The sequence below is a fragment of the Serratia sp. TSO36 genome (assembly GCF_057808395.1).
Genome location: NZ_JBJZOU010000012.1, coordinates 54,902 through 163,929, shown reverse-complemented (window position 1 = coordinate 163,929; position 109,028 = coordinate 54,902). Strand labels below are relative to the sequence as shown.

The 109,028-nt window shown below is 58.0% G+C and carries 126 protein-coding genes and 4 tRNA genes (2 of these 130 running past the window's edge); 49 read left to right on the top strand and 81 right to left on the bottom strand.

The window, feature by feature from the left end:
• The 7 genes from acpP to yceD form a co-directional block, all read right to left on the bottom strand.
• Positions 1–32 carry the 5' end (the start) of an acyl carrier protein gene (acpP, locus tag ACK3CV_RS10190; protein WP_004719003.1) on the bottom strand. Its footprint begins 205 nt before the window's first position, so 32 of the gene's 237 nt are visible here — the first part of the coding sequence; it begins with the start codon at positions 30–32; the stop codon falls past the left edge of the window.
• A 154-nt stretch (positions 33–186) separates the two neighbouring features.
• Entirely contained in the window at positions 187–921 is a 735-nt protein-coding gene (gene fabG, locus ACK3CV_RS10185) for a 3-oxoacyl-ACP reductase FabG (RefSeq protein ID WP_016928193.1), read from the bottom strand.
• A gap of 11 nt (positions 922–932) precedes the next feature.
• A complete protein-coding gene (fabD, locus tag ACK3CV_RS10180) occupies positions 933–1,862 on the bottom strand; it encodes an ACP S-malonyltransferase (protein ID WP_015377451.1) in 930 nt (309 codons plus the stop codon).
• 18 nt (positions 1,863–1,880) lie between these two features.
• The gene (locus ACK3CV_RS10175) at positions 1,881–2,834 is read right to left on the bottom strand and encodes a beta-ketoacyl-ACP synthase III (RefSeq protein ID WP_025302411.1); all 954 of its coding nucleotides are present in this window, start codon (positions 2,832–2,834) and stop codon (positions 1,881–1,883) included.
• A 6-nt stretch (positions 2,835–2,840) separates the two neighbouring features.
• Positions 2,841–3,875, bottom strand: a complete 1,035-nt coding sequence (gene plsX / locus ACK3CV_RS10170) for a phosphate acyltransferase PlsX (protein ID WP_025159946.1) — start codon at positions 3,873–3,875, stop codon at positions 2,841–2,843.
• A gap of 11 nt (positions 3,876–3,886) precedes the next feature.
• Positions 3,887–4,054, bottom strand: a complete 168-nt coding sequence (gene rpmF / locus ACK3CV_RS10165; RefSeq protein WP_004927778.1) for a 50S ribosomal protein L32 — start codon at positions 4,052–4,054, stop codon at positions 3,887–3,889.
• Positions 4,055–4,070: 16 nt separating this feature from the next.
• Entirely contained in the window at positions 4,071–4,592 is a 522-nt protein-coding gene (gene yceD / locus ACK3CV_RS10160) for a 23S rRNA accumulation protein YceD (protein WP_004927780.1), read from the bottom strand.
• A gap of 141 nt (positions 4,593–4,733) precedes the next feature.
• On the opposite strand from yceD, the gene ACK3CV_RS10155 reads away from it, so the two are divergent.
• Positions 4,734–5,315 carry a Maf family protein gene (locus ACK3CV_RS10155; RefSeq protein ID WP_128884684.1) on the top strand — a complete coding sequence of 194 codons (582 nt, stop codon included), beginning with the start codon at positions 4,734–4,736 and terminating at the stop codon, positions 5,313–5,315.
• 6 nt (positions 5,316–5,321) lie between these two features.
• Here ACK3CV_RS10155 and rluC read toward each other — a convergent pair whose 3' ends face one another.
• The gene (gene rluC, locus ACK3CV_RS10150) at positions 5,322–6,281 is read right to left on the bottom strand and encodes a 23S rRNA pseudouridine(955/2504/2580) synthase RluC (protein WP_033646448.1); all 960 of its coding nucleotides are present in this window, start codon (positions 6,279–6,281) and stop codon (positions 5,322–5,324) included.
• Positions 6,282–6,833: 552 nt separating this feature from the next.
• Here rluC and rne point away from each other — a divergent pair.
• Positions 6,834–10,196 (top strand): ribonuclease E, encoded by a 3,363-nt coding sequence (rne, locus tag ACK3CV_RS10145; RefSeq protein WP_164039889.1) that lies wholly within the window; start codon positions 6,834–6,836, stop codon positions 10,194–10,196.
• Positions 10,197–10,257: 61 nt separating this feature from the next.
• Here the strand turns inward: rne and ACK3CV_RS10140 are convergent, their stop codons facing one another.
• The gene (locus tag ACK3CV_RS10140; protein WP_164039922.1) at positions 10,258–10,545 is read right to left on the bottom strand and encodes a putative quinol monooxygenase; all 288 of its coding nucleotides are present in this window, start codon (positions 10,543–10,545) and stop codon (positions 10,258–10,260) included.
• A gap of 213 nt (positions 10,546–10,758) precedes the next feature.
• Here ACK3CV_RS10140 and pyrC point away from each other — a divergent pair, with 213 nt between their 5' ends.
• The 8 genes from pyrC to ACK3CV_RS10100 all read left to right on the top strand — a co-directional run bounded on the left by pyrC (position 10,759) and on the right by ACK3CV_RS10100 (position 16,332).
• The gene (pyrC, locus tag ACK3CV_RS10135; protein WP_164039887.1) at positions 10,759–11,805 is read left to right on the top strand and encodes a dihydroorotase; all 1,047 of its coding nucleotides are present in this window, start codon (positions 10,759–10,761) and stop codon (positions 11,803–11,805) included.
• 75 nt (positions 11,806–11,880) lie between these two features.
• Complete coding sequence (dinI, locus tag ACK3CV_RS10130) at positions 11,881–12,120, top strand: DNA damage-inducible protein I (protein WP_033638037.1); 240 nt, start codon at positions 11,881–11,883, stop codon at positions 12,118–12,120.
• Between the two features lie 130 nt (positions 12,121–12,250).
• Entirely contained in the window at positions 12,251–12,529 is a 279-nt protein-coding gene (locus ACK3CV_RS10125) for a hypothetical protein (RefSeq protein WP_164039886.1), read from the top strand.
• Between the two features lie 201 nt (positions 12,530–12,730).
• Positions 12,731–12,985 carry a biofilm formation regulator BssS gene (bssS, locus tag ACK3CV_RS10120; protein WP_004927812.1) on the top strand — a complete coding sequence of 85 codons (255 nt, stop codon included), beginning with the start codon at positions 12,731–12,733 and terminating at the stop codon, positions 12,983–12,985.
• 141 nt (positions 12,986–13,126) lie between these two features.
• A complete protein-coding gene (gene solA / locus ACK3CV_RS10115) occupies positions 13,127–14,242 on the top strand; it encodes an N-methyl-L-tryptophan oxidase (RefSeq protein ID WP_164039884.1) in 1,116 nt (371 codons plus the stop codon).
• 216 nt (positions 14,243–14,458) lie between these two features.
• Positions 14,459–15,085 carry a LuxR C-terminal-related transcriptional regulator gene (locus ACK3CV_RS10110; RefSeq protein ID WP_033646453.1) on the top strand — a complete coding sequence of 209 codons (627 nt, stop codon included), beginning with the start codon at positions 14,459–14,461 and terminating at the stop codon, positions 15,083–15,085.
• A 122-nt stretch (positions 15,086–15,207) separates the two neighbouring features.
• Positions 15,208–15,324: a DUF2770 family protein gene (locus ACK3CV_RS10105; protein ID WP_033638034.1), complete on the top strand. Its 117-nt coding sequence runs from the start codon at positions 15,208–15,210 to the stop codon at positions 15,322–15,324.
• A 3-nt stretch (positions 15,325–15,327) separates the two neighbouring features.
• On the top strand, positions 15,328–16,332 hold the full coding sequence (locus ACK3CV_RS10100; RefSeq protein ID WP_164039882.1) for a zinc-dependent alcohol dehydrogenase family protein: 1,005 nt from the start codon (positions 15,328–15,330) through the stop codon (positions 16,330–16,332).
• Here the strand turns inward: ACK3CV_RS10100 and ACK3CV_RS10095 are convergent.
• Positions 16,280–17,338 (bottom strand): AI-2E family transporter, encoded by a 1,059-nt coding sequence (locus ACK3CV_RS10095; RefSeq protein WP_033646455.1) that lies wholly within the window; start codon positions 17,336–17,338, stop codon positions 16,280–16,282. The two genes, ACK3CV_RS10100 and ACK3CV_RS10095, sit on opposite strands and share 53 nt — an antisense overlap.
• A 442-nt stretch (positions 17,339–17,780) precedes the next feature.
• On the opposite strand from ACK3CV_RS10095, the gene ACK3CV_RS10090 reads away from it, so the two are divergent.
• A complete protein-coding gene (locus ACK3CV_RS10090) occupies positions 17,781–18,335 on the top strand; it encodes a cytochrome b (RefSeq protein ID WP_004927830.1) in 555 nt (184 codons plus the stop codon).
• A gap of 23 nt (positions 18,336–18,358) precedes the next feature.
• A complete protein-coding gene (locus tag ACK3CV_RS10085) occupies positions 18,359–18,937 on the top strand; it encodes a YceI family protein (RefSeq protein ID WP_016928208.1) in 579 nt (192 codons plus the stop codon).
• A 45-nt stretch (positions 18,938–18,982) separates the two neighbouring features.
• Here ACK3CV_RS10085 and trhO read toward each other — a convergent pair whose 3' ends face one another.
• Complete coding sequence (gene trhO / locus ACK3CV_RS10080; protein WP_033646457.1) at positions 18,983–20,050, bottom strand: oxygen-dependent tRNA uridine(34) hydroxylase TrhO; 1,068 nt, start codon at positions 20,048–20,050, stop codon at positions 18,983–18,985.
• Between the two features lie 119 nt (positions 20,051–20,169).
• Positions 20,170–20,328, bottom strand: a complete 159-nt coding sequence (locus tag ACK3CV_RS10075) for a hypothetical protein (RefSeq protein ID WP_033638031.1) — start codon at positions 20,326–20,328, stop codon at positions 20,170–20,172.
• A gap of 261 nt (positions 20,329–20,589) precedes the next feature.
• Between ACK3CV_RS10075 and ACK3CV_RS10070 the strand changes: the two genes are divergently transcribed.
• From ACK3CV_RS10070 to ACK3CV_RS10055, 4 genes are all read left to right on the top strand, one after another.
• Positions 20,590–21,510: a Kdo(2)-lipid IV(A) acyltransferase gene (locus ACK3CV_RS10070; protein ID WP_033638030.1), complete on the top strand. Its 921-nt coding sequence runs from the start codon at positions 20,590–20,592 to the stop codon at positions 21,508–21,510.
• Between the two features lie 101 nt (positions 21,511–21,611).
• Positions 21,612–21,896 (top strand): YciI family protein, encoded by a 285-nt coding sequence (locus tag ACK3CV_RS10065; protein ID WP_033655070.1) that lies wholly within the window; start codon positions 21,612–21,614, stop codon positions 21,894–21,896.
• Between the two features lie 201 nt (positions 21,897–22,097).
• Positions 22,098–23,336: a multidrug efflux MFS transporter MdtG gene (gene mdtG, locus ACK3CV_RS10060; protein WP_164141514.1), complete on the top strand. Its 1,239-nt coding sequence runs from the start codon at positions 22,098–22,100 to the stop codon at positions 23,334–23,336.
• Positions 23,337–23,810: 474 nt separating this feature from the next.
• Positions 23,811–25,364, top strand: a complete 1,554-nt coding sequence (locus ACK3CV_RS10055) for a peptide MFS transporter (protein WP_033638027.1) — start codon at positions 23,811–23,813, stop codon at positions 25,362–25,364.
• Between the two features lie 51 nt (positions 25,365–25,415).
• Here ACK3CV_RS10055 and ACK3CV_RS10050 read toward each other — a convergent pair whose 3' ends face one another.
• Genes ACK3CV_RS10050 through ACK3CV_RS10035 form a run of 4 tightly spaced genes read right to left on the bottom strand, consistent with a single transcriptional unit; the run spans position 25,416 to position 26,976 of the window.
• Positions 25,416–25,814, bottom strand: a complete 399-nt coding sequence (locus ACK3CV_RS10050) for a VOC family protein (RefSeq protein ID WP_033655072.1) — start codon at positions 25,812–25,814, stop codon at positions 25,416–25,418.
• Complete coding sequence (locus tag ACK3CV_RS10045; protein WP_164039881.1) at positions 25,805–26,233, bottom strand: YeeE/YedE family protein; 429 nt, start codon at positions 26,231–26,233, stop codon at positions 25,805–25,807. The genes ACK3CV_RS10050 and ACK3CV_RS10045 overlap by 10 nt, the downstream gene beginning before the upstream one ends.
• A 1-nt stretch (position 26,234) precedes the next feature.
• Positions 26,235–26,669, bottom strand: a complete 435-nt coding sequence (locus ACK3CV_RS10040) for a YeeE/YedE family protein (RefSeq protein ID WP_047568091.1) — start codon at positions 26,667–26,669, stop codon at positions 26,235–26,237.
• Positions 26,659–26,976 carry an ArsR/SmtB family transcription factor gene (locus tag ACK3CV_RS10035; protein ID WP_033638023.1) on the bottom strand — a complete coding sequence of 106 codons (318 nt, stop codon included), beginning with the start codon at positions 26,974–26,976 and terminating at the stop codon, positions 26,659–26,661. The genes ACK3CV_RS10040 and ACK3CV_RS10035 overlap by 11 nt, the downstream gene beginning before the upstream one ends.
• A 135-nt stretch (positions 26,977–27,111) precedes the next feature.
• On the opposite strand from ACK3CV_RS10035, the gene ACK3CV_RS10030 reads away from it, so the two are divergent.
• A complete protein-coding gene (locus tag ACK3CV_RS10030; RefSeq protein ID WP_126171062.1) occupies positions 27,112–27,912 on the top strand; it encodes an AraC family transcriptional regulator in 801 nt (266 codons plus the stop codon).
• Here the strand turns inward: ACK3CV_RS10030 and leuA are convergent.
• Positions 27,863–29,551 (bottom strand): 2-isopropylmalate synthase, encoded by a 1,689-nt coding sequence (gene leuA, locus ACK3CV_RS10025; protein WP_039566632.1) that lies wholly within the window; start codon positions 29,549–29,551, stop codon positions 27,863–27,865. The two genes, ACK3CV_RS10030 and leuA, sit on opposite strands and share 50 nt — an antisense overlap.
• Before the next feature lie 209 nt (positions 29,552–29,760).
• Here leuA and ACK3CV_RS10020 point away from each other — a divergent pair, with 209 nt between their 5' ends.
• Both ACK3CV_RS10020 and ACK3CV_RS10015 read left to right on the top strand, forming a co-directional pair.
• Positions 29,761–30,138: a MysB family protein gene (locus ACK3CV_RS10020; RefSeq protein WP_033638020.1), complete on the top strand. Its 378-nt coding sequence runs from the start codon at positions 29,761–29,763 to the stop codon at positions 30,136–30,138.
• A 33-nt stretch (positions 30,139–30,171) separates the two neighbouring features.
• Positions 30,172–30,717, top strand: a complete 546-nt coding sequence (locus ACK3CV_RS10015; protein ID WP_033638019.1) for a GNAT family N-acetyltransferase — start codon at positions 30,172–30,174, stop codon at positions 30,715–30,717.
• Positions 30,718–30,723: 6 nt separating this feature from the next.
• On the opposite strand, the gene ACK3CV_RS10010 is transcribed toward ACK3CV_RS10015, so the two are convergent.
• The 3 genes from ACK3CV_RS10010 to mdoG all read right to left on the bottom strand — a co-directional run bounded on the left by ACK3CV_RS10010 (position 30,724) and on the right by mdoG (position 35,253).
• A complete protein-coding gene (locus ACK3CV_RS10010) occupies positions 30,724–30,969 on the bottom strand; it encodes a YceK/YidQ family lipoprotein (protein WP_164039880.1) in 246 nt (81 codons plus the stop codon).
• Between the two features lie 164 nt (positions 30,970–31,133).
• Positions 31,134–33,692: a glucans biosynthesis glucosyltransferase MdoH gene (gene mdoH, locus ACK3CV_RS10005; protein ID WP_164039878.1), complete on the bottom strand. Its 2,559-nt coding sequence runs from the start codon at positions 33,690–33,692 to the stop codon at positions 31,134–31,136.
• Positions 33,685–35,253 (bottom strand): glucans biosynthesis protein MdoG, encoded by a 1,569-nt coding sequence (gene mdoG / locus ACK3CV_RS10000; protein WP_170310366.1) that lies wholly within the window; start codon positions 35,251–35,253, stop codon positions 33,685–33,687. The genes mdoH and mdoG overlap by 8 nt, the downstream gene beginning before the upstream one ends.
• Before the next feature lie 259 nt (positions 35,254–35,512).
• On the opposite strand from mdoG, the gene mdoC reads away from it, so the two are divergent.
• The 5 genes from mdoC (at position 35,513) to ACK3CV_RS09975 (ending at position 40,783) form a co-directional block, all read left to right on the top strand.
• A complete protein-coding gene (gene mdoC / locus ACK3CV_RS09995; RefSeq protein WP_049213141.1) occupies positions 35,513–36,643 on the top strand; it encodes a glucans biosynthesis protein MdoC in 1,131 nt (376 codons plus the stop codon).
• 214 nt (positions 36,644–36,857) lie between these two features.
• Positions 36,858–37,874, top strand: a complete 1,017-nt coding sequence (locus tag ACK3CV_RS09990; RefSeq protein ID WP_033638013.1) for an acyltransferase family protein — start codon at positions 36,858–36,860, stop codon at positions 37,872–37,874.
• A gap of 301 nt (positions 37,875–38,175) precedes the next feature.
• Entirely contained in the window at positions 38,176–38,400 is a 225-nt protein-coding gene (locus tag ACK3CV_RS09985; RefSeq protein ID WP_033638012.1) for a hypothetical protein, read from the top strand.
• A gap of 283 nt (positions 38,401–38,683) precedes the next feature.
• Entirely contained in the window at positions 38,684–40,405 is a 1,722-nt protein-coding gene (locus tag ACK3CV_RS09980) for a potassium/proton antiporter (protein WP_033638011.1), read from the top strand.
• A 249-nt stretch (positions 40,406–40,654) separates the two neighbouring features.
• Positions 40,655–40,783, top strand: a complete 129-nt coding sequence (locus tag ACK3CV_RS09975; protein WP_033638010.1) for a hypothetical protein — start codon at positions 40,655–40,657, stop codon at positions 40,781–40,783.
• A 62-nt stretch (positions 40,784–40,845) separates the two neighbouring features.
• Here the strand turns inward: ACK3CV_RS09975 and ACK3CV_RS09970 are convergent, their stop codons facing one another.
• The 5 genes from ACK3CV_RS09970 to cho all read right to left on the bottom strand — a co-directional run bounded on the left by ACK3CV_RS09970 (position 40,846) and on the right by cho (position 43,216).
• Positions 40,846–40,977: a hypothetical protein gene (locus ACK3CV_RS09970; protein ID WP_015377413.1), complete on the bottom strand. Its 132-nt coding sequence runs from the start codon at positions 40,975–40,977 to the stop codon at positions 40,846–40,848.
• Between the two features lie 69 nt (positions 40,978–41,046).
• Positions 41,047–41,550: a YlaC family protein gene (locus ACK3CV_RS09965; protein WP_033638009.1), complete on the bottom strand. Its 504-nt coding sequence runs from the start codon at positions 41,548–41,550 to the stop codon at positions 41,047–41,049.
• Between the two features lie 123 nt (positions 41,551–41,673).
• Entirely contained in the window at positions 41,674–41,973 is a 300-nt protein-coding gene (locus ACK3CV_RS09960; RefSeq protein WP_016928230.1) for a sigma-S stabilization anti-adapter protein IraP, read from the bottom strand.
• A gap of 185 nt (positions 41,974–42,158) precedes the next feature.
• Positions 42,159–42,255: transfer RNA gene (locus tag ACK3CV_RS09955), tRNA-OTHER, on the bottom strand.
• Between the two features lie 112 nt (positions 42,256–42,367).
• Positions 42,368–43,216, bottom strand: coding sequence for an excinuclease Cho (cho, locus tag ACK3CV_RS09950; RefSeq protein WP_033638737.1), 849 nt, complete (start codon positions 43,214–43,216; stop codon positions 42,368–42,370).
• A gap of 230 nt (positions 43,217–43,446) precedes the next feature.
• Here cho and etsA point away from each other — a divergent pair, with 230 nt between their 5' ends.
• The 6 genes from etsA to ACK3CV_RS09920 all read left to right on the top strand — a co-directional run bounded on the left by etsA (position 43,447) and on the right by ACK3CV_RS09920 (position 50,501).
• On the top strand, positions 43,447–44,637 hold the full coding sequence (gene etsA, locus ACK3CV_RS09945; protein WP_489009851.1) for a macrolide efflux RND transporter periplasmic adaptor subunit EtsA: 1,191 nt from the start codon (positions 43,447–43,449) through the stop codon (positions 44,635–44,637).
• The gene (locus ACK3CV_RS09940) at positions 44,634–46,571 is read left to right on the top strand and encodes a MacB family efflux pump subunit (RefSeq protein ID WP_164040555.1); all 1,938 of its coding nucleotides are present in this window, start codon (positions 44,634–44,636) and stop codon (positions 46,569–46,571) included. The genes etsA and ACK3CV_RS09940 overlap by 4 nt, the downstream gene beginning before the upstream one ends.
• A 3-nt stretch (positions 46,572–46,574) precedes the next feature.
• Complete coding sequence (gene etsC / locus ACK3CV_RS09935) at positions 46,575–47,942, top strand: macrolide efflux RND transporter outer membrane subunit EtsC (RefSeq protein WP_164040553.1); 1,368 nt, start codon at positions 46,575–46,577, stop codon at positions 47,940–47,942.
• 417 nt (positions 47,943–48,359) lie between these two features.
• On the top strand, positions 48,360–49,862 hold the full coding sequence (gene proP / locus ACK3CV_RS09930) for a glycine betaine/L-proline transporter ProP (RefSeq protein WP_033638006.1): 1,503 nt from the start codon (positions 48,360–48,362) through the stop codon (positions 49,860–49,862).
• A gap of 140 nt (positions 49,863–50,002) precedes the next feature.
• A complete protein-coding gene (locus tag ACK3CV_RS09925; RefSeq protein WP_164040551.1) occupies positions 50,003–50,140 on the top strand; it encodes a hypothetical protein in 138 nt (45 codons plus the stop codon).
• 91 nt (positions 50,141–50,231) lie between these two features.
• Positions 50,232–50,501 carry a hypothetical protein gene (locus ACK3CV_RS09920; protein ID WP_033646469.1) on the top strand — a complete coding sequence of 90 codons (270 nt, stop codon included), beginning with the start codon at positions 50,232–50,234 and terminating at the stop codon, positions 50,499–50,501.
• 67 nt (positions 50,502–50,568) lie between these two features.
• Here ACK3CV_RS09920 and ACK3CV_RS09915 read toward each other — a convergent pair whose 3' ends face one another.
• The 3 genes from ACK3CV_RS09915 to ACK3CV_RS09905 all read right to left on the bottom strand — a co-directional run bounded on the left by ACK3CV_RS09915 (position 50,569) and on the right by ACK3CV_RS09905 (position 51,961).
• The gene (locus ACK3CV_RS09915; RefSeq protein WP_033638004.1) at positions 50,569–51,120 is read right to left on the bottom strand and encodes a hypothetical protein; all 552 of its coding nucleotides are present in this window, start codon (positions 51,118–51,120) and stop codon (positions 50,569–50,571) included.
• Entirely contained in the window at positions 51,086–51,367 is a 282-nt protein-coding gene (locus ACK3CV_RS09910; RefSeq protein WP_033638003.1) for a hypothetical protein, read from the bottom strand. Before ACK3CV_RS09910 ends, ACK3CV_RS09915 begins: the two co-directional genes overlap by 35 nt.
• A gap of 141 nt (positions 51,368–51,508) precedes the next feature.
• A complete protein-coding gene (locus ACK3CV_RS09905) occupies positions 51,509–51,961 on the bottom strand; it encodes a PaaI family thioesterase (RefSeq protein WP_033638002.1) in 453 nt (150 codons plus the stop codon).
• 231 nt (positions 51,962–52,192) lie between these two features.
• Between ACK3CV_RS09905 and ACK3CV_RS09900 the strand changes: the two genes are divergently transcribed.
• Positions 52,193–53,533 (top strand): anaerobic C4-dicarboxylate transporter, encoded by a 1,341-nt coding sequence (locus tag ACK3CV_RS09900; protein ID WP_033646470.1) that lies wholly within the window; start codon positions 52,193–52,195, stop codon positions 53,531–53,533.
• A 368-nt stretch (positions 53,534–53,901) separates the two neighbouring features.
• Here ACK3CV_RS09900 and ACK3CV_RS09895 read toward each other — a convergent pair whose 3' ends face one another.
• Together ACK3CV_RS09895 and ACK3CV_RS09890 are read right to left on the bottom strand one after the other, a co-directional pair.
• Positions 53,902–54,300: a HumD family translesion DNA polymerase gene (locus tag ACK3CV_RS09895; RefSeq protein WP_060431602.1), complete on the bottom strand. Its 399-nt coding sequence runs from the start codon at positions 54,298–54,300 to the stop codon at positions 53,902–53,904.
• A 127-nt stretch (positions 54,301–54,427) separates the two neighbouring features.
• A complete protein-coding gene (locus ACK3CV_RS09890) occupies positions 54,428–56,638 on the bottom strand; it encodes a phage tailspike protein (RefSeq protein WP_474341007.1) in 2,211 nt (736 codons plus the stop codon).
• A 141-nt stretch (positions 56,639–56,779) separates the two neighbouring features.
• Here ACK3CV_RS09890 and ACK3CV_RS09885 point away from each other — a divergent pair, with 141 nt between their 5' ends.
• Together ACK3CV_RS09885 and ACK3CV_RS09880 are read left to right on the top strand one after the other, a co-directional pair.
• Positions 56,780–57,028, top strand: coding sequence for an Arc family DNA-binding protein (locus tag ACK3CV_RS09885; protein WP_474341006.1), 249 nt, complete (start codon positions 56,780–56,782; stop codon positions 57,026–57,028).
• Between the two features lie 39 nt (positions 57,029–57,067).
• Positions 57,068–57,391: a hypothetical protein gene (locus tag ACK3CV_RS09880; protein ID WP_337060805.1), complete on the top strand. Its 324-nt coding sequence runs from the start codon at positions 57,068–57,070 to the stop codon at positions 57,389–57,391.
• A gap of 18 nt (positions 57,392–57,409) precedes the next feature.
• On the opposite strand, the gene ACK3CV_RS09875 is transcribed toward ACK3CV_RS09880, so the two are convergent.
• From ACK3CV_RS09875 to ACK3CV_RS09690, 38 genes are all read right to left on the bottom strand, one after another.
• Positions 57,410–60,091: a lytic transglycosylase domain-containing protein gene (locus ACK3CV_RS09875; protein WP_489009850.1), complete on the bottom strand. Its 2,682-nt coding sequence runs from the start codon at positions 60,089–60,091 to the stop codon at positions 57,410–57,412.
• The gene (locus tag ACK3CV_RS09870; protein ID WP_489009849.1) at positions 60,091–61,440 is read right to left on the bottom strand and encodes a phage DNA ejection protein; all 1,350 of its coding nucleotides are present in this window, start codon (positions 61,438–61,440) and stop codon (positions 60,091–60,093) included. The genes ACK3CV_RS09875 and ACK3CV_RS09870 overlap by 1 nt, the downstream gene beginning before the upstream one ends.
• Positions 61,441–61,449: 9 nt before the next feature.
• Positions 61,450–62,103: a DNA transfer protein gene (locus ACK3CV_RS09865; protein ID WP_489009848.1), complete on the bottom strand. Its 654-nt coding sequence runs from the start codon at positions 62,101–62,103 to the stop codon at positions 61,450–61,452.
• The gene (locus tag ACK3CV_RS09860; RefSeq protein WP_474341003.1) at positions 62,097–62,558 is read right to left on the bottom strand and encodes a DUF2824 family protein; all 462 of its coding nucleotides are present in this window, start codon (positions 62,556–62,558) and stop codon (positions 62,097–62,099) included. Before ACK3CV_RS09860 ends, ACK3CV_RS09865 begins: the two co-directional genes overlap by 7 nt.
• Positions 62,558–63,385: a phage tail protein gene (locus ACK3CV_RS09855; protein WP_489009847.1), complete on the bottom strand. Its 828-nt coding sequence runs from the start codon at positions 63,383–63,385 to the stop codon at positions 62,558–62,560. Before ACK3CV_RS09855 ends, ACK3CV_RS09860 begins: the two co-directional genes overlap by 1 nt.
• Entirely contained in the window at positions 63,385–65,157 is a 1,773-nt protein-coding gene (locus ACK3CV_RS09850) for a packaged DNA stabilization protein (protein ID WP_489009846.1), read from the bottom strand. Before ACK3CV_RS09850 ends, ACK3CV_RS09855 begins: the two co-directional genes overlap by 1 nt.
• A complete protein-coding gene (locus tag ACK3CV_RS09845; protein WP_346425492.1) occupies positions 65,135–65,638 on the bottom strand; it encodes a packaged DNA stabilization gp4 family protein in 504 nt (167 codons plus the stop codon). The genes ACK3CV_RS09850 and ACK3CV_RS09845 overlap by 23 nt, the downstream gene beginning before the upstream one ends.
• A 19-nt stretch (positions 65,639–65,657) precedes the next feature.
• Positions 65,658–65,897, bottom strand: coding sequence for a hypothetical protein (locus ACK3CV_RS09840; RefSeq protein ID WP_308369449.1), 240 nt, complete (start codon positions 65,895–65,897; stop codon positions 65,658–65,660).
• 48 nt (positions 65,898–65,945) lie between these two features.
• The gene (locus ACK3CV_RS09835; protein ID WP_049273977.1) at positions 65,946–67,235 is read right to left on the bottom strand and encodes a P22 phage major capsid protein family protein; all 1,290 of its coding nucleotides are present in this window, start codon (positions 67,233–67,235) and stop codon (positions 65,946–65,948) included.
• Complete coding sequence (locus ACK3CV_RS09830; protein WP_454266560.1) at positions 67,235–68,146, bottom strand: scaffolding protein; 912 nt, start codon at positions 68,144–68,146, stop codon at positions 67,235–67,237. The genes ACK3CV_RS09835 and ACK3CV_RS09830 overlap by 1 nt, the downstream gene beginning before the upstream one ends.
• Positions 68,147–68,160: 14 nt before the next feature.
• On the bottom strand, positions 68,161–70,338 hold the full coding sequence (locus tag ACK3CV_RS09825) for a portal protein (protein WP_489009845.1): 2,178 nt from the start codon (positions 70,336–70,338) through the stop codon (positions 68,161–68,163).
• 3 nt (positions 70,339–70,341) lie between these two features.
• Positions 70,342–71,847 carry a terminase large subunit domain-containing protein gene (locus tag ACK3CV_RS09820; RefSeq protein ID WP_489009844.1) on the bottom strand — a complete coding sequence of 502 codons (1,506 nt, stop codon included), beginning with the start codon at positions 71,845–71,847 and terminating at the stop codon, positions 70,342–70,344.
• On the bottom strand, positions 71,828–72,388 hold the full coding sequence (locus ACK3CV_RS09815; protein ID WP_049233381.1) for a terminase small subunit: 561 nt from the start codon (positions 72,386–72,388) through the stop codon (positions 71,828–71,830). The genes ACK3CV_RS09820 and ACK3CV_RS09815 overlap by 20 nt, the downstream gene beginning before the upstream one ends.
• 31 nt (positions 72,389–72,419) lie before the next feature.
• Complete coding sequence (locus ACK3CV_RS09810; RefSeq protein ID WP_489009843.1) at positions 72,420–72,953, bottom strand: hypothetical protein; 534 nt, start codon at positions 72,951–72,953, stop codon at positions 72,420–72,422.
• Between the two features lie 8 nt (positions 72,954–72,961).
• Positions 72,962–73,210: a DUF2560 family protein gene (locus ACK3CV_RS09805; protein WP_489009842.1), complete on the bottom strand. Its 249-nt coding sequence runs from the start codon at positions 73,208–73,210 to the stop codon at positions 72,962–72,964.
• A gap of 124 nt (positions 73,211–73,334) precedes the next feature.
• Entirely contained in the window at positions 73,335–73,595 is a 261-nt protein-coding gene (locus ACK3CV_RS09800; protein ID WP_489009841.1) for a hypothetical protein, read from the bottom strand.
• A 37-nt stretch (positions 73,596–73,632) separates the two neighbouring features.
• On the bottom strand, positions 73,633–74,079 hold the full coding sequence (locus ACK3CV_RS09795; RefSeq protein WP_489009840.1) for a lysis protein: 447 nt from the start codon (positions 74,077–74,079) through the stop codon (positions 73,633–73,635).
• Complete coding sequence (locus ACK3CV_RS09790) at positions 74,076–74,687, bottom strand: glycoside hydrolase family 19 protein (RefSeq protein WP_489009839.1); 612 nt, start codon at positions 74,685–74,687, stop codon at positions 74,076–74,078. Before ACK3CV_RS09790 ends, ACK3CV_RS09795 begins: the two co-directional genes overlap by 4 nt.
• 5 nt (positions 74,688–74,692) lie before the next feature.
• Positions 74,693–75,037, bottom strand: coding sequence for a phage holin, lambda family (locus ACK3CV_RS09785; RefSeq protein ID WP_013813177.1), 345 nt, complete (start codon positions 75,035–75,037; stop codon positions 74,693–74,695).
• Between the two features lie 582 nt (positions 75,038–75,619).
• Positions 75,620–76,045: an antiterminator Q family protein gene (locus tag ACK3CV_RS09780; RefSeq protein ID WP_197816744.1), complete on the bottom strand. Its 426-nt coding sequence runs from the start codon at positions 76,043–76,045 to the stop codon at positions 75,620–75,622.
• 137 nt (positions 76,046–76,182) lie between these two features.
• The gene (locus ACK3CV_RS09775; RefSeq protein WP_489009838.1) at positions 76,183–76,488 is read right to left on the bottom strand and encodes a Ref family recombination enhancement nuclease; all 306 of its coding nucleotides are present in this window, start codon (positions 76,486–76,488) and stop codon (positions 76,183–76,185) included.
• 8 nt (positions 76,489–76,496) lie between these two features.
• Complete coding sequence (locus tag ACK3CV_RS09770; protein ID WP_435948830.1) at positions 76,497–77,096, bottom strand: DUF1367 family protein; 600 nt, start codon at positions 77,094–77,096, stop codon at positions 76,497–76,499.
• A 69-nt stretch (positions 77,097–77,165) separates the two neighbouring features.
• Complete coding sequence (locus ACK3CV_RS09765) at positions 77,166–77,357, bottom strand: hypothetical protein (RefSeq protein WP_474340994.1); 192 nt, start codon at positions 77,355–77,357, stop codon at positions 77,166–77,168.
• Between the two features lie 162 nt (positions 77,358–77,519).
• Entirely contained in the window at positions 77,520–77,909 is a 390-nt protein-coding gene (locus ACK3CV_RS09760; RefSeq protein WP_489009837.1) for a hypothetical protein, read from the bottom strand.
• A gap of 1 nt (position 77,910) precedes the next feature.
• The gene (locus tag ACK3CV_RS09755; protein ID WP_489009836.1) at positions 77,911–78,543 is read right to left on the bottom strand and encodes a hypothetical protein; all 633 of its coding nucleotides are present in this window, start codon (positions 78,541–78,543) and stop codon (positions 77,911–77,913) included.
• Complete coding sequence (locus tag ACK3CV_RS09750; protein WP_060706475.1) at positions 78,540–78,806, bottom strand: MazG-like family protein; 267 nt, start codon at positions 78,804–78,806, stop codon at positions 78,540–78,542. Before ACK3CV_RS09750 ends, ACK3CV_RS09755 begins: the two co-directional genes overlap by 4 nt.
• Positions 78,803–79,003 (bottom strand): hypothetical protein, encoded by a 201-nt coding sequence (locus ACK3CV_RS09745; protein ID WP_060706476.1) that lies wholly within the window; start codon positions 79,001–79,003, stop codon positions 78,803–78,805. The genes ACK3CV_RS09750 and ACK3CV_RS09745 overlap by 4 nt, the downstream gene beginning before the upstream one ends.
• On the bottom strand, positions 78,996–79,421 hold the full coding sequence (locus ACK3CV_RS09740) for an HNH endonuclease (protein WP_060706477.1): 426 nt from the start codon (positions 79,419–79,421) through the stop codon (positions 78,996–78,998). The genes ACK3CV_RS09745 and ACK3CV_RS09740 overlap by 8 nt, the downstream gene beginning before the upstream one ends.
• Positions 79,405–79,827, bottom strand: a complete 423-nt coding sequence (locus ACK3CV_RS09735) for a hypothetical protein (RefSeq protein WP_060706478.1) — start codon at positions 79,825–79,827, stop codon at positions 79,405–79,407. The genes ACK3CV_RS09740 and ACK3CV_RS09735 overlap by 17 nt, the downstream gene beginning before the upstream one ends.
• Positions 79,824–80,006 (bottom strand): hypothetical protein, encoded by a 183-nt coding sequence (locus ACK3CV_RS09730; RefSeq protein ID WP_060706479.1) that lies wholly within the window; start codon positions 80,004–80,006, stop codon positions 79,824–79,826. The genes ACK3CV_RS09735 and ACK3CV_RS09730 overlap by 4 nt, the downstream gene beginning before the upstream one ends.
• Positions 80,003–80,548: a hypothetical protein gene (locus tag ACK3CV_RS09725; RefSeq protein ID WP_489009835.1), complete on the bottom strand. Its 546-nt coding sequence runs from the start codon at positions 80,546–80,548 to the stop codon at positions 80,003–80,005. Before ACK3CV_RS09725 ends, ACK3CV_RS09730 begins: the two co-directional genes overlap by 4 nt.
• 106 nt (positions 80,549–80,654) lie before the next feature.
• Complete coding sequence (locus ACK3CV_RS09720; RefSeq protein WP_269619471.1) at positions 80,655–80,900, bottom strand: hypothetical protein; 246 nt, start codon at positions 80,898–80,900, stop codon at positions 80,655–80,657.
• Positions 80,901–80,903: 3 nt separating this feature from the next.
• Complete coding sequence (locus ACK3CV_RS09715; RefSeq protein ID WP_060433367.1) at positions 80,904–81,326, bottom strand: hypothetical protein; 423 nt, start codon at positions 81,324–81,326, stop codon at positions 80,904–80,906.
• A gap of 44 nt (positions 81,327–81,370) precedes the next feature.
• Complete coding sequence (locus ACK3CV_RS09710) at positions 81,371–82,744, bottom strand: replicative DNA helicase (protein ID WP_489009834.1); 1,374 nt, start codon at positions 82,742–82,744, stop codon at positions 81,371–81,373.
• A complete protein-coding gene (locus ACK3CV_RS09705; RefSeq protein ID WP_489009833.1) occupies positions 82,741–83,460 on the bottom strand; it encodes a helix-turn-helix domain-containing protein in 720 nt (239 codons plus the stop codon). Before ACK3CV_RS09705 ends, ACK3CV_RS09710 begins: the two co-directional genes overlap by 4 nt.
• A gap of 2 nt (positions 83,461–83,462) precedes the next feature.
• Positions 83,463–83,681: a hypothetical protein gene (locus tag ACK3CV_RS09700; RefSeq protein ID WP_047568246.1), complete on the bottom strand. Its 219-nt coding sequence runs from the start codon at positions 83,679–83,681 to the stop codon at positions 83,463–83,465.
• A 24-nt stretch (positions 83,682–83,705) separates the two neighbouring features.
• Positions 83,706–84,158, bottom strand: a complete 453-nt coding sequence (locus ACK3CV_RS09695) for a toxin YdaT family protein (protein ID WP_489009832.1) — start codon at positions 84,156–84,158, stop codon at positions 83,706–83,708.
• 60 nt (positions 84,159–84,218) lie between these two features.
• Complete coding sequence (locus tag ACK3CV_RS09690; RefSeq protein WP_072269162.1) at positions 84,219–84,452, bottom strand: helix-turn-helix domain-containing protein; 234 nt, start codon at positions 84,450–84,452, stop codon at positions 84,219–84,221.
• A gap of 109 nt (positions 84,453–84,561) precedes the next feature.
• Between ACK3CV_RS09690 and ACK3CV_RS09685 the strand changes: the two genes are divergently transcribed.
• The 8 genes from ACK3CV_RS09685 (at position 84,562) to ACK3CV_RS09650 (ending at position 90,544) form a co-directional block, all read left to right on the top strand.
• On the top strand, positions 84,562–85,020 hold the full coding sequence (locus ACK3CV_RS09685; protein ID WP_060433357.1) for a helix-turn-helix domain-containing protein: 459 nt from the start codon (positions 84,562–84,564) through the stop codon (positions 85,018–85,020).
• Between the two features lie 556 nt (positions 85,021–85,576).
• Positions 85,577–85,891: a hypothetical protein gene (locus tag ACK3CV_RS09680; RefSeq protein ID WP_060706621.1), complete on the top strand. Its 315-nt coding sequence runs from the start codon at positions 85,577–85,579 to the stop codon at positions 85,889–85,891.
• 10 nt (positions 85,892–85,901) lie between these two features.
• Positions 85,902–86,180: a hypothetical protein gene (locus ACK3CV_RS09675; protein WP_047568258.1), complete on the top strand. Its 279-nt coding sequence runs from the start codon at positions 85,902–85,904 to the stop codon at positions 86,178–86,180.
• Between the two features lie 49 nt (positions 86,181–86,229).
• Entirely contained in the window at positions 86,230–88,374 is a 2,145-nt protein-coding gene (locus ACK3CV_RS09670; RefSeq protein WP_489009831.1) for a hypothetical protein, read from the top strand.
• Positions 88,371–88,871 (top strand): siphovirus Gp157 family protein, encoded by a 501-nt coding sequence (locus ACK3CV_RS09665; RefSeq protein WP_060450649.1) that lies wholly within the window; start codon positions 88,371–88,373, stop codon positions 88,869–88,871. Before ACK3CV_RS09670 ends, ACK3CV_RS09665 begins: the two co-directional genes overlap by 4 nt.
• A gap of 41 nt (positions 88,872–88,912) precedes the next feature.
• Entirely contained in the window at positions 88,913–89,089 is a 177-nt protein-coding gene (locus ACK3CV_RS09660) for a hypothetical protein (RefSeq protein WP_168166355.1), read from the top strand.
• Positions 89,090–89,299: 210 nt separating this feature from the next.
• On the top strand, positions 89,300–89,527 hold the full coding sequence (locus tag ACK3CV_RS09655) for a DUF4224 domain-containing protein (RefSeq protein ID WP_164096846.1): 228 nt from the start codon (positions 89,300–89,302) through the stop codon (positions 89,525–89,527).
• Positions 89,528–89,533: 6 nt separating this feature from the next.
• The gene (locus ACK3CV_RS09650; RefSeq protein WP_489009830.1) at positions 89,534–90,544 is read left to right on the top strand and encodes a tyrosine-type recombinase/integrase; all 1,011 of its coding nucleotides are present in this window, start codon (positions 89,534–89,536) and stop codon (positions 90,542–90,544) included.
• 138 nt (positions 90,545–90,682) lie between these two features.
• Here ACK3CV_RS09650 and ACK3CV_RS09645 read toward each other — a convergent pair.
• From ACK3CV_RS09645 to uvrY, 6 genes are all read right to left on the bottom strand, one after another.
• Positions 90,683–90,768: transfer RNA gene (locus ACK3CV_RS09645), tRNA-Leu, on the bottom strand.
• Between the two features lie 10 nt (positions 90,769–90,778).
• Positions 90,779–90,852: transfer RNA gene (locus ACK3CV_RS09640), tRNA-Cys, on the bottom strand.
• A 674-nt stretch (positions 90,853–91,526) separates the two neighbouring features.
• Positions 91,527–91,602, bottom strand: a tRNA-Gly gene (locus ACK3CV_RS09635).
• 144 nt (positions 91,603–91,746) lie between these two features.
• Positions 91,747–92,295, bottom strand: a complete 549-nt coding sequence (pgsA, locus tag ACK3CV_RS09630; RefSeq protein ID WP_033637960.1) for a CDP-diacylglycerol--glycerol-3-phosphate 3-phosphatidyltransferase — start codon at positions 92,293–92,295, stop codon at positions 91,747–91,749.
• 58 nt (positions 92,296–92,353) lie between these two features.
• Positions 92,354–94,186, bottom strand: a complete 1,833-nt coding sequence (gene uvrC, locus ACK3CV_RS09625; protein ID WP_033637959.1) for an excinuclease ABC subunit UvrC — start codon at positions 94,184–94,186, stop codon at positions 92,354–92,356.
• On the bottom strand, positions 94,179–94,835 hold the full coding sequence (gene uvrY / locus ACK3CV_RS09620; protein WP_004927947.1) for a UvrY/SirA/GacA family response regulator transcription factor: 657 nt from the start codon (positions 94,833–94,835) through the stop codon (positions 94,179–94,181). Before uvrY ends, uvrC begins: the two co-directional genes overlap by 8 nt.
• 702 nt (positions 94,836–95,537) lie before the next feature.
• On the opposite strand from uvrY, the gene ACK3CV_RS09615 reads away from it, so the two are divergent.
• A complete protein-coding gene (locus ACK3CV_RS09615; RefSeq protein ID WP_004927950.1) occupies positions 95,538–95,762 on the top strand; it encodes a DUF2594 family protein in 225 nt (74 codons plus the stop codon).
• Between the two features lie 121 nt (positions 95,763–95,883).
• Complete coding sequence (locus ACK3CV_RS09610) at positions 95,884–96,225, top strand: GlpM family protein (RefSeq protein WP_033637958.1); 342 nt, start codon at positions 95,884–95,886, stop codon at positions 96,223–96,225.
• An 18-nt stretch (positions 96,226–96,243) separates the two neighbouring features.
• Here the strand turns inward: ACK3CV_RS09610 and ACK3CV_RS09605 are convergent, their stop codons facing one another.
• Positions 96,244–96,675, bottom strand: a complete 432-nt coding sequence (locus ACK3CV_RS09605; RefSeq protein WP_047568120.1) for a hypothetical protein — start codon at positions 96,673–96,675, stop codon at positions 96,244–96,246.
• A gap of 171 nt (positions 96,676–96,846) precedes the next feature.
• Entirely contained in the window at positions 96,847–97,161 is a 315-nt protein-coding gene (locus tag ACK3CV_RS09600) for a hypothetical protein (protein WP_033637956.1), read from the bottom strand.
• A gap of 544 nt (positions 97,162–97,705) precedes the next feature.
• Between ACK3CV_RS09600 and ACK3CV_RS09595 the strand changes: the two genes are divergently transcribed.
• A complete protein-coding gene (locus ACK3CV_RS09595) occupies positions 97,706–98,065 on the top strand; it encodes a hypothetical protein (protein ID WP_033637955.1) in 360 nt (119 codons plus the stop codon).
• A 41-nt stretch (positions 98,066–98,106) separates the two neighbouring features.
• Here ACK3CV_RS09595 and ACK3CV_RS09590 read toward each other — a convergent pair whose 3' ends face one another.
• The 4 genes from ACK3CV_RS09590 to ACK3CV_RS09575 are packed head-to-tail and all read right to left on the bottom strand — an operon-like array spanning position 98,107 to position 101,696.
• Positions 98,107–99,375: an NAD(P)/FAD-dependent oxidoreductase gene (locus ACK3CV_RS09590; RefSeq protein ID WP_033637954.1), complete on the bottom strand. Its 1,269-nt coding sequence runs from the start codon at positions 99,373–99,375 to the stop codon at positions 98,107–98,109.
• Entirely contained in the window at positions 99,368–99,628 is a 261-nt protein-coding gene (locus tag ACK3CV_RS09585) for a (2Fe-2S)-binding protein (protein ID WP_033637952.1), read from the bottom strand. Before ACK3CV_RS09585 ends, ACK3CV_RS09590 begins: the two co-directional genes overlap by 8 nt.
• Positions 99,625–100,749, bottom strand: a complete 1,125-nt coding sequence (locus ACK3CV_RS09580; protein ID WP_164140811.1) for an NAD(P)/FAD-dependent oxidoreductase — start codon at positions 100,747–100,749, stop codon at positions 99,625–99,627. Before ACK3CV_RS09580 ends, ACK3CV_RS09585 begins: the two co-directional genes overlap by 4 nt.
• The gene (locus ACK3CV_RS09575) at positions 100,749–101,696 is read right to left on the bottom strand and encodes a 4-hydroxyproline epimerase (RefSeq protein ID WP_033637948.1); all 948 of its coding nucleotides are present in this window, start codon (positions 101,694–101,696) and stop codon (positions 100,749–100,751) included. The genes ACK3CV_RS09580 and ACK3CV_RS09575 overlap by 1 nt, the downstream gene beginning before the upstream one ends.
• A 389-nt stretch (positions 101,697–102,085) precedes the next feature.
• Between ACK3CV_RS09575 and ACK3CV_RS09570 the strand changes: the two genes are divergently transcribed.
• From ACK3CV_RS09570 to ACK3CV_RS09550, 5 genes are all read left to right on the top strand, one after another.
• A complete protein-coding gene (locus ACK3CV_RS09570; protein ID WP_033637947.1) occupies positions 102,086–102,940 on the top strand; it encodes an AraC family transcriptional regulator in 855 nt (284 codons plus the stop codon).
• 208 nt (positions 102,941–103,148) lie between these two features.
• The gene (locus ACK3CV_RS09565) at positions 103,149–104,069 is read left to right on the top strand and encodes a dihydrodipicolinate synthase family protein (RefSeq protein ID WP_033654192.1); all 921 of its coding nucleotides are present in this window, start codon (positions 103,149–103,151) and stop codon (positions 104,067–104,069) included.
• Positions 104,070–104,123: 54 nt separating this feature from the next.
• Entirely contained in the window at positions 104,124–105,740 is a 1,617-nt protein-coding gene (locus tag ACK3CV_RS09560; RefSeq protein ID WP_164140809.1) for an aldehyde dehydrogenase (NADP(+)), read from the top strand.
• A gap of 44 nt (positions 105,741–105,784) precedes the next feature.
• The gene (locus tag ACK3CV_RS09555; RefSeq protein WP_033646537.1) at positions 105,785–107,350 is read left to right on the top strand and encodes an APC family permease; all 1,566 of its coding nucleotides are present in this window, start codon (positions 105,785–105,787) and stop codon (positions 107,348–107,350) included.
• A 19-nt stretch (positions 107,351–107,369) separates the two neighbouring features.
• The gene (locus tag ACK3CV_RS09550) at positions 107,370–108,383 is read left to right on the top strand and encodes an Ldh family oxidoreductase (protein WP_060425613.1); all 1,014 of its coding nucleotides are present in this window, start codon (positions 107,370–107,372) and stop codon (positions 108,381–108,383) included.
• Between the two features lie 45 nt (positions 108,384–108,428).
• On the opposite strand, the gene ACK3CV_RS09545 is transcribed toward ACK3CV_RS09550, so the two are convergent.
• Positions 108,429–109,028, bottom strand: the 3' portion of a protein-coding gene (locus ACK3CV_RS09545; RefSeq protein WP_033637942.1) for a hypothetical protein. 81 nt of this gene lie beyond the right edge of the window; 600 of the gene's 681 nt are visible here — the last part of the coding sequence; the start codon falls outside the window, past its right edge; its stop codon occupies positions 108,429–108,431.

Below are 109,028 nucleotides of genomic sequence, written 5' to 3'. Positions count from 1 at the left end.
ATTTTCTTAACGCGTTCTTCGATAGTGCTCATACTCTTAAATTTCCTATCAAAACTCGCTTTCGCGATGGTTTTCGTAGTGTATAAAATGCTGAAAAAGATGCAACTAAATCCCGGCTGGTCAAACCACGATTTTACGCTATTTTGCGGTTTTTGCCTCAAATAACGCAAATGGTTTTCACATTTTTTAAATCATGTACATGCCGCCATTGACATGTAACGTTTCACCGGTGATATAGCCGGCCTCATCAGAGGCCAAAAATGCAACAGCGCTGGCGATTTCTTTAGCATCGCCCAGCCGGTTGGCTGGAACTGATGACAAAATGCCTGCGCGTTGATCATCTGTCAACGCCCGTGTCATGTCCGTCTCAATAAAGCCAGGTGCCACGACGTTGACCGTAATGCCACGCGAAGCAACTTCACGTGCCAAAGATTTGCTAAAACCAATCAGACCGGCTTTAGCCGCCGCGTAGTTCGCCTGCCCTGCGTTCCCCATGGTGCCGACAACGGAACCGATGGTGATGATACGGCCAAACCGCTTTTTCATCATAGCGCGCATTACCGCTTTTGACAGGCGGAATACGGAAGTCAGGTTGGTGTCGAGGATATCCTCCCACTCATCATCCTTCATACGCATCAGCAGGTTATCACGCGTGATGCCGGCATTATTCACTAAAATGTCGATTTCGCCAAATTCGGCGCGAATCGATGCCAGCACGCTGTCGATAGATTGCGCATCAACAACGTTCAACATAAACCCTTTGCCGTTTGCGCCCAGGTAGCTGCTGATCGCTTCAGCGCCGCTCTCGCTGGTCGCGGTGCCGATCACTTTGGCGCCGCGTGCCACAAACGTTTCTGCAATAGCTCGGCCAATACCGCGGCTCGCGCCGGTGACCAGAACGATTTTACCTTCGAAGCTCATCATTTTCCTCTTTATTGTTCAAGCGCCGCCGACAGGCTGGCGGTGTCGTTCACCGCCGCAGCCGTCAGGGTGTCAACAATACGTTTAGTCAGACCGGTCAGCACTTTGCCCGGCCCCACTTCCAGCAGCGACGTCACTCCCTGTGCTGCGATAAATTCTACGCTCTCGGTCCAACGCACCGGGCTGTACAGCTGACGCACCAGCGCGCTACGGATCGCTTCCGGATCGTTTTCGGTACGCACGTCGACGTTGTTCACCACCGGCACCTGCGGCGCGTTGAAGGTGATATCCTGAAGCGCCACGGCCAGCTTGTCGGCGGCCGGTTTCATCAGCGCGCAGTGCGAAGGCACGCTCACCGGCAGCGGCAGCGCGCGCTTGGCGCCTGCGGCTTTGCAGGCAGCGCCTGCGCGCTCAACCGCTTCTTTGTTGCCGGCGATGACCACCTGGCCCGGCGAGTTGAAGTTGACCGGAGAAACCACCTGCCCCTGCGCAGACTCTTCACACGCCTTGGCGATCGCGTCGTTGTCCAGACCGATGATGGCGTACATCGCGCCGGTGCCTTCCGGCACCGCTTCCTGCATCAGCTTGCCGCGCAGCTCGACCAGACGGATCGCCGCCTTGAAGTCCAGCACGCCGGCGCAGACCAGCGCCGAGTATTCGCCCAGGCTGTGGCCCGCCATCAGCGCCGGCGCTTTACCGCCCTGCTGTTGCCAAACGCGGAAAATCGCCACCGAGGCGGCCAGCAGAGCCGGTTGGGTCTGCCAGGTTTTGTTCAGCTCTTCCGCCGGGCCTTGCTGCACCAGCTGCCACAGGTCGTACCCCAGTGCGGAAGAGGCTTCGCCGAAGGTTTCTTCGACGATCGGGAACTGTGCGGCCAACTCGGCCAGCATGCCAACGGTCTGCGACCCCTGGCCCGGGAAAACAAAAGCAAATTGCGTCATTTTTTCTTCCTGTCCAAATCAGAAACGAACCAGCGCCGAGCCCCAGGTAAAGCCGCCGCCGAAGGCCTCCAGCAGCACCAGTTGGCCACGCTGAATTCGCCCGTCGCGCACCGCTTCGTCCAGTGCGGAAGGCACCGAGGCGGCAGAGGTGTTGCCGTGACGATCGAGCGTCACCACCACTTTGTCCATCCCCATGCCCAGTTTTTTCGCCGTTGCGCTGATGATGCGCAGGTTGGCCTGGTGCGGCACCAGCCAATCCAGCTCGCTGCGGTCCATGTTGTTGGCCTGCAGCGTCTCGTCGACGATGCGCGCCAGCTCGGTAACCGCAACCTTGAAGACTTCGTTGCCCGCCATGGTGACATAGGCCGGCTTGTCTTGATTCTGGCGATCCTTGTACGGCAGCGTCAGCAGGTTGCCGTAGCTGCCGTCGGCATGCAGATGGGTAGAAAGAATGCCCGGCGCTTCAGAAGCCCCCAGCACCACCGCCCCTGCGCCATCGCCAAACAAAATGATGGTGCCGCGATCTTCAGGATCCAGCGTGCGCGACAAGACGTCCGCGCCGATAACCAGCGCATGTTTGACCGCGCCGTTTTTAACATACTGATCGGCCACGCTGAGCGCATAAGTAAAGCCGGCGCAGGCCGCAGCCAGATCGAACGCCGCACAGTCTTTGATGCCCAGCATTTGCTGCACCAGGCACGCCGCGCTCGGGAACGCGTGAGTGGTCGTGGTGGTCGCCACGACGATCAGCCCAATGTCTTCTTTAGCCACACCTGCCATTTCCAGCGCTTTCTCAGCGGCCTGGAAGCTCATCGTCGCAACGGTTTCATCCGCAGCGGCGATGCGACGTTCGCGGATACCGGTACGCGTGACGATCCATTCGTCAGAGGTATCCACCATTTTTTCCAAATCAGCATTGGTGCGCACTTGTACGGGCAAATAACTCCCCGTACCGAGAATCTTTGTATACATGTACGATCAGTCACTCTTAGGTAATACAGCCTCAAGGCGCGCAGCAATCCTTTCCGGGACTTGCCGCTGCACCGCCTGCACAGCCTGTTCGATTGCGACTGCAAACGCGTGAGGGTTCGCAGCGCCGTGGCTCTTGACTACGGTGCTGCGCAATCCTAACAGACATGCGCCATTATACTGGTCGGGGTTCAGGTGGCCGAACCGCTTAACCACCCGTTTTTGCAACCAACGGCCCAACAATTTCAGCCACCAGGCTCGCTTGTTTCCATCGCCGGACGATTTCAGCAGCGATAAGAACACCCTGACCACCCCTTCCATGGTTTTCAGCGTGACGTTGCCCACGAAGCCGTCGCAGACCAACACATCGGTCTTGCCGGTGAGCAGTTCGTTGCCTTCCAGGTAACCAATATAGTTGATTGCCGGAGTATTTTTTAGCACAGCGGCCGCTTCGCGGATATTATCCAGGCCTTTGGTCTCTTCTTCGCCGATATTCAGCAGCGCCACCCGCGGTTGCGCAATGCCGATCACCTCTTCCGCCATCACCGCGCCCATCACGGCAAACTGCACCAGCATGGTGCTGTCGCACTCGACGTTAGCGCCCAGATCCAGCACCACGGTTTTGCTGCGCTGCTGGTTCGGGATCACCGTCATCAGCGCCGGGCGCTCAATGCCCTCCAACGGCTTGACCAACAGCTTCGCCAATCCCATCAGCGCGCCGGTATTGCCGGCGCTGACGCAGCCCTGCGCGTTGCCGCTGCTGAGCTGTTCGAGCGCAATGCGCATCGACGTGCCGCGGCTGGCGCGTATCGCTTGTGAAGGTTTGGCGTCGCCGGCGATCACGGACTCGGCGGGCACGACTTGCAGACGCTCCAGAAGAACCGGATCGGCGTGGGCAAGCAAAGGGGAGATGACGTCGGGATTGCCGACCAGCAGGAGATGAAGCTGTAAATTAGAGGCCAGTGCCTGCAACGAAGCAGGCACTGTGACGCAGGGACCGAAGTCCCCGCCCATTGCATCTAACGCCAGGGTTAGACGAGTCAAGGTATCGCTACTTAGCCGATAACCTTGCGACCGCGGTAGAAACCGTCGGCAGTGATGTGGTGACGACGGTGAGTTTCACCGGATACTTTGTCTACAGACAGAGTAGTCGTGGTCAGAGCATCGTGAGAACGACGCATGCCACGCTTGGAACGGGTTGGTTTATTCTGTTGTACGGCCATGGACCTTACTCCTCAATTACTTACGCTTTAAACTGGCTAATACGGCAAACGGATTCGGTTTCTCCGCCTCGGGAGGCAGTTGGCCAAATACCATGTCCGCTTCGGACACTTCACAGTGTTCAGATTCATGTACCGGAACGACAGGCAGTGAAAGAATAATTTCGTCTTCAATCATCGCCAACAGATCGACTTCGCCAAACTCGTCAACTTCGATCGGTTCGTACGCTTCCGGTAATGCCTCAGCCTGCTCATCATTGACGACCGGGCTAAAACAATATGTTGTGTGAACCTGATGTTCGAACGGGACTCCACAGCGTTGGCACATCAACGTTACCGTGACGTCCGCATGCCCTGTTATCACCGCGAGGCGTTGATTGTCGATATTGAACGACAACGACACCTCGACATCACTGTCCACACTGACCACGGAGTCGGCAACACGAGTAACCTGCTCAGGCGCATAGACACCAGCATAGTCCAGGCGTTTCTGAGCGGTACGTACCGCATCAATGGTCAAGGGTAATTTTACCTTTTGCATAGGGCGCGCATATTAACTTTGTAACGACATAGAGTCAAAGAAAAAGGCCGTAAAACGGCTCCTTTCACCAATATTCGCTTCCACAGCGGCCGACAGTTTAAAATGCCATACCCATTTACGCTACGGTTTGCGAAAAAAATTATGCAGAGATTGCTTTTAGCCTCCACCTCACCCTATCGAAAAATGCTGCTGGAGAAGTTACGGCTGCCCTTCGACTGCGCCGCACCCGAGGTGGATGAAACCCCACTGCCGGGCGAAAGCGCCGAAGCGCTGGTGCTGCGCCTGGCGGCGGCGAAGGCTCAGGCGCTGGCCCTCGCCTATCCCGAGCATCTGATCATCGGCTCCGATCAGGTCTGCGTGATCGATGGCAACATCACCGGCAAGCCCCATACCGAGGAAAACGCCCGGGCGCAGCTGCGCCAGGCCAGCGCCCAGGCCGTAACCTTCTATACCGGCCTGGCGCTGTACAACGGCCGCAGCAAGCAGCTGCAGGCCCTGTGCGAGCCGTTCCACGTGCATTTTCGCGCGTTGAGCGAAGCGGAGATCGCCGCCTATGTACGTCTGGAGCAACCGCTGAACTGCGCGGGCAGTTTCAAGAGCGAGGGATTGGGGATCGCGCTGTTCGACAGGTTGGAAGGCCGGGACCCGAACGCCCTGATCGGCCTGCCGTTGATCGCGCTGTTGGACATGTTGCGGGCTGAAGGCATCAACCCGCTGCTCTGACGCGGATTACTTGGCCACCTGCCGGCGCAGCACCTGCAGGCAGTGGCGCAGCTCTTGGTCCATCGGCGCTTCGATGCGCATCGTTTCGCCGGTGGCCGGATGCTCGAAGCGCAGCGCCGCGGCGTGCAGGAACAACCGCTTCAGGCCGGTACCCGCCAGCTGGCGATCGAACTCGCGGTCGCCATAGCGATCGTCAAAGGCGATCGGGTGCCCGGCATGCAGCGTGTGCACGCGGATCTGGTGAGTGCGCCCGGTGATCGGGCTGGCCTTCACCAGGGTGGCGAATTCGTAACGCTCTTCCACCTTGAAGCGGGTTTCCGAAGGCTTGCCTTCGCTGCTGACGCGCACGATGCGCTCGCCGCTTTGCAGAATGTTTTTCAGCAGCGGCGCCTGTACGGCCTTGCAGTGGGATTGCCACTGGCCGCGCACCAGCGCCAGATAATCCTTCTGCATGCCCTTCAGCCGCAGCTGCTCGTGCAGCGAGCGCAGCGCGGAACGCTTCTTGGCCACCAGCAGCACGCCGGAGGTATCGCGATCCAGACGGTGCACCAGCTCGAGGAAGCGGGCTTCCGGGCGCAGCGCGCGAAGCCCTTCGATCACGCCGAAGCTCAGGCCGCTGCCGCCGTGCACCGCGGTGCCGGAAGGCTTGTTGAGGATCAGCAGGTGGTCGTCTTCATACAGAATGCAATCGGCCAGCGCAGCTACCTTATCCAGCTTGGCCGACACCGGCGTCTCTTCGCGCTCGGCCACCCGCACCGGCGGCACGCGCACCACGTCGCCGGCCGCCAATTTGTATTCGACCTTGATGCGCCCTTTATTGACCCGCACCTCGCCTTTGCGCACGATGCGGTAAATCATGCTCTTCGGCACGCCTTTCAGGCGAGCGAGCAGAAAGTTGTCGATTCTCTGACCGGCTTCGTCGTCGGAAATCGTGATGAATTGTACTGCTGGATTGTTCGTTTTCATGGTGCGGGATTCTAAATAGAGCGCGTGAATAGCGCCACATCTTTTTCTGTGCTTAACTGTCTCTCTGACGGCGGGCGAAACCCCAGCGGACAATAAGGCAGCAAGCCGGTTTGAACGTTTGCGATTTCTTCCGCAGTTAAGGAAAAGTCACCTTGCTATAACGGCATCAGCAGTGGAATAATGCAGTCACTTTCCGCGTTGATTCTCGTTAAACAGGGAAAACGGTGGAATTATAAAATTTGTCTGATCGCGCAAAAACGCAGCAATGGCGTAAGACGTAATGCGAAATCAAACAATTAGCGGGCTGCGGGTTGCAGCTTGGCCGGCAAATGGAATCAGATCTGTCGACGTAAATCAGAGGCTATTCCCCTAGTAAAAGTGCTGTCTTTCACAAAGAAAAGCAGGCTTACCGAGATAATGCGCCCCTATGCAGGCGACAACCGTGAGGTTGACGGCTTTGCGAGAAGACACGGGGCTTTCGGTTTAACTCCGGCCATGAGGTTATTTTGCCCGCAGCTTTGTCGATAATGTAAAAATAACGAGTAAGTTAAGATGAAAAGAATGTTGATTAACGCAACTCAGCAGGAAGAGTTGCGTGTTGCCCTCGTAGATGGACAGCGGCTGTATGATTTGGATATCGAAAGTCCGGGTCATGAGCAGAAAAAAGCGAATATTTACAAAGGCAAAATCACCCGCATTGAACCAAGTCTTGAAGCAGCGTTCGTGGACTACGGCGCAGAACGACATGGTTTCCTCCCTCTTAAAGAAATCGCCCGCGAATACTTCCCTAGCAATTACTCTTCCCATGGCCGCCCGAACATCAAAGATGTGCTGCGCGAAGGCCAGGAAGTCATCGTTCAGGTAGACAAAGAAGAACGTGGCAACAAAGGCGCCGCCTTGACCACCTTCATCAGTCTCGCGGGCAGTTATCTGGTGCTGATGCCGAACAACCCGCGCGCCGGCGGTATTTCCCGCCGCATCGAGGGTGACGATCGCACCGAGCTGAAAGAAGCGCTCTCCTCGCTGCAACTGCCGGACGGCATGGGCCTGATCGTTCGCACCGCGGGCGTAGGCAAATCCGCCGACGCACTGCAGTGGGATCTCTCCTTCCGCCTGAAGCACTGGGAAGCGATTAAAAAAGCCGCCGAAGGCCGCCCCGCGCCGTTCCTGATCCACCAGGAAAGCAACGTTATCGTGCGCGCCTTCCGCGATTACCTGCGCCCGGACATCGGCGAAATCCTGATCGACAACCCGAAAATTCTCGATCTGGCCAAAGAGCACATCGCTGCGCTGGGCCGCCCGGATTTCAGCAGCAAAATCAAACTGTACAGCGGTGAAATCCCTCTGTTCAGCCACTACCAGATCGAATCGCAGATCGAATCCGCCTTCCAGCGTGAAGTGCGCCTGCCGTCCGGCGGCTCGATCGTCATCGACAGCACCGAAGCGCTGACCGCCATCGACATCAACTCCGCCCGCGCCACCCGCGGCGGCGACATCGAAGAGACGGCGTTTAACACCAACCTGGAAGCGGCGGACGAGATCGCTCGCCAGCTGCGCCTGCGTGACCTTGGCGGCCTGATCGTCATCGACTTCATCGACATGACGCCGGTTCGCCACCAGCGCGAAGTGGAAAACCGCCTGCGCGATGCCGTGCGCCAAGACCGCGCGCGCATCCAGATCGGCCGCATTTCCCGTTTCGGCCTGCTGGAAATGTCCCGTCAGCGCCTCAGCCCGTCGCTGGGCGAATCCAGCCACCACGTGTGCCCACGCTGTAACGGCACCGGCACCATTCGCGACAACGAATCGCTGGCGCTGTCCATCCTGCGCCTGATCGAAGAAGAAGCGCTGAAGGAAAACACCAAAGAAGTTCACGCTATCGTGCCGGTTCAGGTTGCTTCGTACCTGCTGAACGAAAAGCGTGAATCCGTCAGCGCGATCGAAAAACGTCAGGGTGGCGTGAAAGCCGTCATCGTGCCTAACGATGAAATGCAAACCCCGCACTACTCGGTGCTGCGCGTGCGCAAGGGCGAGGAAACCTCTACCCTCAGCTACCTGCTGCCGAAACTGCACGAAGAAGACATGGAGCGCCCGCTGGAAGACGCGCCGATGGAACGCAAGCGTCCGGAGCAACCGGCCCTGGCTTCCTTCTCCCTGTCCGCCGATGCGCCACCGCCGGCTGAAGAACCTGTCGCCGTGGCCAAACCTGCCGCCGCCGCCAAAGTTAAAGCCGCAGCGCCGGCCGCCGCCAAGCCGGGCTTCCTGGGCCGCCTGTTCGGTGGTCTGAAGAGCCTGTTCGCCGGTGAGGAACAACCTGCCGTCGAAGAAACCAAACCGGCCGAAACGCCGAAGGCGGAAAGCAACGGTGAAAACCGTCGTCAGGATCGTCGCGGTCAGCGCCGTCAAGGCACCGGCCGTAAAGAGCGCGGTGAGCGTGGTGACCGTCCGGAACGCGGCGAGCGTAAAGAGCGCGGTGAAGGCCGTGACAATCGCGAGCGCGACAACCGTGAGCCGCGTGAGAACCGCGAAGGCCGTGAATCGCGTGAATCCCGCGATGAGCAGCGCCGTAACCGCCGCAACCAGCAGCAGAACGCGCCGGTAGCGGAGGAATCCGCCTCGGAAGAAAGCGCTAAAGCGCCGCGCGAAGATCAGCAGCAACGCCGTGAGCAACGTGCTGAGCGCCAGCGTCGTCGTCAGGAAGAAAAACGTCAGGCTCAGCAGGAAGTGAAAGCGCTGGAAAGCGTTGAAGTGGTCGAGAGCACCGACGAAGAGCAGGAAGAACGCCAGCAGCAGAACATGCAGCGCCGCCAGCGCCGCCCTCTGTCGCAGAAGGTGCGCATCCTGTCCGCGGAAGAAGAACTGCAGCGTGCAGCGGAAGAGCTGTTGGCGCCGAAAGCGCCGGTAGCGAAAGCCGAAGTCGCGCAGCCGACCGCCGACGACAGCGTCAAGCTGCTGCCGGAAACCGTTGCCGCTCAGCCGGAAGACGATGCCCAGGGCGAAAACCGTGGCAACGGCGAAGGCATGCCGCGCCGTTCCCGTCGTTCACCGCGTCACCTGCGCGTCAGCGGCCAGCGTCGCCGTCGTTACCGCGATGAGCGTTACCCGCTGCAGTCCCCAATGCCGCTGGCGGGCGCGTTCGCTTCGCCGGAAATGGCATCGGGCAAAGTCTGGGTAAGCTACCCGGTTGCTCAGGTTGAAGAAGCCGAAGTGCAGGCCGAAGCCGTGGAAGTAGAACAGGCAGCGGCACCGGTTGTTGCCGCAGCGGTTGAACAGCACAGCGTTGCCGTGGAAGAAACTCAGGCTGCGGCCAGCGTCAACGAGCCGGCACCAGAAGCCGCCGTTAAAACTGCTGCCGTTACCGTAACGGAAGAAGCTGCAGCCGTAGCGCCTGTCGTTGCCACCCCGGCCGAGGAAACCCCGGCGCCGGTGGAAGCCGCGCCGGCACCTGCCGCAGTTGAAGAACCGAAAGCGGAAGAGACTGCCCCGGCAGTGGAAGCCGAGCCGGTAGCTGAAACCGTTGCGGCAGAACCTGTGGTTGAAGCCAAGCAGGTGGAAGACGAGCCTGTGGTCGACGCTGCGCAAGCGGAAGAAACGCCAGTGGCAGAAGCAGCGCCTGCGCCAGCCGCCGTGGAAGCCGCTCCGGTCGAAAAAGCCCCGGCGCCAATCGCCGCAGAACCTGCGCCAGTGGTTGCTCAGCAGCCGGCACCGGTGAAAGCCGTGCAGGACGTACTGTACAAACACATCGCCACTGCGCCGATGACCAAAGCGCCTGCGCCGGCCTACGTGCCGGAAGAACGCAAGCACAGCGACTGGCAGCGCCCTTCCTTCAACTTTGAAGGCAAAGGCTCGGCAGGCGGCCATTCGGCGGTGAGCCAGGCCACCGCGCCGGCCACCAAGCCGCAGCCGGTTAACGAATAAGTTAATCTGCGCCCCTAAAAAAACCCGCCATCGGCGGGTTTTTTCTTGCCTGCAAAAAGGCTCAGGCTATCTTTTTCAGTTTTTTGATGTCTAAAACATCCAACTTGCCGTCAAGCCGGCTGACGAACTGCTGAAAATGCGCCGTCTCATTATGCTTATCCAGCGCTTCGCTGCTGGCCCAACGCTCAAAGAACACGAAAACGCCCGGCGTTTCCAGATCGCGATGCAAATCATATTGCAGGTTGCCCAACTCCTGGCGGCTCGGCTCGAGAATGTTGTGCACCGCTTCGCTGACGGCGTCTTCAAATCCCGCTTTCGCTTGCAGGGTGGCGATAACGCGTACTTCCATTGCTTTCTCCCTTTCCAATTGATGAAAGTCGACGGTATTGGCGTCGGCATCGTTGAAATCCCTGTTACTATGCGCCCGCCGCGCTATTGATTTCAACTTATCGCCAACAAACAGATGCATCTGCGGCACTTTCCGCTTATCCTTACACCCCGGCGTGAATAAACCCATTATTCGCTTTTCATTAGACGTATTTGACCGCCGGAGCCTAGCTAGATGACCGCACAACCTCAAGTTCTGAAAATCCGCCGCCCAGACGACTGGCATATCCACCTGCGTGACGACGAGATGCTGAAAACGGTGGTGCCCTATACCAGCCAGGTATTTGGCCGGGCGATCGTGATGCCGAACCTGGTTCCGCCCGTAACGACCGTGGCCGCCGCGCGCGCCTACCGCGATCGCATTCTGGCGGCGGTCCCGCAGGGCCACAACTTCACTCCGCTGATGACCTGCTATCTGACCAACTCCCTGGCGACCAGTGAACTGGTCAACGGCTTTGAGCAAGGGGTGTTTACTGCCGCCAAGCTGTATCCGGCCAACGCCACCACCAACTCCAGCCACGGCGTCAGCGACGTGACCGGCATTTACCCGCTGTTCGAACAGATGCAAAAAATCGGCATGCCTTTGCTGATCCACGGCGAAGTGACCGACCCTGCCGTCGATATCTTCGACCGCGAGGCGCGCTTTATCGAGCAGGTGATGGAACCGATCCGCCAGCAGTTCCCGGAGCTGAAGATCGTCTTCGAGCACATCACCACCAAAGAAGCGGCGCAATATGTGCAGGCAGGCAATCGTTTCCTCGGCGCCACCATCACGCCACAGCACCTGATGTTCAACCGCAACCACATGCTGGTCGGCGGCATTCGCCCACACCTGTTCTGCCTGCCGATCCTCAAGCGCAATGTCCATCAGGAAGCGCTGCGTCAGGCGGTCGCCAGCGGCTCGGATCGTTTCTTCCTCGGTACCGACTCCGCGCCGCACCTCAAGCATCGCAAAGAGTCCAGCTGCGGCTGCGCCGGCTGTTTCAACGCGCCGAATGCCATCCCGGCTTACGCTGCCGTGTTCGAACAACTCGGCGCGCTGGAGCACTTTGAGGCCTTCTGCTCGCTCAACGGCCCGCGTTTCTATGGCCTGCCGCTCAACGAAGACTTCATCGAGCTGCAGCGCGTGCCGACCACCCAGCCGGAAGAGATCGCCCTGGGCAATGAATCCGTGATCCCCTTCCTGGCCGGTGAAACCCTGAACTGGTCGCTGAAAGACTGATATTTTTTCTTCGCCCTCTTGCCCCCGCACTCGGTTAACTGTATAAATAAACAGTAAATCGCTTCGGGGGCAATTATGCGTGTTGAAGTCACTATAGATAAAACCCGGCCGCTGCCGTCGGGCGCCATTGAGGCGCTAACCGGCGAACTGGGCAAACGGGTCAATCGCCAGTTTCCAGACGCCGTCGTGCACGTACGTTATGCCGGCGCCAACGGGCTCTCCGTGCTGGGGGGCGCCAAAACCGACCGGGATCTGATCGAGGAAATCCTTCAGGAAACCTGGGAAAGCGCGGACGAATGGTTTAGCGCAGAATAACACTGCAATGCTGTTTTTGCCGGGGGTCGCTCTCCGGCTTTTTTGTTTCTGGCGCCCAGCCCATTCATCGCTTACCCTTACTCTGGAACAAAATCCGCCTCAGCGCTGTATATAACGCAAAGGAGTAAGCATGGCCCCGGACAAGGTTAAATCCGAAGACGCAATGACGTTTGGCGAACTGCTGGCGTTGATTGCCGATCAGAAAAGGCGCTTGAACGTGCTGGAAGTGGCTTTCTCTTATCTGGCCTTCAGCCTGGATGACAAAGCCAACCAGCGACTGATCCACAGTCTGAAGCTGGAATCGCACAGCCAGAATCGCGACGCCGAAACGCAAAAGCATTTCGCCCATTTGGCCGAAGAGCTGGAAAAATGTCTGCATGGCGTATCGCCACCTGCCGACGCGGAATAACGCGCCGCGCTGTACTCACCCACTGCAGCACATACAAATTTGTAGAATAATTGCTCAAATAAATATTTATTTTGCAAATTTTGGTGACAACCCCCTCCACCGATGAAAGCGGATGCGTATACTGTAATTGCTCTCATGATGATGAGCCGCATTGATCCTCGTTAGTCACTCACGGTAGTTACTACTCAATAAGGGGTCTTTATGGACAGAAATGATGAAGTAATTCAGACGCACCCGCTTGTCGGTTGGGATATCAGTACTGTCGACGTTTACGACGCCATGATGATACGCCTTCATTACCTGTCTTCACTAGACCAAACGCCCGAAGAAGCCCAAGTAGACAGAACGCTTTGGCTGACCACAGATGTCGCCCGTCAATTAATCAATATCTTAGAGGCCGGCATCGCCAAGATTGAAGCTACGGATTATCAGGATCTTGATCGCAGAAAACATTGATTCATCGTCCCCTAACCCCAAAGGCGCCGCGCCCCATTCCCGGCGCCTTTTTCTTTGCCTTTCGCCGTTCAATCAGTGCATTGCGCCCGCCAACCTTTTATCATGGGGCGATAAGAAATCGCTATCAGAGAGGGTCGGCACGTGGAATATGATTTGATTGTGGTGGGCAGCGGTTCAGTCGGCGCAGCGGCAGGGTATTACGCAACCCGCGCCGGCTTGAAAGTGCTGATGATCGACAGCGCCATTCCCCCGCACCGCAACGGCAGCCATCACGGCGATACCCGCATCATCCGTCACGCTTACGGCGAAGGTGAAAAGTACGTGCCGCTGGTGCTGCGCGCGCAGGCGTTGTGGAATGCGCTGATTCAACATTCCGGCGAGGAACTGTTCCAGTCGTGCGGCGTACTCAACCTGGGGCCGCAGCACTCCGAATTCATTCGCAATGCTCAGCAGAGCGCGCAAAAATTCCGCCTGAATGCGCAAACCCTCAGCGCCGAACAGATTGCTCAACGCTGGCCGGAATTCCGCACGCCGGAAGGTTACGTCGGCGTTTTCGAGCCGGACGCCGGCTTCCTGCGTTCCGAACTGGCGGTGGCCAGCCTGATCAAGCTGGCGAAAGAGGCCGGCTGCAGCCAGTTGTTCAACTGCCCGGTCAGCGCGGTGGAGCCTATCGATGGCGGCGTTGAAGTCGTCACCGGCGAAGGGCGTTTCACGGCGCGAAAAGCGGTGGTCACCGCCGGCACCTGGGTGAAAGCGCTGTTGCCGCAGCTGCCGGTTGCGCCATTGCGCAAGGTATTCTCCTGGCATCAGGCGGATGGCCGCTACAGCGTGAACAATCGCTTCCCGGCCTTTACCGTTGAAGCGCAAGACGGCACGCACTATTACGGCTTCCCGGCGGATAACGACGGCCTGAAAGTGGGCAAACACGACGGTGGCCAGCCGATGGATGCCCCCGAGCAGCGTAAACCTTTCGGCAGCCACGCCAGCGACGGCACCGAAGTCTTCACCTTCCTGCGGCAGTTTTTACCGGGTGTAGGCGTATGTTTACACGGCGAAGCCTGCAGCTATGACATGAGCCCCGACGAAGACTTTATGATCGACACCCTGCCGGAGTGGGATCGTCTGATGGTCATCAGCGGATTGAGCGGCCACGGCTTCAAGTTCGCCAGCGCACTGGGCGAGATTGCCGCGCTGTTCGCGCAGGACAAAGCGCCGCCGGTCGACGTCTCCAGCTTTGGTCTGAAACGATTTAGCTAAGCAAAGGCTGTCGCTGTCCTGGTTCCCGTCGAGCCCTGGGCAGCGAAATCTGACGGTTACAATTTCTTAACCTGCTAACTCTTTTAAATACCAAGTAAAAATTCTTATAACGGAAATTTCTTGCATTCAGCAGTTGAATTTCCGAATTGAACACTTGCAGTGTAAGTCCTATTTTACAGAAGATATGCTCCATCGGCTTTCAACAAGGACGTCACCATGAAACTACTTGTCGTGGACGAATGCTGCTTCACCCGGGTCGGTATAGCCAGCTACTTTGCTGATAGTGGGATTACGACGATCAAGTGCTGCCACAGCATTGAGTACGCTACGCCGCTGTTGGCCAGCTTTCAGCCGAGCCACATTCTGGTGAACCTCAGCAACCAGTGCCGCTATAACGAAGCGGACGCACAGCTGCTGGCGTTTATGGAAGCCAGCCAGTCTGCCCTGCTGTTTATCTATCTCGATACACCTTACCCTTACAGCGAAACGCCAATGCGCATCGCCGATAACGCGTTTCTGTTCAATAAAAGCATTCTGCCGCTCACCTTACGCACGCTGCGCGAAAATCCGCTGGCGCTGGCCGATGACGGCGAAGAGCGTTCCCTGTTCAGCCCGCAGGAACTGACGGTGATGAAATATTGGATGGCGGAGATGCCCAACTACCGCATCGCGAAAAAGCTGCAAATTAGCTCGCATACGGTGTACGTGCACAAGCGCCACATCACGGAGAAGATCAACGCGCGCAACCGGCTGGAGTTCTACTCGTTGTATAACGTGCTGCGTTATTTCTACCCGCCGAACACGCCAACGAACTCGACGCCGTTGGCGCTGCTGGCGGTATGACATCAAGCCTGCGATAACGCAGGCTTTTTTATCGCCATTCTTCCAGCGCTCATGCGCGGCGCGCTATAAAAGACGCCGAGAAAAGGACTATAATCAAAGGTCTCTTTCTTCTGGCGGCTGAAATGTTAAACCGAATACTGGCGGCTATCGTCAACAACGTGCGTGAGCACCTGGTGCTGTATCTTTGCCTGTGGCTGGTGCTGCTGGCGCTGGATGTCTACTTTTTCTTCGTGCTGTAACCCATGCCGTCGTCATTTCCCCGATTGAGCTTCAACCGCTTCGGCGATCCCGCCCAGGTGCTGACGCTGCAGCAGGTGAACAGGCCGCCGCTGCGCCCCGGCTGGCTGCTGCTGCAGATGCGCTATGCCCCGATCAATCCTTCCGACCTGATCCCGATTCACGGCCAATACGCGCACCGTATCGCCCTGCCGCAGGTACCGGGCTATGAAGGCGCAGGCGTCATCGTCGATCCGCAGAGCGGGCGCTCGACCGGCCGACGCGCGCTGGCGGTAGCGGGTGACGGCAGCTGGCAAACCTTCGTCACGCTGCCTGAGGATCGGGTGGTGTGGGTGCCGGACGACATCGACGACAACGACGCGGCGCAGATTTACATCAACCCGCTCACCTGCTGGGTGTTGCTGACGCAATGGCTGCCGCTCAACGCCGGCGACGTGCTGCTGCTCAACGGCGGCGGCTCCGCCGTTAGCCTGCTGTTGGCGCAGCTGACGGCGCTGCGTGGTATTCGTCTGGCGGTGGTGGTGCGCAACGCCGCCCATCGCCAGGCGCTGCTGGCCGCCGGCGCCTGGCGCGTTATCGAAGCGCCGCAGTTGGCGCAAATGACCCATTTTGGCGCCCGCGCCGCCATCGACTGCATCGGCGGAGAAGACGGATTGCAGCTGGCGCGAGCGGTTCGCTCCGGCGGCGATTTCGTGGCGCTGGGTCTTTTAGGCGGGCGCCAGGTGGACTGGCGGCGCGTAGTGGACGAGTTAAAGCTGCGCGCTTCGCTGTTCCACCTGCGTAAATGGAATGCGCAGGCGGCGCCGGCGCAGTGGCAAACGGCGTTTTATCAGCTATTCCAGCTGCTGCGCCGCGGCCAGTTGGCGCTGCGCCCGCCCGCAGCGATTTACCCTCTGCATCAGTACGCAGCGGCGCTGCAACACGCCGCGCAGCCCGGCGTCAGCGGAAAAATCTTCTTCACTCCGGCGCCGCCGGAGGCTGGCGCGGCGGGCGGCCGTCCCCCAGGATAACCGCCAGCCGATAGCCGCCCTCGGTGGTCTCCAGCGCGATGCGCGCCACGATCGTCAGCGGCACCGACAGCAACATGCCCACCGGGCCGAGCAGCCAACCCCAAAAGATCAGCGACAGGAACACCACCAGCGTCGACAACCCCAGCCCGCGCCCCATCACCCGCGGTTCGAGGATATTGCCGATCACCATGTTGACAGCGATAAAGCCGCCCGCCACCACCAGCGCATCGCCCAATCCGTTGAACAGCAGCGCCTGAATCAACGGTGGAATGGCGGCCAATACCGAGCCGATATTGGGGATATAGTTGAGCAGAAACGCCAGCAGCCCCCAGATAAAGGCGAAGCGCACCCCGACCGCCGCCAGGAAGATCCAGACGATCACGCCGGTGGCCAGGCTGATGATGGTTTTAATCACCAGATAGCGCGTCACGCCGTCCAGCGCCCGCCGCATCGCGGCGAGGCCTTCGTTCGGCTTATCCAACGCCTGCTGCAGCTTATAAGGCAGCAGCTGCACTTCAAACAGCATAAACACCACGGTCATCAGCAGCAGGAAGACGTTGGTCATGGCGCCAGACAGGTGCCCCAGCATGCGGGTAACCAGATTCATCGCCGCGCTGGGATCGACATACTGCAGCATCGCTTCGCTGGAGAGGCTGATATTGAAGCGATCGGCGTAATGCTGCAGCTCGCGCAGTTTCTCGATCATCATGCCGCGGTACTGCGGCAGCGAGCGGGCGAACTCGTTCAGCGAAGCGCCCAGCATGCCGATAAACAGCATCACGACCACGATCACCGCCGTCACCAGCAGCGTCACCCCAAGGATGCGCGGCACCCGGCGGCGTTCCAGCATCGTCACCAGCGGGTTCAGCACCATGGCGAGGAATACCGCCAGTAGAAACGGCACCACGATGTCGGCGGCGGCTTTCACCCCGGCCAAAATGATCACCAACATCGCCAACAGGACGGCCAAACGCAGGCTGCTGTCGGTTACTCGGGTTCGGCCCATGACGTTTCCTTGTTATTTCACTGGGTTAACCGGCCACAAAGAGCCGACTCTTGGCGCTAATGGTAGCAAAGTCGGCCGTCACGCCGCAGAGGATTTAGCGTAACCGTTCGAATAATTTAATCTTTCCGCCCTGCTCTTCGCCGCAAGAAATAGGCATAACCTTTGCCAACCAATAATCCCGCCCAGCAATCCATGAACGGTTTACGTAAAATGACAAAAGCTGACATTAATAGATAATAAGCCTAATTTTCAACAACTAGCATAATCGCCACGTGAAAGAAATCATATCATCTTCAACGATTTATCTGATGAACTCCGAACATCTCAAACAAATTCACTGACTAATATTTCTAAGAAGTAACATAGTTAAATTTATTATTGATTTTATGTTTCCTAAAGTTTAATTATTGCAGCCAGCCAATCGGTAATCGAAGGAAACAGGATGCTCTGGAAAAATACCGCCGATCGTTTCGGCCATGTGTCAGTGTTGATCCACTGGCTGGTGGCGCTGACGGTGTACGGCATGTTCGCCCTCGGCCTGTGGATGGTCACGCTGGGCTATTACGACGTCTGGTACCACCAGGCGCCGGAGATCCACAAAAGCATCGGCACGCTGCTGTTCATCGTGATGGTGATCCGCGTGATCTGGCGCTTTGTCTCGCCGCCGCCCAAGCCTCTGGCCAGCTATGGCCGCCTCACTCGCGTCAGCGCCATTCTCGCGCATCTGGCGCTGTATGCCGTGCTGTTCGGCATTCTGATCAGCGGCTATCTGATCTCGACCGCCGACGGCCAACCGATCAGCGTATTCGGCTGGTTCGACGTACCCGCCACCGTGACCGGCATGGCGGAGCAAGCCGACACCGCCGGCGCCATACACCTTTACCTGGCCTGGGCCGTGGTAGTGCTCTCGGTACTGCACGGGCTGGCCGCGCTTAAACATCACTTTATCGATCGTGATGTCACTTTGAAACGGATGCTGGGTAGCAGCGCCGATTAACCTTTGGATTTATGGAGATTGCTATGTTGAAAAAGACCGTATTGGGCCTGACCGCAGGCGCCCTGCTGCTGAGCGCCGGTTCCGCACTGGCGGCGGACTACAAGATCGACAAACAGGGCCAGCACGCCTTTATCGAGTTCCGCATCCAGCACCTGGGTTACAGCTGGCTGTACGGCAGCTTTAAAGACTTCGACGGCGGCTTCACCTTCGACGAAAAAGATCCGTCCAAGGACAAAGTCAACGTGACCATCAATACCGCCAGCGTCGACACCAACCACGCCGAGCGCGACAAGCACCTGCGCAGCGCCGAGTTCCTCAACGTGGAGAAGAACAAGCAGGCCAAGTTTGAATCCACCGAAGTGAAGAAAAGCGGCGACGGTTATGCGGTGGTCGGTAACCTGACGCTGAACGGCGTGACCAAACCGGTTACGCTGGACGCCAAACTGATTGGCCAGGGCAACGATCCGTGGGGCGGCTACCGCGCCGGCTTTGAAGCCAACGGCAAGATCAAGCTGAAAGATTTCGGCATCACCACCGATCTGGGCCCGGCGTCGCAAGACGTTGAGCTGATCATCTCCGTAGAAGGCGTGCGCGAGAAATAAGTAAAAAAGCCCGGCTTGGCGGCCGGGCTTCTCATTTCCTCAGGCTCAGCGGGCTGGGCCTTCTTCTTCCGGTGCCGGAATGTGCATCGTAGTCTGCAACAGGCCTTTCGACTTATTGAAGATCTTGACGCCGTTTTCACGGCCGGCACGGCGCGCGCGCTGCTCTTCGCGCGGCAGCTTCAGCTCTTCGCGGCAAATCTCGCTGCAGCACCCTTCAAACTTGGCGGCGCAGCTCGGGCACTGAATGAACAGCAGGTGGCAGCCGTCGTTTTTGCAGTTGGTGTGGGTATCGCACGGCGCCCCGCACTGGTGGCAGTTGGCGATCACATCGTCGGAAATGCGCTCGCCCATGCGCTCATCGAACACGAAGTTTTTCCCGATAAACTTCAGCGGCAGCCCCTGCTCTTTCGCTTTGCGGGCGTACTCGATGATCCCGCCTTCCACGTGGTAGATGTTTTTAAAGCCGTTGTGCAGCATATAGGCGCTGGCTTTTTCACAGCGAATGCCGCCGGTGCAGTACATGACGATGTTTTTGTCTTTGCTGTCCTGCAGCATCTCCACCGCCATCGGCAGCTGATCGCGGAAGGTATCCGACGGCACCTCGATGGCGTTTTCGAAGTGACCGACTTCGTACTCATAGTGGTTGCGCATATCGACGAACACCGTATTCGGATCGTCGATCATCTGATTGACGCGATCGGCCTGCAGATATTCGCCGACGTTGCTTGGGTCAAAGCTCTCGTCATCGATGCCGTCGGCCACGATGCGCTCGCGCACCTTGAGGCGCAGCACCCAGAAGGATTTTCCGTCGTCTTCGAGCGCGATATTCAGGCGAACCTGATCCAGCGCCGGGTGCGAGGCGAACAGCGCGGCTTTGAACGCGTCGAAGTTATGCTGCGGCACGCTGATCTGCGCGTTGATGCCCTCTTTCGCCACGTAGATGCGGCCGAACACCTTCAATTTTTCGAACTGAACGTACAGGCTGTCGCGAAACGCTTTGGGATCGTCGATGGAGAAATATTTGTAAAAAGAAACTGTGGTGCGCGGCTCGGTTTCCGCCAGCATGCGCGCCTTCAGTTCCTCATTAGAAATTCGGTTATGTAACACTGGCATGGTGTACTTTCCTGTCTTTCGGGAGGTGACTGATTATCGCGCGCAGCCTGCCGGCCCGCGCGCGGCGCACATCATACCCGAAAAACCGCCGCCGCGCAGCCCTGACGCAAACGCCCCGTTCAGCGTCCGCCGCCTTCGGTAAACGCGGAAGCCAGCATACCGAGCGCCATCATCACGCCGGCGAGCGCCAATATCGCGTTCACCTGCAGATGCGCGCCGACGCTGCCGACCGCCGCGCCCAAAACCAGCAGCCCCGCACTGATCCATGGTGCCAACATATTTACCCTCTGAATAATTACCAGCAATAATATCGCCATTATCTTTGGCAGGAAAGATTGTGGAAAAATTCGGCATTCGATGCATATTTAACGCCCAAAAAGGGATTTTAATGCGTTGTGTTTTCCCGGATCGCCAGAAAAATGCCACAATAGTCGCAAACAAACGGCAGAAACGAACCTTGCCGCCGAGCTCACCCGGCTGCCAGACCATGCTATGACTCTGTCATTACACTTAAACAACCGTATTCAAACAGAGAACCCATGACTCAAGTTCCTACTTTCAATCGTTCCTTATTGCACCCGCGCTACTGGCTGACCTGGGTCGGCATCGGCTTGCTGTATCTGCTGGTGTTGCTGCCTTATCCCGTCATCTACTGGCTCGGCACCTCGATTGGGCGATTTTCCATGCGCTTTCTCAAGCGACGCGTCGCTATCGCCCAGCGTAACCTCGAGCTCTGTTTTCCCGACATGCCGCAGGCCGAACGCGATGCGCTGGTGGTAAAGAATTTCGAATCGGTCGGCATGGGGCTGTTTGAAACCGGCATGGCGTGGTTCTGGCCCAACTGGCGCATCGAGCGCTGGTTCAAGGTCAGCGGCCTGGAGCACATCCAAAAGGCCCGCGACAACCAGCAGGGCGTGTTGCTGATTGGCCTGCACTTTTTGACGCTGGAGCTGGGCGCGCGCATCTTCGGCATTCACAACCCGGGCATCGGCGTTTACCGCCCGCACGACAACAAGCTGATGGACTGGCTGCAAACCTGGGGCCGCATGCGTTCCAACAAATCGATGCTGGATCGCAAAGACATCAAAGGCATGATCCGCGCCCTGAAACAGGGCGATATCATCTGGTATGCGCCGGATCACGACTACGGCCCGCGCAGCAGCGTATTCGTGCCGCTGTTCGCGGTAGACAAAGCCGCCACCACCACCGGCAGTTACGTGCTGGTGCGGATGGGCAAACCGGCGATCATTCCGTTCACCCCGCGCCGCCTGCCGGACGGCAAAGGCTATGAGCTGATCATGCAGCCGGCGGTGGAAAACTTCCCGCTGGATAACGAACTCGATGCCGCCGCTTTTATGAATAAAGTGGTGGAAAAAGAGATCCTGATGGCGCCGGATCAATATATGTGGCTGCATCGCCGCTTCAAGACCCGCCCGGAAGGCGAGCCTTCGCTCTACTGATAAAGCAAACCCGCCGCCGGCGGGTTTTTTATTGCGCGCCTCTTGAGAATCGACGGCGAGGGTGGGATGGTAAAGCCTTTGCCACCAACCCCGGAGCCGCCATGTACATTGTCAGCCTGACCTACCATCGCCCGATCGCCGACGTCGACAGCCACCTTGACGGGCACATCGCCTGGCTTAAGAAATATTTTCAGGACGGCACCTTCATCGCCTCCGGCCGCAAGAATCCCCGCACCGGCGGCGTGATCCTGGCCAAGGGCATTGAGCGCGCGCGGCTGGACGCCATCCTGGCCGAAGATCCGTTCAACGCCGTGGCTCACTACGAGGTCACTGACTTTAGCGCCACCACCACCGCCGCCGGTTTCGAGGCGCTGGCCGGCCTATAAAACGCTGAAAATTCCGCGCGCCAAGCGCGGAATAAGGTTTAAGCGTCATTTTTAAAACTTTATTTCATTTTTCGCCCTATTCCCGTCCTCTGGTTTGCCGTAGCCGCGCTGGCGGCGCATACTTATCAGGCTAACTTTCACGTTTTGCCCCTCATCTTTTTACCGCCGGCAAAACGCGTCACCTTTCGGCAATGGACATTTATGGCTTCGGCAGCAGAACCCGTTAACTGGAAACGCAACCTTTTCGTCGCCTGGGTAGGGTGCTTTCTCACCGGCGCCGCCTTCAGCCTGGTGATGCCGTTTCTGCCGCTGTACGTCGAGACCCTGGGCGTAACCGGCCATCAGGCGCTCAACATGTGGTCCGGTCTGCTGTTCAGCATTACCTTCCTGTTTTCCGCTATCGCCGCGCCGTTCTGGGGCGCCCTGGCCGACCGACGCGGCCGTAAACTGATGCTGCTGCGCTCCGCCCTGGGCATGGCGATCGTCATGGTGCTGATGGGCATGGCGCAAACGGTCTGGCAGTTTCTCGCGCTGCGTGCGGTGCTGGGGTTGCTCGGCGGGTTCATTCCCAACGCCAACGCGCTGATCGCCACCCAGGTGCCGCGCAACCGCAGCGGCTGGGCGCTCGGCACCCTGTCTACCGGCGGCGTCGGCGGTGCGCTGGTCGGCCCGTTGATCGGCGGCCTGCTGGCCGATCTGTACGGCCTGCGTCCGGTGTTTTATATCACCGCCGCGGTGCTGTTCGTCTGCTTCGTGCTGACGCTGCTGTATGTCAAAGAGCAATTTACCCCGGTGCAAAAGCGCGACATGTTGCACGCACGGCAGGTGTTCGCCTCGCTGAAGAACCCGAAGCTGGTGCTCAGCCTGTTCGTTACTACCATGATCATCCAGATCGCCACCGGCTCGATTGCCCCGATCCTGACGCTGTATGTGCGCGATCTGGCCGGCACCACCCATAACCTGGCGTTTATCAGCGGGATGATCGCCTCGGTGCCCGGCGTCGCGGCATTGATGAGCGCCCCACGGCTGGGCAAGCTGGGCGATCGCATCGGCCCGGAACGCATTCTGGTCTTTATGCTGATCGTCTCGGTGCTGCTGCTGATCCCGATGGCGTTCGTGCAAACGCCGTGGCAGCTCGGCGTACTGCGCTTTCTGCTGGGGGCGGCCGACGGCGCGCTGCTGCCGGCGGTACAGACCCTGTTGATTTATAACTGCACCAATCAGGTCGCCGGCCGAATTTTCAGCTACAACCAGTCGTTCCGCGACGTCGGCAACGTCAGCGGCCCGCTGCTCGGCGCCGCGGTCTCCGCCGGCTACGGTTTTCGCGCGGTCTTCGCCGTCACCGCTTTGGTGGTGCTGTTCAACGCCGGTTATTCCTGGTGGTGTCTGCGGCGGCGGCCGGGCTACATGCGGGAAGAGACGCTGCAGGAAGAGCAATAGCTGCATTTATCGCCAATTTCCGCGATTGGCCGGATCAACCTCGCGTTTCCCCTACTTTTAATAATGCTTCCTGCGGGCCGGCGAATTTTCGCCCCACTCGGAACATTCTTACTTCAACATCTTGTTTATCAACAATTAATTAACCTTCAGCGCATAAAACCCGCTGTCAATCATATTCCTGCCACAACCAACAGAAAAACCAGAAAAGGAGATGCTTGTCGACTTTTCGTCTAAAAAATGGGATACAGGTACTAGACAAAACCAACGACCAGTTATCAAATGGTTAAATAATATCATGCCAGATGTGAACCATCGGCCAAGTGAAGAAAAGGTCAGCACGCTTTCCACGGTCTATCAGCGTTGCAGCCGCGGTTTTGTCGGGTAATCCGCATTGGGCGGATCGCCTTCATTAAATACACATACAACCACAGTACGGGCTGCAGCCATGCAGCGCCTTTTTATTGGGAAATCGTTATGCAATCCTCTGTCAATAAGTCAGAAAGCCGGACCTTCTTCGGCCATCCCTATCCGCTGGGTTCTCTGTTCTTCACCGAAATGTGGGAGCGCTTTTCGTTCTACGGCATCCGTCCGCTGCTGATCCTGTTTATGGCTGCCACCGTATACGACGGCGGTCTGGGTCTGGCGCGCGAGAACGCGTCGGCGATCGTCGGCATCTTCGCCGGCAGCATGTACCTGGCGGCACTGCCGGGCGGCTGGCTGGCGGACAACTGGCTCGGCCAACGCAAGGCCGTTTGGTACGGTTCGATTCTGATCGCCCTCGGCCACCTGTCGATCGCCCTGTCCGCGGTGATGGGCACCAACCTGTTCTTCATCGGCCTGATGTTCATCGTGCTCGGTTCCGGCCTGTTCAAGACCTGTATCTCGGTGATGGTCGGCACGCTGTACAAGAAAGGCGATGCGCGCCGCGACGGCGGTTTCTCGCTGTTCTACATGGGCATCAACATCGGTTCGTTCATCGCCCCGTTGATCTCCGGCTGGCTGATCAAGTCACACGGCTGGCACTGGGGCTTCGGCATCGGCGGTATCGGGATGCTGGTGGCGCTGGTGATCTTCCGCGTGTTCGCCGTCCCGGCGATGAAACGCTATGACCGCGAAGTGGGCCTGGATTCCACCTGGAACAGCCCGGTGGCGAAGAAAAAAGGCGTCGGCGCCTGGCTGCTGGCATTGGCGGTAGGCCTGGCTGCGGTCATCGTGCTGATCGCTCAGGGCACCATCGTCATCAACCCGGTCGAAGTAGCCAGCGTGCTGGTGTACGTGATCGCCGCGTCGGTCACCCTGTATTTCATCTATCTGTTCGCCTTTGCCGGCCTGAGCCGCAAAGAGCGCGCTCGCCTGCTGGTGTGCTTTATCCTGCTGATCTCCGCCGCGTTCTTCTGGTCAGCATTTGAACAGAAACCGACCTCGTTCAACCTGTTCGCCAACGATTACACCAATCGCATGGTCGGCGGCTTCGAGATCCCGGCGGTGTGGTTCCAGTCGATCAACGCCCTGTTCATCATCCTGCTGGCGCCGGTGTTCAGCTGGGCCTGGCCTGCGCTGGCGCGCAATAACGTGCGCCCGAGCAGCATTACCAAGTTCGTGATCGGTATCCTGTGCGCCGCCGGCGGTTTCGGCCTGATGATGCTGGCCGCGCAGAATGTGCTGAGCAACGGCGGCGCCGGCGTATCGCCGATGTGGCTGGTGGGCAGTATCCTGATGCTGACGCTGGGTGAGCTGTGCCTGAGCCCGATCGGCCTGGCCACCATGACGCTGCTGGCGCCGGAGAGAATGCGCGGGCAAATGATGGGGCTGTGGTTCTGCGCCAGCGCGCTGGGCAACCTGGCGGCCGGTCTGATCGGCGGTCACGTCAAGGCCGACCAACTGGATATGCTGCCGGATCTGTTCGCTCGCTGCTCAGTCGCGCTGCTGATCTGCGCCGCCGTGCTTATCGTGCTGATCGTGCCGATTCGCCGCATGCTGGAAAATACCCAGACCAAGAGCGCGCAGAAACCGGCGACCAGCGCCTGACGGATACCCCTTTTTTATCTCGCAAACCGGCGCTCAAGGCGCCGGTTTTTTTTATCCTTGCCAGGCCTGATGTTGCAGGACCACCCGGTAGCCGTCAGGATCTTCAAAGGTTTGCCCCGCCCTATCCCAATAGGGGTTATAAGCGGTGACAGCCAGGAATCCCGCCGCCCGCATCCGCTCGCACGCGGCTCGCCATGCGTTCTCATCCGGCAGATAAAACACCAGCAGATGATCCTGAGTCGGCGCCTGCCCGACCCGCACCCCGCGATGCTGCGTGAACTCCAGATGGTAGGCATGCTGCGGATGGCCGATCATTATGCCGTCAAAGCCCTGATGATCGACAAACTCGCCCAGCTTTTCGAACCCCAGCCCGCGACAATACAGCGCGGCAATCTCTTGCAACCGATCGGTCGGGCGCGCGATGCGCAACACCGCCTTGGCTATCGACATGTACGCCTCCGCCTCATGATAATCTCATACAGCGCCATGCCCGCCAGCATCGCCAGCAGGAACGGCCATACCCGCTGTATCTCCGCCCCCGCCAACACCCAGGCGGGGCCAGGGCAAATGCCCGCGATGCCCCAACCGACGCCGAACAGCACGCTGCCCGCCAGCAAACGGCGATCCACACGCCCGGCGGCCGGGATCTGCAGCGGTTCGCCCAACAGGCTCCGCTCGCGTCGCCGTGCCCACAAGAAGGCCGGCGCCGCCACCGCGATCGCCCCAACCATCACCAGCGCCAGCGAAGGATCCCACTGGCCGGTAACGTCTAGAAACGCCAACACTTTGGCCGGATTGGCCATGCCGGCGACGATCAGCCCCAGACCGAAAATCACGCCGCTCAGCAGCGCCAACAGGGATTTAAACATCTCACCCTCCCAGCAGGTGGCGCATCAGCCACACGGTCATAAAACCCAGCAGCATAAACACCGCCGTGGCGGCCAGCGAACGCGGCGCCAGCCGCGCGACGCCGCACACGCCATGCCCGCTGGTGCAACCGCTGCCCAATCGTGTCCCCACCCCCACCAACAGCCCTGCTACCGCCAGCCCGCCGCTGCCGGCCGCGATCTCAGCAGACGGCAAAGCCGCTGCGGCAGCATACAGCCAGGGGGAAATCAGCAACCCGCCAAGAAATGCGGCGCGCCAGCCCCGCTCGCGGCCACCCGCGCTCAATAAACCGCCGGTAATGCCGCTGATGCCGGCGATCCGGCCGTTGAACAGCAGCAGCAGCGCCACCGCTGCGCCGATAATGGCTCCGCCCGCCAGCGCGGAATACGGCGTAAAGTGTTGCCAGTCAATGGTCATCGCGGTTCTCCGGCTGTGGGCAATAGAGTTGATACAGGGTATGGAGCAGCGCCAGCGCTTTAGCATCGGCCACCGCATAGTAAATCTGCTTGCCGGCGCGTCGGGTGGAGACCAATCCCTCCTCGCGCAGCACGCCAAGCTGCTGGGACAGCGTCGGCTGGCGGATATCCAGCGCCTGCGCCAGCTCGCTCACCGCCATCTCGCCCTGGCTGAGCCGGCACAGCAGCAGCAGCCGATCTTCGTTGCCCAAGGTGCGCAGCATCGCGCCAGCCTGCGCCGCCGCCTTGCGCATCGCGTCAATATCCATTGCCCCTCCATCAATTTATAAAATTATATAATATTATTTTATAAACCATTTCGCCGTACCGCGCCACAGACTGGTGTGAAACAGCGCCGCATGGCATGCTGTCTTCCCCCTTTTGCCGCGCGGAGCCTGCTTACGATGCTGTTGTTTCACGACGTTCTGCCGCCCGACCAGCCTGTCCGGCCGTTGGCCAAGGATTATCGCCACGGCGACAGCGAGCCGGATCACTACCATCACTGCGCGCAGCTGATTCACAGCCTGAGCGGCGTGGTGCAGGTCACGACCCGGCTCGGCAGTTGGGTGGTGCCGCCCGGCCGCGGCGTCTGGGTGCCGGCTAAGGTGGTGCACAGTCTGCGCATTACCGGCCAGGTGGCGGCCAGGACGCTGTTCGTCGATCCGCTGGCGCGCGCCGATCTGCCGGCCCAGTGCCTGGTGGTGCAGGTTTCTCCGCTGCTGCGCGAGTTGATTATCTGTGCGATGGAGATTGCGCCCGATTACCCGAGCGGCGGACGCGAAGAACGCGTCATGGAACTGATTCTGGATGAGTTGCGGATGCTGCCGATCCTGCCGCTGCACCTGCCTGAACCGCGTGAGGCATCGCTGCTCGCCCTGTGCCACCATATCCAGGCTACGCTGGCGCAGCCCTGGACGCTGGAACAGGCGGCCGCTCATCTCAGCGTCAGCGGACGCACCCTGTCGCGGCGCTTCCAGCGCGAAACCGGGCTGCATTTTAGCGATTGGGTGCGACGCGCCCGTTTGCTGGCGGCGCTGAACGCGCTGGCGACCGGCCGCTCGGTGTTGGAAGTGGCGCTGGATCTCGGCTATGACAGCCCCAGCGCGTTCAGCGCCATGTTTCGCCGGGTGCTGGGGGTCGCGCCCAGCGACTATTTCAGCCCGGCCGCGCCGACGTTGACGCCAGATAGCGCCCGGCGACGTTGAGCAGCGCCTGCAGCGAGGCGCTGGCGGAGTCGACGTCGATGCCAACGCCGTAGGTCGCCTCACCCTGCGGCAACGAGCAGCGAATATAGGCCACCGCCCGGCTGTCGCTCTGGTGCCCCAGCGTATGCTCGTGGTAATCCTCGATCGCCAGCGGCAAGCCGAAGCGCTGGCGCAGCGCATCCACCGCGCTGGAAAGCAGGCCATTGCCGGCACCCTGCAGCCGCAGCGGCTCTCCCTCACAGGCAACTCGCGCGTTGAAGCTGTAGGCCTCTACGCCGTGGCTTTCCGTCTGGTAGCTCAGCAGCTGCAAGCGCGGTTGCTCCACCAGCCCATAGGTGTCGCGGAATAAGCGCCACAGCTGCGCGCCGCTCATTTCCTTGCCGCTGCCGTCGGTCGCGCGCTGCACCACCTGGCTGAAATCAATCTGCAAACCGCGCGGCAACGCCAGCCCATGATTTTGTTCCAACAGCCAGGCGGCCCCGCTTTTGCCGGACTGGCTGTTGACCCGGATCACCGCCTCATAGCTGCAGCCGACATCGGCGGGATCGAGCGGCAGGTAAGGCACCTGCCACCAGCCATCCTGGCGCTGGCGCTGGGCGGCGAAGCCTTTTTTAATCGCATCCTGATGCGAACCGGAGAAGGCGGTAAACACCAACTCGCCGGCATAAGGATGGCGAGGGTGCACCGGCAGCTGATTGCACAGCTCCACCACCTCCACCACCTGCTTCAGGCGGCTGAAGTCCAGGCCCGGCGCCACGCCCTGGGTATAGAGATTCAACGCCAGCGTAACCAGATCGACGTTGCCGGTGCGCTCTCCGTTGCCGAACAGGCAGCCTTCGACCCGATCGGCGCCGGCCAACAGCGCCAGCTCCGCGCAGGCCACGCCGGTGCCGCGATCGTTATGCGGATGCACGCTGATCGTTACATCGGCGCGGCGGCTGAAGTGGCGACAAAACCATTCAATCTGATCGGCATACACGTTGGGCGTGCTCACTTCCACCGTCGCCGGCAGATTGATGATCATCGGCCGCTGCGGCCCCGGTTGCCACACCGCCGCCACCGCTTCGCAGATCTCCAGCGCGAACTCCAATTCAGTAAAACAGAAGGTTTCCGGCGAATACTCGAAGCACCAGGCGGTATCGGGCTGTGCCTCGCACTGCCGGCGAATGCGCCGCGCGCCGTTCACCGCCAGCGCCACGGTGGCGGCCTTATCCTGGCGGAACACGATGTCGCGAAACATCGGCGCCGTGGCGTTGTACAGATGCACGATAGCCCGTGGCGCCCCCTGCAGCGCCTCGAAGGTGCGGTCGATCAGATCGTCGCGCGACTGCGTCAGCACCTGAATCGTGACGTCGTCCGGGATCAGCTGCTCGTCAATCAGCGTGCGCACAAAATCGAAATCCGTTTGCGACGCCGAAGGGAAAGCCACTTCAATTTCTTTAAAACCACACTGCAACAGCAATTGATAGAACTCGCGCTTGCGCGCGTTATCCATCGGTTCCGCCAGCGCCTGGTTGCCGTCGCGCAGATCGCTGGAGCACCAGCGCGGCGCCTGCCGCAGCGTACGCGCAGGCCATTGGCGGTCCGGCAACGCCACCGGCGGGAACGGTCGATATTTGCTTGAAGGGTCGATTAACATGGGCTTCTCCTGACGCCTGAGTGAACGATAACGCCATTATTTCCCGCCCTCGCCGCCTCTTCTCCCGCTTTGCGGACAACCATCGTCGCAATGCGGACAACAAAAAAATTTGCATCCTGCGCCAGTGAGACAACAATTAGCTTTGACGTTTTCACCCACGCGACGGCAGTGCGCCGGGCGCCCTACTCTCATTGTCAACGGAGGCGAACATGAGCCTGTATGCAACCCTGGAAGAAGCCATCGAGGCCGCACGCGAAGAGTTTATCGACACCGCCGAAGGCGGCGGCGATGACGAACCGCCGGTGCCGCAGCAGTTCAATCTGCAAAAGTACGTAATGCAGGATGGCGACACGATGTGGCAGGCCGAGTTCTTCGAGGAAGAAGGCGAAGCGGTGGAATGCCTGCCGCTGCGCAGCGGTGCGGCGGCGCAGGCGATCTTCGACGGTGACTACGACGAGGTGGAGATCACCGCCGAGTGGATAGATGAAAACACCCTGTACGAATGGGAAGAAGGCGACTTCCAGCTCGAGCCGCCGCTGGATACCGAAGAAGGCCAGGCCGCGGCCGATGAATGGGATGAACGTTAACCCGCACTACGCACTCATCGCCAAGGAGGCAGCATGAATATTCGCCGGGCTCGCCCCACCGACTACCCCGCCATTTTGCAGCTGCAGGGGGAAAACGTGCCGGAAGCGCTCGACGAGCGCCAAAAACGGCAGGGATTTATCGTATCGCGCATGAATGAGGCGCAGCTGGCGGCGATCAACCGCGGCATCGGCATACTCGTGGCTGAACAGGAAAACCAACTGGCGGGCTTTGTTTGCCTGATGCCCGCCGACGTGCAACCGCGCCCGCCGGTGGTGGACGCGATGCTGGCGACGCTCGCCACGCAATCCTTCGCCGGACGCGCGCTGAATGAACTGCGGGTGTTTCTCTACGGCCCGGTCTGCCTCGCCGCCGCCTGGCGCGGCAAAGGCGTGCTGAAGCGCCTTTACGCCGCGGTCAAAGCGCATACCAGCCATGACTACGACGTGGGCGCGCTGTTTATCGACGACGACAATCCGCATTCGTTGGCCGCTCACGTGCAAGGGCTGGGCATGACGGCGCTGGCGCCTTTCCATTGCGGGCAGAAAGGCTATCAGCTGGTGGTGTTCGCCACCCGCTGAGCGGGTTTATTCATAGGGGCCGTGCTGCGCATCGAACGGCAGCATAAAGGTGTCCACCACCATCGACAGCGGCACGTCTATCACCGTGACGTAACGCCAGGGCGTATCGCGCAGATCCCACTGCACGCCGGGATAGTACTGGTGGCCATGCCCCGCGCCAGGCATGGTGCGGCTGATAATGCTGCCGCAACCGGTCAGGGCCATCACACCGGCCGCCACGCAGGCCAGCCGAAGGTAGGAAGAGAGATTCACGACATTGACTCTGAGCAAGGGGGTTGTTTCGCGAGTGAACAACGCATCGGCCGCAGTCTACCACAGTTCCCTTTCTCCGCCGGCACCGGCGCACGTAAGCAAAAGGTAAAAAAAACGGGGAATGCGCCATGCGCATTCCCCGTCTGGGCGTTGCCGTTCAGCGATTAACGCCGGCCCGTTGGGTGCGCCAGCGGGTTGTGCGGCAACTGCTGATAGTGCTCACGCCAGGCGGCGCCTTCCGGCAACAGCCAGACGCGCTGGTGCAAACGAGACAGCGTGACCGGATCGCTCAGCAGTTCCAGACGTTTGCCCTTCGCCAGCTTCTCCGGCCCCAGCTGCAGCGCTTCGTTCACCCGCTCCTCGCGGTTGCGATCGAGCGTCGCGCGCAGATGGTGACGCGCCGTCGCCAACGCCGTCGCCAGCGCGTTGAAGGACGGGTTGACCACCGCATGCATAAAGCCGTTGGTCAGCGCGCGATTGCGGTTGAGATGCAGGTATTCTTCCGTCGCCAACAGCTCACGCGGCGGGTTGTACTCTTCCGGGATCAGGAACAGCTTGGCGCGTTTGCTCTTCATGCCCAGCGTCGCGCGGCTCGACAGCACCGACACGAACGGCGACAGGATCAGCGAGAACACGATCGGCGCCAACCACCACAGGAAGCGCAGATCCAGCCACGCCATGCCGCCGGCCCACACCAGGCCCAGCAACATCTGCGAGCCATGGCGGCGGAAGGCTTCGCCCCACGGCGTATCGTCGTCGTCACGCTGCGGCGAATTCCACACCACTTCCCAACCGAGGAAGGCGCTCACTACGAACACGGTATGGAACAGCATGCGCACCGGTGCCAGCAGCACCGAGAACAGCATTTCCATCAGCATCGAAATGAACAGACGGAACGCCCCGCCGTACTCTTTCGCGCCCTTGGCCCAGATCAGCACGATGCTGAGCAGCTTCGGCAGGAACAACAGCACCAGCGTGGTGGAGAACAGCGCTATCGCCAGCTCGGGCCGCCACTGCGGCCAGACCGGGAACAGCTGCCGCGGCTGCAGGAAGTATTGCGGTTCCATCAGGGTGTGCACCACCTGCAACGCGGTGGAGAGCGCCAGGAACATGAACCACAGCGGCGCCGACAGGTAGGACATCACGCCGGTGAGGAACACCGCGCGGTGCACCGGGTGCATGCCCTTCACCAGGAACAGGCGGAAGTTCATCAGGTTGCCGTGGCACCAGCGACGGTCGCGTTTCAGCTCGTCCAGCAGGTTTGGCGGCAGCTCTTCGTAACTGCCCGGCAGATCGTAAGCGATCCACACGCCCCAGCCGGCGCGGCGCATCAGCGCCGCTTCAACGAAGTCATGCGACAAGATTGAACCGGCGAAGGAACCCTCGCCCGGCAGCGGCGCCAGCGCACAGTGCTCGATAAACGGCTTCACGCGGATGATGGCGTTATGGCCCCAGTAGTGCGACTCGCCCAGCTGCCAGAAATGCAGGCCGGCGGTGAACAGCGGCCCGTAAACGCGGGTAGCGAACTGCTGCACGCGCGCATACAGGGTATCCATGCCGGACGCCTTCGGCGCGGACTGGATGATGCCGGCGTTCGGGTTGGCTTCCATCAGACGCACCAGCCCGGTGAGGCATTCGCCGCTCATCACGCTGTCGGCGTCCAGGATCACCATGTAGCTATACTCACCGCCCCAACGACGGCAGAAGTCGTCGATGTTGCCGCTCTTGCGTTTGACGCGGCGGCGGCGACGGCGATAGAAGATGCGGCCGTGGCCGTCGACATCGCGGCACAGCTCCATCCACGCCTTTTGCTCCGCCACGCAGATGTCCGGATCGTAGCTGTCGCTCAGCACGTAGATATCGAAGTGTTCCAGCTGACCGGTGGCGGCGACGGACTCATAGGTCGCACGCAGGCCGGCGAACACGCGTTCGACGTCTTCGTTGCAGATCGGCATGATCAGCGCGGTGCGGTGCGCCGGATTGATCGGCTCATCGCCCTTGATGGTGGAGGAAATGCTGTATTTGTCCTTGCCGATCAGCAGCTGCAGGAAGCCCATCAGCGCGGTCCAGAAACCGGCCGAGACCCAGCAGAACAGTACGGCGAACAGGATGAGAATGCCGGTTTGCAGCACATATGGCAGCAGTTGCAGCACCGACTGCATCAGATCCTGATCCAGCATGGCGATAGGATCGATCAGCGCCCAGCCCTGATAAGGCAAGATGGTTTTCATGTACCAGGTGGCGATGCCGGTTTGCACCAGCATCAGCACCAGCAGCACATAACGGCGCATGGAGCCGACGGTACGCCAGCGGTTCTCGGCCTCGGCCTCCTCTTTGGTGGCGTGCCGGTTGTGCGGCGAACGCCCCAGCAGAGAATCCCAGAAGCGCGCCACCGGGTTGGTGCGCCAGGCTTCCGGGAACATGGTGGTTCGTTTGATCGGCGGCGTCGCCTTCAGAATGGCGCGCCCTTCGGCGTCGGTATCGAAGTCGTCATCGCTGACCGCATCCGGCCAGGCGTTTTCGATGCGCGGTTTGACCGAGGCCAGCGCCACGTCATCCGCCGACAGGCTGTTGACGTTGGCGTCGGCGGCGCCCATCTGCCGATGGAGCGCCTCCAGTGCCTGAGCGTCATCCGCCGTTTGAGGGTTGAGCGCCTCCGACCGCTCGGCGGTCAGAGGCAGCGCCGCAAGATAATCCTGGGCGGGTTGAGTAGGCTTATTCATTGGCAGGTAGCTGATAGCTCCAGGTTTCCGACAGAGTCTTATCGCCATTGACCAGCGCCGCGCGCATTTCTACCGGCTTCTTGTCGTCTTTCACTTTCAGACGCACCGTCAGGCGCCAGCCTTTGGTCACTGGGTTATAGCGGACGTTGTTTTCTACCATTTCACCGTTGTCGCCGATGCTGATCTGAGAAGCGACCGGGGTGTTGGCGTCCAGCCCTTTCAGCACCGGGCCAACGAAGTCGACCAGGAAGGCCACGCTGCCGTCTGGCTCGCGAATCAGGTTGGACTGCTTCACGTCACCGGTCGAACGCATGGTGCGGGCCACATAGGCGATGTCCTGCGAATGCAGTTTGTCTTCATCGCGGGTGAAGTTCAGGCGGTAGCTCAGCGTCAGCGGCTTTTTGGCTTCCGGCAGCGTATCCGGCGTCCAGAACGCGACGATGTTGTCGTTGGTTTCATCCGCCGTCGGGATCTCCACCAGCTCAACCTTGCCTTTGCCCCAGTCGCCCTTCGGTTCGATCCAGGCGCTCGGGCGCAGATCGTAACGATCGTCCAGATCTTCATATTCTTTGAAGTTGCGGCCGCGCTGCAGCAGACCGAAGCCTTTCGGATTCTCGACGGTATAGGTGCTGACGGATAGGTGTTTAGGATTGTTCAGCGGGCGCCAGATCCACTCGCCGTTGCCGGCATGGATAGACAGGCCGTTGGAGTCGTGCAACGCCGGACGATAGTTCAACGTCGGCGACGGCTGGTTCGGCCCGAACAGGAACATGCTGGTCAGCGGCGCCAGGCCCAGTTTGCCCACCTTGTCGCGCAGGAACACTTTGGACTCGACGTCCACGGTGGTGTCGCGGCCCGGGATCACCGTGAAACGGTAAGCGCCGGTGGCGCGCGGGGAATCCAGCAGCGCATAGATCACCAGGTGCTTGTCGCCCTGCTTCGGACGCTCAACCCAGAATTCGCGGAAACGCGGGAACTCTTCGCCGGACGGCAAAGCGGTATCGATGGCCAGGCCGCGAGCGGAAAGCCCGTAAACCTGCCCTTTACCCACCACGCGGAAATAGCTCGCGCCAAGCAGGCTCATGATCTCATCGTTTTTGTCGGCGCTGTTGACCGGGTAGAGCACCTTAAAGCCGGCAAAACCGAGATTTTTCACCGATTCAGGGTCGTGTTTGACCGAACCGAAGTTGAAGTAATCCGGGCTGTACTTGATCTGTTTTACGCTGGTGGAGGTGACTTCGTTGATTTTCACCGGCGTGTCGAAGTACATCCCCTGATGATAAAACTCAAGCTTGAAAGGGGTTTTCAGCTTGCTCCAATAGGCTTTATCGTGATTGAACTGAATCTGCTGATAGTCTGCGAACTTCATCTCGCGGAACTGAGAAGGAAGGTTGCTCTTCGGGGCTTCGAAACCTTTCGCCGCCAGATCCTGCGCCTGCTTGGCCACATCATCAATAGAAAAGGCCCATGCCGGCGAACTGAACAGCGTGAACAATACGGTAGCACCTAACCAACGAACGCTCGCGGCGCGTGGTTGTCCGGATAATATATTAACTAGCACATCCCCCCCTATTCGTGTGCTCAAATCATTTAAATCCATATTAATGGATTACTCAGCTTTCCGACAACATGATAAATGGATGGTTCATGTTTACGGCTCATTGTTTAAGCAGCTGATGGAACACCAGCGTAGCAAGCCGCGCAACAAGACGCTATGGAAAAATGCGGGGGGCTATAGTAGGGTTCCGGATAACAATTTAACGTTTGACGACTTATTAAGCGTGTTAATGAACTCTCGATTAAATCACCAGCGGTAATCTATGACTAAAGGCAGCAAACAGCGCGAGTTTTTTCTCGACTCCATCAGAGCCTATTTGATGTTGCTCGGCATCCCGTTTCACCTCTCACTGATCTATTCCAGCCACGCCTGGGCGGTGAACAGCCCGTCGCCCTCTTTCTCGCTCACGGTGCTGAACGACTTCATCCACGCCTTCCGCATGCAGGTGTTCTTCGTGATCTCCGGCTACTTCTCCTACATGCTTTACGAGCGCTACGAGCGCCACCAGTGGCTGAAGGTCCGGCTGGAGCGGGTGGCGATCCCGCTGTTGAGTTCCATCCCGCTAATCACGGTGCCGCAGTTTTTCATGCTGAAATATTTCACCGATAAATTAAACGGCTGGGATGAGTTTTCTCTCTATCAGAAAATAAATGTAACAGTTTGGGAATTGGTGTCTCATCTTTGGTTCTTATTGACCCTGTCATTGTTAACCTGCGCCTGCTTTTATCTGTTCCGCACCATCAAGCGTCAACCCCGTGAACATATTCCTGCGTTAATAAACAGAATGCGTGGATTAGGAAACATCTCACTGTATTTCTTTATTTATGCGATATGCTATTCGGCCGCGCACCGCATTATTTTAATTTTTGCACCGCAGCTATTATCCAACGGCCTGTTCAATTTCGTGGTGATGGAGACGATGTTCTACCTGCCGTTCTTCATCCTCGGCGCTTATGCGTTTAAGTATGTGTGGCTTAAGGAGATTTTTCTGCGCCGCTCACCGCTGGCGCTGCTCGGTTCGCTGCTGCTGTTTATCGCATATATGCTGAACCAAAAGTTGCTGGCGCACAGCAGCTATATGTTCGAGCTGGAAGTGGTGATCAAAACCCTAATGGGGATCCTGATGACCAACGTGGCGTTCTCTTTCGGGCATAACCTGCTGAATTATCACTCGCCGCGCATCACCTATCTGGTCAACGCCTCGCTGTTTATATATCTGGTGCACCATCCGTTGACCCTGATATATGGCGCTTTCGTGACGCCTTATATCGGCAACAACCTGTTGGGATTCTTGCTGGGCCTGCTGTTTGTGTTCTCGCTGGCCTTCGCGTTATATGAACTGCACAAACGCGTTCCGCTGCTGCGCTTCCTGTTCTCCGGCAAGCCGCGTTAGGCTTCCCACCCCATTTCTGGGTGATGATTTTTCATCCAGAAATTAACCTCATCAATGATAATACGCCTCACTACCTCGGCGCGGCGGTAGCTGCCCTGAGCATTTTCCTAATATTATTCCTAATCCCCGGGATACATTGCAAAACGGCAACTGCCTGTTACGCTCATATTCATACTTATAAATCAGTTGCGTTACTTCTGGGCTAGGTACACATATGAGAGAAGCATGGGTCGATTATGCCAAGGGAATCGGCATCATTCTCGTGGTTTTTGGCCACGTCAATCGGGGTCTATACAGCGCGGGCATTCAGCTTTCCGGTTCATCCTATCTACTGACGGACAGCATTATCTACAGTTTTCATATGCCGCTGTTTTTCTTCCTTTCCGGTCTGTTTTTTACGCAATCCTTGGATAAAAAGGGAAAAACCAGCTTTGTGATCAGCAAGATAGACACCATCGTTTATCCCTATGTCGTCTGGTCGCTACTGCAAGGCATGGTGGAAGTACTGTTGTCGCGCTATACCAATAACCCTTCCAGCCTGGGCGATGTCCTGTCGCTGTTTACGCATCCGCGCGCGCAGTTTTGGTTCCTGTACGCCTTGTTCATGGTCTTTGTTTTGGCCACCTTGCTGTACAGCAAAGAAAAATACCGTTATCTCCTGCCAGTATTGATCGTTATCAGCGCGGGGCTGTATCTCTACCAAGACAGCCTAACCAAAGCCTTCCATTTTGATTACATTACCCGATTCTTGATCTTCTTCCTGCTTGGCGCTTTTGCCATTCGCTACGCTTCCCTCATCGCCAATCTGGGTTTCGGTTCGCTGCTGGCCTCCTTGATCGCGTTCATCGCGCTGCAGTGGGGATTCCACGGCTATTCTGGCTTGCTGTATACCGATACCGGAAGTTTCTCCCTGTTACTGGCGGTTGAAGCCATCTTCTTGATCGTCAGCCTGTCGGTTCTGCTGGCCAAGACGAATCTTTCCTGGCTGAGACGACTCGGCGAATTGAGCATGGTCATCTATTTGATGCATATCCTCGCGGCCAGCGGCTTACGCATCATACTGACCAAATTTATGCATATCGACCATTGGCCAACACAAGCGATCGCCGGCACGCTATTCGGGCTGATCGCCCCTGTTATCGCCTATGCGCTGATACAGCGTCTGCACCTTACTTTTCTCTTGGATCGTCCTCGCTTCAATAACCGTCTACGAAAAGAAAAAATCTCCTGAGGGCGGTTCCGCCGCCTTCACATTTTCCTCCCGACGCTATACTTGATGGCGCAACCTCGCGGTTGCGCCATCTCTCTTGCCATGCAGAGCACACATTGCTCAGCCTGACGTCGCCCGTTAGGGCAAAGTGATACGGCTGCATAGATAACCTAGCCGTTATAACTGCAATGCATAAGTAGAAATCCGGATCCCTGCCTTACGGTAGTGATTGGGCTCAACCCCCCGAAGGGCTGCGCGATCGTTTAATTCATTCGATGGCGTTAGCTGCATCTCCCTTCCGTCACGACAGAGAGGATTTTGAATGACCGACAAGAACACCCCGGCTCAGGAAGCCATAGCGGAAAACGCCACCCTGCTGAAGATCCTCGGCAGGTTGCTGTCCGCGCTGGACGCTTCGATCAGCGGCAAAGAACGCAGCATTCTGGTCGCTGAGCTCTCCAACTTCAATCTCGACGGCATTTCCGAAGCGGAAAGCAAGCTGGCCTCCGAGCTGATCAAACGGGCGCTGGAATCGCTCGATCATTAATCCTACCGCGCCTGCAAACCATTAAGCCTGCCTGCGCGGGCTTAATGGTTTTTCCCCCAGCCACGATCGAACATTGTTGCCGAAGCAGAAATACAGCAGCCTGATAATGTTGGATAAAAGGCAGGAATCTCCCTCTTCTCCTCACTTTCTTTGTTTAATCACACCAAAGGGCAATAATTGATCGGTTGTTTTCGCAATCAGCCTTGGCGTTTTACCCACTAAACACGTTATCATCGACACACTCGCAGTGCCCCCTATCCCCCAGCCTCAGGAGAGCGATATTTTGGATGCCAGCACCATTAACAGTTTGTTCGTCATCGGTGCCGTGCTGGTGGGGGCAAGCATTCTGCTCAGCTCATTTTCTTCCCGGCTCGGCATTCCGATCCTGGTGATCTTTCTGGCGATCGGCATGTTGGCCGGCGTCGATGGCCCCGGCGGCATCGTCTTCAGCAATTACCCCGTCGCTTATCTGGTCAGCAACCTCGCGTTGGCGGTGATCCTGCTCGACGGCGGTATGCGTACCCGGGTCAGCTCTTTCCGCGTCGCCCTGTGGCCGGCGCTGTCTCTCGCCACCATCGGCGTGGTGATCACCGCCGGTCTGACCGGCATGGCCGCCGCCTGGCTGTTCAATCTCGATCTGCTGCAGGGGCTGCTGATCGGCGCCATTATCGGTTCCACCGACGCCGCCGCGGTATTCTCCCTCTTGGGGGGCAAAGGTTTGAACGAACGCGTCAGCGCCACGCTGGAGATCGAATCCGGCAGCAACGATCCGATGGCGGTGTTTCTCACCATCACGCTGATTGCGATGATCGCCGCCGGGGAAACCGCGCTGAGCTGGGCCTTCCCGCTGCATCTGATGCAGCAGTTCGGTATGGGCATCGTCTTCGGTCTGGGCGGTGGCTGGCTGCTGCTGACGCTGATCAACCACATCAAACTGGCGGACGGCCTCTATCCGCTGCTGGCGGTGAGCGGCGGCATTCTTATTTTTGCGCTGACCACCGCGCTGGACGGCAGCGGCATTCTGGCGGTGTATCTGTGCGGCCTGCTGCTGGGCAACCGGCCGATCCGCAACCGGCACGGCATCGTACAAACCTTCGACGGCCTGGCGTGGCTCAGCCAGATCGGCATGTTCCTGGTGCTTGGCCTGCTGCTCAACCCGCACGAGCTGCTGCCGATCGCCATCCCTGCCCTGCTGCTGTCGCTGTGGATGATCCTGTTCGCCCGTCCGCTGTCGGTGTTTATCGGCCTGCTGCCGTTCCGCAGCTTTACCCTGCGCGAGCGCGGTTTTATTTCCTGGGTCGGCCTGCGCGGCGCGGTGCCGGTGATCCTGGCGGTGTTCCCGATGATGGCCGGGCTGCCCAACGCCCAGCTGTTTTTCAACGTGGCGTTCTTCGTGGTGCTGGTCTCCCTGCTGCTGCAAGGCACCACGCTGTCGTTTGCCGCCAAAAAAGCCAAGGTGATCGTGCCGCCGGCGCTGACGCCGATCTCCCGCGTTGGGCTGGACGTGCACCCGGAGAACCAGTGGGAACAGTTCGTGTATCAGCTTTCGGCGGAAAACTGGTGCGTCGGCGCGGCGCTGCGAGAGCTGAAGATGCCACCCAATACCCGCATCGCCGCCCTGTTCCGCGGCAAAGAACTGCTGCACCCAAGCGGCAGTACCCGCCTGCGGGAGAACGATATTCTGTGCGTTATCGGCCATGAGCACGACCTGCCCATCCTCGGCAAACTGTTCAGCCAGGCGCCGGCCGTGACGCTCGACGAGCGCTTCTTCGGCGACTTTATCCTGCAGTCGGATGCCCGTTTAAGCGACATCTCGCAGCTTTATGGCCTCAATCTGCAAGACGACGTGGACGAGCAGCAGACGCTGGGCCAGTTCGTCATTCAGTTGATCGGCGGCGAACCGGTGATCGGCGACCAGGTGGAATGGGACGGCCTGACCTGGACCATCGCCGAAATGGACGGCAATCAAGTCAGCAAGATAGGCGTGCGTATCGTAACCGACTGACGCTGCCGCACCGGCTGCGTTATCAGACGAGGGAACTTCTGGCCTTAAGAACGTTCTTAATCACTATCATGATGCATGAAATAGGGCGTCGCTGAATTATATCCCTTTGATATAAAAACTTAGCAGCGGCGTCCACAGGGATTAAGGACGTGAACGGCAAGACTCGATTTCTTTCGGTAATGATGCTTATGGCGCTGGGCGTAGCGGCGCTCGATCTCAGCATCGCCGGTTTGGTCCATAGACTTTTAATTGGATAATTTCAACGTGACGCAGCAGGAACAAGAAAAAGACATTCTGGGGAAAATACTGGTGACGGTGTCCGCGCTTTGCCTGATTCTGGTGGCGACGTTGCTAATCTGGGGATTCGTGCTGGATTGACACGCCACGACGCTCAGACATAAAAAAAACCGCCGCGGCGGTTTTTTTTATGGGGCAGGCGATCAGATCTTGCAACCTTCGCAGTCCGCTTCGTCTTCGAGGAACTCAGGGACCTCTTTTACCTTCTGCGCCGCTTTTTCTTCGGCTTTCGCCAGTTCGGCATCGATATCAAAATCGAAAATATCATCACTCATCGCTTGATCCTCATTCTGCTTCGCGTTCAAACGCTGAGTATAATCGACAAGCCGCCGGCCGAAAACCTTTCAGTTTGCCGCCGCCAGCTGCGGCTGCTCATCCTGCGGCTTTTTTCCATACGCCATGTCGTACACGTCGTAGAAGTCGATTTCGCCCTTGTTGCCGATGATCACGCGCATCTTCTGTTTCAGCGCGGCGCCGATGGACGGCTCCTCCAGCAGTTGCTGCACCGCATAGGGCGACAGCGCGCGGGTAAAGTACCACTCGCCGTTGTAGCAAACCCGCAGATCGAGCACCCCGATGTCCTCGAAGCGGTATACCGGCCGGATCTCGATCAGCAGCATGGCGAACATGAACAGCACAAAAGCGGTGAAGCCCAGGAAAGCATATATCCCCATGTACGGCACCTGGTACATCACGGCGATCACCGCGAAATAACCGGCGAACATGGCAAGGCACAGATAGCGGTGAGTGCGAGCGAATTCACTGTTGAAGCGCGGCTTGCCGTCACGCCCTTCGCGCCGATTGATCTGTTCAATCTCTTTAACCAAGATGCTTTTAATCGCGTCCATCGTTACAACCTTATGCTGGAAACAGCATTGCCATCAAATCTCACCGCTAAAAGTAACACAAGTACAGTTTCGCCAGGTAGATCAGTTAGCCAACTTAATGACAGCAACTGTTATAGTTCGGCTTCAGCGCGGTTGGGCGGCCTTGCCTTGCGCAAACATGAACATGCGCTGGGCCACATCGTCGGCCTGTTTGATTTTCTGCTTTTGCGGTTCGTTGCTGCGTTGAATGGCGCGGGCGTAGGCGATTTCATGGGCCTGATCGATCATCGCGATGATCCGATCGCGTTCGGTCTTCTCCATATTGCCCAACATGGTGGTGATAATCGCCTGATAAGCGTTGGACGCGGCGCTCAGCGCTTTCTCTCTCGCCTCGAGGGCGGCGACGCGCTGCAAGAGTTCCTGCAGTTGCTCGGAGTGAGACATATCGACCTCCTGTTGCCGGGCAGCAAGCCTGCCTGATTACAGTTTAGCAAAGGATCGAAAGAGAAAGAGGAAGGAAAGCCAGCGGTTACGGTAAAGCACACCCGAAAATCCCAACGAGGAGCCGATAGTGCAAATCAACCCGGGTGCGCTTTACGGTAAGCGCGGTGAGATGAAGGGAAGAAAGCTGGCGCGCTATGCAGGACTCGAACCCGCGTCTATCAATTTTCAAGCCAAAACAAGCCATTATAAAACCAATCACTCTGCCAACTGAGTTAATAGCGCGTTCCTTCGCTTCGGGGCGCCATTATCCATAACAACATTATGGACTCAAGCTTTTTTAGCATAATGCGCTGAATTTACAGATAAGTCTTAGGCTATCGCCAGCGTTATGGCATTACGGCAGCTCAATAATCCGATAATCGCCGGCCATGAGCGGCTTGCACAAAATCTTGTAGCCATCGCTGTCAAAATGGCTGGCCGCACTCTGCAGCCGCTGCGCCTGCGCCAGGCTGCTGACCGAGCCCAGATAAAACCAATTGTGAATCACATGGTACTGACGCAGCGTCTCGCCCTGTTCTTCCAACGCCACGCGCCCGGCGAATGGCCAACAGGCGATGCGCAGCTGTTCAAGCGCCGCACCGAGCCGCCGCGCATGTTCCTGCGCCGACTCCACGCCGCAGCAGGCGCCGGCGCACTTGCGCAGGCTGTAGCGGAAGCAGGCTCGCCCCGCGGGCAGCTTGTCGATCCCCAGCTTGCCATAACATAAACGATGCTCGTCGGCGATGGCGCGCAATTTTTCCAGCGCGGCATGGCGATTGGCAAACAGCCCGTAGAGGTGGGGAGTGACGGCGAAATCGATCTCTTTGGCGTGGGCAATCGTCACCGTATCCGCCTGCAGACGCAGCGCACACAGCTGTTTCGAGCGCCGCAGGCGTTTGTTGAACAACGGTTGTTGCTGCTTGATCAACTGCGCCTCCAGCAGCAATGCGCCCAACTCGCCGGCGGTCTCGATAAAGCTGATGCGCCGGGTTTGGCGCAGCATTTTCGCCTCGTCCTGCGCGCGAAAATGCGCCATCACCCGGCTGCGTACGTTGACGCTTTTACCGATGTAAAGCGGCAGGCTTTCGCTCTCGCCGTGGAACAGATAGACGCCCGGCCCCTTGGGCAACGGCGCCAGGCAGGCGCGCAGGTGCTCCGGATATTGGTAAATGTCGAGTTCCGGCTCGAGGCGGTTTGGCATCATGGCGGCGGCGTTATCCTGCTGATGAATGAATACTGGTTTTTTACCCAGTATAACGCGCCACGCAGCCGGTTGCACCCCGAAGGATAATAACTCGCCGTGATCTTTAGCGGGAAAGCCTTTACTATCCCCTTTCCAGCGGGAAAGCGCCTCACGTTTAGCGCCAGTTCAAGCTGGCGCTGCCATGATGGCAGACTGGAACCGCCGCTTTTATCGTTATGGAAAACCTGGGCATGACTTCACTGAAACTCACACCCCGTCGTCTGACGTTGATCGCCGTCATCATTTTCATCTGCGTCGCCATCGCGCTGGCCCTCTATTGGCAACGCCCGCCGCAGCAGGATTACGTTACCGCAACGGCCCGCCTGGGCGATATCGAGAACGCCGTGCTGGCCACCGGGCGACTGGATGCCGTCGAACGCGTTAACGTCGGTGCGCGGGTCTCCGGTGAAGTGAAATCGCTGAAGGTCAAACTGGGCGATCGCGTCACCAAAGGGCAACCGATCGCCGACATCGACGATCTGCAACAGCGCAACGATCTGCGCAACGCCGAGGCGGCGCTGAACGTAGTCAAAGCCAATATGTTAGCCAAACAGGCTTTGCTGAAACAGGCAGAGTCGCGTTTTAAACGCCAGCGCCGCATGCTGAACGACGAAGCCAGTTCGCGGGAAGACTTCGAGACCGCCGAAGCCACGCTCGCCACCACTCGCGCCGATCTGCAGGCACTCAATGCGCAGTTGGTGCAATCGCAGATCGAAGTCGAGAAGAAAAAAATCGATCTGGGCTATACCCGCGTGGTCGCGCCGATGGACGGCATCGTCATCGCCGTGGTTACGCAGCAGGGGCAAACGGTCAACTCCAGCCAAAGCGCGCCGACCATCGTCAAGCTGGCGCGGCTGGATACGATGACCATCAAGGCGCAGATCTCCGAAGCCGACATCACCCGCATTTCACCGGGGCAAAAGGCGTACTTCACTATTTTTTCCGATCCGGATAAACGCTACGACGCCACGCTGCGCACCATCGAACTGGCACCGGAATCGGTAATGAAAGACGACTCGCTCGCCGGCACCAGCTCCGCTTCGGGCTCCGGCACCTCGAACGCGTCGGTCTATTACAACGCACTGCTGGACGTGCCCAACCCGGAAAACCGCCTGCGCATCGCCATGACCGCGCAGGTGTCCTTGCTGCTCGGCGAAGCGAAGAACACCCTGCTGGTGCCGATCCAGGCAGTGCATAAAATCGATGGCAAAGAGCAGCAGGTGCAGGTGCTGACTCAGGATCAGCGGCTGGAAACGCGCAAAGTGACCACCGGCATCACCAACAACGTCGACATTCAGATCCTCAGCGGCCTGAAAGCCGGTGAAACCGTGGTGCTGTCGCAGCCCGCCGCCAAGCCGGCTGAGGATGGCATCTTCCTGTGAACGCGATCATCGAGCTAAAAGGCATCAGCCGAACCTACACCAACGGCGGCCAGGCGCTGACGGTGTTGAAAGACATCGATTTGACCATCGCCGCTGGCGAACTGGTGGCGATCATCGGCGCCTCCGGTTCCGGCAAATCGACGCTGATGAACATCATGGGCTGCCTCGATGTGCCGGATCGCGGCGACTATTACATCAGCGGCCAGAACGCCGCCCACCTGTCGCCGGACGAACTGGCCCGCCTGCGCCGCGAGCATATCGGCTTTATCTTCCAGCGTTACCACCTGATGCCCGATCTCAGCGCGCTGGGCAACGTCGAAATTCCGGCCATCTACGCCAACGCCCGGCGCGATCAGCGGCGGCAGCGAGCGGCGCAACTGCTGGCGCGGTTGGGCCTGGAGGGGCGCGAAGACCACAAGCCCGGCCAGCTTTCCGGCGGCCAGCAGCAGCGCGTCAGCATCGCGCGCTCGCTGATCAACGGCGGCGAAATTATCCTGGCGGACGAACCGACCGGCGCGCTGGACACCCAATCCGGCCAGGAAGTGCTGGCGATCCTCAGCGAGCTGAACCAACGCGGCCACACCGTGGTGATCGTCACCCACGATATGAAAGTGGCGCAACATGCGCAGCGCGTCATCGAACTACAAGACGGCAAAATCATCGCTGACAGCGGCCGCCAATCGGCACCCGCCGTCGCGCTACCGCCGCCGAACCGCAGCCGGCAAAGCGGCTGGCAAAGTCTTATCGACCGCACCCGCGAGTCGCTGCACATGGCGCTGAAGGCGATGAACGCCCACCGCCTGCGCACCGCGTTGACCATGACCGGCATTATCTTCGGCATCGCCGCCGTGGTCACGGTCGTCGCGCTGGGCGAAGGCGCCAAACAGCGCACGCTGGAGAATATCAAGGGGCTCGGCACCAACGTGGTGAGCATCTATCCGGGGCGTGACTTCTTCGACGACGCCATCGACAGCATCCGCACCCTGGTGCCGGCCGATGCCGACGCGCTGGCGCAGCAAAGCTTCGTCGATAGCGTCAGCCCGGAAGTCAGCGCGTCCGACAGCATCCGTTTTCGCAGCAAATCCGCCACCGCGTCAATCACCGGCGTCGGCCGCGACTATTTCCGCGTCAACGGCATCACGCTGGTGCAAGGCGCCACCTTCCGCGACGATCGCAACGCGCTGCAGGAAGTGATCATCGACGACAATGCGCGCCAGGCGCTGTTCGGCGATTTCAGCCTCGAGCCGCTCGGCCAGATCGTGTTTCTCGGCTCGGTGCCGGCGCGGGTGGTCGGCGTCGCCAAAAGCGAACGCAGCTACGCGCCCAACCGCATCAGCGTCTGGATGCCCTACAGCACGGTGATGTACCGTATGGTCGGCAAAACCACGCTCAGCGGCATCACCGTGCGCTTGAAGGATGACGTCGCCAGCGAAGCCGCCGTCAGCGCCATTACGCAGTTGCTGACCCAGCGCCATGGCGTCAAGGATTTCATGACATTCAACCGCGATCAGTTCCGTAAATCGATCGAGCGCACCTCGATGACGCTCAGTTTGCTGATCCTGATGGTGGCCTCGATCTCGCTGGTGATCGGCAGTCTGGGCGTGATGAACATCATGCTGGTCTCGGTAACCGAGCGCACCCACGAGATCGGCGTGCGCATGGCGGTCGGCGCAAGGCGCGGTGACATCATGCAACAGTTCATGATCGAGGCGGTGCTGGTCTGTTTGATCGGCGGCGCATTGGGCATCGCACTGTCGTTCGCCGCCGGTTCGCTGTTCACCTCGCTGGCGGGCGGCATGTTCACCGCCATTTATTCCTGGCAAGCCGCCGCGACGGCGTTTTTCTGTTCAACCTTAATCGGCATGATCTTCGGTTATCTCCCCGCCCGCAAAGCGGCAAGGATGGATCCGGTCGTTTCATTGGCCAGCGAGTAACCCATGAAAATTTTCTCTCCCCTGGCGTTAAGCCTCGCCGCCCTGCTCACCGCCGGCTGCGGCAATGCCCTGAAAAGCGACTACCGGGCGCCACAGGTCAACTATCCGACGAGCTGGCAGCACGCCGCCGACAACGCCGCGCCGACGCCGTTCGACTGGCGCGATTTCCACGATCCCGAGCTCGATCGCTGGCTGCAACAGGTGATGGCCAGCAACAACGATCTGGCCGTCGCCGTGCTGCGCGTCTACCGTGCGCGGCTCGAGGCGGAACGCGTCGGCATCAGCACCGCCCCCGACGTCAACGCCTCGTTGAACAGCGGCATCAATCGCCCGCTGTCCGAGTCCTCCGCCTGGAATAAAACCAGCGGCGCGACGCTCTCTACGAGCTATGAAGTCGACCTTTGGGGCAAACTGGCGCGCCAGCGCGATGCCGCCGAGTGGGCCAGCCAGGCTTCCGAGCAGGATCTGCAGACGGCGCGCCTGACGCTGCTGGCCAACGCCGCCACGAATTACTGGCGCATCGGCTTCCTCAATCAGCAGATCGGCGTCAGCCAGGCGAGCATCGCCTACGCCAAACAGACGCTGCGGCTGGCCAACGCCCGCTATCGGGCCGGCAGCATCTCGGCGCTGGACGTGGTGAACGCGGAACAAAACGTGCTGACGCAGGAAAGCCGGCTGCTGGCGTTGCAACACGAGCGTCAACAGGCGCTGAATGAACAGGCGGTGCTGCTGGGCGCGCCTACAGGCCAGGCCACTATCGCGCCCGCACGCCTGCCGACGACGGCGATGCCGCAGATCAACACCGGCATTCCCGCCAGCGTCTTGAGCCGGCGCCCGGATCTCAGCGCCAAAGAGCTGCGGTTGCGCGCCGCCCTGGCCAACGTCGACGAGAAACGCCTGCAGTACTATCCCGCGTTCAGCCTGACCGGCTCGCTAGGCGCCAGCAGCAGCGCGCTGCTGGAGTTCCTGCGCAACCCGACGGGCAGCCTCGGTGCCGGCCTGACGCTGCCGTTCCTGCAGTGGCGGCAAATGGGCGTAGAAATAAAGATCGCCCGTAACGACTACGAACAACAGGTGCTGGAATTCAGGCAGGCGCTGTACAAGGCGATGGGCGATGTGAATAACGCCCTGTCGCTGCGCGCACAGCTGCGGGCGCAAGAGACGCAGCTGCAGGCCTCGCTGGCATTGGCGCGCAAATCGGAGCGGCTGAACGAGGTGCGTTACCGGCAGGGCGCCGTCACCATTACCGACTGGCTAAATGCTCAGGAGCAGCGCCGTCAGGCGGAACTGGCGGTGGACGAGAACCGCTTCGCGCAGTACCAGAACCTGGCGAAAATCTATCTGGAATTCGGCGGTTCGTCGGTACCCTAAACCAAACAGCCTGGCCATCCTCCGGCCAGGTGATTTTTTAGCGGTAAACACATCAATTTTTCCTGTTTTATCTCCCGTACTCTCTATACTTCAAACATTCCTAATCAGACGAAAAACCGTCAAATTGCACAATTATTAGACCATTCTCGCACCAAATCGGTGCAAACACTTAAGTTAAACTGCTGGATTTGATCGGCGCAAGATATAACGTTAAGCTATAGATGCAAAATAATTAGTCACCTAAATGACATAACCTTGGCATAAACGGCCGTATTTTGTGATCCACATCCCAACTTAAATGTGGATAATGAATCGTCTTGAACCGCGATTCGATTAGCCGATTTGATAACACGAAAACAACAGTGAACGGAGATTACGCTTTCACGAACAACGAATAATTCATTAAGGGATGATTATATGAAGTTAAGAAAAAAACGACATAAACCGATGCACATTAACGACATCACCATCATCGATGACAGCAAACTCAAGAAGGCGATCACCGCGGCGGCCCTGGGCAACGCGATGGAGTGGTTCGACTTCGGCGTATACGGCTTTGTCGCCTATGCGCTTGGCCAGGTCTTCTTCCCCGGCGCCTCTCCCGGCGTGCAAATGATCGCCGCGCTGGCGACCTTCTCCGTGCCCTTCCTGGTGCGTCCGCTCGGCGGCCTGTTCTTCGGCGCCATGGGCGACAAGTTCGGTCGCCAGAAAGTGCTCTCGATCACCATTATCATTATGGCGGTCAGCACCTTCTGTATCGGCCTGATCCCGTCCTATGCGTCGATCGGCATCTGGGCGCCGATCCTGCTGCTGCTGGCCAAACTGGCGCAGGGCTTCTCCGTCGGCGGTGAATATTCCGGTGCGGCGATCTTCGTCGCCGAATACTCGCCGGATCGCAAACGCGGTTTTATGGGTAGCTGGTTAGACTTCGGCTCCATCGCCGGCTTTGTGATGGGTGCAGGCGTGGTGGTGCTGATCTCCAGCATCGTCGGCGAAGCCAACTTCCTCGACTGGGGCTGGCGTATCCCGTTCTTCATCGCCGCACCGCTGGGCCTGATCGGTCTCTATCTGCGCCATGCGCTGGAAGAAACCCCGGCGTTCCAGCAGCACGTGGACAAGATGGAAAAAGATGACCGCAACGCCATCGAAAATCCGCCGAAAACCTCGTTCAAAGAGATCGCGGCCAAACACTGGAAAAGTTTGCTGGTGTGCGTCGGTATCGTCATCTCCACCAACGTGACCTATTACATGCTGCTGACCTACATGCCGAGCTACCTGTCGCATAACCTGCACTACTCGGAAGATCACGGCGTTCTGATCATCATCGCCATCATGATCGGCATGCTGTTCGTACAGCCGGTGATCGGCCTGACCAGCGACCGCATCGGCCGTAAGCCGTTCATTATCGGCGGCAGCATCGGCCTGTTGGCGCTGGCGATCCCGTGCTTCATTCTGATCAACAGCAACGTGATTGGCCTGATCTTCGTCGGTCTGCTGGTGCTGGCGGTGCTGCTCAACTCCTTCACCGGGGTGATGGCCTCGATTCTGCCGGCGATGTTCCCGACGCACATCCGTTACAGCGCGCTGGCGATTTCGTTCAACATTTCGGTGCTGATCGCCGGTGCGACGCCGACCGCCGCCGCTTGGCTGGTCGAAGCGACCGGCAACCTGTACATGCCGGCCTACTACCTGATGGTGGTGGCGGTGATCGGTCTTATCACCGGTCTGTACATGAAAGAAACCGCCAACAAGCCGCTGCGCGGCGCGACGCCGGCCGCCTCTGACCGCTCCGAGGCAAAAGAGCTACTGCAGGAGACCTACGACAACATCGAACAGAAAGTCGAGGACATCAACGCGCAGATCGCCGAATTGGAAAAGAAAAAGCAGATCCTGATCGACCAGCATCCCAAGCTGGATTGATCGGCGCGAAAACACAAAAGCCACCCGTTTGGGTGGCTTTTGTACTTTGATTTCAAACGGAATAATGCGCAGCGCATTTTATGGCAAGCGGGATTGGTGGCACGCTTTGCCGCACACCTTTATTAATGAAGAACATAATCATGAGCACGATGGACCTTTCCATCATCATCGGCATCCTGGTTATGCTCGCCCTGTGGCTTGGCGCACTCTTCAACATCGGTGAGATCACCTTGAGCATTTCACGTCTGTTCCACTGGATTGAAAGCCAACGCGGCTAACCCCATGCCGACGGCGGAAAACATCGGCTATGATTGAAAGACCTTACCGCCACTTTCCGAGACTGTCGCTCGCGATAAAGAGGATCGCATCATGACCGACTATGCGTTCTACAATCAGATCCTGACCCGGCTGGCCGCCAATCACCCCGGCACGCTGGATGAAAAAACCTACGAACTGTGGAAACAAGACGCCACCAGCCCACACGCCTTCGCCGATCCCTTCGCCTATCTCAAAACCAAGGGCCTGATACAGGCCTATGTGATGAGCGACATCGACGAGAACAACTATGATATCGACCCGCATCAAACGCGGATCACCGCCGCCGGTCTCGAGTTCATTCGCAACGGCGGTTTCAAATAAGGGGGATACCCGCCAACAAAAAACCGCCAGACGGCGGTTTTTTTACTCTAAAAGCGGGCGAACCGGCTCAGGCGGGGAAAGGCCGGTAAAAAATGCGCAGCACTTCGTTGTCGCCCTGGCGTAAAAAACCGCCTTCCGGCTGCCAGCGCAGATCGCGCGCCAGATTGAGATTTTCCCAGCCGACCGCGCCCCCCACGCCGATGCAAAGATTTTTATTGCCCGCGGCAAAGCCTGCACCGGTGCCGATCATGGCATGCAGCAAACGGGGCGCCGTCGCGTCACGCAGGGAAAATATGCCGATAAAACATCCCTGCGGCGCGCGCAACATATCGGCCATGGTGCGGATCTCGGTATCGTCAGGGCTAACGAAATGTTTGTATTGCTTATCGAATACCGTCTGCCACAGCTGCTTGTATTTCGCCTTGCTAAGCGCGCCTGAACGGTGGGCGCACAGCACCACCGCATCCCAGCACATCTCCCCGCTCAGCGAAAGATACTCTTCCGTATCGGCTTGCGGCTTGTCGGCGTAATGCCGCGCAAATTCAGCCGCATTCAAATGCGGCGGCACGGCCTGTTTGGCAACGTCACTCTTGTAGCGTTTGAAATTCAACCAATGCATGGGAAGTATCCTCTTCATCCGCTAGATTTATGAAGCTGAAGCCGTGGACGAGACGAGCCATCAAATCCAGGGCGTCGTCGGCGATGGCCGTTTCGTCGTCATTCAACCCCTGTTCCACCGACCGCTCAATCGCGTTCATCACCGCCGGAGCGCTGGTTTCCTCCCCCTGCGCCACCACGTCTAATACGGCTTTGCCGATCGCCAGACAAAGCTCATGATCAAACTCAACCTCTTTATACGGCTGCATAATCACTCCGATAAATTTTTACCCAAGAATACTAGACCACAATGGCGTATCGCGCCTGTCATCGTAGCGTAGCAATCTATGCAGCCGAAGAGAAATGCATCGGGCCCCGGGTTGATAGCCCGAAGCCCGATAACGAGCGAGTTATTGCGGTGCTTGTTCGGTGGGGCGAATGATAAAACAAGTGGCGGTTGCCGAAGCCAGCAGCTTCCCTCCTGCCGTTTTGAGCGTGCCTTCAGCGAAAGCGACGTTCTTCGCCGCATAGACCAGACGCCCCTCGGCGATCAGGTCACTCTCCTTCGGCACAGGGCGCAGCATTTTTACCTGCAGATCGACGGTGCCGTAACCTACGCCTGCGCCCAGCGTACTGTGCACCGCGCAACCAGTCACCGAGTCCAATACCGTGGCGGCAAAGCCGCCATGTACGCCACCCAGCGGATTCAGATGGCGCCCGTCTGCCCGCGCCACGATGCGGATATACCCTTCTTCCACCGCAACCGGCTTCATGGGCACGGTTTCAGCGATCGAGGCCGCTGGGATCTTGCCGGCCATTGCAGCCTGTAACAGCGCCAGCCCGGTCATTTTTGTCGGGTCCATGGTTTTCTCCTCGGATCAGTAAACCTTTCATATAGTAGAGGTCTGACCTGTTGACTTGCTTTTTCGTGCTGGTGGCTTCTTCCCCCTTGATTCACTGAGTGTGAGCACCATCACTCTTTAGCGTTAATAACCACAAATTTTTAGCGCCTTTAGATTTAAAACAACTTTCTGTTGTAACCGCCGCCGGAAACTGAACGCAGTTAAGTTCAACATTACTAAGGCGTATCTATCATGGATTTCTTTCTGCAATTAGCGGTTATATTGGCATGCCTGCTGTATGGGGCGCGCAAGGGCGGCATTGCGCTGGGGTTACTGGGCGGTATCGGGTTGATGATCCTGGTGTTCGGCTTTCACCTGCAGCCCGGCAAACCGCCGGTAGACGTGATGCTGGTGATCATCGCGGTGGTGGCGGCCTCCGCCACCCTGCAGGCCTCGGGCGGGCTGGACGTGATGCTGCAAATCGCCGAACGGATGCTGCGGCGCAACCCGCGCTACGTCTCGATCATCGCACCGTTCGTGACCTGCATTCTCACTATTCTGTGCGGCACCGGGCACGTGGTGTACACCATCTTGCCGATCATTTATGACGTGGCGATCAAAAATAACATCCGCCCGGAACGGCCGATGGCGGCCAGTTCGATCGGCGCGCAGATGGGCATTATCGCCAGCCCGGTTTCGGTAGCGGTCGTTTCACTGGTGGCGATGCTCAGCAGCTATACCTTCAATGGCCGCCATCTGGAATTCCTCGACCTGCTGTCGATCACCATTCCTTCCACCCTGTGCGGCATTCTGGCGATCGGCATCTTCAGCTGGTTCCGCGGCAAAGACCTGGACAAAGATCCGGAGTTCCAGAAATTCATCTCGGTGCCGGAGAACCATCGCTACGTCTATGGCGATGCCGCCACCTTGCTGGATCGGGTGCTGCCACGCAGCAACTGGATCGCCATGTGGATTTTCCTCGCTACCATCGCCCTGGTGGCGGTGCTGGGGGCATTTTCCGAGCTGCGGCCCAGCTTCGGCGGCAAGCCGCTCTCCATGGTCCTGGTGATCCAGATGTGCATGTTGATGGCCGGGGCGCTGATCGTCATCATCACCCGCACCAACCCGGCGTCTATCTCTAAAAACGAAGTGTTCCGCTCCGGCATGATCGCCATTGTGGCGGTGTATGGCGTCGCCTGGATGGCGGAAACCATGTTCGGCGCGCACCTGGCGCAGATCGAAGCCACGCTGGGCGTGCTGGTGAAAGAGTACCCCTGGGCCTATGCGCTGATCCTGCTGCTGGTGTCGAAATTCGTCAACTCGCAGGCCGCCGCGCTGGCGGCACTGGTGCCGGTGGCGCTGGCGATCGGCGTCAACCCGGCCTATATCGTCGCTTCGGCGCCGGCCTGCTACGGCTATTACATTCTGCCAACCTATCCCAGCGATCTGGCAGCGATCCAGTTCGACCGCTCCGGCACCACCCGCATCGGCCGCTTCGTGATCAACCACAGCTTTATTCTGCCCGGCCTGATCGGCGTTAGCGTCTCCTGCGTCTTCGGCTGGATCCTCGCTGCGGCGTTCGGTTTCTTATGATTGGTACTGCGGAGCCCTGCGGGGCTCCCTGCAAGCAGGATGACAATCCATGGGCATGTGGTATGACAAAAAAGGGAAGAATACAGGTGTAACGCGAATTTCAGGAACAAAAAAACCGCCTCTCGGCGGTCTACGACATTACTACTTATTGCTTTGATTATTCGGTATTTTTGTTCCCTGGTACCCGGGGCGGGACTTGAACCCGCACAGCCATAAGCCGAGGGATTTTAAATTCACCTTGTTAATTATATATATCAATAAGTTAACTTTTAAAATCCTAACATGGTAAAAATTCAGATCATTGAGTAACGCGGCCGCGCATAACCATTTTAGGAACAAACAAATGGATAGTTATGCACGGCGGACTATCAGATAACAGGCAGATCATCCCACTCGCACGAGCGCATGTCGTTCACGCAGTACATCACCACCCCAAACACCTGAATTCCTTCTTCCGAATCCTCGTTGCCGAGTTCAGTTTCACGGCCAGATCCATCGAGAAACTCGAGCGCGCGATACGGATAGAGGCGCAAGCGGCGCAACACATGCACGCCCTCCTCGGCGGCCACGATAATGCTACCGTGTACCGGCGTCGCCGACGAATCGACAACGAGCAAAGCGTCGGCATGAATACCGACCGCCAGCGCCTGACCGGCGGCGCGCAGCAGATATGTAGCGCTCGGTTTTGAGATGCAGATCTCGTCAAGGCTCAAGCGGCGCTCAACGTAGTCTGCTGCCGGGCTGGCAAATTTTGGCATCATTCCCATGGTGTTTACCTCACAACAAAATACTGTATACACATACAGTATAAGCATTCAGAGGAGAGATGTGAAAGCGCCAGTCCATCCACCGGCGCTATGGTTATGATCAGGCAGGAAAGAAAGTTTGCGCAGCCTAGTAGAGAATGGTGCCGTCGTTATCCGCCGTCGGCGGCGTTCCTTTTTTGTACATCTTGTTGCCGGTGCCCGATACCCATTCATACGTCTGTTTAGCACCACCATCAATCTTGATCGGATGCTGCCAATTCGCGCTGAATGTGATCGTGCCATTCGCTTCAAGAGCCACACCCCCAGTGTTATTGGGGTTTGACAGAGAGATGCGTTTGGTCACCGTATCCAATTTAATCGATGCGTTAGCAAGCGCAGTTCCCGCCCGGATTTCTGTTACACCAGAGCTTCCCCAAAGTGTGACGTTTGTACTACCTGCTTCCACTGATAGATACCCAGGGAAAGGGCCGTTATTGAACACGTGCAGCTTACTTGCCGCTGCGTTGACGGATCCCCAACGTACCGCAGTATCCTGATCCTGGATAACGACCTGGCCGTTCATGCGCACAGTGCCGGCGACGCCACCAACGGTGACAATATTTACACTCCCGTAAAGGTAGTTGGCAGAAAAATCGGTGGCGCGGGTTGAGTTTGTAAAGGCCTCTTCCGAAAGGAAAAAGTTGCTTTTCCTGCGTTCACTCATGTCGAACGTTACCGAGAAAATTTCAGCCTGATCAACGTTGGCCCCCATGTTTGCTGACAGGCAAACGACAATTTTAGAGCCGCGCACGCACACATCCTGCACACCAGTGCCTGACGGCCCCGCATCGTTGTACATAGCCGGTACGGCAGCGACGGGGATCTCAACAAAGTTTTCCCATGCCATGTTCACAGCATCGTTATCAGTACCTACGCGCATCGTTAGCAATGGGCTATCCGTCAGCGCACTGCTGCTATTGCCATTGCGGTAGCGACCGCAGTAAAAAACATAGGTGTTCCCCTGGTAGCTGATTGACGTTACAGGGGATTGGTCAGGAACGCCGTCAATTTCCCGCGTCGTAAACGTCTGGCAGTTATCGTCGCTGTACCACATTACGGCCTTGCGTACGGCATTATTCTGAGTGCGAAGGAAACCGATAACCCGAGTGCCGTACACGCGAATTGTCGGCTCTACAAGCATCGGCGTTCCACCCATATCCTCCTTAGAGAACATCGTGTGCTTGACCACCTCCAGCGTCACCGGGTCGATAGTAGCAATACCGACTTCCGAGTCATACATGTGATAGCCGAACGCCAACAGCCCGTTGGGCAGAACGGCGAATGAATGCATAAGCACAGGAGCCCAGCCGTTTGAATCGTACAGCGGTACAGGGTCAAGTACCGGGGTATACACTGACCCATCGTTAACGCTTTTATACAGCACGCACTTGCTCTGAGATTCGTCCGACACCCTGCGGAATCGAGCTGCAACCCAAATATTCTCTCCATCAGAACCAGCGCCCCACGCAGAAACACCCTGAGGCCACGTAGCTAAATCTGTCGTCGACGCAGAAATACGTGGTGCCAAGCGTGACCAGCTGACCCCGTCCTGTGAGATCTGTTGATAAACGCCCAACGGCTTGCTGCTGTGGGATTCGCCAACGTTAAACATGCAGAACGCCCTGTTTTTGTGGCTGAACACCTTACCCTGCGGCCATGCCGAATACATGCCGTTCGTTGTTGTCTGGGATAGTTTGACGCTGGAAATCGTGTCTAGCACCGCGGCAACCGTGGTTTTCTTGTAACCAACCATGCCGGCGCCTTTAAACGGATCGCTTTTGTTTGCCAAGTCTATCGCCAGTTCCGTGCCGCTGCCGGTCTGCGGTAACACCCCGATAGGATTGCCCAGGCTGTCGAAGCCCAAAACTTTATTTGCGCGAGATGCAGCTGGAGGCAGAACCGGAATAAAAGGTTCAGGAACCCGCAATGTGCGACTAAAAATTGAGTTATCCCCGCTGCTACCTTCGCTATATCGGGTGGCGTCTGGGATATAGAATTGCTGTACACCAAACGTGTCATATACAGCGATCGCATGACGTTCGGTCACTACGAATTTTGCTATCTGGTCATTGTTAACTAAAAAACCACCGGTATTTAGCTTCAATGGTTGCGCCACAGGCACAAACGACCCGTCTTCACCTTCGAGAAAAACTTGGATCTGGTTTTCGACAATTGTCGGGTCGGTGTCCACCTTGCCTAAATATACTTTCCCGTTAGAAACCGCAGCGAACTTTCTGGCAGCAGTGAACGGGGTGTAAGGTAACGCAACTACCGCAGTTGGAATGACAGAATTAGCCATCTATTTTTCTCCAGGCGTAGAAAGGCCCCGCAAAGCGATGTTTGCGGTATTGTTGTGCTAATCGCAGTACCATAATGGTACTATTGTTGATTTATACAGTTCGCCATATCATGCCGATCCACCCACCGGTGAGGCACGACTATGGAAGAGTTAGAGACGCAGTTTCATTTACGTTTGCCGAAGGAAACACACGGCAAAGTTAAGCAGCGCGCCAAAATGAACGGCCGCTCGCTCAACGCAGAGATCACGCTGATAATCGAAGAAGCACTGGTGCAACCGCCGAAAATAACCGGCTTTCGCGACGACGCCGAGCGCCTGGCGCACGAACACGCCGAGCAGTTCAAACAGGTTGTGGTCGAAACGTTATCCGCGATATATCGAAAAGACTGATAACCCCATGCTATGCTTAGCGAAAACATAGGAGGTTTTATGGAAATTGTAGTTATCGCGCTGCTTATAGCTTTTTTGGTGCTCGTAGCCCAGTTGGGACAGATAATTTCATTGCAGAAGAAAAGCATCAGCGAGACAAAAACAGTGGCTGCATTCCTGGATGAAATAAACCGCAATTTAGGGCGGCATACTGAATCCATATTTGACGTCACAGATCAGTTAAAAAACAGCGTGGAGTCTATAGAGTTAAAGGTCGGCGACATTAAATACGTTATGGACGTAATAGAAAAATACAGTCTACCGGATAAAGAGCAAAGAAAAGTATTAGACCAAGTCAAAATCGACAACGAAATTTATCGGTAGGCCCTCCATGGCCGGTGGTTAATATTCTCTGCCGTCGGCCTCTCCCGAAAGCCATCCAATAATACCCACCCTCGCGATCGCCTGCTTCTCCTCTCGCGTCAATGTTCTGTAGAACGATTTCCACGCAGGGGAATTGGCGATACGAGACTCCATTTTCCGGTTGATTACCTGCTGCCCCTTCTCCGGTAACTTGCCCCCTTTCGCCTGCTTAACGACCGATCTAAATTCAGGTGATGCCAGCAGACGATCGGCAGCAACGCTACGCGCCGGGCGGGCGGCTTCTTTGGCTGCCATACCGGCTACGGCGCCGTAGCTCAGCGTCGGACCGACAACAGGAATGTGGCCCAGCACCGTAGTGGCTAACGCGCCTTTGCCGTGGCGGTAAATTTTGTCCAGCGTGCCACCTTCTGCATCGAATTGCTTGATGAAAGCGTTAAGGCGGCCGGTTTGGATGCTGCTTTCTCGTGCCTGGCGCACTGCCTGCGAAACGGTGAAAAGATTCCGTAGCTGCTTGGCAGTTCGTGCGCCGAGCTCCTGCTCTACCATCGGCAGCGTGCCGGAAGACTTCATCCCCTGATACCAGTCCACGAAACCTGGCAGATGGAATTCGTTCTCCTTGCGGCTGCCCTGGCTGAAAGCATCGCGCAACGATGTGGCCACAACCTCACGCCGGATGCGTGGCGAAGGGATATCCTGCTGTAGCGCCCGAAACCCTTTCGCGTCGCCCTTGGCTAGATTGCGGATCGCCAATGCTGCTTTTGTTCCGATGTCGCCGCGCAGGTCTTTGCCGAGCAGTCCAGTTAGCGCGTCTTCCATCGTGGTACGAACCCCGATCAGCTTCTTGGCAGCCTGCCATTTGTCACCCATGCCGGCAGCGACGACCGCCTGTTCCTGGTCCGCCGTGAGGTTCGCGTAAAGCTGTTTCAGCGCGCCTGTCTCTTCGTCGCGGAACGGTCCCGAGTTTTTGCCGATCGCCTGTCCGATCTGCTTGCGCATGTTGTCCAACCGTGCATAAGTCGGCGCAGTGACTTCAGTGCCCACGGGAGCAACAGAGTTATAAACTCGCTTTTCCATCGTTGATAGATGCTCCGCACCTCCCAATTCGTCTGCTTTGCCATCAAGATAGCGAATGATGTTATTGGCTTCGACGGTCTGCCCTTTAGGGATGGCGGCCGAGATCTGGTTATAGAGCTGGTCTGATTTATTCTGAACAGTCGCAATACCACGTTGAAATGAGGACAGAAACTTGTCATTCATCGCGGCTTTATCCGGCAGCGCGCCGGCGGCGTCCGTAAGATCCGTGGCCTGTTTAGCGATCTTGGTGAGCGCCTGGTTTTCCTGCGCCGCCAGCTGCGAACCAGGAACGGATTTCAGCGCCTGTTCGAAATCGCGATAGGCCTGATTGCCGGATACATGCGACAGCAGCAAGTCGTCTTCGCGCAGCCCCAACTGCTTAGCGGCGTCGATAACATCTTGCCGCGGGGCGACATCGCGCGCAGCGTCTGCCATCCGCGGCGCAGTCTCTCTATCCGCGGCAGCGCCAACACGCGCGGCCACATCCTGCACATCTTGCTCAGGTGGCATTACGGATGCCTGTGCTCCTGGAGGAGCAGATACGGCCTGTTCTGGCGTTGCCGTGGCGGTTACCCCCGCAGCCCCTTCACGCTGCGCAGCGTTGCGAATAGCACCCGCAGCACGCCCACCGGCGGCCAGCAATCCGCGCCCGATCACGCTACCCGCCAGGCCAGTAGCGAGGTTGCCCGACAGGTCATTATTCTGGGTGGACTGCGCAATCGCACCGGGGAGGTTTTCCGCCAGCATGTTCGCCGCTTGTGTTGCAACTCGTTCCGCACGTCCAGCGCCAGCCGTAGAAGCCAACGCCGCCGCAGTACGTTCAGCGCCGAGGCCAGGGATAAGATACGGGCCGATCTCTGCCCCCAGCTGCGCATAGGGGTCTGTAGGCCTCATGCTTTCCGGCAACCGCAACTGCATAACCAGGTCTTCTGCCGGTACGCCCGCAGCGCTGAGTGCGGTGTTAACCACCTGCCCAGGGATATTGGCGACGTTCACAGCGCTTTGTGCCAAGCCTCGCCCGGCCTGCTCGAGGTTCTCTGCGAAAGTCGGCTCCGGCGCCGCCTGTGCCCACGGTTGCGCCGCCTGCTGTGATAGCTGGGCCAGCTCACCTTCACCGCCCGGCTGCGCGGCTGGCTGCGTCCACTGCGCGAAACGGGGGTCGGTGACGTAGTTAACCGTCTCTGCTGGAATTTGCGTTTTCTCACCACGCATAAATTTCTGCACGTTGCCGGGCCCCCAGTTATAGGCGGCCAGAGCGTCAGTAACATTGCCGTGCGCGTCGAGCATCTGTTTTAGATACCGACCGGCGGCCTCAACCTGCAGCGCCGGGCTACGTTTTAGCTCTTCAGGATCGTACCCCATACCGCGCGCTGTATCAGGCATCACTTGCCCAAGACCGATGGCCCCTTTCGGACTGATAGCCTTAGAGTTGCCGCTGCTCTCCTTGCTGATCACCGCACTAAGCAGGCCCGCAGGGAGCCCGAAACGCTGCTCAGCCGCAGAAACAATATCGCCACCGGTTTGCGGTGGCGACTGTTCGGCCTGCTGCTGGTATTTGGACCACGGCCCCTCAGAAGTTGAAGTGGCCGCCGACGCGCTCTGATATTTCTCCCAAGGGCCTGCCATTAGTTCTTTCTCCAACTGTTAGGATTGCTCGGGTCGCCACCGATGAACGTATAGCCACCCTCGGTGTACCCGGCTCGTGGTACCGCAGTACTGCCACCAGTCTGCCCTGCGTTGAACGTGTCGATTTTCTGCTGGTACGTATCGATCATTGGCTGCTGCTTCTGCAGATATGCTGTCTGCCGCTGAAGCACCTTTTGCCAGTTGTCGATCGCGGCACGGGCAGCATTAGGCGACATGTTCTGATTGATAGCCAGAAATGCCCGCGCGGCCGCCTGGCCTTCGGAATCCGAAACCGGGCCGGTGCCTTTCATCCCGATAACCCCCATCAAACGTGCCTGCCCCTGCATCTGCTCGATTTTGGACCATGCGTCGGCCGATTCCGTGCCGGGGATCCGCGAGTTGACTGTGCCGCCGAATCCGAACACACGGTCGAACACTTCGGGCTTTATGCTTTTCACCTGGTTGACGGTGTCGTACATGCTGGCCACGTTGTTGGCGTTGCTTTGGTGAGCACCGACATAATCCTGCATTTTCTGCACGGCCGCCTGCTGCGTAGCCTGGGATTTCGCGCTGTTCTCGCCTGCCTTCAAACTAAGTTCCAGCTGCTTGTTAGCATTATCCGCCTGGTTCTTCTGGGCGGTCAGGTTCAACTGCTGTTGGCCTTGGTTTAGCTGCCCCTGCTGGTATGCGGCCTGCTGCTGCAGGCGCTGCTGCCCCAGATTCAGGTTTGCCTGTGCGATCTGGCCGGTCTGCTGCAACTTGGCATTGTTCGCCTGGAGGTCAAAATATTTGTCCGGACCGAGCGAAGCGATCCCCAGGTGGTCCACAAACTGGCCAAAGCCGGCCGGGTTCTGCTGGTACATCTGCGCCACATCGGAAGGATTTACGCCGACGCGCGTCAGATCACCGGCGTTTTTTTGCAGCCACTGCCCCATTGCTTCAGGACTTTGCGACGCCAGACGCGCTGACGCCGCCAGACTGCCGACGGTATTACGCTGATCTTCATCGACGAAGCCCATGCCGTTGCGCACGGCCTCAAACTGTTCGGGGTATTTGGCGACTAGCCCACGCATTGCGCCACGATCGCCCGACGCATAAGCGTTCGCGTAATCCTGCTGGAACGCCTTCTGGCGCTGTTGCAGGTCTGCCTGCTTCCAGGTGTTAGCCAAGGAGCCCGCGGCGCCCGCCAATTGCACGCCGAGGTTGTTCTCTCCTGCTCGCTCGCGGTCGTTGTTATCGCGGATCAGGCTCAGCGCGGTATTTGCATCGCTGGCCTGCGGTGCGTTCGCGTTATTGGTGCCGATACCGGCCAGCAAGCCGCCGGCATTGCCTTGTTGCCACGTTGCCATGATTGCCCCTTAAAACAGTGAACCCAATGCACCCAGGCCGCCGCCGATCGCAGCCCCCCACGGCCCGCCGATCGCCATGCCCGCCGACGCGCCGGCCAGGCCGCCACCGAGGGCGTTCTGGAAACCTGACGGTCGGTTAGCGTTCGCGGCCGACAGGGCCGCCTGTTGTTGGAGAAGCTGACCGGTGTTGTTCGCATAGGATTGACCTGCGTTGGCCTGCCCCTGCAGCGCCCCAAGACCGATATTGGCCAGGTTCTGGTAGTTATTCATCTGACCGGTGAGCCAGTTTTGCCCCAGCATAGGGGCAATCGTCGCCAACCCATTGCCGGTAGCAGTCGAACCCAGCCCGCCGGTTGCTTCGGCGGATGCCAATTGCTGGTAGCGTGCCTGATCAGCCTGGTCTTTGAACTGGCCGGAATTGTAGTAATCGTTCAACGCCGACTGCTGGCCGCCGAGAGACGAGAGATTTTGCAGCTGTCCAATGTACTGCTGCGCCAGAGGCGTGAACGGTGCCAGGTTCTGCATGTTCGTCTGCCATTGCTCGCGCTGCAGTGCAGTCGCTTCACGCATGGCGTCAGCTTGAGCACCTGATCCGTTATCACCGCCACCTTTGCAGTACACTGCGCGATTACGGACTTTGTTCATGAGCTGGAAAATTAGCATTTTTGCATGTCCTCATACTGCGAACGCGTGAGCTGATACAACGTAACGCCAACAGGTCGCCCGTTGCTGAGATATGCATCCTCAAGGCGCCCTACGCGCGTGGCGCCCAGCAGGCGGATGATCGCTCGACCGTATTTTGTTGAATCCGGCACCATAGTGATGCTGTTCGTGAATGGCGAATTTGCCAGGAGCCAGCGGCAGAAAAGCCGGTGGCCGTCCAGCGCATACTTTCCGCGAAAACCCGGATCGTAGATGGCATGGCACTCGACAACGCTTTGCCAGAACGTGCGCACCTCATGCACACCGACCAACATCACCCCTTCATAGATGCCGAGGTAGACCGCATCAGGCTTGATGAAGTAGTGATCGCCATCGTCAACGATGTTGCCGGTGTTCACCCGGTTATTCAGGAATGCCTGCAACCGCACCGGGTTATCGATTAATTTAATTTCCATCAGTTAATCATCCCGTTAGTGCGCGCCATGTCCTCCAGCGCTTTGATGCGCTGGCACGCAGCTTTGACCGCGTCGGCCAAGGCCTGAACTTCTGCTTGCGTATAGGTGGCGCCGACGGTAAACGACTGGTCAGCGTTGAACGTCCCTTTGTTCGCCGTACCTGTTGCGGCAGTCCAGCCGGTTTGGCGCGCGCCGAGGACAGACAGGCCCGCCACTTTGTACGACCCGCTGACGTTAACGTCGCCACCAACCTGCAACTTATCCGTGGTAGGCGTTGCGATGTTGCCCACGATGAACGAGCCACCCGTAGCCTGCACCGACTGACTTGTTGAAACCGCCTTCGATACCGAGTTGGTTTCCAGGGTATCGATATCGCCTTCTGCGGTATCCATCCGGGTGTCTAACGCCGAAATATCGTTGGTGTTTTGCGTGATTCGCGTTTCGTGATCCGCCAATGCTGCTTCATTGGCCGATATGCGTGTCTCATGATCGGCAAGCTCAGCCTCAGCGGCGGTAATACGCTGTTCGTGATTTACTAATGTGGCTTCCGCGGCGGTAATGCGCTGCTCATGGTTAACGAGCGTTTCTTCCGCGGCGGTGATCCTCACTTCGTGGTTATCGAGCACAATATCCTGCTCGTCATTCTTGACCTGAGCATCGTAAGCGCCCTGGCCCGCTTCGTTCGCTTTACCCGCAACTTTCCCCATATCCGTTCCTTGGTTAACCACATAGTCGCGGTACACGGGGGTGAATGATTCAGGCACCAAGGTTGCATCGATACGGGTCGCTTGGATGACCACCGGGGTAGTTAAGTTATCATCGGCCACTATTCGATCCTCACCGAGCAATCGCTCAGAGTCACTGGTGAGCGGGTGATCACGCGCACTTTAAAGCCGATATTCTTCCGCACCCGCCCCATTCGGCGCCACAGTACGCGTTTATCGTAGGCAAACGGCGAGTTGGCGCTGATCATCTGTTCACGGCCGTAGTTTGAGCCATCGGCGGTTGAGGAGATAAACAGCCGTTCCGCGTACTGCGAAACGCCTGTCGCCGCTTCGATCTCAAAGTCGAACACGCGAGCATTGTTGGCTTTGAACATGGGAGTGAACAGCAGGTGTTCAGTCTGCTTGTCGTACTGCGCCGAGGAATCGAACTGCAGAGCGCCAACAACCGGCTCCAGCTTATCGCCGGTGGTGATCTGGTTGCCCTCGAACACGTAGTCGATCGCGCGATGCACATCGTCGAACAACCCTGTTTTAAGGATGCACCACTGCGCGCCGTTCTGGCTGGCCGCCGCGTCGTAACACAACACATGGCGTGGGAGATGGACGAGGAGCAATTCATGACTGTCGAATCTCACCGCCTCCAGCACGCCTGTTGCCAACTCTTCAGAGGTGTAGCTGCGCAATACCTTCTCTACGGTAGAGGTAGCTATAACCTCAGCCCGGCCGCCGTTAATGACATATACAGAGGGTGAACCTGTTGCCTGGTGGCTAATAAAAGCGAAGGAGCCCATGAACTCGGTCTTGCAATACGTGCCGGCGATCCCTTTCTGCACCATATATGACGGTTGAGGCACATAAATCGCCGATGATGTATCCGTGGAACCAGTCAGCGAGAAATATTCAATTGTGCTGCTGCCAAACATCACGACAAAATCGCGCCATATGCCGCAGCCGAGAATACCGTCGGGTTGACTCTCGGCGCTATAGAACGGACGGAACCGGTCTGGGTGCGATTCGTCTTCGAGATCGGTAACGCCGAAAGTTTGTGTGCCGTCCTTCACCCAGACATAACGGCCCCGAGAACGACATACGTCACGGACTCGGCCGATATCGTACTGGGGATATTTAGTCACTATCTCCGCGATTTCTTGAGTGACAACAAATTCAGAAGCGTTAACACCTGCCACCCCGGGTGGGATGTTCAAAGTGTATTCAATCGCAACATCGGTTCCCGCATTCGGGACCCCGGTGACTTTTAGGTCGGTGATGTATGGCGCAGTCGTAGAAACTTCCTGGGATTGACTAGCCCCCCACTGCGTTTCGGTGATTTCCATCAAAGCGCCACTGGCACCTGTTGAAGTTTTCGGAGTGACTTTTATCAGAAAACTACCCACAGCGTTTTCAGCCGTAACGCTAAATTTATTGCTGGATGCCGTACCGTCAGTGGAGATCCAATCCTTAACCGGTTTACTCTCCGCAGGTGTTACGACTTCCTCCGGCCAGTTCTGCAACGTTTTAACAGTGCCATCGTAGCGATACATCGTTAACACGCCGCTGGCGGCGACTGATTGGCTTACAGCACTGTGCGCCAAACTTACCCTGCCATCCCCGGGGGCGGCGCCGCGGTCAGTTTCTCCGCGATAGAGCCTCCCGCCAAGCACCCTATAGACAATGTTTTCGGCAGTGTTGAACTGCACCCCGCGAGAAGTTCCTGCCACGCTCGCCTTTTTCGTCACGCCAGGGAAGGAACGAAGATAGCCGGCGGCATTTAGCACTTCTTTCGGCGTGGCCAGCATATTGACTGGCAACAGGTCTACATAGTCCGCATTGCGGTAGTCCTTACCGAGACCTTTAGCCAGTGGAAGAGTCGGCATCATCGTCTCCTTTGCGATGGAAATAGTGGTGGCCGTTGTAGGTCGGGATCCGGTTACCGGAGCCGATAGGCATCCGGTTCGGGTAGCCGGCTTCGCGATAGACTTTTTTCGCGCGCGCCAGCGCGGAGGACTTGACCAGCAGCTCTTTGCCGTAGCGCGCAGTGGTCACTACTTTTGCCAGCGGCTCGACCTCGTAATCGGGTGCGATGCGCAGCGCCAGGTTGTGATACACCGCGCTGAGATGCGCCGTTTTCAGTCCGTGGTCATCGCCATCCACAGCCGGTTCGCCATCGGCAGCAAACTGATAGCCGATATCGATACCCACCGCCGGATCCTCGCGCCACTCAGCCATCATCATTTCGAGGTCATTCACGCCATCTTCAACAGATTGCGGTTCGACGTCGGTCAGCGTGGCATTGGAGGCGATGCCGATTTTTCGCAGCGCGGCGAGCACCAGATCGCCTTTTGTGGTCAGGTTCATGGTCACCGCCTACCAGTGATTAAACGAATTCGTCTGCGTTTTCAGACGGGGTTTTGCCTTTGCGCTGCTTCTTAACCGGCTCTGGCTCTGGCTCTGGCTCTGGCTCTGGCTCTGGCTCTGGCTCAAACAGTTTTGACGGGTGATCCAGCCAGCCTTCAGCCAGGTGGGCTTCCAGTTCGTCGGCCTCGATCACTTTTACGTGGGCTTTCAGCCCCCACACCAGCGTGTCGCCGCCGCGTTTGTAAATCATCTGGGACATGGTTAATCCTCAACAAAGAAAAAGGGGCCGAAGCCCCTTTTCAGTTGGTTAAGCGGTCTGGTTTGCCAGGCCGACGCCGATCGCTTCCGGTCGTACCGCGCACGCGGCATACCACAGCGCGATACGACATTTGCCGGTCAGGGTTGAGATATCGCCCTGCGTCGCGAAAATGCCGTTCAAGCCGACGCCAGGGATGGCGAACGACTGGGTTTTCATACCCGCGAACAGTTCGTGGTTCGCCGGGATCGGTTGCGACACCAAGCGGATGGAATCATCCGCCCAGAACACGTTCGTTTCCGCGGTTTTCACGTTCAGAACATTCACAGCCATGGTGTTGGCCAGCGAGGTGTTTACGTTCGCATAGGCGCGCTCTTCGGGGGTCAACGCGGTATCATCCAGCGCGATTGGCTTAGGTGCGATTGTCACGTTGGCACCGTTCACTGCAACCACCGTGAAAGTGGCGTCGTGAGTCAGCACGTTTTTAGCCATCTGCGACAGATACTTCACGCCAGCAAAGCTGATCTTGTCGCCGCGCTTCAAGCCAGTTCCTGCGCTCAAAGTAACGGTCGCTACGCGGTTATCGACGTTTTCCTTGTTGCCGTCGGCATCCAGGCGCCACGCTTCTGGTTTGAACTTCTGCGCTCCGGATACAGTCAACCCGGTCGCCGTAGACGCCGCCAAGGTTGGCAGTTTAGGAGAGCGCAACACGTCATCGAAACCAGCTACTTGCCGCTGAATGCTGCCATTTTTATAGGCATCTTCAGGGATGCGGCCGAAAATATCGCGGTTGATCAGGTCATGGCCTGCGCGCTTATAGTCACCGGGGTTGAAGAAGTAAGACAGACCCGCATCGCGATTGAGTTCGCGAGCAAACATGATCTCTTCTGCATCCGCGACGAAATCCCAACCACTACCGGTGGCGGTGCCGATCGGCTGCGGGTTAGTGACAACCAACGAGCCCATATCAACCGCCTGCTGCGCAATCGCCTTTTCGACGTTGTTTGCCAGCTTTTTGGCTGACGCCTGGATGCGGCGGCGATAAGAGCGTTCATCACGCAGATCGTCGGCGCGCAGTTGGAAAAAGTCGTTGTCCGGGTCGCCCATGTTGCACTTCACGGATAATTCCAGTACGCCAGTGGCTTTGTCGGTCAGGTCCCAGCCGCTTTGGGTAGGTGCTTCCTGCTCAACTGGCAGCCAGAAGGTGTTGCCGGAGCGCTGCATAGATGGCGCCGCAGGGGCGTATTTGTTGGTCTTCTGCGCCATTGGCGTCAGGTTTTCTACGGTTTCGACAATCTCGTCTACCGCATAGGTGATCATTTGACCTTCGTTAAGAGCCATTATTTGAGTTCCTTAAGCTTTTGTTTGAGCATGCGGTAAGTCGCGGTGTCGCCTTTGTTGGCGGCAGCTTCCATTTGTTTCTGAAGCGAATCTCGGTTCGCCGCAGCGGCCTGGCCCTGCACAGGCTCGTCAACCGCTGGGGCGCCGGAGATTTGCTTACCGCGTGGTTTGAGAGTTAAACGGTCTGACAGGCGAGTCAGCTCGATGATGGCCTGCGTTTGCGGCAGGCTCAGGATGTCGCGCGCCTTCTCTGGGTTTGCGCCCAGGTGGTAGAAAATCGCTGCGGATTTCTCAGGGAACAACGCCATGATCTCCGCATCGATGCCCGGAGCGAGCATCGAGCGGAAAGCGTCCTCTTTCGCCTGATAATCCGGCAGGTTGAGTTTTTCGGCCGCGTCGTAGTGTTTACGGGCTGCATCCACATAAACGGCTGACTGCTGCGTAAACGCCTGAGTTTTCTTGCCCTGTTCGGCTACGGCGTTGCTGCGAGCATCCTGCGCTTTCATCAGCCACTCGGTATTAGCGGCGTTGAAAGCGGCCAGCGCTCGGCTCTGGTCGTAGTCGTATTTGGCAAGGCCGTCGTCGGACAGATACTGGTTAATGTCCGGCTGCGCCGGCAGTTCAGGCGCCACGCGCAGGTTATCCGGCAGTTCGCCACGGCTCACCGCTTCCATCTGCTGCTCAAGCTCGCGTTGACGCTTGCGCTCGATGCGTTTAGCGGCGAAATGGGCGTTTGTCGCCGGATCCTGCTTAGGTTTTGTCTCATCGTCGTTCAGGACAATATCGAAGCCGCTCTCCTGGCCTTCGCTGCCGTTGGCATTATCGATCAGCTGGCCTTCAACAGGTGCCGCCTGCTGAGTGCTGGACAGGGTTTGGCCTTCAGTTGCCTGAATTTCGGTGGTATCGGTCATGATTTAATCTCTCGCTATTGAGGAATCTCGGCTGCTCCGCCGGAGGGTTGATTTGCTTGCCGCAGCAGATTGGTTAAATCCATGCGGCGGGAATGGAGTTGGCCTTGCCCTTTGAGGACAAGCTCAGCGTCAGCGCGGGCACTGTCGCCCTGCTTCGTCTGGAAGTCGCCGAGCAGTTTCAGCGCGGCGATCACATCTTGTTTCTTGGTGCTGTCGGCGGAAGCCAAGATCTCAACCACGCGCGCGGCCGAAACCTGCGCATCTGTTTGCGCTTTGAACGCATCGACCTGGATTTTCGCCTGGTCGTTCTGCGCTCTCTGCAGGTCTGCCTGCCCCTGCAGCAGCACACCCTGCGCCTGCACCATTGCGGCGTCTGGCTGGCCCTGTTGCTGTTGAGCCTGCATTACTGCCTGCTGCTCTTCTTCCGTCTCTGGCTGTTTCAACCCCATCAGCACCAGCTGCTTATTGGCATACTCGCGCATGATCTCGACACCCTTGCCATCCAGCAACGTGAAGTACTGCAGGAGCAGCATCTGAAACTCAGGCGTGCCCTGCGGGACTTTGCCGAGCAATTCCTGGATCTCCGCGCGGTTCTGGTTTTTCATGCTCTGGAACGACGGCCCCACATCGGTATAGGTTTCATACCGGCCGCGGATGTCGTTCAGCGTGACGATCTCGCCGGTCTGATAGTCCACAACCTGCGTCAGCAGCTGCACGTCCTTTTCGCTGCCGTCCGGGAGCGTCATCAGCACCGTGCGCGGCACGTCGTAGAGGTCATTGACCATAGCGGCATAAACCTCACCGTCGCGGCGCATCGCCGTCGCGAGGTTGTCCTGGAACACGTAGGTTTCCAGATCGGCGCGCATGTTCAACTGGTTGACCGTGTCAAAGGCCACGTTACCGCCGGCGGCCTCAGTGTCGACGCCGAGCGTCGCGACCTCTTTCACTGCGTTGGTCGCCGCCTCAAGCATGTAAGCGTTGGCCTGCGGCACCTCCGGGTTGTCCATGTAGCCGAGAGGCTGCGGCGGGATATCGCCGCCGTTTTCGTCGGTGCGGTTTAGCAGGTAGTAAGGGAAATCGTCCTGCCCGCTGTACATGTACTCGTATCCGGCGATCTGCTCCGGCCAGAAGAACGGTTTTTTCTTCGGCGTCCGCGCGACAATGTCGGCGTTGAACGACATGATCATGTTGCGCAGGCGCTGACCGTCTTTTGTCAGCCGGACTACGCCCTCATATACCTCTTTGTCGCCCGCAAATCCCCATTCCCCGTAAACAGGGATGATCGGCAGATGCTCACCTGCGATCGGCTCGCGGTCTTTCAAAATGCATGAGGAGGTGATCACGGTTTTGTATACGCGGCGACGCTTCACCTTGCGTTCTGCAATTTTCCGCAGGCCGCGTTCGGCGAGGTCGTCGATCACGTTCGCGATGTCGCGCTTGAAGTAACTCACCGGTTCGCCTGTCAGCGGATCCTGATAGATGAACGCGGTTTCCTTCTTTTCCTCGACCTCGTAATACTCGCCGACGTAAACCACATCCTTGGTCAGCCACGGGAAAAGCCATGTCTGGTCAGGGTTCTGGAAGTCGGGAATATCGTCAGGGTCGTAACCGTTCTCCTCGGCGTATCTCTTCCAGCCGTCCATGCTCATGGCGTTGATAACCGTCACGTGCTTGGCATCGCTCTTATCCATCTGCTTGGCGTTGCTGTCCCATATGACGTGCGAGGACGCCTCGTGGATCGGCAGCCGGCGGATAATCTGGTTATTGCTGGTCGGGTCCTGGTCTTCGTAATCGGTGACCAGGCGCCAGGCGCCGACTCCCGCCTCGATCTGTTCGCGCACGGCCACGTTAACGGCAATTTTTGCGGTGTTGTGGCGCATGTCGGTGCGGTACATACCCATCAGCACGTCGGCCGCGTTCGGGTCGGCGTTGTCTTTCGGGCGGTAAAGCACATCGATCGGGTTCTGGCGCATTTCTGCAACCAGCTTGCGCACTACCGGGCGGACAACGTCGAACTGCCCGCGGTACTGCAGCGTTGTGTATTGGCTCAGCCAGTCATCCCACTGCGACACTCGCGAAAAATACAGGTCGTTTGTCGCTTCGGTTCTGGCTTCGTCGCTTGACATCCAATCCCGATCGAAGATCGTCAGGATGGTTTGCAGCCTATCCTGCTGCTTGTCGTTGTCAGCCATCATCTACCTCGTGGGACGTTGGATCGGCCGAATTGGCGCTGGGATTTTTTTCTCTTTGGGTGTTCTGATATCGCGCATCATCCGCGCGAACCGGCGCATCATGTAGGCATAGCGCACAGCATCGATGACGTCGTCGTTTGTCTTCGAGATCTTGCCGTTCTCGTCCCTGTGGTAGAGCCGGAACTCTTCGAAGAAAGGCTCGCAGGTGTTGAACACCCGGAAGCGGCCTTCCAGCATGAGATCTCGAAGTTCAGTCAGGCCAGATTCAACAGAGTTGCCGCCCTCGGCGAAGGTTGCATGCTCCTTCAGCATCAGAAAGCCTGCGTCGGCATACTGCGTTTTAAGCTGTGCCCCGCCGCCTTTTTCATGCTGATGCCCATCGTGCGGCCACGCCACAGGAATGCGAGAGGACCACGATTTAACGGCGCTCCAGGCTTCCGTCGCCGTCTTCTCGCTTTTCTTCCACACGCGCGCCAGATAGAACACGTCTTCATCTTTGTCCCACCAGAGCTGCACATGCGCCTGAGGGTGATCCCAGCCAAAGTCCTGCCCGTTGATAACGTAGAAATGCCCTGGGCATTCGAACGGCTGGCACTTGATGGTTTCCTCGGGGATCTGGAAGATTCGCCCGCTGCCCATCGTCGGAATACCTTTGGCGCGGGCTTCACGCTCGTGCTCAGGGTACGATTCTATGATCCGCTCGCGCTCGGCGTCGGTGTAGTGCTCGGCGTCGTGAATGGTCATGGTGACCACTTTCTGCGCCTTGCTCGGGTTCTTGATGAATTTCTCAACAACCTGCGACATGCCCATCAGCGGGGTGAATGTCAGCAGCGAGAACTGCCCGTATTTATTGGTACGGGTCAGGCCTTCGGAGTAAATCGCATACGGCGGCTCTTCATCGAACCAGACGCCGTGTACCGTGTCACCCTGCCAGCGCTGCCGGCCTTGCGAGTACGGTTTGAAGTAGCAAATGGACATGCCATCTTCGACGCCGTTCGGCGCGTGGTGGCGCACCAGCAGGTGATCGACCAAGTTCGGGTAGAACGGCGATTTCTTCCAGCTGATGATGTCTTCCTTCGGAAGCAGGCCGTAGCCTGGCTCGTCGTTCTCTTCAATGCGCCCGCAGAGTATGCGCTGGGTGGTTTTGGTGACGGTTTCGTTGGTCTCGCCACCTACCCAGAACACAACCGGCTCGTTGAACCGGCGCCCCTGCCAGTTGCCATCGTAAGCGCCGTCGTCGGGATAGCCTTCAGTGCCTGGGTAGCGGCCTGTAAGGTGAAACGACACCTCGGCGCCGCCAGTGAAGGATTTGCCCAGCTGGTTGCCAGCCATGAAACAGCGCTCGGTGTAGTCGCCGCCAGCGTCCAGAAACTCGCGCTGCTTAGCGTACGGGCTGTACTCGTAGAGCAGATGCGTGCGGCGATACTCGTCTTCCTCTTCCAACAATGCGAGCAGTTCGGCCTGCTCCTCGTCGGTCAGGTCGTCGATGTCAATCGCTGCGTCTACCACGGCTTAGCAACTCCTTAATGCGCGACTGGCGCACCTCGCGATTAGCCGGCGGGGTGACGTCTTCAGTCTCGATCTTGTCTTTGAAGGCCTGCACGCTGATGTGTTTGCCAATCAGCTCAAGGTTTTTCACCTTGTCAGGCCATTTGATTTTCTTCAGGAAACCGACCATTTCACGGTCTTCACCGCGGCCCTCGAACATTTCGGCCAGGTCGAAACCGCTGAGGTAGCGGCGCCAGGCCGCCGGCCAGTCCACGATCGGCTTGATGCTGCCGTCATTGTTGAAGATGTCCGCCGCGTCCATCTGGTCGATCTCTACCAGGCGCAGCAGCACGTAATTGGCATCGATGCCCAGCTGCGAAATGCGTTCGCGCTTCAGCTCGTCGATGCGTGCGAGGACTTCTGGCTCTTTCAGCAGGCGGGGGCCAATGTTGCAGGCCGAACGGGCGCTATACCCTGCCCGCTCAGCCGCCGGGGCTGCTTTCAGATCGATGATGTATTCGCGGCAAAAAAGCTCTTTTTTGTCCTTGAGTTTTCCCGCCATGTTTTATTCCTGTCTCGCTTGGCGCGAAAAATTACGCGCCCGCGGTGGTTGCAATGGAGATGTTGCCGGTGCCGTCGAAAGTCGCGGAGCCGGTGACGGCGCCCGTCAGGGTGATCGTGCGCGCTGTTGCCAGTTTGGTGGCTGCGGCTGCCGTGCCGTTGCCCGCTAACGCGGTGCTGGCAGTAGTGCCCAACGCCAGGCTTGACGTGCCGGCGCCGATAGCAGTGCGCGCCGCGGCTGCGTTGGCTGCGGTCAGCACCTGGCGGCCGACAGTTGTAGCATCGGTGATGTCCGCTGAAGTGACATCACCCCCGCCGCCCGGAGTGTACTGCGCCTCGAAAGCTGCAGCGGACATGAACACCAGTTGGCCGGTTGCGTCCTGCACCAAATAGCCACCGACAACAGGTTTCCAGTCGCGCATAAAGCTGTCGGTCACGGTCACCGCTGGGTAGCCACCCTCTGGCGTGATCACGCCGTAGCCGTTGTCTTGCTGGCGGATAGCGCTGATTTTCACCGCGTTAACCTGGGCGTTGTTGCCCGTAAAAATCGGCCATTTGTTGCTCATGCCTCACCTCATTGCTCTGTTGCAGAAAGTTGGAACAGATCCAGCGCCTCAGTCGCCTTGCGGATTGCAATTTCGGTACGCGATACAATACCTTCATCGCTCGACGCGTTGGCGTAGCTGTCCCGGAATAGTTCGTATTTCAGCCGCTCGCCAGCAACGAAAGCGATCGCCTTGCTGGCGGCAGTGGTGTCGCTCATGACCAGACGGAAGATCTCCAGATTCATGGCTTGCACATCAGTCATTCCGATAATTTCCATTCTGGAAGTCTCCTGCGGTACGACATGCTCCTTGTCAGTGGCTTCCCTGATTGATATTTGCGGCCGTAGGGGCCGCGCCAGTGTCATTATCGAAGCCCCTGAGCGAAGGGCTTCTGTAATGCGCTTAGCAGTCCATCGGTTGCAGCGAACTGCCGCACTGTACCGGTGTACGGTAGCGCCACGTTGCCAGAGTCGCGCCGCTTGCCCCCATAAGGTAGGCCACATCACCGCCCGCACTCGTCAGCCCTTCGCCAAGCGTCACCGAGTTACTCAGGTTGTCGTAGCCCTGAAATGTGATCGTGTTGCTGGCCTGGTGGAAGATTGGATCCTGTGCAGCGTGGATAACTTCGTTGCCGTTGGCGGTAATAATTTTCAAAGTGAACATGTTTTCTTCTCCTGGGTCTTCTGGTGGTGGTGTACCGCTACGGCGCTAAACACACGTTGCGGATGTAGTCCTGCAGGCCTGCTATTTGGCTGCGGGCGGTTTCGATTCGCTCTCGGAGACGGAAATAATCCCGTTGAGCGGAGTCAGTAAGTCGGGGGCCGGTTGCATTAGCCACGCCGGCGGCGCCGGTGGTTGGGCACGTGGCGGCGAGCTGCAGCCGGAGATTGCCAGCGTCAACAGCGCGCTGCAGAACATCGATTTGATTCTTGGCATCGTTCAGTTCCTGGGTGCGGTGTTTGTCGATTGCGGCCACCGCGCGCTGTGTGCCGTTCTGCCAGTCGAGCTGGCCAGACAGCTGGCTGTTGGCCGTTTGCAATTTGTCGCGTTCGTGGCGCAGCGCCTGATTGCTATATGCGAAATACGCCAGCAGGCTGAGCACCACTGCCACGATAGCGGCCTGCCAATGCGGTAACGGCCATTTCATGCGAGCACCGCAATAGCGCGGTTGTAGCGCGTTGTGCGCTGATCGAGAGCATGCAGCGCCGGGTTAATGCGCCGGGTGGTTTCGCGGACATCGGCCGCCACCTGGTTGATATTGCGCGTTTGCCAGTACCAGCCCGCCGAGCGCGCGGCGTTCACATCGACCATCAGCAGATCGGGGTTGGCGACCAGGTCGAGGCCCAGCGCCTTGCCGCATGCTTTGTGGTTGTCGAGGAAGGTGATCTGGATCAGGCCGTGGCCGCGGAATTTCCAGCCGTCGCCCGGCAGCTTGTTACCGTAGCGCCCCTGGTAAACCAGGTTGGCGATCGCCTCCTGGCGCGCAGGGTGACCTGCTGTGCGGCCGAGCATCGCCGCCTGGTCACGGCTAATGCGGTTACCGAACGTTGTCAGCAGCGCCGCCGGCGTGTAGTTGAACGACTCGGCCAGCCGGGTGAAGCCCTGCGACTCGTGCCCGGTCTGGGCAATGAACATCGCTTGCTGCACCGGTGTTGTGATGCCGAACTCAGCCATAGCGGTGGTGATCGGCTTGAACCAGCGCGCGGCCAGTTCAGCGCTGATGCCAGCCGCCTGTTGGAATTGGTCTTGTGTCATGGTGATTACGCCTGCGGTTTGCTGTTGTCGTCGCTGACGCCGAAACGCTGATTCAGCACGCGGATCAGAACGCCGCGCACCTTCTCAACGCCGATGAAGCCAATGGCGCCGCCCAGGGCGATAGTCGCCGCCGGAGGTAAGCCGATAAGCCCCATGCATGACGCCGCTGTCAAAGTCAGCGCGCCGCAGAGCGCGCCTTCAAGCAGCATCTGGCGCCAGCCGCCGCCGGTGTAGGCAACGCGCAGAATGGTGATCGTGATCGACATAAGCACACCCCCGATAGGCGTTTCTCCGCGCCACCAGGACTGCAGCAGCTCGATCCAGTCGGGCCAGCTGTGAGGGTTGTTCATTTTCATGCCCCTCCCCCTGCCGGCGCGCGGCCAGCTCGGCGGGTTCCAGAAACGAAAAAGCCCCGGCGGGTAGCCAGGGCTGTGAGTAGGTATTTTCAATGCGAAGCGCCATCCACCAAGGCACCGACACCAACCCCTACGTTGCTTCGGAGCACGAAGTTAATCGGATGGCGCTCGGCATTGAAAATTATCGATTTTGGGGTCTATTTAACATAATGAACCTTACGCGCACCGCCGTAACAGCACTCACCGTGCGATCGCGGCGAGCTGCGTGTTTTGTGCAATCTTCTGGGCAATACGGCGGAAAACGGACTGCATAACCCGTGCATAAAACAGGGTGCATTTTGCATAGCCGATTTTAGGGCTGAAACGGCTATTTTGAGAGGTTTTCTGGTTTTTGTGGCACAACGGAAAGAGCACTCGACCTGAGACGGCTTATCGTCTCCCTTTTCCCTTGCGGGTGGCGCTTGGCCCACGGCCCGGCCGAGTGCCCTTACCTGTTGCACCGCGCAGAAACGACAAGGCCCCGCCGAAGCGAGGCCATGTTTTACGAGGTCGGTGTGCATATACAACTCTTGCACGTTATCTGTATAGCATAGGATTCTGGGCGCCCGCAAGTATTTTTGTTTCTACCACTTCAGGATCCATATCCAGCGGCAGGTCGAGCATCGCCAGGCAACCTTCAACAAAGTCCTCGGCGGCCTGCAGGCGCTGCCGCACGAACAAACGGGATGCGCCAGTAGCGTCGGCAATGTCGCGCTGTGGCATGCGGGCTATGTAGCGCAGGCCGAGCATCAAAATCTCATCCTCCTGGCGTACGGTCTTCAACTTGGCGATGCAGCCGTCGATCATCAGTCCGTCGTCATCGCTGCACGATTTGCCGCCCCCTGCCATCGGAAGGCGCGCTGGCGTGACGGACATCGCCGGCCAGTCCACCGAGGTGCATTTTTCTTCGCTGATCGCCCAGCGGCCCCACCGTTCTAAAACTTCTTGCATATTTCTGCGCATACGTTCCAACCTCATCAAATCTAATCATTTAACCTGGAATGCCGTTTCTGAACTTCTTCTGAAACAGAATTTTGTTCTTTTCCACCGCTGGTCGTCCTGTGAGTTTTCGCTATTTCCTGCTGGTCTTAGGGATAGGATTAAATTCTGCATTCGCGCAATTCCTCCACTTCCCGATTAACCTGATCGAGCAATTCCAGCTCAGAGCCGTAATTCTTCTCCCATGTCTTTCTTCCTGCGTGTATGGCTACACCATGGCCGCCTGTGCGGTGATGCGGTGGGCATAACGGGAGGGTTTGCTTATGGGTGGCGCGCTGTGCTGTTCCCTGCCCTGTGCGGATATGGTGTATTTCTGCAGGGGAGGAGCCGTAACCCAGATTGCGGCAGACGACGCAGCCAAGATCTGCCACGTCGGATAACCATTGTTTTTCGTCTTTGGTCGCCATGGTTCCCCCTATGCCGTCGTGTAGCTGAGCAGTTGGGAGGCGGCGTTTTCTGCAGCCTGCTGATTTGGGAACGAGCGGAACAGAATGAAATTCCAGAGCACGTCGATAGTGGCTTTGTAGAGCTGGGCGAACTCGATATCGTCCATTTTGGCGAACGATACGCTGCGGGGTTCTTTGCGCTCGCTGCCATCCGGCATCTGGTATGCGGTGTAATGGCCGGATTGAATCGTTACCCAGGCGCGGAATGCCTCGAACGATTTTGCGGCGCTGATATTTCCGGCGCGCTTTTCTGCCACATCCTGCAGATATTCGTCGGCGGCAGCCTGCAGCGTGCTTTCATTCCCGGCGTAATACGCGAGGAATTTCACGTAACCTGTGACCAGCTCTTTGTCGGTCGGCGATATGGCGCCGCCTGTCGGTTCCCAATACTGGAAGCCGAGATTCAGCAGGGAGAAATATTTTCGGTGAAATGCCGGGTTGCGAGCCTGGCTAAAATCGGCATACAGGACGGCGCCGATCTTCACTTTGGTTTTCAGGAATTCGATCGCGTCCGGGGTGGCCGGCACTAACAAATTTCCCGCGGATTTTACAAACGAATACTGCGCCATGGGCTTTCTCCTGTGGCGCAGCAGTTGCTCAGAATTCGAACGGGCTGGGTGTTCAGTCCAGCCCGTTAATTATAGCGCGTTTCCATCAGGTCTAACAACTGAATAACCTGCGGATTTTGCCAAATCAATCAACGCGTTAAATGATGCTATATGCTCATTTTCTTTAACGATGCGAATGCCTGTGATTGAGCCTTTTTCGCATGTTATTACTACTCTTCCGGTATTGGGCAATGACTTAATCAAATCTTCAATATAAATCAATTAACTATCTCTTTATTGTGTACCGCAAGTATATTGCACCAGAATACTGTATAAATAAACAGTGGTTATTTTTGTGCTATTCGTCAAACAAAAGGCCAAAGCACTAAAAAGTGCTTTGGGCAGCAGGTGTGAAAAAGGCCACCGAAGCGACCTTTGTTTTTTTCACTTTCCCGCCTCCGACACTGCTGCCAGCATTGCGGCGCGGCAGGCGTTCCAGCCGATAGCCTCATGGTAAGAGGCCATCATCAGCTCAGGTAGTTTCTTTTCTGGCGGCACTGCTGGCGCTGGCGGTGCATCGTACAGCACACGAAACTCGTAATCGTTGTCCGTCGCAAACTTCACGCTCATCTCTGCGTGCTGTTCTGCTGTGATGCGCTCCCAGTCTCCCCAGATGTTGTATCCGTCGCTCCAGTAGCGCATTTCCCACGCCACCGGCTGCGCCTCCCGGTTATAGTCGCCGCGCATAACCAAAAACCGGCAATCATCTGACGTCAGATATTCAACAGCGCCATCGTTCAGGCCTTTGTTCGTTGGCTTGATTAATTCAGTCATCCTACTCATCCCCCTCGATTTTGAACCCAGCGGCGCGGATGGCTTCGGCGCACTCATCGATTGCTGAGTTGCGGAACTTAATCACGACTTTTGTCGATGCATCCCCGGCTAATCTCAAGTCGTCTTTCTCAGGCAACCGCACCGGCGTAGCCAGCCGCTCTTTCAACGCATCGATAGCCATCATGATCGACTCGTTGTCGGGATTGCAGCCCAGCTCGTTGCCGATTTCTTTGAACACCTCGCAGGCAGATAGCCGGAGATAATCTAGTTCAATGATTCGCTTTTCTGCCGCACCGAGCCGCTGACCTAAACTGGCGTTTGTTTTCTCCAGAGAATCGATTCTGTCCTGCTGCTGATTGATGTGATCGTCCTGCGATGTGTTGGCGCGTTCCAGCTCGGCGATGCGCTTTTTCAGCTCCTGATTTTCAACGTTCAGCGATGCCGCTGCCTCCCAGTTAACAGCGGATTCGTGTTTCAGGGCGGAGACGTACTCTTGCGAGTAGACCGCGTCGCCCTTTGCCTGCCCCATGCTTTCTGCGATAGTCACTACATCTGCGTTCTCTTCGAAGTAGTAACGATCGTGGTGATGTAGTTTCCACGCCACCGGTTTGCTCAGTTCGCTCAGCTTATTCATTCTGGGTACCCCATACGGTCGTAGTACTCGATGATTTGCAGGGCGACGGCTGCTACCTGAACCATTTCCGCCCGCGCGGTATTTGCGTGGGTGCCACCAAAATCATCGTGCAGAATGGCCTGGCTGAACTCGCCGACCTCTTCGCTCAGGATTGCCGACCAGACATAGGGATGGTGCTCGCGGTCAGCTCCCCATTTGGCATCTTGCCTATCCATTTCGGCCAACACCGATTTCAAAGCTTTTTGTTCGCTATGCTTGCTCATAATGCTTTCTCCTGGGCCTCGGCCCACAACTTCCATCCGTAATTTTGATAAACCCAGCGACGAACGATTCGGCCATCGCCAAACGAACCAAGGCGCAGAGTGGCCTGATTTCCATCAACGGCCATTACCTTGTAGAGAGTTCCGCGAGGTGATTGCCACACCTCGTCAACCTTAAAGAGGTCATCGCGCTTAGCCATGCTGGGACTCCTGATAGCGTTCAAACCAAAAGACGACAGGTGCATCGACGACGTTCACCAAACCGAAGCGCTCAGCGGTGCGGAAGTTGACGCTATACGCCCGCGCTCTTTCCGCCTGGGCTGCTATCTGCTCGCGGAACGTCTCGAGGCTGTAGGTCGTTTTGAACAGGTTGCACGGCGCGCAAGCCGGGTTAAGGTTCTCTATGCAGTCGCGGTTTTCGTGCCAGACCTTGCCGGTGGCCTTCAGCTTGAACAGGCCTTTAGCTGCTGCCGCCATGTCCTGCTCAGATTCACGCATCACCGGTTCGACGTGGTCGGCGTGCCAGCCTTTCTCTGGCAGAACGCAACCGCAGTAAGCGCACCGTCCGCCGAACTTCTCCCGCAACTCTGCGCGCTGTGCCTTAGTCAGCTTTGCCACGCTCCACCTCCCTAGCGCTGTCACCTAACTGGCGAATCCCCATATCAATGAGCACGTTTTCATGGCGTGCCTGGCATTCGATATCGCAGAATGCCTGCTCGCATTTCTCGTCAAAAACACGACCTTCGGTTTCGTCGTAGACACGACGATTGCAATAGCCGCACTCCTGCGACCACCCATGCTCCTCGATAAGTACCTTCCATGGCACGTGACCCACAGCGGCGTACTTATCCAATTCCGGTGCACGGCGGCACGAAACGATATCGCCAAACTCAACATCAAGTTCTGCTGCGCCTTCACGACGGGCTGCTACATGCGTTTTGGCGAATCGAATGCAACCGAACTCATCGGCTTGCACGCTGAACGCCTTCAGTTCATTTGCTGGCATAACTGGGCGCTCTTTCATTTGGCCTCCGTCTTATCCATGAATACCGCGCGCGATGGGGACCAGTCGCAATATGTGTCAGTTTCAACGTGGCCGAAAATTGCCTTGCACCGGCGAATGTGCGCACAGTCTCCGCACGTCTTTCCCGCCGGAAGCTTCATCTTGTCCGGATCGGTTGGGTCAAAGTTGAGCTCTTTCATTTGGCCTCCCGCAGTTCGGTGGCGAATGATTCCAAGCAGCGGATCTGGTTTCGAATGAGCGCAGATGTCATACCAAAGGCGTGAGTATCAGGATGCATATCGGCGAGCTCTCTTTTCTTTCTGCCGATAAGCAGCTCAATAGCCTCAACCTTTGCTCGCGCTTCGATAGCTGCCAGTGCTGCGGAGGTGGCCGGGGTTTCTGGTAGTGACATTTTGAATGCCAGGGCCACATCAGGAAGGTCAATGCAGTCATACTTGGTATGGCGTAGAGCAATGGAGAGGAAGTTAACAACTGCCTCCCCGGAGCCGAACACATCCTTCAGCGCCTGATTCTCCACAGCCAGCTCATCGGCTCGTTTCTGCTGCGCATCGCGCTCAGCCTTCAGTGCTGAGATATAGCCGTCACGCACTCGAATCAGGGCGTTGAAAAACTCCTTTGCCGCCTCATCTGCGTTTCCTGTGAACGTTATCTGGCTTCCATCTGCTGGAATTTTGAGCCATGGGGTGCCGTTGTTTTTTATCTCTGTCAACTTAACGTTCATAACAGCACCGCCAAAGCGACGGCCGCCGCTACTGCAACCCAGAAAATCGCGCATGCATAGAAAAGCGCCGCCCACGGGTTGTTGATCGCCCAGCCTTTGAAATGTGTCATTGTCCCTTCCCCTCTTTGCGATCACGCCAGTAATTCAGGCGTGCTCTGAAATGTTCCCGGTATTGCTCCGGCGCCTCTTCAATCGCCACCAGCACAGTGTTGCGGGTGATCTTCCTCGCGAATAAATCGCGAACCAGGCCACAGGCGCGCAGGTCGAACTGCTCTAAATCGCGTTGTTCCTGCGTCCAGGCGCCTCGATTGAATGGCAGGCCGGGCGGTAGATAGTCCGATTGCCCAGCCATGGTTTATGCCCTCGATTCGGCCGCCAGACGGCGCATGACGTCTTTTTCACGTGGGGGTAACCCACTTGCCACGCTTTTCTGTATCTCGCGGCGTACGGCCGTTATAGGCTTCAGGATGTGCAGTACCCGATCGAGGGGCATGCGGAGCATCAGCGCGATGCTTTCGGGAGAGCGCCCCAGGCGCTGCAGCTCGTAGATACCTGTCATCACCCGGCGGCCGTAGCTGATACGGTCACCGATTTTGACGATCGGGCCGGATTCGGCTGCCGGCCGGGCGACGCGCTGGGGTTTCGGCGGTGGGCAGTACGGCGCGCGGGAACGGGCGCGGGCCGCCTGGTTGATTCTGTCCATGATGGCCGGCAGGTGGTCGCAGCCGTCATCCATCACAAACCGCTTATCGCGGATCATTTCGTTGATAGTGCTCATGGTCTTTCCTCGTTTTGGTCTTTCAAGCGCTGGTCAGGCGCCGGTTAAAATGGCTTTGTCGCGTAACGTCGTTCTTTCGGTTTGGGTTGCTGTGCCTCCTTCTGAATGCGGGTTGCCTCCTCTGCCACTACCTGATCGCAGGCGACGAAGTGGCCGTTTTTAAACTCCTGGTAAACTGTGCCACAGGGGCCGAATCGGTTTTTACCAACGATGATTTCTGCGTAGCGCGCCGCCGGTCCGTCCGGGTTATAAAACCCGTCACGGTACAGCAACACGATGCTGTCGGCGTCCTGCTCAATCCTGCCGGACTCGCTGAGGTCGGACATTGTCGGCCGCCGGGCGGTGACCGGACGATCATCGACTTTCCGCGATAACTGGCTCAGCGCCAGCACCGGCGTTTTGCTCCGCATGGCCATGGTTTTCAGGCTGCGGGAAATATGGCCCATGGCCAGATCATTGCGCTCTGCTTTGGGCTTGGCGATCAGGCCCAGATAATCGACCATGGCGACCGCCAAGTGCGGGTAGCGGCGTTTGTGCGTTTCGGTTATAGCGCGGATCTGGTCAACGTTGAGATCGGTGGCGTCAACAATCCAGATGTCGCGGTTGTTCAGCACCTCGAGCGCCGTGTGTATCCGCCCCCAGTCCTCGTCACAGAGCGATTCCGGCTTGCGCAGCTTCGACACGGACAGGTTTCCGGCCCCGGCAACTGAACGCTCTACCATCTGCAGCGCCGCCATTTCCATGCTGAAAATCAGTGCCCCGCCGCCGTCGCGCGTAGCGCCCTCGATCACCTTCAACGCAAATTCGGTTTTACCCATACCCGGGCGGCCGGCGACAACGATCAGATCTTGCGGGTTCCAGCTGCCGGTAATCGCGTCCAGCTCAGCAATGCCGCTGTGCAGGTTGCGCATTTCAGCGTCGCCATTCATGCGGCGATCCATCAAGTCCATGTAACCGCCCAGCAGCTCGCCCAGGTGCACCGGCACCACGCCGCCGGTATCGGCAGACATTTCAATCAGCTTGCTTACTGCCGACTGGATCGCCGCGTCGCGCTGCTCTTGGTTTCTGGCGTTGCGGATGCTATCGGCGCCATCTTGCAGCAGCGTGGCCATTTGGCGGCTGCGCCAGCCCTTGGTTGCCAGCGTCGCGAAGCCTTTCAGGTTGGCCAGCGTGCCTGGCATGCGGCTGACTTCCACCAGCGAAGCCAGGCTATCGCCGCCGAGCGCCTCGCTGATCAGCACCACGTCGATCACACCGTGCGTCAGCGCCTGTTTTTTAATTTCCCGGTAGGCCTCGCGGTAAAACCGGATGCTGAAAGCGTCCTCGGGCATGGTCGCAATTACGTCCAGCGCGTCAGGTGTGGCACCGCCAACCAGCAGGCCGCTCAGCACGGTCGCTTCCATCTCCTGCGGCGTCATAGCGAACCCTCGCGGGTTTTAACCAGCACTTCGGAGCGGAGCAGGTAATCGAACCCAGCGCGCCAGCCGCGGTTGTTGTCGCCGAAGTAAAACGGTCCGGCAGTGTCGGCGAACGTTTCAAGGTAGGCTTTCACCGCGTCAAGGGTCGGTTCATGCAGCTCACCCAGCAGGCGCTTGATTTGGCGTTTTCGCTTGTCGTTCAGTTCCTGCACCTTCGGCAGCCGATCACCAAGGATTTCGTTGTAGGCGTCAGCCACGTCCTGATATTTAATTTTTGACTTATCCGGCGCGCCAGCGTCGTCCCCCTCTAGGGGGTTAGGGGGTGATTCATTGACTGGTTCAAAAGACTGACTGATTCTGGGTGCAGGAGCTGCACCACCCCCTGGTGCAGGAGATTCACCACCTGGTGCAGGAGCTGCACCATAGGGTGCAGGATTTGCACCACTGCCAGATAAGGTGATGTAGTAAACATTTGAGCGATTAAGTCCGTTCTCAGCCAGGCGTTTTTCGATGCGCACCAGCCCATCTTTGACCAGCTGCTGAATGTGATTTTGCACCGAGCGCTCGGAGATTTCGCACTGCTCAGCGATGTAAGGCACCGACGGCCAGCATTCACCCTGATCGCTGGCATTGTCGGCCAGTTTCAGCAGCACTAATTTGCGCAGCGGGTTGCCAACTTTGATTTTCATGGCCCGCACCATCAGTTCCATGCTCATGATCAGATCCCCAGAGAGTCTGCAAGCTGGCGGCACGCGTCCTGGTACTGCTCCGGCGATAAGTTTTCTTCACGCAGCGCAGCCTTGCCCTGCTCGTATTGTTCCCAGACGGCATGCGCGGCAGCCTGGCGATCTTCAAATATCGGTCTGATTTCTGCGGCGTCGGCGGGCATGCCATTCAGGCGCCAGCCGTTCCGGTATGTGATGTGGTTGGCTTGCATTGGTCTTTCCTCGGTACAAAGTTTTTACGCGGCGCTGGTCAGGCGCTGGGTTTCCTGCAGGGCGACAAGTGCGCCGGCAATGCGCTGCGGCGTGTCACAGGCGCCAAGCAGGATTGCGATAATCGCGGCGGCAAATTCACGTATGGCCACCGAAAGCAAATACTGTTGAGTCGGGCCGGCCAGCCTGGCGCGCCGTTCCGCCGGCAGCGCGGCAAGCATGGCGTCGGCCAGCTCAACCACTTTCTCGCGTGCGGCTTTCGACTCGCTGCGCATGTGACGAAAAATCGCCTGCCGGTTGGTATTTATCGCCCGCCAGTCGGCGGCGCCGGTTTCATCTTCGATCGGGTACAGCCGAACCCGGTCACCGTCGGCGCCGAGCTGGAACCATGCGCGGGTGATCTCGATGGCAACGTGTTCCTGCCCCTGCTCCACCGCCCAGCCCACGATCTCGTTTTTCAGTTTCTCGATGTTTTCCACTTCGCGTCTCCTGTCGCTCGAACCCGATTACGCATAATCAGATTTCGGTGGGGTTGGTTGTTAAGCTGCTGTCTGTTCAGGCAAACCATCTGTCGGTTTGGGATAAATATCCGGTCGCAAGTCGTGAGGTGTAACTTGGAATTTTGTTGCTGCTGCCCATATCAAAACTGCCGGGCCACCCAACAAGCATTCCCCCGTTGCAACGCGACTTACATACCCTTGGGTTTTACCAACGAGCGCGGCGAATTCTTTCTGCTTCACGCCCGAATCTTTCAAAAAGGACTTTAAATCCATGATCGGCTCCTAGTGTCTATGGCTTACCCGAATATTAGTTTTAATAATATCCATGTGTCAATAGTAATGCGATTGGCTGATAATTAATTTTGCGAATAACATTGGCAATATGAGAAAAAAGACACTGCTTGACGCTGCTGAGATCGAGGCAGCAAGTCGCCTCAAGAGGATTTGGGACGAGAAAAAAATTACCCTGCGCCTTACCCAGGAGAAGGCGGCGGACGCCCTTGGATTTAGCACACAGGCTACAGTTAGCCATTACCTGAACGGAAACATACCGCTAAATACAGATGCCACGTTGAAGTTTGCCGCTCTTCTTGGTGTTAAACCGGAGGATATCCGCCCCGACCTGGCTGAAATGATGAATTACGTCAGGAAATCAGGATCTCATACCGAGGATTACGCGGCCCCTGGCTGGAGATTACTTAAGCCTGAATATTCAGAACTCATAGACCTGTATGAGCGTCTACCGCAAAGCGAGAAAGATCGGCATTTATCTGAATTAAAAGAAAAAACCAAAGGCTTTGATCGTCTATTCGAAGAACTTCTCGCAGCAAGAAAGCAGTAACCCCTCCAAATCCCGGACGTCCGGGATTTTTTTATCCTTATTTTTCAAACCCCTAACAAAAATATTATTTTTAGTATTATTTTTTCCTTGACCTTGAATATGCTCAAAACTAATATTCATTCCATCAACAGCGCACTAACCCTGCAGCGGTTGTTCAGAAATGTTCCGCCAGCCGGGCGATACGCGGCAAAGAATCCCAGAGGTAAACGTGCTGTGTTGTCACATTTAGCCCGGTTCGCCGGGCAGTTTTTTCACAGCAGGCAATGAATTAAGTGAGACCCTTCAGTGAGAACTGAAGCCCTCGAAAAGAGGGAACCCCGCGAGGAAAGACCGAGGGCAAGACCAGCCCTGACCTGACGGCCGGGAAAGACCGGCACCAAATTTTAGGCAGTAAAAAGCCCGCACGAGGCGGGCTGATTACCCCGAGTTTACATCTCGGGGAGATGGATGAAAGGGGACCAACCCAATCATCAGGTTGCGTAGGGGACCAACCCTACGCAGAGGAAAGACCAGCTGCTTGCGCTACTGATCAGCAAGCAGTATATCAGGAGTCGCTATGAAAGCACTACAGATACCCGTCACGCTGTTTATCCATGCAACAACCTTCCCACTGACCGAAGGATTCGCGGTTGCCACCGCTGATATGACGTCATTCCGTGGTTATGTCCTGCTGGAAACCCGCCAAATCCACATCGACGTTAACCAGCCTGAACCGATCGACATCATCGGGAAACAGGTTGAAGCGTTGCAGCTGGAAAAAGCCCGTCTGGCCGACGCCACTTACAAACGCATTGCCGAGATCGACGATCAGGTGCAGCAGCTGCTTTGCATTGAGCACTGCCCTATCGAAGCCGACGAACTCCCGTACTGAGGGCGCGGCCATGGATATCGAAATGGATAACCTGAAATCAGAGCTGGTGCTGTGGTATGGAGTCGATCCAGCAAGCCAGCGCGATCAGTTCGAAGCCGCGGCGACGCACGGCTATTCCGACGAGGCGATCGAGGTTTTCACCTACATCGACGGCAACGCCGCCGACACCCGCGACCGCCTGCTGATGGCCGTAATGATGGCGACGCCTGACACCCTGCAGCAGCGCCAGCGTGAGCTTTACAGCTGGTATTGCGACAACGTGAAAGCCGTAGCGCGCGAGAAGTTTTAACCCACCCCGGCGCCTGACCAGCGCCGTTTTAGCAGAGGAAAGACCAAGAATGCCTATCTACATTTCACTTTTTGAGCCTAAGAAAAAGGCTCAGGTTAACGGCGCTGTGCCACTGGTGATCGCGTTGGAAGCGCCAAACAAGCGCGCGGCCGAAAGCATCGCCACCGGAAAACTGTATGAAGCCTACCCGGAGGGCGGCGACAACTTCTTCAATCCGAAAACTGTCGAAGACCAAACCGGCCACCCTCGCCCGGCTGTCGGTCAGTTCGATGAAAAGTTTGCTGCTGAGAACGTGTTCGACGGCAACGCGTGGACGCCAAAAGAGCCAGAGCCGGAATTGCCGGCCGGCCCGGTCGATTTGATGGCGCAGCCTGCAGATATTCGGATCGCCGCCGTCGTCATGTACTGCAACACCGAGATCGATAACCATCAACTGTCGATGGCTGCGGATTTCATCAACGATGAAGAAACCCCGGACGATACCGGCATGCGCGACCTGATCACTGGTCTGCAGTCGGTAAAAACGGTCGGTGCAATGTCACCCGAGGCGATTTTGCGGCTGGCGCAGGCTGTCATTCAGAGCTTTGGGGATGATATGCCGTCGCATGATGATGTTGTCGAGTTTGCTCAGGCTTGGGTGGATAATCCGCGCGACCGTGAAAACCTGACGCCAGCCAGCACCAGCACCAGCACCGACAATGCCGGCGGCGCGGCCGACTACAACACCCTGAGCATGCACACAGCACTGTCAATCATGGGCGTTAATCCTGCAGAAGCGAAGGCGGCTGACGTGAAGAACGCCAAAGAGATTATCGCCAACCGCGATAACGCCTGGCGCGCGTGGGACAAAACGCTGCGGGTGATCGTCGGCATTCTCAACGTCGAAACCGACCTGCGTCACGGCATCATTTCCGACGGCATGAAAAACCTAAAGCTGATCAGTGACGACGCCGAACGCCTGCACTTTGTGAAATCCCGTCTTGCTGGTCACCCTGCATGCGCCGAGCTGGCGAACTATGGCAAGGGCGACGAGAAGCCGGTCGAGGTGGCCAACCTCGGCGGCGGCCGCTTCTCTATCGAAGGTCTGATCGGCAGCGGTGAGCAGCATGCGGATCCAGACACGGCGCAATCTGCCGCCTCAAATCAGGGTGAAAAAACGGAAGTGGCGCAGCAGCAAGTTACCGACGCAGCGGCGGCGCAGGCCAAGCAGCAACTGGATCAGATGGGCTATGGCGTTTACGCCAACGCGCCAGCGGAGAAATCCCCGCAACTGCAGCAGGCGGAAGAAAACGCCGACCGTGCCGAAGCGCTGGCGCAGCAGCTGAAAGCCGATGATTTCCAGCAGCGCGCCGCGCAGGTTGAGCTGGTTATCGCTGAGCAATCGGCAGAGGATGGCGACAACCTCGGCATTTGGAACCGGGTTTATAAGACCGACGCCAAGTTTACCAAGGCATTCAGCAATAACGGCGGCGGCACATCGATCAACGGCACCTACATGGTGATGCAGGCCACCAAAGTATTCGGGCCGCAGGGCATTAACTGGGGGGTAGAAATCATCGAAGAGCGTTTCGATAACGGCGCTCCAATCATGCGACCGGTGAAGCAGCAGGACGGGAGCTTTATTCAAGAGATCATTCCGAACGGCGCCGGCGGTTATCTGTGTGAGGTAAACCACACCGTGAAAATCCGCCTGTGGTACAAGCACAGCGGTAAGACTGGCGAGGTGATCGCTTATGGCTGCACGCCATACGTTTACAAGAGCAAAAACGGGCCACTCAGCGACGGTGAAGCCCCGAAAAAGTCTCTCACAGACGCCACCAAAAAAGCCCTGTCACAACTCGGCTTCTCCGCCGACGTGTTCCTCGGCCTGTACGACGATCTGACCTACCGGCAGGAGAACGATGCAGAATTCGCGCTCAAGAACGCCAGCGAGAAGGCCGAAGGCGTAACCCGTATGCGTGAAGAGCTGGACGAGCATCTGGCGAAAGTGGCCGAGACACTCAAAGGCGCGGTTACGGCGAATGAAGCAACCAAGGTTCACGGTTCTGTCGCCCGTGAGATTGAAGCCCATCGCAAGGCCGCCGACGGCAAAGGCGATAAAGAGTTTGCCCAATATCTGGCTGGCCGACTGCGCCGACTGACCGCCCTGAAAGATGAACGCATCGCCGCACTGACCGAGGAGAAAGCATCATGAGCATTAACGCCATTGCATTAGCAGCTGATTACGCCAAGTTTCAGGAGCTGATCGAAACCTCCGACGATCTGACGCCGGAGATGATCGCCGACACGCTGGAGGGTATCGAGGGGGCGCTCGGCGACAAACTGGACGCGGCTTTTATCCACGTTCGTAATATCGAGGGGCAAGCCGACACGCTGGCGGCGGAAATCAAACGCCTGACCGACCGCAAAAAATCATTCGAGAACCGCGCCAAGTCGATCCGCAAGTATGTGCTGGCGTGCCTGCTGGCCAGCGGCCAGGGCTCCATTAAAACCACCGCAAATACGTTCACGGCGCGCAAAGGCTCTGCCAACGTGGTGGTCGACAATGCCGACCTGCTACCGGATGAACTGGTGACTGTGCAAACCGTGGTAGCGCCGGACAAGAAAGCCATCAAAGAGGCGATCGAAAACGGCGTGGAGGTCAAAGGCGCGCATATCGAAATCGGCGAGCCATCGCTGCAGGTGCGGTAATCACCCGGCCCCGGCAACGGGGCCAATACTGAGGATCTCCCATGCTGAGAATGTACCTGGCCAAAGGCGATGCGGTGCACGTGACCTTCCCCGACGGAACCACCGGAATCATTGAGGCCGAGAGCCGCGGTGAGCTGGCTTTCCATTTCCCGCAGTCTGTACGCCTGACGCGCGAGAAAGAGGCCTTTAAAAAACCGATTACGCCAAATCAGAAATAACCACTGCCGCCATGTTTGCATTGTTGGAAACCACACAACGGGGAACAGCAATGCAACCATGGCAACCAGGCGCCCGCCTACTCTCTGATTTCGATATCAAGATTGGCCGGCTGTCTGCCAGCGTCAGAAAAGCGACGCTGGGCGATGACGATATCACCCGGGCGTGTCGTGTGACCGACGACGTAATCGCCCGCATAACGGGGAAAGACCATGAGCACCAACAACAACGAACTGATGACCGACGAGGAGCTGATCGAGATGACCGGGTATAAATATCCGTCAAAGCAATGCGAGGCGCTCGCCCGCGCTGGCATATCTTTCATCAAACGCCGGGACGGGCGCCCAAGGGTAACATGGGCTCACGTTAACGCGGCGCTATCCGGATGCCTGGCGCCGACCGTCACGGAAGAGAACACGCCTAACTTTGATGCGATGTGAGGGATCATGGCAGGTAAAAGGAAAAATGCAGCAGACAACGCGTTGCCAAAGCGCGTTTACCGCGGCAAAACACAATACGAGTTTCATCCGGCCGGTGGCGGCTCAATCTCGCTTTGCGCATTGGATTCGCCGCTGTCGCTGGTATGGGCGAGGTTTGAGGAAGAAAACGCCGGCGCACAGAAAAAGCGAACCTTCAATTTTCTGGTTGAAGACTTTTTTGGATCAGCTGATTTCGCCAACCTGAGCACTGAAACGCAGAAGGACTACCGAAAGTATTCAGACAAGGTGCTACCGGTGTTCGGGAAAATGCTACCTGATGAGATCAAGCCGCAGCACATCCGCCAATACATGGACAAGCGCGGCGTAAAGAGCACCACCCAGGCGAATCGCGAAAAATCATTCATGTCTCGCGTGTTCAGATGGGCATACGAGCGCGGCATGGTAAAGATGAATCCGTGCAAGGGCGTGAAGCAGTTCAAAGAAAATGAGCGGGAACGGTATATCACCGATCAGGAATATAGCGCGCTGTATTCGGTTTCCCCGCCCCTCGTACAGGCAGCGATGGAGCTGGCTTATCTTTGCTGCGCCCGACAAGGCGATCTGCTGACTTTGTCAAAATCTCAGCTGTTGCCGGAGGGGATTTTTATCAAGCAGGGAAAAACAGGCAAGAAACAGATCAAGGCATGGACTGCCCGACTTAAATCGGCGGTTAACCTCGCCGCCAGCCTGCCGCTAAAGGATGGCGTGGTGAGCATGTACGTTCTACACCAGCCTCGAGGGCACCGATATACGCGGGATGGTTTTAATAGCCGCTGGCAGGCCGCCAGGGAGCGAGCTGCCGCCGAGTTCCCGGAGCTGAGTTTTGATTTCACTTTCCATGATCTTAAAGCCAAAGGCATTTCTGATCTGGAGGGATCACTCACCGAGAAGCAGGCGATCTCAGGACACAAGAGCATCAGCCAAACAGCAAGATACGACAGAAAAACCAAGATTGTGCCGGTGGTCGGCGGGCAGTAATTATTCAGTGCGCGCGCATAGGGTAGAAACGATGTTAGGAACGATGTTAGGAATGGGGGTACAGAAACAAAAAAACCGCCTCTCGGCGGTCTACGACATTACTACTTATTGCTTTGATTATTCGGTATTTTCGTTCCCTGGTACCCGGGGCGGGACTTGAACCCGCACAGCCATAAGCCGAGGGATTTTAAATCCCTTGTGTCTACCGATTTCACCACCCGGGCTCGGGAAAGTTGGAGGCGCGTTCCGGAGTCGAACCGGACTGGACGGATTTGCAATCCGCTACATAACCGCTTTGTTAACGCGCCTTTATTCTGTTTGCCTTTTCAGGCCAAAGCCGGTGATTCACCCACTTCGTTTTGTTCTTTTGATCGGCGATGTTGAAATCGCTTATCTTAATCATCTGATTCTTAAGTAATTTATTTCGTTACCGCCGAATCGATGGACTGCATTATGGACTAAACCCCCCACCTTGGCAACCCCCCGAAATAGCAAAAAGTTCTCTAACGCTTTCAACTGCTTATTTTGTGGGCGCACTGTTCACAATGCCAACGGAAAGGCAAGCGGAATGTTGATTTTATATGCATCGGTTCAGGGATTCACGGGCAAATCGGATCTTTTTTCTCAGCAGGAATCGCTTACCCGCGCCCTCTGCGGCTTTTCACTTGCTTATGGTGATGGGATATCAGGCATAACATTATCATGAATCTCCGGTGCCGCTGCCCCGAACGGCCAACGCAACTGCAAGGCTGGAAACTGACTTCAGATTGTACACCGTACGGCGCCCAATCAAATGTGCCTGATTGCACCATGCAACGGATGCATCCTGGGGTATGAAAACGACAGGAGATATAGTGGCAATAATCGAGGTAGCAGGATGAAGAAGGGTTTCACCGGACGGCAAAGGAATAGAAAACGAAAAAGTGGCCGAAGCCCCTTTTCGCTTACCTGCCGAATCACGGGGATTCAACAGGATAATGTTTGGAGCGGGAAACGAGGCTCGAACTCGCGACCTCAACCTTGGCAAGGTTGCGCTCTACCAACTGAGCTATTCCCGCATTACCAGAACTGACTGATTTATTTGCTATCTTTCGGCAATTCATCGTTGTCGTCTGATGCGATGCATTCTACTTGCCTGACGTGATGAGTCAATAAAATTGTTGGCTCATCACGATCGTTTGCCGATTTTTGCAGCGTATCGATCACGGTTCCAGCAGATCGTTGCGCGCCGCTTTCAAATATTGGAACATCGACCAGAAAGTCAGCACCGCCGCGATATACAGCAAGCCAATCGCCACATACTCTACGGAGCGATCCGGCCGCCACAGCAAACCCACCAGCGACATCATCTGCGCCATGGTTTTCACTTTGCCGATCCAGGATACCGCCACGCTGCTGCGCTTGCCAATTTCCGCCATCCACTCGCGCAGCGACGAAATGATGATTTCACGGGCGATCATGGTGGCCGCCGGCAGCGTGATCCACCAGCTGTGGTAGTGCTCCGCCACCAGCACCAGCGCCACCGCCACCATCACTTTGTCTGCGACCGGATCCAAAAACGCCCCGAAGCGCGTCGTTTGTTTCCAGCGGCGTGCCAGAAAGCCGTCAAACCAGTCGGTGACGGCGGCGAACACAAAGATAACGGCGCAAACCATCGGAGCCCAGTTGAACGGCAGATAAAACGCCAGCACAAAGAATGGGATCAGAACTACGCGAAACAGGGTAAGCCAAGTCGGTATATTCAATTGCATAATGCTACGGTAACTATCTGGCTAGAGTGGAAATTAAGAGTATGTTGCTACATTGCCCTCAGTGTTTCAATGCATTGTAGATCTTTTCTGCCAATGCTTGTGAAATACCCGGCACTTTTGCAATTTCCTCCACGCTGGCGTTCAACAAAGGTTGCAGTCCGCCCATATACTTCAACAGCACCTGGCGCCGTTTCGGCCCTACGCCTTCAATCAGCTCCAATGCGCTGGTATTTCTGACTTTCGCCCTTCTCTGCCGGTGGCCGGTAATCGCATGATTGTGCGAATCGTCGCGGATGTGTTGGATCACATGCAGCGCCGGCGAATCCGGCGGCAGCGAAATCCCCTCGCCTTCCGGCACGAAGAACAACGTTTCCAATCCGGCCTTGCGATCGGCGCCTTTGGCGATGCCAATCAGCAGCGGCTTATTCTTGTCCCAGGTGACGTTCAGCGATTTGAAGACGTCGATCGCCATGCCGAGCTGCCCTTTACCGCCGTCGATAAAGATGACATCCGGGATCTTTTTCTCTTCCAGCGCCTTGCCGTAACGGCGCTTCAGCACCTGCGTCATCGCCGCGTAGTCATCGCCGGGAGTGATGCCGCTGATATTGTAGCGCCGATACTCCGCTCGCACCGGGCCGTTACCGTCGAACACCACGCACGAAGCCACGGTCTGTTCGCCCATAGTGTGGCTGATATCAAAGCACTCCATGCGGTTGATTTCCGTCAGATTCAGCACCTTGGCCAATTCCGCCAGCCGCTGATGAATAGTCGACTGTTGCGAAAGCTTGGTGGTCAACGCCGTTGCCGCGTTGGTACGCGCCAGCTTCAGATAACGGGCGCGGTCGCCGCGCGGTTTGCTTTGAATTTGGATCTTGCGCCCCGCCAACTCGGAGAGCGACTCCGCGAGCAGGTCTTTTTCCGGCAGGCTGAAATCCAGCAGGATCTCACCGGGCAGCGTGCGCGCTTGGCTGCCCTGCAGATAGAACTGACCGACAAAGGTCTGCACCACTTCGCCCATATCCGTGCCGCCCGGCACTTTAGGGAAATAACTGCGGCTGCCCAGCACCTTGCCCTGACGGATGAACAGCACGTGCAGGCACGCCATACCGGCATCGAACGCCACGCCGATCACGTCCAGATCGTCGCTGTCGCCCGACACGAACTGCCGCTCAGTGACGCGGCGCACGGCCTGAATTTGATCGCGAATGCGCGCCGCCTCTTCGAAATTAAGCAGTTTGCTGGCTTCTTCCATACGCGCAATCAGCTGGTGCAATACCTGCTGATCTTTGCCCGAAAGAAACAGCCGTACGTAGTCCACCTGCTGCCGGTATTCTTCTTCGCTCACCAGGCCGGCAACACAAGGCCCCAGACAGCGGCCGATCTGATACTGCAGGCACGGGCGCGACCGGTTGCGATATACGCTGTTTTCGCACTGGCGGATCGGGAACAGCTTCTGCAGCAGCGCCAGCGTTTCGCGTACGGCGTAAGAGTTGGGAAAAGGCCCGAAATATTCGCCCTTGGCGTGTTTGGCGCCGCGATGCACCGCCAAACGGGGATGGGTATCCGCACTGAGAAAAATCAGCGGGTAAGATTTATCGTCTCGCAAAAGAACATTATATCGCGGTTGGTACAATTTAATGTAGTTATGTTCCAACAGCAGCGCTTCCGTTTCGGTGTGGGTAACCGTTACGTCTATTTGCGCGATATTTTTAACCAGCGTCTCGGTTTTACGGCTACTGACCTGCTGCCGAAAATAGCTGGCGAGACGCTTTTTCAGGTCTTTGGCTTTACCGACGTAGATCACCGTACCCGTGGCGTCGTACATACGGTAGACGCCGGGCTGGCTAGTGACGGTACTCAGGAAGGCTTTGGCATCAAAACGGTCATTCACTGCTTAACAACGTCTCCGCATTGAACAATCCATGTCGGATGGCCAGGTGAGTCAATTCGACGTCGCCGCTGATATTCAGTTTGCTGAACATGCGGTAACGGTAGCTGTTCACCGTTTTCGGGCTGAGACTCAGTTGCTCCGAGATCTCATTCACCTTTTTGCCTTTGGTGATCATCAACATGATCTGTAACTCGCGTTCAGACAGGCAGCTGAACGGCGTTTCAGCCTGCGGCTCCAGCTGACTCAGGGCCATCTGCTGGGCGATATCAGACGCGATATAGCGCTGCCCCGCATGCACGGAACGCAAGGCGTTAATCACTTCCTGCGGCGCGGCGCCCTTGCTCAGGTAACCGGCGGCACCCGCCTGCATCACCTTCGCGGGCAAAGGATTTTCAGTATGGATGGTCAACATGATGACTTTGACGTCGGGTGCATAACGCACAATCTTGCGCGTGGCTTCCAGCCCGCCAATGCCCGGCATATTCATGTCCATCAGCACGATATCGACAGCGTTGCCACGGCACCATTTTACGGCGTCTTCACCGCACTGAGCCTCACCGACAACTTTTATACCTTTGATATCTTCAAGAATGCGTCGTATCCCTGCGCGCACCAGTTCGTGGTCATCAACAAGAAGAACGCTAATCAAGGAAAAATCTCCAAAAAAAGGGAGTAACGCAATCGGCCTCTGTTTTCGCCAGAGATATTACTTGTTTTTCAGACAAGAATGAACACAGATTAATACATACTTTCGAATAACTTTGCGGAGCAGAGCTGATTTTTCAATTTTAGCCGTCTATGCCGCCGATAAATCGTCACGTTGGAAAAGATCGGACGACGAAAATAATTGCGCGGCGCTGCACCAAACACAGGATAGCGCGGCAATCATGTTGCGCGTGAGAAATCTGTGTAAGCAATCGCGACATGCATAATATTAACACGGCCGTTGGCTGTTTGTAATCATTTGATATTTAAAGGCGTAACAAAATCCGCCGCCAACGTGGGTTTGGCAAGCCGCGTTCGAACTATTATTCTCGGCAAACGCCGGTAAAATCGGTGTTCCCCGCCCAAATAATTATAATCCCCCCCATTGTTCAACAATAACGTGCCGGACAAATACTTGTTAACCACCTCGAAATAACTGGCCGACAGCGGATGATTCAGCATGGCAATGAGCGAACGTTGCCCACCCGCATGACCGGAGCAAGCCCGGTGCAGATGACGGACGCATGCTATGCTATACTCCGCGCCCAGTTAAATTCGCCGCTGCGCGCGGGGCAACGTTTAGCCCGCGCGTGGTGTGCCAAAGCAGCTTGTATCAGGCTACGGCCTCAAAAAATCAGGAGAGAAAATGAGCAACGTTGATTTCACTACGTCTGCAAACCCGGAAATCTTGGCGACCGAGGTTGCCTGCCTCAAAGCTACGCTGACGCTGATCTTGAAGTCGATCGGCCAGGCCGACGCCGGGAAAGTCATCATCAACATGGAACGTTTCATCGCCCAGATTGAAGATCCTACCCAGGCGGAAATCTTCAAGAACAGCATTCAGCAAATCAAGCACGCTTACCGTCAGTAAGCGTTGCGTCCCAGACCCGCACTTCTTGTGGGTCTGCTTTTCACCGCGCTACGCCACACCCCATTGATCTTGCACGTGCTTTCGGGCAGTGTGTTGACTTTCCCCCACACCCGAGACCGTTATGGCCATCCTTGTCAAAGCGCTGATCGGCGCGCTGGTCGTGGTTCTGATCGGCCTATTGGCCAAAACGCGCAACTATTATATCGCCGGTTTAGTCCCGCTCTTTCCCACTTTCGCCCTGATTGCGCATTACATTGTCGGCAACGAGCGTTCCATTGCGGCGCTGAAAACCACGCTGATTTTTGGCATGTGGGCGGTGCTGCCCTACCTGGTGTATTTGATCTCGCTGTATTTCCTGATCAACAGTTTGCGGCTGTCGTTGGCTCTGGGGGCGGCGGTATTGTGCTGGATTGCGGCAGCGTGGCTACTCATTACGCTGTGGGGATGGTGGCAAGGGCGTTAACGCCCTTGCCAGGGCAGATTACGGTCGCCCCGCCTGCAAAACAAAGCCACGCTGCCGATCGCCGGCGATACGCAGATAGCGGCTTTCACCGGCGCGTAGCGTCATCGGTATACTGCCGCCGGTCTCACGCCAAATACACAGGTGATTCTCGATCATATCTTGCCCGATACTGACCGAAACATTGCCTGGCGGCACGCGAAACTCTGCTTTTTCTTTCGCCTCCAGCGAAGCGGCAAACTCCCCATTCACATAGACGCCGGTGCGGCAGCTGCCCGCCAGCATTCCGCTGTCGCGCACCACCACCACCGTGGCGTAAGGCGTATCCGGGATATTCTGATAGAGCATCAGACGGCTTGGGGGGGGCAACTCAGCCTGTTGCGGCGGCACGGCTTGGGTCGCACATCCCGTCAACAGTGCAGAGGCAAATAACAACGCGGCGTAATGCTTCATCCTTGGCTCCTGAAGAAAATAATGCTTATCGTAACAAGAGAATAGCTGTCTCCAGTAGCATTCATACCGCAGAGACGAAAAAATCGGATAACTTCCCACTCCTCCCACGAACCTGCAGGGATAAGAAGATTCTGCATTAAAGCCATTGAAATAAAGGCGATTCTTGCAGATTTAAAACTTGATCATGCCACGTTGGATATCTGCAGCAAAAGCGCCACTGACGTAACTGAAACCATCCTGCGTGACGTAAACCCGGGTATGGCCGGTCTCTGATAACACCGCCACCATATATCCCAGGGCGATCATTTCATGAGACGGAACGTTCATCGGAGTTAGGAATCCGCGGCTACGGCACCACTGATAAAAGCGAGTTCGCCCATATCCCAACACGGAGCCAACATCGGAGAGGTGCTTAAAAGTATCATAATCCTCTGATGGTGCAGGTAAACCGTCATGACTTTCAGGCGTTTTCTTTATCCCTGACAAAATAAACTCCTTTTTTGTAGCTGTCGCGAACGGTTATCCTTCCTCTGAACTGAATTTAAAAAATCCAAAATTAAAATGCAAATGAATTCCCTGTAACTAAAAATTCTCTTCTGGATAAAATCCGAAAATAAAACCCCATTAAAAAAACAGAAATAAAAAAATAGGGTATTAATACCGAGAATTAAATCCTTGGCATGGGTAAATATCCTAAATAAAGATAATATTCAAACCAGCTAAGAACATGCTTAGCCTGCATATTATTTCTCTACTCATAACGATGCAATGATGCTCGGATCCTTGCGGCAAAAAGAGAATGAATAAAACCAGCGCCACATCGGCCTACCCTCGCCATGAGGTCGCCGCTTCCTACAGACTTCACTCAATGCACCACATCCTCTCTCAAAGCGGCACTTCCTCAATCATACCTAAACAATAACCATTATCATTTCCAATTATTGCGCCAGTTTATTACACTTCCCTACCTCACCGGTTAGGAACATTCCTAGTCAGCGAGCCTCAGGATAGAGAAAGAGTTAGGGACACCATGAAGAATTGCCGTTGTTTGATTGCCTTGCCGTTATTGATGTTGACCGCCTGCACCCAATGGGAAAGGCCCGGCGCGGTTGAGAGTACCCGAAATGCCGAATATGCCGAATGCCGCAGTCGCGGCTACGAACGTTTTCCGCCGGACGTGGTGCGGGACGTGGAGTTCAGCTACGAAAACAAATACATTCCTTGCGAGAAAAATAAGAAAGACTGTCCATCGGGATACCGCTATGACAAGGAACCGTCGATTAAAACAGTGCAAACCGATCGTAATCAGTCCGCACGAGACGCCACCATCGAAGCCTGCATGTACGGCAAAGGCTGGCGAGAGAAAACCTACTATTGGCCGCAATGGTGATATAGCGGCGTTTGCCGGGTGCGGAATGCCCGCTAACCCATTCAGCCGTCGTCGTCATCGCCAAGCAGCCCCAGCGCAACCAACGTTTCCGCTCTGACCGGCGTTAAAGGCACACGCGGCGGCGGCAAAGGCCAGCCAAAAAGCTGCCTCGCCGCCGTCGCACAGACTTTACCCTGACATGCCCCCATGCCACAGCGGCTGCCCAGCTTGGCCGTGTGCCAATCCGGCTGATGACGCATCTGTTCCAGCATGACGTCTTCACAGCGGCACAGCAGCGTTTGTGGTTTGGCCAGCGAATCCAAACGCTCATCGAGAGCGAAGGCACTGGCCGCCGCCGTGGCGAAACGCTGCCATCGCCGCCGCTGCGCCGCCAGGCGATCCGCCTTTTCCCGTTGCCCGGTGGCAGCATAACCGGCAATGGCGCCCTCGGTGAGCGCCAATTCACTGCCGCCGATGCCGGTACATTCCCCGGCAGCAAAAATTTGCACTTGGCTGGTTTGCTGCCAATGATCCACCGCTACGGCGTCGTGTTCTATCCGACACCCCAGCAGCATCGCCAACTCAATGTTCGCCACCAGACCAAAACCGCAGGCCAACCTGTCGCAGGCGATCGTTCTTTCCCGCCCGCCGTTATTGACGCGCACCGCGGTTAAACGTTCTTGCCCCAACGCCGCCTGCACCCGGCTACCGGCACGGTAACGATGCGGCATCAGAGAAAGCGCCTGACGCAGCTTGCCTGGCCAACGCCACAGGCCGCCGGCGAACGCCGCCAACCGCCAAAGCGGCGCCTGCTCAGCCACCAGCACCACCTCGCCTCCGGCCTGTTTCACGCTGTTCGCCACCGCCAACAGCAGCGGCCCGCTGCCGGCTATCGCCACTCGTTCGCCGCGGATAGCCAGCCCTTGCTTGATTTGCGCCTGTAGACCACCGGCGCCGGTCACCCCCGGCAGCGTCCAGCCTGGGAACGGCAACAGAAGTTCACGCGCGCCATTGCATAGAATCAGCTTTTGATAGCGAATCACGCCGCAGCCTTCGGCGTCTTCATATGCCAATCGGTTAGCGCCACACTGCGCCACCAGCTTGCAACCGGGCTGCAGCGCAATATTTTCCTTCGTCGCCACCGCCTGCCGATAGCGGTTCGCCGTTTCAGGCAAAACCACTTGTGGCCCATCGCGCCAAATTTGCCCGCCGGGATGCGGATTATCATCAATCATTCGCACCTGGCCACCGCTTTCCGCCGCGGCCAGCGCCGCCGCCATGCCGGCCGGCCCGGCACCGACGATCAGCACCTCACAGTCTAAGTTACTCATCATCGCTCCTCTCAATGCGCATGCCGGCTTGGCACAGCGTTTGGCACGCCAGGCGACGCAGACCGTTAATGGTCACCCGGCACTCCTGACAAACGCCCATGCCGCAAAAGGGAGCGCGCGGTTGATGTGAAACAGACAACCGACAACGATCGTCGCCGCACAGGCTGAGCGCCGCAGCAACGCTGAGACCAACCGGCACCCGCCGGTGCTCGCCATCGATGCTCAACGTGATCGTGTTTTGTCTTTCATTCATACAGGCAGCTCCTCGGCGGCAAACGCCCGCGCCGCCAAATACGGGGAATCGTCAATCTCCGGCGTTTGCCGGCCGATCTGCGCAGCGATCAGCGCAGCGCTGCCGAGGGCGGTCGTGACGCCCAATCCCTCGTGCCCCAGTGCCAGCCACAGCCAGGAATGCCGTGGATGCGCGCCCAACAGCGGCAGCCCGTCGGCGGAGGCGGCGCGCAGCCCGGTCCAGCAGCGAATGATGTTCATCTGCGCCAGTGCGGGCAAGAAATGCTGCGCACGCGCAAGCATCGCCGCCAACAGCGGCATGTCCAACGCCGAATCGACGGCGCCGAACTGGCGAGAAGAACCGATCAGCCATTGCCCGGTGGGCCGTGCCTGCACATTGAATGCCACCGACGTGCCGTCGCTGGCATGCGCGCTGGCCCCATACCCCAACTCCACCAGTTGATGCCGCACCCGCGGCGGGTAGCGATCGGTGATCGCCAGATGGCCCTTTTTGGCGTACAGCAAAGTCTGCGGCAATAGGCCATTGGCCCCAAGGCCGCAGGCCAGGAGCACCACCGGCGCGGCCAGGCGCCTGCCGTCCGTCAGCCGCACGGCGCCCTCTTCCAGCGCTGCCGCTTCGCCGTGCACCACGTCGATTGCCGCACCACCGTCGGCCAACAGCCAGCGAGCCGCGAGCGGCGCATACAGAATGCCGTCGCCCGGCACCCGCAGCCCACCGGCCAGGCCGTGCCGCAGCATCGGCTCCATGGCGGCGATCTGTTCCGCCGTCAGCAATTCCGCGGCCACGCCCTGCTCCGCCAGCCGCCCCCGCTTTTGCTCAGCGATGGCCATTTCATCCGCTTTATCCGCCAGCCATAGCGTTCCGCAGCCACGCCAGGCACACGCTTGCGGCATGCGCCCCGTCACTTCACGCCATAACCGCAGCGAATAAGCGCTCAACGCCAGCTCGGCCGGATTATCGTCCATGCACACCAGATGCCCCATGCCGGCGGCGGTGGCGCCGGCGCGGCGATCGTCCACCACCGAGACGCGATAGCCTTCCCGCGCCAACCACCAGGCGCAGGCGGCGCCGATGATGCCGGCGCCGACCACGATGACATCGGCTCCCCGCTCGGCGCCCATCAGCGTATTCCCCAGACGAAGGGATCGCGTTCGTCGAGCAGCAGCTGGCTATCGGCGCACACGTAGGCCTGCCCGCGAATAAAGGGGGCAATGCGATCGCCGTTCCAACGATAATAGGCCTGGAATTCGCTGCCGATCACGCTGGCCTGCCGCCACTGCGTGTCCGGCGGCAGTTTGCCGTCCGCCGCCAGACACGCCAGTTTGGCGCTGGTGCCGGTGCCGCACGGGGAACGATCATAGGCTTTACCGGGGCACAGCACGAAGCTGCGGCTGTCGGCCTGCGGATCGTCACCGAACAGTTCGATATGGTCTATCGCTCCGCCGTCTTCACCGTGAATGCCCGCCTGTTCCAACGTCTGCCGCACCGCCCAGGTGAACGCGGTCAACGCCTCCAGATTTTGTTTATCGATGGACAACGGCGACTCGCCGATCAGGAAGAACCAGTTGCCGCCCCAGGCGATGTCACCGGTCACCGGCCCGTAACCCGCCACCTCAAGCCGCACCTGGCGGCGGTAACGATAAGCCGCCACGTTCTCTACCGTTACGCTGCCGTCCTCGTGCAGCGTGGCGTTTACCGGGCCGACCGGGGTTTCTATCAGATGGCGCCCGGCGTGGATGCGCCCCAGGTGCGCCAGCGAAGCGATCAGCCCGATAGTGCCGTGCCCGCACATGCCCAGATAGCCGCTGTTGTTAAAGAAGATCACCCCGGCGGTGGCCTGTGGCGAGCAGGGTCGGCACAGCAACGCCCCCACCAGCACGTCATTGCCGCGCGGTTCGAGCATCACCGCGCAGCGCCAATCATCATAATGTTGCGCGAAGCGCGCCCGCCGTTCCGCCATGCTGCCCACGCCGAGATCGGGAAAACCTTCCACGATCAGGCGGGTCGGCTCTCCGCCGGTATGAGAATCGATCGCCCGCAAAGCGGTGATATGCGCAGAAAGTGCCATCGGCGTCTCCTGAGTTAATGAGATGTTACCAATGGCGTTAGCCTGAACGAATGTGGGCTTAACGGCTTGATGCGTTTCGGCGCGGCGAATGAAGAAATCAGCATAGTGACAAAAGTCAGGCCTGACGCGTTGCGGGCATGATATTAACGAATGCCATAACAATAACTTATTTATCATGGAGTTACTTTCATGCTAAATCTCCGCATGACGAGAAACGCCGCAGTTTTCAAGCAACCGCCACGCGCCGTCCGGCAAAAGTATGCGGCAATCCGCATATTTGGCAGGTGGCCGGAAATAGCGCTTGATTCGTTACAGAAAAGTTAATATTGATGCGAAGACATCAACCTGACCCGCCTGTTTTCCCGGCTAACGACCGAAAAGGGACTGCTATGAGATCCACTTCAGACTATCAGCCTCCGGTTTCTCTCTCGCCGCCTTCACTCGTGGGGCTGCCGGAGCAGGAGGACGTTTTTGCCGTCGAACATCTGTCGCGCCTGTGCGACGGGCTGGCGCAGCAGCGCCCGAACAACCTGCGCGATCTGCTGAATACGCTGGCGCTGATCGCGCCGTTGCTGAACGCGATCCCCAACGTGGTGTTCTTTATCAAAGACGCCCAGGCCCGCTACCTGCTGGCCAACCTGACGCTGGCCAGGCGCTGCGGTTTCAAAACCGTCACGCCGCTGCTGGGCAAAACCTCCGCCGACGTTTTTCCCGCTCAGCTCGGATCCGGCTATACCGAGCAGGATCTGCGGGTATTGCGCCACGGCGTGCTGATCCAGGATCAGCTGGAAATGCACCTGTACAACGGCCGAGAAACCGGCTGGTGCCTGACGCAAAAGCTAGCGCTGTATGATGCACAGGGAAAAATCATCGGTATGGCGGGTATTTCTCACGATCTGCAGGAGGCCAGGGCCAATCACCCGGCCTACCAACGGCTGGCGGCGATCGACGTACACATCCGCCGCCACTATGCCCGGCCGATCGCGCTTGAGGAGCTGACGGCGCTGACCGGGTTGTCGGTGGCGCAGATCGAACGCTACTGCAAACGTATCTTCCACCTCACCCCGCGCCAGATGATCCATAAAGTGCGGCTGGAAAAGGCCACTGAACTGCTGGCCGGCGATCTGCCGATCACCGACATCGCGCTGCAGTGCGGCTACACCGATCACAGCGCCTTCAGCCGTCAGTTCAAAGCGATGACCGGCTCCACGCCGCGCGATTTCCGCCTGACGCTTTCCGCTTAACGCGCTGATTTATCTGGTTACCCCCCTCTTTTCACGGTGCGCCGGCGCCCGGATTTTTCACGCCCGCGTTCCGCCGGCATTGTGCCAATTTCGTCGCGGCAATCGGCGAAAAGCGTCAAGCCTCCCTGCGCAATACCGGTCAATCTGTCGGTGAGCCTTACCAAAGATTCACTTTTCATTAACACTTACGGACGACAGGACAAACACGATGAGCCATAAAGCCATAAGCTGGAGCGGCGTATTCCCGGCGGTGACGACCCAGTTCCGCAACGATTTCTCTCTGGATCTCGACGCCACTCATACGGTGATCAAAAACCTGGTGCGCGACGGTGTCTCCGGCCTGGTGGTGTGCGGCACCGTCGGTGAAAATACCTCAATGACGGTGCAGGAAAAGCTGGCGGTGATCGAAGTGGCGAGAGACGCCGCCGACGGTAAAGTGCCGGTGATCGCCGGCATCGCCGAGTTCACCACCGCCTTCGCGCAGAATATGGCGCGTGAAGCGCAAAAGGCCGGCGTCGACGGGATTATGGTGATGCCGGCGCTGGTCTACTCCGCCAAGCCGCACGAAACCGCCGCGCATTTCCGCAGCGTCGCCGGCGCGACCGATCTGCCGATCATGGTCTACAACAACCCTCCTATTTACAAAAATGACGTCACGCCCGACATCCTGACCTCGCTGGTCGACTGCGAGAACATCGTGTGCTTCAAAGACTCGTCGGGCGACACCCGCCGCTTTATCGATCTGCGCAACGAAGTCGGCGATCGCTTCGTGCTGTTCGCCGGGTTGGACGATGTGGTGCTGGAAAGCATCGCCGTCGGCGCGCAAGGCTGGATCTCCGGCATGTCCAATGCCTTCCCGCGCGAAGGGGAAACCCTGTTCCGGCTGGCGAAGGAAAAACGCTATGAGGAAGCCTTGGCGCTGTACCGCTGGTTCATGCCGCTGCTGCACCTCGATGCCCGCCCTGACCTGGTGCAGTGCATCAAGCTTTGCGAGCAGCGAGTCGGCCGCGGCAGCGCCGTCACTCGTCCGCCGCGCCTGGCGCTGCAGGGGGAAACGCTCAGCGAGATCAACGCCATGATCGATAAAGCGCTGGCCACTCGCCCGGCGCTGCCGAACGTCGGCCTGTAACGCCTTCACCGCCCGGCCATGCCGGGCGTCATGCTTTCTCTACCGGGGGAACCGATGCCCAACGCTCGCTATGCCGCCATCAGCGGCCAACAATTTATCGGCGGCCAGCGCCGCGCCGAAGGGGAAGCGGCGCTGCTCAGCCTGCGCGCCGACGACGGTCAGCCGACCGGTTACCGCTTCCACCAGGCCACGGCGGCAGAAACCGCCGCCGCCGCCGAAGCCGCCGCCGCGGCTTTTGCGCCCTATTCGCAGCTCAGCGCGGAACAACGCGCTAACTTTCTCGACGCCATCGCCGAGGAGTTAGACGCGTTGGATGATGTTTTCTTCGCCTTCGCCATGCAGGAAACGGCCTTGCCCCAGGCGCGGTTGAGCGGCGAACGTGCCAGAACCAGCGGCCAGATGCGGCTGTTCGCCACGCTGCTGCGGCGCGGCGACGTCGAGGGCGTGCGCATCGACTGCGCGCTGCCGCAGCGTTCCCCCCTGCCGCGCCCCGATCTGCGTCAATACCGTACGGCGCTCGGCCCGGTGGCGGTCTTCGGCGCCAGCAACTTCCCGCTGGCGTTTTCCACCGCGGGCGGCGATACCGCCGCCGCGCTCGCCGCCGGCTGCCCGATCGTGTTCAAAGCGCACAGCGGCCATATGATCACCGCGGAGCTGACCGCTCAGGCGATCGAGCGCGCACGGGAACGCACCGGGATGCCCGCTGGCGTCTTCAACATGATCTTCGGCAACCGCGTGGGGGCCGATTTGGTACAACACCCGGCGATTCAGGCAGTGGGATTCACCGGCTCGCTGCAAGGCGGCCGGGCGCTCTTCGATCTGGCGACGCAACGCCCTCAACCTATCCCGGTCTTCGCCGAAATGTCGAGCATCAACCCGGTAGTGATCCTGCCCAAGGCGCTGGCGCGGCGCGAGCAGCTCATCGCACAGGAATTGGTCTCTTCCTTCACGCTCGGCTGCGGTCAGTTCTGCACCAAGCCCGGCGTGATCGTCGCGCTGTGCGGCGCCGCCTTCGATCGGCTGACCGAAACGATGAGCGCCCTGGTCAACGCCGCCGAGCCGCAGCCGATGCTGAATGCCGGCACGCTGGAGCACTACCGTCACGGGCTGGCGGCCCTCGATGCCCACCCGGGTATGCGGCGTCTGGCAGGCCGTAGCGAAACGCCCGCTCTTCGCGCGGCGGCGCAGCTTTATCAGGCGGAGGGGGCGCTGCTGCTGCAGGCCGACCCGCTGCTGCAACAAGAGGTCTTCGGCCCGGTCAGCATCTTGGTGGCGATGGATGACGAAGCGCAGCTGCATGCGGCGCTGGCGGCATTGCAAGGCCAGTTGACCGCCACGCTGCTGGCGGACGACGACGATCTCGCGATGGCCGCCGGGCTGACGACCCTGTTGGCGCGCAAAGCCGGTCGGGTGCTGTTCAACGGGTATCCGACCGGGGTGGAAGTGTGCGACGCCATGGTGCACGGCGGCCCTTATCCGGCCACCAGCGACGCGCGCGGCACCTCGGTCGGCACGCTGGCCATCGAGCGTTTCCTGCGGCCGGTCTGTTTGCAAAACACCCCCGCAGCGCTGTTGCCGCCGGCGCTGCAGGACGCCAACCCGCTCAACCTACTGCGGCTGGTGAACGGCGTTTACACCCGAGATCCCCTGGTTTCACCTGCCCAAAATTAGCCCGGCCGCATCTGCCTGCCACTCAATAACAAAAGGGTAATACCATGACAACCCAAGGCAAATTCAAGAAGCAGCTTACGCTCACCGATCTGACGTTCATCGGTCTGGGCGCCATCTTCGGCTCCGGTTGGCTGTTCGCCGCCAGCCATGTCTCCTCCATCGCCGGCCCGGCCGGCATCTATTCCTGGCTGATCGGCGGCCTGGCGGTGCTGCTGCTCGGCATCGTCTACTGCGAGCTGGGCGCCGCCCTGCCGCGCGCCGGTGGCATCATTCGCTATCCGGTGTTCTCGCACGGCGAACTGATGGGTTATCTGCTGGGGTTTATCACGCTGATCGCCTTCTCCAGCCTGATTGCCATCGAAGTCGTCGCCGCCCGGCAGTACGCCGCCGCCTGGTTCCCGTTCCTCAGCCAGCCGGGTTCCGGCGACCCGACGCCGGTCGGCTGGCTGGTGCAGTTGGCGCTGCTGTGCTTTTTCTTCGCGCTCAACTATTACAGCGTCAAAACTTTCGCTAAATCCAATAACCTGATTAGCGTGCTGAAGTTTCTGGTGCCGCTGCTGGTGATCGTGGTGTTGTTCAGCTTTTTCAAACCGGAAAACCTGCACAGCCAGGGCTTTGCCCCCTTCGGTTCCGCCGGCGTTGAGGCCGCCATTTCCGCCGGCGGCATCATCTTTGCCTACCTCGGCCTGACGCCGATCATTTCGGTCGCCAGCGAGGTGCAACGGCCGCAGCGCACCATTCCCATCGCGCTGATCCTGTCGGTGGTGCTGTCCACCATCATCTATGTGCTGCTGCAGATAGCGTTTCTCGGCAGTATCCCCAGCGAGATGCTGAGCGGCGGCTGGGCCGGCATCAGCCAACAGTTCTCCCTGCCGTTCCGCGACATCGCCATCACGCTCGGCATGGGATGGCTGGCGTTTCTGGTGGTCAGCGACGCGATCGTTTCGCCAAGCGGCACCGGCAACATCTATATGAACGCCACGCCTCGCGTGATCTACGGTTGGGCGCGCGCCGGCACCTTCTTCAAACTGTTCACCCGGGTGGATGGCGACTCCGGCATCCCCCGCCCGGCGCTGTGGTTGACCTTCGCTCTCTCGGTATTCTGGACGCTGCCGTTCCCGTCGTGGGAAAAGCTGATCGGCGTGGTATCCGCCGCCCTGGTGCTGAGCTACGCCATCGCCCCGGTCACCGCCGCCGGGCTGCGGCGCAATGCGCCCGATATGCCGCGTCCGTTCCGGGTGCGCGGTTTCTGCGTGCTCGGCCCGCTGTCGTTTATCATTTCGGCGCTGATCGTCTTCTGGTCCGGCTGGGACACCGTCTCCTGGCTGCTCGGCTTGCAGATCCTGATGTTCTTCATCTACATCCTGTTCAAGAATCAGGTGCCGACCCATGCCGTTAGCCTCCGGCAGCAAATTTGGTCCTCGCTGTGGCTGATCGTCTTCTATGCGCTGGTGATCGGGCTTTCCTATCTCAGCAGCTTTGGCGGCATCGGCGCTATTGCCCACCCGTGGGACACCCTCACCATGGCGGTGATTGCGCTGGCGATTTACTACTGGGGCGCCTATACCTGTTTACCCCAGGCCAATTTTATCGGCGATGAAGAAGAATGAACTCGGGGAGGACATCGAAATGACATCCATGCACGTGCTGTCGCTGGAACAGGCTTATCAATTGGCGTTGCGTACGCTGCGCAGCAACGGTTTCAATCAGGCGCATGCCGAGGCGGTGGCGCAAAATGTCACCCAGGGCGAACGCGACGGCTGCGCTTCTCACGGGCTATACCGGCTGTTGGGCTGCGTGCGATCGCTGCGGGCAGGCAAGGTTTCTGCCGATGCGATGCCCAGGTTGTTCGACCTGGCGCCGGCCATCTTGCGCGCCGACGCCGGCGGCGCGTTTTCCCTGCTGGCCTACCGCACCGCTCTGCCGGTCTTTATCGAGAAGGTGCGCGCCAATGGCATCGCCGCGCTGGCGATCAACCGCTGCGTGCATTTCTCCGCGCTGTGGGCCGACATCGAACCGCTGACCGAACAGGGGTTGGTGGCCTTGGCCTGCACGCCCAGCCACGCGTGGGTGACGCCGGCCGGCGGTTCGCGACCGCTGTTCGGCACCAACCCCATCGCCTTTGGCTGGCCGCGTGCGGATCGGCCGCCGTTTTTGTTCGACATGGCCACCAGCGCGGCGGCGCGCGGCGAAATCGAACTGCATCGCCGCGCCGGCACCCCGCTGCCTGAAGGCTGGGGCATTGATAAGGCGGGCAATCCGTCCACCGATGCCGCCAGCGTGCTGGAGGGGGCAATGCTGACCTTCGGCGGGCATAAGGGCTCGGCGCTGGCAGCGATGGTGGAATTGTTGGCCGGGCCGCTGATCGGCGATATGACCAGCAAGGAATCGCTGGCCTATGACGACGGCACCGGTTCGTCGCCTTACGGCGGTGAGCTGATCATCGCGTTGGATCCCGAGCGTTTTCTCGGTGCGGATAAGGCGAAATATTTCGCCGGAGCAGAGGCGATGTTTGCCGATATGCAGGCGCAAGGCGCACGCATCCCCGGCGAACGCCGTTATCGGCAGCGGCGCCAGAGCGAGCAATACGGCGTGGAAATCCCCAGGACGTTGTACGACGAAATAGTGGCGCTGTGCGATTAGCGCCGGGTTAATGCCCCGCGCCGGCAACCCGGCGCGGGGAAAGGCTTATCCTGCCTGAGCCAGATCGCTGTGCAGGCGCTTGCGCCACACCGGTTTGGTATCCCAGCGGGCAAAGTGTTTCGCCTCTTTACCCGGCTGCACCTGATGCCACATATCTTCTTGCCACCGGATCGGTTCCTTTCCTCGCAACGTTGGGCGGGTCTGCTTAATCGTCCGTTGCAAGACGCCCGCTTCCTCAGCGGTAATGGGCGGCGCCTGTCTGGCGGCATCCAGCGCCCGGCTTCCCAACGGCGCCATCACCTGATACAACACGTTGACCTGCTGCAGCGTCGCTTGCTGATTAGTGCTCATTCCCTTACCCGACCAACCGTCGAAGTTTTCGCCGGGATCGTCCCCCTGCGCGCGATATTCGTTACCTGGCCCCTCGACGATATTCCATCCTTGCCAGGTCACCAGAGTGTGTAATCCATCGCGATCCTGCAGATTTTTATTTTTGATCTGTTTGAGCACCTCGGCGCGGTTTGGCACACCGATCAGGTTCATAAACTCATCCAGCGCGTCCCAATGCTGCCCCGCCACCAGACCATTCCAGACATTACGCAAACAGTTCCAGGGAATGGTGTGATGCCAGGTCAGCGTAATAAG

Excerpts from the sequence above, each read along its gene's own strand:
- fabG (WP_016928193.1), bottom strand. The coding sequence starts at position 921 with ATGAGCTTCGAAGGTAAAATCGTTCTGGTCACCGGCGCGAGCCGCGGT.
- fabD (WP_015377451.1), bottom strand. The coding sequence starts at position 1,862 with ATGACGCAATTTGCTTTTGTTTTCCCGGGCCAGGGGTCGCAGACCGTT.
- ACK3CV_RS10175 (WP_025302411.1), bottom strand. The coding sequence starts at position 2,834 with ATGTATACAAAGATTCTCGGTACGGGGAGTTATTTGCCCGTACAAGTG.
- rpmF (WP_004927778.1), bottom strand. The coding sequence starts at position 4,054 with ATGGCCGTACAACAGAATAAACCAACCCGTTCCAAGCGTGGCATGCGT.
- yceD (WP_004927780.1), bottom strand. The coding sequence starts at position 4,592 with ATGCAAAAGGTAAAATTACCCTTGACCATTGATGCGGTACGTACCGCT.
- ACK3CV_RS10155 (WP_128884684.1), top strand. The coding sequence starts at position 4,734 with ATGCAGAGATTGCTTTTAGCCTCCACCTCACCCTATCGAAAAATGCTG.
- rluC (WP_033646448.1), bottom strand. The coding sequence starts at position 6,281 with ATGAAAACGAACAATCCAGCAGTACAATTCATCACGATTTCCGACGAC.
- rne (WP_164039889.1), top strand. The coding sequence starts at position 6,834 with ATGAAAAGAATGTTGATTAACGCAACTCAGCAGGAAGAGTTGCGTGTT.
- ACK3CV_RS10140 (WP_164039922.1), bottom strand. The coding sequence starts at position 10,545 with ATGGAAGTACGCGTTATCGCCACCCTGCAAGCGAAAGCGGGATTTGAA.
- pyrC (WP_164039887.1), top strand. The coding sequence starts at position 10,759 with ATGACCGCACAACCTCAAGTTCTGAAAATCCGCCGCCCAGACGACTGG.
- dinI (WP_033638037.1), top strand. The coding sequence starts at position 11,881 with ATGCGTGTTGAAGTCACTATAGATAAAACCCGGCCGCTGCCGTCGGGC.
- ACK3CV_RS10125 (WP_164039886.1), top strand. The coding sequence starts at position 12,251 with ATGGCCCCGGACAAGGTTAAATCCGAAGACGCAATGACGTTTGGCGAA.
- bssS (WP_004927812.1), top strand. The coding sequence starts at position 12,731 with ATGGACAGAAATGATGAAGTAATTCAGACGCACCCGCTTGTCGGTTGG.
- ACK3CV_RS10110 (WP_033646453.1), top strand. The coding sequence starts at position 14,459 with ATGAAACTACTTGTCGTGGACGAATGCTGCTTCACCCGGGTCGGTATA.
- ACK3CV_RS10105 (WP_033638034.1), top strand. The coding sequence starts at position 15,208 with ATGTTAAACCGAATACTGGCGGCTATCGTCAACAACGTGCGTGAGCAC.
- ACK3CV_RS10100 (WP_164039882.1), top strand. The coding sequence starts at position 15,328 with ATGCCGTCGTCATTTCCCCGATTGAGCTTCAACCGCTTCGGCGATCCC.
- ACK3CV_RS10095 (WP_033646455.1), bottom strand. The coding sequence starts at position 17,338 with ATGGGCCGAACCCGAGTAACCGACAGCAGCCTGCGTTTGGCCGTCCTG.
- ACK3CV_RS10090 (WP_004927830.1), top strand. The coding sequence starts at position 17,781 with ATGCTCTGGAAAAATACCGCCGATCGTTTCGGCCATGTGTCAGTGTTG.
- ACK3CV_RS10085 (WP_016928208.1), top strand. The coding sequence starts at position 18,359 with ATGTTGAAAAAGACCGTATTGGGCCTGACCGCAGGCGCCCTGCTGCTG.
- trhO (WP_033646457.1), bottom strand. The coding sequence starts at position 20,050 with ATGCCAGTGTTACATAACCGAATTTCTAATGAGGAACTGAAGGCGCGC.
- ACK3CV_RS10075 (WP_033638031.1), bottom strand. The coding sequence starts at position 20,328 with ATGTTGGCACCATGGATCAGTGCGGGGCTGCTGGTTTTGGGCGCGGCG.
- ACK3CV_RS10070 (WP_033638030.1), top strand. The coding sequence starts at position 20,590 with ATGACTCAAGTTCCTACTTTCAATCGTTCCTTATTGCACCCGCGCTAC.
- ACK3CV_RS10065 (WP_033655070.1), top strand. The coding sequence starts at position 21,612 with ATGTACATTGTCAGCCTGACCTACCATCGCCCGATCGCCGACGTCGAC.
- mdtG (WP_164141514.1), top strand. The coding sequence starts at position 22,098 with ATGGCTTCGGCAGCAGAACCCGTTAACTGGAAACGCAACCTTTTCGTC.
- ACK3CV_RS10055 (WP_033638027.1), top strand. The coding sequence starts at position 23,811 with ATGCAATCCTCTGTCAATAAGTCAGAAAGCCGGACCTTCTTCGGCCAT.
- ACK3CV_RS10050 (WP_033655072.1), bottom strand. The coding sequence starts at position 25,814 with ATGTCGATAGCCAAGGCGGTGTTGCGCATCGCGCGCCCGACCGATCGG.
- ACK3CV_RS10045 (WP_164039881.1), bottom strand. The coding sequence starts at position 26,233 with ATGTTTAAATCCCTGTTGGCGCTGCTGAGCGGCGTGATTTTCGGTCTG.
- ACK3CV_RS10040 (WP_047568091.1), bottom strand. The coding sequence starts at position 26,669 with ATGACCATTGACTGGCAACACTTTACGCCGTATTCCGCGCTGGCGGGC.
- ACK3CV_RS10035 (WP_033638023.1), bottom strand. The coding sequence starts at position 26,976 with ATGGATATTGACGCGATGCGCAAGGCGGCGGCGCAGGCTGGCGCGATG.
- ACK3CV_RS10030 (WP_126171062.1), top strand. The coding sequence starts at position 27,112 with ATGCTGTTGTTTCACGACGTTCTGCCGCCCGACCAGCCTGTCCGGCCG.
- leuA (WP_039566632.1), bottom strand. The coding sequence starts at position 29,551 with ATGTTAATCGACCCTTCAAGCAAATATCGACCGTTCCCGCCGGTGGCG.
- ACK3CV_RS10020 (WP_033638020.1), top strand. The coding sequence starts at position 29,761 with ATGAGCCTGTATGCAACCCTGGAAGAAGCCATCGAGGCCGCACGCGAA.
- ACK3CV_RS10015 (WP_033638019.1), top strand. The coding sequence starts at position 30,172 with ATGAATATTCGCCGGGCTCGCCCCACCGACTACCCCGCCATTTTGCAG.
- mdoH (WP_164039878.1), bottom strand. The coding sequence starts at position 33,692 with ATGAATAAGCCTACTCAACCCGCCCAGGATTATCTTGCGGCGCTGCCT.
- mdoC (WP_049213141.1), top strand. The coding sequence starts at position 35,513 with ATGACTAAAGGCAGCAAACAGCGCGAGTTTTTTCTCGACTCCATCAGA.
- ACK3CV_RS09990 (WP_033638013.1), top strand. The coding sequence starts at position 36,858 with ATGAGAGAAGCATGGGTCGATTATGCCAAGGGAATCGGCATCATTCTC.
- ACK3CV_RS09985 (WP_033638012.1), top strand. The coding sequence starts at position 38,176 with ATGACCGACAAGAACACCCCGGCTCAGGAAGCCATAGCGGAAAACGCC.
- ACK3CV_RS09970 (WP_015377413.1), bottom strand. The coding sequence starts at position 40,977 with ATGAGTGATGATATTTTCGATTTTGATATCGATGCCGAACTGGCGAAA.
- ACK3CV_RS09965 (WP_033638009.1), bottom strand. The coding sequence starts at position 41,550 with ATGGACGCGATTAAAAGCATCTTGGTTAAAGAGATTGAACAGATCAAT.
- ACK3CV_RS09960 (WP_016928230.1), bottom strand. The coding sequence starts at position 41,973 with ATGTCTCACTCCGAGCAACTGCAGGAACTCTTGCAGCGCGTCGCCGCC.
- cho (WP_033638737.1), bottom strand. The coding sequence starts at position 43,216 with ATGATGCCAAACCGCCTCGAGCCGGAACTCGACATTTACCAATATCCG.
- etsA (WP_489009851.1), top strand. The coding sequence starts at position 43,447 with ATGACTTCACTGAAACTCACACCCCGTCGTCTGACGTTGATCGCCGTC.
- etsC (WP_164040553.1), top strand. The coding sequence starts at position 46,575 with ATGAAAATTTTCTCTCCCCTGGCGTTAAGCCTCGCCGCCCTGCTCACC.
- proP (WP_033638006.1), top strand. The coding sequence starts at position 48,360 with ATGAAGTTAAGAAAAAAACGACATAAACCGATGCACATTAACGACATC.
- ACK3CV_RS09925 (WP_164040551.1), top strand. The coding sequence starts at position 50,003 with ATGAGCACGATGGACCTTTCCATCATCATCGGCATCCTGGTTATGCTC.
- ACK3CV_RS09920 (WP_033646469.1), top strand. The coding sequence starts at position 50,232 with ATGACCGACTATGCGTTCTACAATCAGATCCTGACCCGGCTGGCCGCC.
- ACK3CV_RS09915 (WP_033638004.1), bottom strand. The coding sequence starts at position 51,120 with ATGCATTGGTTGAATTTCAAACGCTACAAGAGTGACGTTGCCAAACAG.
- ACK3CV_RS09910 (WP_033638003.1), bottom strand. The coding sequence starts at position 51,367 with ATGCAGCCGTATAAAGAGGTTGAGTTTGATCATGAGCTTTGTCTGGCG.
- ACK3CV_RS09905 (WP_033638002.1), bottom strand. The coding sequence starts at position 51,961 with ATGGACCCGACAAAAATGACCGGGCTGGCGCTGTTACAGGCTGCAATG.
- ACK3CV_RS09900 (WP_033646470.1), top strand. The coding sequence starts at position 52,193 with ATGGATTTCTTTCTGCAATTAGCGGTTATATTGGCATGCCTGCTGTAT.
- ACK3CV_RS09895 (WP_060431602.1), bottom strand. The coding sequence starts at position 54,300 with ATGGGAATGATGCCAAAATTTGCCAGCCCGGCAGCAGACTACGTTGAG.
- ACK3CV_RS09890 (WP_474341007.1), bottom strand. The coding sequence starts at position 56,638 with ATGGCTAATTCTGTCATTCCAACTGCGGTAGTTGCGTTACCTTACACC.
- ACK3CV_RS09885 (WP_474341006.1), top strand. The coding sequence starts at position 56,780 with ATGGAAGAGTTAGAGACGCAGTTTCATTTACGTTTGCCGAAGGAAACA.
- ACK3CV_RS09880 (WP_337060805.1), top strand. The coding sequence starts at position 57,068 with ATGGAAATTGTAGTTATCGCGCTGCTTATAGCTTTTTTGGTGCTCGTA.
- ACK3CV_RS09875 (WP_489009850.1), bottom strand. The coding sequence starts at position 60,091 with ATGGCAGGCCCTTGGGAGAAATATCAGAGCGCGTCGGCGGCCACTTCA.
- ACK3CV_RS09870 (WP_489009849.1), bottom strand. The coding sequence starts at position 61,440 with ATGGCAACGTGGCAACAAGGCAATGCCGGCGGCTTGCTGGCCGGTATC.
- ACK3CV_RS09865 (WP_489009848.1), bottom strand. The coding sequence starts at position 62,103 with ATGCTAATTTTCCAGCTCATGAACAAAGTCCGTAATCGCGCAGTGTAC.
- ACK3CV_RS09860 (WP_474341003.1), bottom strand. The coding sequence starts at position 62,558 with ATGGAAATTAAATTAATCGATAACCCGGTGCGGTTGCAGGCATTCCTG.
- ACK3CV_RS09850 (WP_489009846.1), bottom strand. The coding sequence starts at position 65,157 with ATGCCGACTCTTCCACTGGCTAAAGGTCTCGGTAAGGACTACCGCAAT.
- ACK3CV_RS09845 (WP_346425492.1), bottom strand. The coding sequence starts at position 65,638 with ATGAACCTGACCACAAAAGGCGATCTGGTGCTCGCCGCGCTGCGAAAA.
- ACK3CV_RS09840 (WP_308369449.1), bottom strand. The coding sequence starts at position 65,897 with ATGTCCCAGATGATTTACAAACGCGGCGGCGACACGCTGGTGTGGGGG.
- ACK3CV_RS09835 (WP_049273977.1), bottom strand. The coding sequence starts at position 67,235 with ATGGCTCTTAACGAAGGTCAAATGATCACCTATGCGGTAGACGAGATT.
- ACK3CV_RS09830 (WP_454266560.1), bottom strand. The coding sequence starts at position 68,146 with ATGACCGATACCACCGAAATTCAGGCAACTGAAGGCCAAACCCTGTCC.
- ACK3CV_RS09825 (WP_489009845.1), bottom strand. The coding sequence starts at position 70,338 with ATGGCTGACAACGACAAGCAGCAGGATAGGCTGCAAACCATCCTGACG.
- ACK3CV_RS09815 (WP_049233381.1), bottom strand. The coding sequence starts at position 72,388 with ATGGCGGGAAAACTCAAGGACAAAAAAGAGCTTTTTTGCCGCGAATAC.
- ACK3CV_RS09810 (WP_489009843.1), bottom strand. The coding sequence starts at position 72,953 with ATGAGCAACAAATGGCCGATTTTTACGGGCAACAACGCCCAGGTTAAC.
- ACK3CV_RS09805 (WP_489009842.1), bottom strand. The coding sequence starts at position 73,210 with ATGGAAATTATCGGAATGACTGATGTGCAAGCCATGAATCTGGAGATC.
- ACK3CV_RS09800 (WP_489009841.1), bottom strand. The coding sequence starts at position 73,595 with ATGTTCACTTTGAAAATTATTACCGCCAACGGCAACGAAGTTATCCAC.
- ACK3CV_RS09795 (WP_489009840.1), bottom strand. The coding sequence starts at position 74,079 with ATGAAATGGCCGTTACCGCATTGGCAGGCCGCTATCGTGGCAGTGGTG.
- ACK3CV_RS09790 (WP_489009839.1), bottom strand. The coding sequence starts at position 74,687 with ATGACACAAGACCAATTCCAACAGGCGGCTGGCATCAGCGCTGAACTG.
- ACK3CV_RS09785 (WP_013813177.1), bottom strand. The coding sequence starts at position 75,037 with ATGAACAACCCTCACAGCTGGCCCGACTGGATCGAGCTGCTGCAGTCC.
- ACK3CV_RS09780 (WP_197816744.1), bottom strand. The coding sequence starts at position 76,045 with ATGCGCAGAAATATGCAAGAAGTTTTAGAACGGTGGGGCCGCTGGGCG.
- ACK3CV_RS09775 (WP_489009838.1), bottom strand. The coding sequence starts at position 76,488 with ATGGCGACCAAAGACGAAAAACAATGGTTATCCGACGTGGCAGATCTT.
- ACK3CV_RS09770 (WP_435948830.1), bottom strand. The coding sequence starts at position 77,096 with ATGGCGCAGTATTCGTTTGTAAAATCCGCGGGAAATTTGTTAGTGCCG.
- ACK3CV_RS09760 (WP_489009837.1), bottom strand. The coding sequence starts at position 77,909 with ATGACTGAATTAATCAAGCCAACGAACAAAGGCCTGAACGATGGCGCT.
- ACK3CV_RS09755 (WP_489009836.1), bottom strand. The coding sequence starts at position 78,543 with ATGAATAAGCTGAGCGAACTGAGCAAACCGGTGGCGTGGAAACTACAT.
- ACK3CV_RS09750 (WP_060706475.1), bottom strand. The coding sequence starts at position 78,806 with ATGAGCAAGCATAGCGAACAAAAAGCTTTGAAATCGGTGTTGGCCGAA.
- ACK3CV_RS09745 (WP_060706476.1), bottom strand. The coding sequence starts at position 79,003 with ATGGCTAAGCGCGATGACCTCTTTAAGGTTGACGAGGTGTGGCAATCA.
- ACK3CV_RS09735 (WP_060706478.1), bottom strand. The coding sequence starts at position 79,827 with ATGAAAGAGCGCCCAGTTATGCCAGCAAATGAACTGAAGGCGTTCAGC.
- ACK3CV_RS09730 (WP_060706479.1), bottom strand. The coding sequence starts at position 80,006 with ATGAAAGAGCTCAACTTTGACCCAACCGATCCGGACAAGATGAAGCTT.
- ACK3CV_RS09725 (WP_489009835.1), bottom strand. The coding sequence starts at position 80,548 with ATGAACGTTAAGTTGACAGAGATAAAAAACAACGGCACCCCATGGCTC.
- ACK3CV_RS09720 (WP_269619471.1), bottom strand. The coding sequence starts at position 80,900 with ATGGCTGGGCAATCGGACTATCTACCGCCCGGCCTGCCATTCAATCGA.
- ACK3CV_RS09715 (WP_060433367.1), bottom strand. The coding sequence starts at position 81,326 with ATGAGCACTATCAACGAAATGATCCGCGATAAGCGGTTTGTGATGGAT.
- ACK3CV_RS09710 (WP_489009834.1), bottom strand. The coding sequence starts at position 82,744 with ATGACGCCGCAGGAGATGGAAGCGACCGTGCTGAGCGGCCTGCTGGTT.
- ACK3CV_RS09705 (WP_489009833.1), bottom strand. The coding sequence starts at position 83,460 with ATGAGCATGGAACTGATGGTGCGGGCCATGAAAATCAAAGTTGGCAAC.
- ACK3CV_RS09700 (WP_047568246.1), bottom strand. The coding sequence starts at position 83,681 with ATGCAAGCCAACCACATCACATACCGGAACGGCTGGCGCCTGAATGGC.
- ACK3CV_RS09690 (WP_072269162.1), bottom strand. The coding sequence starts at position 84,452 with ATGGATTTAAAGTCCTTTTTGAAAGATTCGGGCGTGAAGCAGAAAGAA.
- ACK3CV_RS09685 (WP_060433357.1), top strand. The coding sequence starts at position 84,562 with ATGAGAAAAAAGACACTGCTTGACGCTGCTGAGATCGAGGCAGCAAGT.
- ACK3CV_RS09680 (WP_060706621.1), top strand. The coding sequence starts at position 85,577 with ATGAAAGCACTACAGATACCCGTCACGCTGTTTATCCATGCAACAACC.
- ACK3CV_RS09675 (WP_047568258.1), top strand. The coding sequence starts at position 85,902 with ATGGATATCGAAATGGATAACCTGAAATCAGAGCTGGTGCTGTGGTAT.
- ACK3CV_RS09670 (WP_489009831.1), top strand. The coding sequence starts at position 86,230 with ATGCCTATCTACATTTCACTTTTTGAGCCTAAGAAAAAGGCTCAGGTT.
- ACK3CV_RS09665 (WP_060450649.1), top strand. The coding sequence starts at position 88,371 with ATGAGCATTAACGCCATTGCATTAGCAGCTGATTACGCCAAGTTTCAG.
- ACK3CV_RS09660 (WP_168166355.1), top strand. The coding sequence starts at position 88,913 with ATGCTGAGAATGTACCTGGCCAAAGGCGATGCGGTGCACGTGACCTTC.
- ACK3CV_RS09655 (WP_164096846.1), top strand. The coding sequence starts at position 89,300 with ATGAGCACCAACAACAACGAACTGATGACCGACGAGGAGCTGATCGAG.
- ACK3CV_RS09650 (WP_489009830.1), top strand. The coding sequence starts at position 89,534 with ATGGCAGGTAAAAGGAAAAATGCAGCAGACAACGCGTTGCCAAAGCGC.
- pgsA (WP_033637960.1), bottom strand. The coding sequence starts at position 92,295 with ATGCAATTGAATATACCGACTTGGCTTACCCTGTTTCGCGTAGTTCTG.
- ACK3CV_RS09615 (WP_004927950.1), top strand. The coding sequence starts at position 95,538 with ATGAGCAACGTTGATTTCACTACGTCTGCAAACCCGGAAATCTTGGCG.
- ACK3CV_RS09610 (WP_033637958.1), top strand. The coding sequence starts at position 95,884 with ATGGCCATCCTTGTCAAAGCGCTGATCGGCGCGCTGGTCGTGGTTCTG.
- ACK3CV_RS09605 (WP_047568120.1), bottom strand. The coding sequence starts at position 96,675 with ATGAAGCATTACGCCGCGTTGTTATTTGCCTCTGCACTGTTGACGGGA.
- ACK3CV_RS09595 (WP_033637955.1), top strand. The coding sequence starts at position 97,706 with ATGAAGAATTGCCGTTGTTTGATTGCCTTGCCGTTATTGATGTTGACC.
- ACK3CV_RS09590 (WP_033637954.1), bottom strand. The coding sequence starts at position 99,375 with ATGAGTAACTTAGACTGTGAGGTGCTGATCGTCGGTGCCGGGCCGGCC.
- ACK3CV_RS09585 (WP_033637952.1), bottom strand. The coding sequence starts at position 99,628 with ATGAATGAAAGACAAAACACGATCACGTTGAGCATCGATGGCGAGCAC.
- ACK3CV_RS09580 (WP_164140811.1), bottom strand. The coding sequence starts at position 100,749 with ATGGGCGCCGAGCGGGGAGCCGATGTCATCGTGGTCGGCGCCGGCATC.
- ACK3CV_RS09575 (WP_033637948.1), bottom strand. The coding sequence starts at position 101,696 with ATGGCACTTTCTGCGCATATCACCGCTTTGCGGGCGATCGATTCTCAT.
- ACK3CV_RS09570 (WP_033637947.1), top strand. The coding sequence starts at position 102,086 with ATGAGATCCACTTCAGACTATCAGCCTCCGGTTTCTCTCTCGCCGCCT.
- ACK3CV_RS09565 (WP_033654192.1), top strand. The coding sequence starts at position 103,149 with ATGAGCCATAAAGCCATAAGCTGGAGCGGCGTATTCCCGGCGGTGACG.
- ACK3CV_RS09560 (WP_164140809.1), top strand. The coding sequence starts at position 104,124 with ATGCCCAACGCTCGCTATGCCGCCATCAGCGGCCAACAATTTATCGGC.
- ACK3CV_RS09555 (WP_033646537.1), top strand. The coding sequence starts at position 105,785 with ATGACAACCCAAGGCAAATTCAAGAAGCAGCTTACGCTCACCGATCTG.
- ACK3CV_RS09550 (WP_060425613.1), top strand. The coding sequence starts at position 107,370 with ATGACATCCATGCACGTGCTGTCGCTGGAACAGGCTTATCAATTGGCG.